Origin of the sequence: Saccharibacillus deserti, assembly GCF_013618475.1 — a bacterium.
GTDB classification, from domain to species: Bacteria; Bacillota; Bacilli; order Paenibacillales; family Paenibacillaceae; genus Saccharibacillus; species Saccharibacillus deserti.
Window position 1 is genome coordinate 173015 of record NZ_JABJVN010000001.1, and the last position, 115343, is coordinate 288357.

97 protein-coding genes, 2 tRNA genes and 1 other RNA gene (1 of these 100 cut by a window edge) are annotated in these 115343 nt (G+C 56.5%); 92 read left to right on the top strand and 8 right to left on the bottom strand.

Features of this window, described 5'->3' with window-relative positions; genetic code table 11:
• The first annotated feature begins 636 nt into the window (after positions 1-636).
• Positions 637-1095, top strand: a complete 459-nt coding sequence (locus HOP44_RS00785) for a MarR family winged helix-turn-helix transcriptional regulator (RefSeq protein WP_172249704.1) — start codon at positions 637-639, stop codon at positions 1093-1095.
• Entirely contained in the window at positions 1088-2599 is a 1512-nt protein-coding gene (locus HOP44_RS00790) for a DHA2 family efflux MFS transporter permease subunit (protein WP_246369540.1), read from the top strand. The genes HOP44_RS00785 and HOP44_RS00790 overlap by 8 nt, the downstream gene beginning before the upstream one ends.
• Before the next feature lie 128 nt (positions 2600-2727).
• Here HOP44_RS00790 and HOP44_RS00795 read toward each other — a convergent pair whose 3' ends face one another.
• Positions 2728-3228, bottom strand: coding sequence for a PH domain-containing protein (locus HOP44_RS00795; RefSeq protein WP_172251477.1), 501 nt, complete (start codon positions 3226-3228; stop codon positions 2728-2730).
• A gap of 104 nt (positions 3229-3332) precedes the next feature.
• On the opposite strand from HOP44_RS00795, the gene prmA reads away from it, so the two are divergent.
• From prmA to HOP44_RS01010, 43 genes are all read left to right on the top strand, one after another.
• On the top strand, positions 3333-4310 hold the full coding sequence (prmA, locus tag HOP44_RS00800; protein WP_172251479.1) for a 50S ribosomal protein L11 methyltransferase: 978 nt from the start codon (positions 3333-3335) through the stop codon (positions 4308-4310).
• Positions 4311-4979: a site-2 protease family protein gene (locus HOP44_RS00805; RefSeq protein WP_172249708.1), complete on the top strand. Its 669-nt coding sequence runs from the start codon at positions 4311-4313 to the stop codon at positions 4977-4979.
• A gap of 268 nt (positions 4980-5247) precedes the next feature.
• A complete protein-coding gene (locus HOP44_RS00810) occupies positions 5248-6009 on the top strand; it encodes a 16S rRNA (uracil(1498)-N(3))-methyltransferase (protein WP_172249710.1) in 762 nt (253 codons plus the stop codon).
• 2 nt (positions 6010-6011) lie between these two features.
• Positions 6012-7355 carry a tRNA (N(6)-L-threonylcarbamoyladenosine(37)-C(2))-methylthiotransferase MtaB gene (gene mtaB / locus HOP44_RS00815; protein WP_172249712.1) on the top strand — a complete coding sequence of 448 codons (1344 nt, stop codon included), beginning with the start codon at positions 6012-6014 and terminating at the stop codon, positions 7353-7355.
• Positions 7356-7485: 130 nt separating this feature from the next.
• Positions 7486-7908, top strand: a complete 423-nt coding sequence (locus tag HOP44_RS00820) for an NUDIX hydrolase (RefSeq protein WP_172251481.1) — start codon at positions 7486-7488, stop codon at positions 7906-7908.
• A 37-nt stretch (positions 7909-7945) separates the two neighbouring features.
• A complete protein-coding gene (locus HOP44_RS00825; protein ID WP_172249714.1) occupies positions 7946-9295 on the top strand; it encodes a class I SAM-dependent rRNA methyltransferase in 1350 nt (449 codons plus the stop codon).
• Positions 9296-9532: 237 nt separating this feature from the next.
• Positions 9533-9919 carry a hypothetical protein gene (locus HOP44_RS00830; RefSeq protein ID WP_172249716.1) on the top strand — a complete coding sequence of 129 codons (387 nt, stop codon included), beginning with the start codon at positions 9533-9535 and terminating at the stop codon, positions 9917-9919.
• A gap of 111 nt (positions 9920-10030) precedes the next feature.
• Positions 10031-13585, top strand: coding sequence for a helicase-exonuclease AddAB subunit AddB (gene addB, locus HOP44_RS00835; RefSeq protein WP_172249718.1), 3555 nt, complete (start codon positions 10031-10033; stop codon positions 13583-13585).
• Positions 13586-17596 (top strand): helicase-exonuclease AddAB subunit AddA, encoded by a 4011-nt coding sequence (gene addA / locus HOP44_RS00840; RefSeq protein WP_172249720.1) that lies wholly within the window; start codon positions 13586-13588, stop codon positions 17594-17596. It begins immediately after the preceding gene.
• Between the two features lie 117 nt (positions 17597-17713).
• The gene (locus tag HOP44_RS00845) at positions 17714-18898 is read left to right on the top strand and encodes an exonuclease SbcCD subunit D (protein ID WP_172249722.1); all 1185 of its coding nucleotides are present in this window, start codon (positions 17714-17716) and stop codon (positions 18896-18898) included.
• Positions 18895-22365 (top strand): AAA family ATPase, encoded by a 3471-nt coding sequence (locus HOP44_RS00850; protein ID WP_172249724.1) that lies wholly within the window; start codon positions 18895-18897, stop codon positions 22363-22365. The genes HOP44_RS00845 and HOP44_RS00850 overlap by 4 nt, the downstream gene beginning before the upstream one ends.
• 327 nt (positions 22366-22692) lie before the next feature.
• Entirely contained in the window at positions 22693-23055 is a 363-nt protein-coding gene (locus HOP44_RS00855; protein WP_172249726.1) for a histidine triad nucleotide-binding protein, read from the top strand.
• A gap of 248 nt (positions 23056-23303) precedes the next feature.
• Positions 23304-23477, top strand: coding sequence for a 30S ribosomal protein S21 (rpsU, locus tag HOP44_RS00860; RefSeq protein ID WP_005547957.1), 174 nt, complete (start codon positions 23304-23306; stop codon positions 23475-23477).
• Between the two features lie 70 nt (positions 23478-23547).
• The gene (locus HOP44_RS00865; RefSeq protein WP_172194105.1) at positions 23548-23991 is read left to right on the top strand and encodes a GatB/YqeY domain-containing protein; all 444 of its coding nucleotides are present in this window, start codon (positions 23548-23550) and stop codon (positions 23989-23991) included.
• 212 nt (positions 23992-24203) lie between these two features.
• Positions 24204-25046, top strand: coding sequence for an NfeD family protein (locus HOP44_RS00870; RefSeq protein ID WP_172249728.1), 843 nt, complete (start codon positions 24204-24206; stop codon positions 25044-25046).
• Positions 25047-25162: 116 nt separating this feature from the next.
• Complete coding sequence (gene floA, locus HOP44_RS00875; RefSeq protein WP_172249730.1) at positions 25163-26164, top strand: flotillin-like protein FloA; 1002 nt, start codon at positions 25163-25165, stop codon at positions 26162-26164.
• Positions 26165-26188: 24 nt separating this feature from the next.
• The gene (locus HOP44_RS00880) at positions 26189-26797 is read left to right on the top strand and encodes a hypothetical protein (protein WP_172249732.1); all 609 of its coding nucleotides are present in this window, start codon (positions 26189-26191) and stop codon (positions 26795-26797) included.
• A 238-nt stretch (positions 26798-27035) separates the two neighbouring features.
• Entirely contained in the window at positions 27036-28007 is a 972-nt protein-coding gene (locus tag HOP44_RS00885) for a PhoH family protein (protein ID WP_172194109.1), read from the top strand.
• A gap of 32 nt (positions 28008-28039) precedes the next feature.
• Entirely contained in the window at positions 28040-30277 is a 2238-nt protein-coding gene (locus HOP44_RS00890; RefSeq protein ID WP_172249734.1) for an HD family phosphohydrolase, read from the top strand.
• Positions 30278-30280: 3 nt separating this feature from the next.
• A complete protein-coding gene (gene ybeY / locus HOP44_RS00895) occupies positions 30281-30775 on the top strand; it encodes an rRNA maturation RNase YbeY (protein ID WP_172249736.1) in 495 nt (164 codons plus the stop codon).
• Positions 30775-31161, top strand: a complete 387-nt coding sequence (locus tag HOP44_RS00900) for a diacylglycerol kinase family protein (RefSeq protein WP_172249738.1) — start codon at positions 30775-30777, stop codon at positions 31159-31161. The genes ybeY and HOP44_RS00900 overlap by 1 nt, the downstream gene beginning before the upstream one ends.
• 66 nt (positions 31162-31227) lie before the next feature.
• The gene (cdd, locus tag HOP44_RS00905; RefSeq protein ID WP_172249740.1) at positions 31228-31635 is read left to right on the top strand and encodes a cytidine deaminase; all 408 of its coding nucleotides are present in this window, start codon (positions 31228-31230) and stop codon (positions 31633-31635) included.
• A gap of 51 nt (positions 31636-31686) precedes the next feature.
• The gene (gene era, locus HOP44_RS00910; protein WP_172249742.1) at positions 31687-32592 is read left to right on the top strand and encodes a GTPase Era; all 906 of its coding nucleotides are present in this window, start codon (positions 31687-31689) and stop codon (positions 32590-32592) included.
• A gap of 1 nt (position 32593) precedes the next feature.
• Positions 32594-33352, top strand: a complete 759-nt coding sequence (gene recO / locus HOP44_RS00915) for a DNA repair protein RecO (protein WP_172249744.1) — start codon at positions 32594-32596, stop codon at positions 33350-33352.
• 466 nt (positions 33353-33818) lie between these two features.
• Positions 33819-34700 carry a glycine--tRNA ligase subunit alpha gene (glyQ, locus tag HOP44_RS00920; RefSeq protein WP_172194115.1) on the top strand — a complete coding sequence of 294 codons (882 nt, stop codon included), beginning with the start codon at positions 33819-33821 and terminating at the stop codon, positions 34698-34700.
• Complete coding sequence (glyS, locus tag HOP44_RS00925) at positions 34700-36790, top strand: glycine--tRNA ligase subunit beta (protein ID WP_172249746.1); 2091 nt, start codon at positions 34700-34702, stop codon at positions 36788-36790. Before glyQ ends, glyS begins: the two co-directional genes overlap by 1 nt.
• Before the next feature lie 195 nt (positions 36791-36985).
• The gene (locus HOP44_RS00930) at positions 36986-37462 is read left to right on the top strand and encodes a YaiI/YqxD family protein (RefSeq protein ID WP_172249748.1); all 477 of its coding nucleotides are present in this window, start codon (positions 36986-36988) and stop codon (positions 37460-37462) included.
• Between the two features lie 37 nt (positions 37463-37499).
• A complete protein-coding gene (dnaG, locus tag HOP44_RS00935; RefSeq protein ID WP_172251483.1) occupies positions 37500-39458 on the top strand; it encodes a DNA primase in 1959 nt (652 codons plus the stop codon).
• 44 nt (positions 39459-39502) lie between these two features.
• Complete coding sequence (gene rpoD / locus HOP44_RS00940; RefSeq protein ID WP_172249750.1) at positions 39503-40630, top strand: RNA polymerase sigma factor RpoD; 1128 nt, start codon at positions 39503-39505, stop codon at positions 40628-40630.
• Positions 40631-40942: 312 nt separating this feature from the next.
• A complete protein-coding gene (locus tag HOP44_RS00945; protein WP_172194119.1) occupies positions 40943-41776 on the top strand; it encodes a hypothetical protein in 834 nt (277 codons plus the stop codon).
• Entirely contained in the window at positions 41773-42543 is a 771-nt protein-coding gene (locus tag HOP44_RS00950; protein ID WP_172249752.1) for a tRNA (adenine(22)-N(1))-methyltransferase, read from the top strand. Before HOP44_RS00945 ends, HOP44_RS00950 begins: the two co-directional genes overlap by 4 nt.
• Entirely contained in the window at positions 42510-43625 is a 1116-nt protein-coding gene (locus HOP44_RS00955) for a Nif3-like dinuclear metal center hexameric protein (protein WP_172249754.1), read from the top strand. The genes HOP44_RS00950 and HOP44_RS00955 overlap by 34 nt, the downstream gene beginning before the upstream one ends.
• A 58-nt stretch (positions 43626-43683) precedes the next feature.
• An RNA gene (gene rnpB / locus HOP44_RS00960) (RNase P RNA component class A) lies at positions 43684-44099 on the top strand.
• A gap of 349 nt (positions 44100-44448) precedes the next feature.
• On the top strand, positions 44449-44949 hold the full coding sequence (locus HOP44_RS00965; protein WP_172194122.1) for a DUF3907 family protein: 501 nt from the start codon (positions 44449-44451) through the stop codon (positions 44947-44949).
• A gap of 102 nt (positions 44950-45051) precedes the next feature.
• The gene (locus HOP44_RS00970; protein ID WP_172249756.1) at positions 45052-45825 is read left to right on the top strand and encodes a lytic transglycosylase domain-containing protein; all 774 of its coding nucleotides are present in this window, start codon (positions 45052-45054) and stop codon (positions 45823-45825) included.
• A gap of 121 nt (positions 45826-45946) precedes the next feature.
• A complete protein-coding gene (locus HOP44_RS00975; RefSeq protein WP_172249758.1) occupies positions 45947-47098 on the top strand; it encodes a cysteine desulfurase family protein in 1152 nt (383 codons plus the stop codon).
• Between the two features lie 3 nt (positions 47099-47101).
• Positions 47102-48343 (top strand): tRNA uracil 4-sulfurtransferase ThiI, encoded by a 1242-nt coding sequence (gene thiI / locus HOP44_RS00980; protein ID WP_172249760.1) that lies wholly within the window; start codon positions 47102-47104, stop codon positions 48341-48343.
• A 135-nt stretch (positions 48344-48478) separates the two neighbouring features.
• Complete coding sequence (locus HOP44_RS00985; protein ID WP_172249762.1) at positions 48479-48991, top strand: hypothetical protein; 513 nt, start codon at positions 48479-48481, stop codon at positions 48989-48991.
• Positions 48992-49130: 139 nt separating this feature from the next.
• Positions 49131-50972 carry a translational GTPase TypA gene (typA, locus tag HOP44_RS00990; protein WP_172249764.1) on the top strand — a complete coding sequence of 614 codons (1842 nt, stop codon included), beginning with the start codon at positions 49131-49133 and terminating at the stop codon, positions 50970-50972.
• 210 nt (positions 50973-51182) lie between these two features.
• The gene (locus HOP44_RS00995) at positions 51183-52322 is read left to right on the top strand and encodes an LCP family protein (RefSeq protein WP_172249766.1); all 1140 of its coding nucleotides are present in this window, start codon (positions 51183-51185) and stop codon (positions 52320-52322) included.
• Positions 52323-52412: 90 nt separating this feature from the next.
• A complete protein-coding gene (locus HOP44_RS01000) occupies positions 52413-52865 on the top strand; it encodes a pyridoxamine 5'-phosphate oxidase family protein (protein WP_172251485.1) in 453 nt (150 codons plus the stop codon).
• Positions 52866-52997: 132 nt separating this feature from the next.
• Positions 52998-54335 (top strand): PhoH family protein, encoded by a 1338-nt coding sequence (locus HOP44_RS01005; RefSeq protein WP_172249768.1) that lies wholly within the window; start codon positions 52998-53000, stop codon positions 54333-54335.
• A gap of 117 nt (positions 54336-54452) precedes the next feature.
• Positions 54453-55715: an extracellular solute-binding protein gene (locus HOP44_RS01010; protein ID WP_172249770.1), complete on the top strand. Its 1263-nt coding sequence runs from the start codon at positions 54453-54455 to the stop codon at positions 55713-55715.
• 97 nt (positions 55716-55812) lie between these two features.
• Here the strand turns inward: HOP44_RS01010 and HOP44_RS01015 are convergent, their stop codons facing one another.
• Complete coding sequence (locus HOP44_RS01015; protein ID WP_172249772.1) at positions 55813-56898, bottom strand: coiled-coil domain-containing protein; 1086 nt, start codon at positions 56896-56898, stop codon at positions 55813-55815.
• A gap of 240 nt (positions 56899-57138) precedes the next feature.
• On the opposite strand from HOP44_RS01015, the gene HOP44_RS01020 reads away from it, so the two are divergent.
• The 30 genes from HOP44_RS01020 to HOP44_RS01165 all read left to right on the top strand — a co-directional run bounded on the left by HOP44_RS01020 (position 57139) and on the right by HOP44_RS01165 (position 92751).
• The gene (locus HOP44_RS01020; protein WP_172249774.1) at positions 57139-58095 is read left to right on the top strand and encodes a 2-dehydropantoate 2-reductase; all 957 of its coding nucleotides are present in this window, start codon (positions 57139-57141) and stop codon (positions 58093-58095) included.
• Positions 58096-58158: 63 nt separating this feature from the next.
• On the top strand, positions 58159-58545 hold the full coding sequence (locus HOP44_RS01025) for a DUF3397 domain-containing protein (RefSeq protein WP_172249776.1): 387 nt from the start codon (positions 58159-58161) through the stop codon (positions 58543-58545).
• Between the two features lie 206 nt (positions 58546-58751).
• Positions 58752-60482, top strand: coding sequence for a peptide ABC transporter substrate-binding protein (locus HOP44_RS01030; RefSeq protein ID WP_172249778.1), 1731 nt, complete (start codon positions 58752-58754; stop codon positions 60480-60482).
• Positions 60483-60694: 212 nt separating this feature from the next.
• The gene (locus HOP44_RS01035; RefSeq protein ID WP_172249780.1) at positions 60695-61627 is read left to right on the top strand and encodes an ABC transporter permease; all 933 of its coding nucleotides are present in this window, start codon (positions 60695-60697) and stop codon (positions 61625-61627) included.
• Between the two features lie 4 nt (positions 61628-61631).
• On the top strand, positions 61632-62597 hold the full coding sequence (locus HOP44_RS01040) for an ABC transporter permease (RefSeq protein ID WP_343059692.1): 966 nt from the start codon (positions 61632-61634) through the stop codon (positions 62595-62597).
• A gap of 33 nt (positions 62598-62630) precedes the next feature.
• Positions 62631-63554 (top strand): ABC transporter ATP-binding protein, encoded by a 924-nt coding sequence (locus tag HOP44_RS01045; RefSeq protein WP_172249782.1) that lies wholly within the window; start codon positions 62631-62633, stop codon positions 63552-63554.
• A gap of 259 nt (positions 63555-63813) precedes the next feature.
• The gene (gene bshC / locus HOP44_RS01050; protein ID WP_172249784.1) at positions 63814-65442 is read left to right on the top strand and encodes a bacillithiol biosynthesis cysteine-adding enzyme BshC; all 1629 of its coding nucleotides are present in this window, start codon (positions 63814-63816) and stop codon (positions 65440-65442) included.
• 54 nt (positions 65443-65496) lie between these two features.
• The gene (locus HOP44_RS01055) at positions 65497-66762 is read left to right on the top strand and encodes an adenosylhomocysteinase (RefSeq protein WP_172249786.1); all 1266 of its coding nucleotides are present in this window, start codon (positions 65497-65499) and stop codon (positions 66760-66762) included.
• A gap of 225 nt (positions 66763-66987) precedes the next feature.
• A complete protein-coding gene (gene mraZ / locus HOP44_RS01060; protein WP_172249788.1) occupies positions 66988-67425 on the top strand; it encodes a division/cell wall cluster transcriptional repressor MraZ in 438 nt (145 codons plus the stop codon).
• 46 nt (positions 67426-67471) lie between these two features.
• The gene (rsmH, locus tag HOP44_RS01065) at positions 67472-68428 is read left to right on the top strand and encodes a 16S rRNA (cytosine(1402)-N(4))-methyltransferase RsmH (protein ID WP_172249790.1); all 957 of its coding nucleotides are present in this window, start codon (positions 67472-67474) and stop codon (positions 68426-68428) included.
• Positions 68429-68451: 23 nt separating this feature from the next.
• The gene (locus HOP44_RS01070) at positions 68452-68853 is read left to right on the top strand and encodes a hypothetical protein (RefSeq protein WP_172249792.1); all 402 of its coding nucleotides are present in this window, start codon (positions 68452-68454) and stop codon (positions 68851-68853) included.
• A gap of 85 nt (positions 68854-68938) precedes the next feature.
• Positions 68939-71329, top strand: coding sequence for a penicillin-binding transpeptidase domain-containing protein (locus HOP44_RS01075; RefSeq protein ID WP_172249794.1), 2391 nt, complete (start codon positions 68939-68941; stop codon positions 71327-71329).
• A 109-nt stretch (positions 71330-71438) separates the two neighbouring features.
• Positions 71439-72926 carry a UDP-N-acetylmuramoyl-L-alanyl-D-glutamate--2,6-diaminopimelate ligase gene (locus HOP44_RS01080; RefSeq protein ID WP_172251489.1) on the top strand — a complete coding sequence of 496 codons (1488 nt, stop codon included), beginning with the start codon at positions 71439-71441 and terminating at the stop codon, positions 72924-72926.
• The gene (locus HOP44_RS01085; protein ID WP_172251491.1) at positions 72926-74338 is read left to right on the top strand and encodes a UDP-N-acetylmuramoyl-tripeptide--D-alanyl-D-alanine ligase; all 1413 of its coding nucleotides are present in this window, start codon (positions 72926-72928) and stop codon (positions 74336-74338) included. Before HOP44_RS01080 ends, HOP44_RS01085 begins: the two co-directional genes overlap by 1 nt.
• Before the next feature lie 7 nt (positions 74339-74345).
• Positions 74346-75311, top strand: coding sequence for a phospho-N-acetylmuramoyl-pentapeptide-transferase (mraY, locus tag HOP44_RS01090; RefSeq protein WP_172249796.1), 966 nt, complete (start codon positions 74346-74348; stop codon positions 75309-75311).
• 4 nt (positions 75312-75315) lie between these two features.
• Entirely contained in the window at positions 75316-76749 is a 1434-nt protein-coding gene (gene murD / locus HOP44_RS01095; RefSeq protein ID WP_172249798.1) for a UDP-N-acetylmuramoyl-L-alanine--D-glutamate ligase, read from the top strand.
• A gap of 16 nt (positions 76750-76765) precedes the next feature.
• A complete protein-coding gene (murG, locus tag HOP44_RS01100; protein WP_172249800.1) occupies positions 76766-77899 on the top strand; it encodes an undecaprenyldiphospho-muramoylpentapeptide beta-N-acetylglucosaminyltransferase in 1134 nt (377 codons plus the stop codon).
• A gap of 166 nt (positions 77900-78065) precedes the next feature.
• Entirely contained in the window at positions 78066-78839 is a 774-nt protein-coding gene (locus HOP44_RS01105; RefSeq protein ID WP_172249802.1) for a cell division protein FtsQ/DivIB, read from the top strand.
• A gap of 198 nt (positions 78840-79037) precedes the next feature.
• Positions 79038-80291: a cell division protein FtsA gene (ftsA, locus tag HOP44_RS01110; protein ID WP_172249804.1), complete on the top strand. Its 1254-nt coding sequence runs from the start codon at positions 79038-79040 to the stop codon at positions 80289-80291.
• 51 nt (positions 80292-80342) lie between these two features.
• Positions 80343-81461 (top strand): cell division protein FtsZ, encoded by a 1119-nt coding sequence (gene ftsZ, locus HOP44_RS01115; RefSeq protein WP_172249806.1) that lies wholly within the window; start codon positions 80343-80345, stop codon positions 81459-81461.
• Between the two features lie 348 nt (positions 81462-81809).
• Positions 81810-82685 (top strand): peptidoglycan editing factor PgeF, encoded by an 876-nt coding sequence (gene pgeF / locus HOP44_RS01120; protein ID WP_172249808.1) that lies wholly within the window; start codon positions 81810-81812, stop codon positions 82683-82685.
• Positions 82682-83371, top strand: coding sequence for a YggS family pyridoxal phosphate-dependent enzyme (locus HOP44_RS01125; protein WP_172249810.1), 690 nt, complete (start codon positions 82682-82684; stop codon positions 83369-83371). Before pgeF ends, HOP44_RS01125 begins: the two co-directional genes overlap by 4 nt.
• Before the next feature lie 2 nt (positions 83372-83373).
• Complete coding sequence (locus HOP44_RS01130; protein ID WP_172194151.1) at positions 83374-83829, top strand: cell division protein SepF; 456 nt, start codon at positions 83374-83376, stop codon at positions 83827-83829.
• A 7-nt stretch (positions 83830-83836) separates the two neighbouring features.
• Positions 83837-84127, top strand: coding sequence for a YggT family protein (locus HOP44_RS01135; RefSeq protein WP_172249812.1), 291 nt, complete (start codon positions 83837-83839; stop codon positions 84125-84127).
• A gap of 31 nt (positions 84128-84158) precedes the next feature.
• The gene (locus HOP44_RS01140) at positions 84159-84941 is read left to right on the top strand and encodes a YlmH family RNA-binding protein (protein WP_172249814.1); all 783 of its coding nucleotides are present in this window, start codon (positions 84159-84161) and stop codon (positions 84939-84941) included.
• Positions 84942-85108: 167 nt separating this feature from the next.
• Positions 85109-85639, top strand: coding sequence for a DivIVA domain-containing protein (locus tag HOP44_RS01145; RefSeq protein WP_172194154.1), 531 nt, complete (start codon positions 85109-85111; stop codon positions 85637-85639).
• Between the two features lie 528 nt (positions 85640-86167).
• A complete protein-coding gene (gene ileS, locus HOP44_RS01150; protein WP_172249815.1) occupies positions 86168-89260 on the top strand; it encodes an isoleucine--tRNA ligase in 3093 nt (1030 codons plus the stop codon).
• A 302-nt stretch (positions 89261-89562) separates the two neighbouring features.
• Complete coding sequence (lspA, locus tag HOP44_RS01155) at positions 89563-90069, top strand: signal peptidase II (protein WP_172249816.1); 507 nt, start codon at positions 89563-89565, stop codon at positions 90067-90069.
• 2 nt (positions 90070-90071) lie between these two features.
• A complete protein-coding gene (locus HOP44_RS01160) occupies positions 90072-91043 on the top strand; it encodes an RluA family pseudouridine synthase (RefSeq protein WP_172249817.1) in 972 nt (323 codons plus the stop codon).
• 454 nt (positions 91044-91497) lie between these two features.
• The gene (locus HOP44_RS01165) at positions 91498-92751 is read left to right on the top strand and encodes an LL-diaminopimelate aminotransferase (protein WP_172249818.1); all 1254 of its coding nucleotides are present in this window, start codon (positions 91498-91500) and stop codon (positions 92749-92751) included.
• 93 nt (positions 92752-92844) lie between these two features.
• Here the strand turns inward: HOP44_RS01165 and HOP44_RS01170 are convergent, their stop codons facing one another.
• Positions 92845-94836: a methyl-accepting chemotaxis protein gene (locus tag HOP44_RS01170; protein ID WP_172249819.1), complete on the bottom strand. Its 1992-nt coding sequence runs from the start codon at positions 94834-94836 to the stop codon at positions 92845-92847.
• A 584-nt stretch (positions 94837-95420) separates the two neighbouring features.
• Here HOP44_RS01170 and pyrR point away from each other — a divergent pair.
• From pyrR to HOP44_RS23215, 12 genes are all read left to right on the top strand, one after another.
• Complete coding sequence (gene pyrR / locus HOP44_RS01175; protein ID WP_172249820.1) at positions 95421-95978, top strand: bifunctional pyr operon transcriptional regulator/uracil phosphoribosyltransferase PyrR; 558 nt, start codon at positions 95421-95423, stop codon at positions 95976-95978.
• Complete coding sequence (locus HOP44_RS01180) at positions 95975-96886, top strand: aspartate carbamoyltransferase catalytic subunit (protein WP_172249821.1); 912 nt, start codon at positions 95975-95977, stop codon at positions 96884-96886. The genes pyrR and HOP44_RS01180 overlap by 4 nt, the downstream gene beginning before the upstream one ends.
• A 78-nt stretch (positions 96887-96964) precedes the next feature.
• A complete protein-coding gene (locus tag HOP44_RS01185; RefSeq protein ID WP_172249822.1) occupies positions 96965-98320 on the top strand; it encodes a dihydroorotase in 1356 nt (451 codons plus the stop codon).
• A 315-nt stretch (positions 98321-98635) separates the two neighbouring features.
• Positions 98636-99766 carry a glutamine-hydrolyzing carbamoyl-phosphate synthase small subunit gene (carA, locus tag HOP44_RS01190; protein WP_172249823.1) on the top strand — a complete coding sequence of 377 codons (1131 nt, stop codon included), beginning with the start codon at positions 98636-98638 and terminating at the stop codon, positions 99764-99766.
• 2 nt (positions 99767-99768) lie between these two features.
• Positions 99769-102993 carry a carbamoyl-phosphate synthase large subunit gene (gene carB, locus HOP44_RS01195; RefSeq protein WP_172249824.1) on the top strand — a complete coding sequence of 1075 codons (3225 nt, stop codon included), beginning with the start codon at positions 99769-99771 and terminating at the stop codon, positions 102991-102993.
• A 188-nt stretch (positions 102994-103181) separates the two neighbouring features.
• The gene (gene pyrF / locus HOP44_RS01200; RefSeq protein ID WP_281367762.1) at positions 103182-103919 is read left to right on the top strand and encodes an orotidine-5'-phosphate decarboxylase; all 738 of its coding nucleotides are present in this window, start codon (positions 103182-103184) and stop codon (positions 103917-103919) included.
• Positions 103916-104560 (top strand): orotate phosphoribosyltransferase, encoded by a 645-nt coding sequence (gene pyrE, locus HOP44_RS01205; RefSeq protein ID WP_172249825.1) that lies wholly within the window; start codon positions 103916-103918, stop codon positions 104558-104560. Before pyrF ends, pyrE begins: the two co-directional genes overlap by 4 nt.
• 295 nt (positions 104561-104855) lie before the next feature.
• Positions 104856-106397, top strand: coding sequence for an ABC transporter substrate-binding protein (locus HOP44_RS01210; protein WP_172249826.1), 1542 nt, complete (start codon positions 104856-104858; stop codon positions 106395-106397).
• An 80-nt stretch (positions 106398-106477) separates the two neighbouring features.
• Positions 106478-106551, top strand: a tRNA-Met gene (locus HOP44_RS01215).
• 48 nt (positions 106552-106599) lie between these two features.
• Positions 106600-106673: transfer RNA gene (locus HOP44_RS01220), tRNA-Ile, on the top strand.
• Between the two features lie 287 nt (positions 106674-106960).
• A complete protein-coding gene (locus HOP44_RS01225) occupies positions 106961-107581 on the top strand; it encodes a PDC sensor domain-containing protein (RefSeq protein ID WP_172249827.1) in 621 nt (206 codons plus the stop codon).
• A gap of 43 nt (positions 107582-107624) precedes the next feature.
• The gene (locus HOP44_RS23215) at positions 107625-108068 is read left to right on the top strand and encodes a GGDEF domain-containing protein (RefSeq protein WP_366928239.1); all 444 of its coding nucleotides are present in this window, start codon (positions 107625-107627) and stop codon (positions 108066-108068) included.
• Here the strand turns inward: HOP44_RS23215 and HOP44_RS01235 are convergent.
• Positions 107992-109167: a serine hydrolase domain-containing protein gene (locus HOP44_RS01235; protein ID WP_172249828.1), complete on the bottom strand. Its 1176-nt coding sequence runs from the start codon at positions 109165-109167 to the stop codon at positions 107992-107994. The genes HOP44_RS23215 and HOP44_RS01235 overlap by 77 nt on opposite strands.
• Before the next feature lie 56 nt (positions 109168-109223).
• Positions 109224-110054, bottom strand: a complete 831-nt coding sequence (locus HOP44_RS01240) for a helix-turn-helix domain-containing protein (protein WP_246369542.1) — start codon at positions 110052-110054, stop codon at positions 109224-109226.
• A gap of 152 nt (positions 110055-110206) precedes the next feature.
• Here HOP44_RS01240 and HOP44_RS01245 point away from each other — a divergent pair, with 152 nt between their 5' ends.
• The 4 genes from HOP44_RS01245 (at position 110207) to HOP44_RS01255 (ending at position 113400) form a co-directional block, all read left to right on the top strand.
• On the top strand, positions 110207-111358 hold the full coding sequence (locus HOP44_RS01245; protein ID WP_172249829.1) for a glycoside hydrolase family 88 protein: 1152 nt from the start codon (positions 110207-110209) through the stop codon (positions 111356-111358).
• The gene (locus HOP44_RS23090) at positions 111352-111738 is read left to right on the top strand and encodes a DUF2264 domain-containing protein (protein ID WP_343059694.1); all 387 of its coding nucleotides are present in this window, start codon (positions 111352-111354) and stop codon (positions 111736-111738) included. The genes HOP44_RS01245 and HOP44_RS23090 overlap by 7 nt, the downstream gene beginning before the upstream one ends.
• Positions 111735-112256, top strand: coding sequence for a DUF2264 domain-containing protein (locus HOP44_RS23095; protein WP_343059695.1), 522 nt, complete (start codon positions 111735-111737; stop codon positions 112254-112256). Before HOP44_RS23090 ends, HOP44_RS23095 begins: the two co-directional genes overlap by 4 nt.
• Before the next feature lie 193 nt (positions 112257-112449).
• Complete coding sequence (locus HOP44_RS01255) at positions 112450-113400, top strand: ring-cleaving dioxygenase (protein ID WP_172249830.1); 951 nt, start codon at positions 112450-112452, stop codon at positions 113398-113400.
• 86 nt (positions 113401-113486) lie between these two features.
• Here HOP44_RS01255 and HOP44_RS01260 read toward each other — a convergent pair whose 3' ends face one another.
• Positions 113487-113636, bottom strand: a complete 150-nt coding sequence (locus tag HOP44_RS01260; protein WP_172194172.1) for a hypothetical protein — start codon at positions 113634-113636, stop codon at positions 113487-113489.
• 307 nt (positions 113637-113943) lie between these two features.
• On the opposite strand from HOP44_RS01260, the gene HOP44_RS01265 reads away from it, so the two are divergent.
• Positions 113944-114171 carry a hypothetical protein gene (locus tag HOP44_RS01265; protein WP_172249831.1) on the top strand — a complete coding sequence of 76 codons (228 nt, stop codon included), beginning with the start codon at positions 113944-113946 and terminating at the stop codon, positions 114169-114171.
• Positions 114172-114293: 122 nt separating this feature from the next.
• On the opposite strand, the gene HOP44_RS01270 is transcribed toward HOP44_RS01265, so the two are convergent.
• The gene (locus HOP44_RS01270) at positions 114294-114920 is read right to left on the bottom strand and encodes an FMN-dependent NADH-azoreductase (protein WP_172249832.1); all 627 of its coding nucleotides are present in this window, start codon (positions 114918-114920) and stop codon (positions 114294-114296) included.
• A gap of 293 nt (positions 114921-115213) precedes the next feature.
• Positions 115214-115343 carry the 3' portion of a hypothetical protein gene (locus HOP44_RS01275; protein ID WP_172249833.1) on the bottom strand. It continues 8 nt past the right edge of the window, so only the last 130 of its 138 coding nucleotides appear in the window; the start codon falls outside the window, past its right edge — the gene reads right to left on this strand; its stop codon occupies positions 115214-115216.

Here is a 115343-nt window from a genome sequence, read left to right on the forward strand (position 1 = left end):
CCTTTTAGGTTTATTCGAGATTTGATCTGCGCTCTACAAATCGCTTAGCCAAATGCAGTCTCCAAAATCGGAGGCTGCATTTTTTGTGAAAACGATTTAAAACGACGAAGCTCTCCGCCCTGCGCTTTTGCCCCTGCAGCCGGCGAAGCCGCTGCCTCCTGCCCTTGCGGTCGGCGAAGCCGCCGCCTCCTGCCCTTGCGGTCGGCGAAGCCGCCGCCTCCTGCCCCTGCGGTCGGCGAAGCCGCTGCCTATTTGCTCTTGCAGCCGGCGAAGCCGCCGCCCGCCCTGCCCGCCCGAAGCTGCCGGAGGCAGGGAGCTTCGGCCTCCCTCCCCGGCGGACCGGCCCGAGGGGCCGCCTGCTTCCCCCGGATCGGAAGCGGGATTTTCGGGGCTGAGCGACTTTTGGCTTTCCCTTTACTCGCGGACTGCCCAGCAGGCCCGAGCAGGAAAACAACCCCGAGCGAAGAACCGAAAATCCCGATTTCCCCAAAAATCCCGCGCTCTTCTATGTAAATGTTGACACTATAAAAATTTGCGGTATAATAGTTCGTATACGAATTGTTCTTATGCCAAATGTTGCTATACAAACATTTCGCAAAGGAACGTTCAAGCAGGAAGGAAAGGACAGCGATACATTTGAACACCAACACCGAGATTGAACTGCATGAAATTGTCGACTCTTTCCGCGAAGTCAAACAGCTCTTTTTTCAACTGATGTCGGAGATGTCGTGTCGTTTCGGCGTGACGGGCATACAGCTGATGACGCTCAAAGCGCTGCGGGATCGACCGGAAATCGGCCTCGGCGAGTTGGCGGAGCATATGCGGCTGGTCAGCAGCACGGTCAGCGGCGTCATCGACCGGTTGGTCAAAGCCGAACTCGTCAGTCGGGAAAGGCCGAACCACAACAGGCGCTCGATCGTGCTGAAATTGTCGCCCAAAGGCCTGCAGGTGCTCGAAGACGCGGACGCAGCCTACCGCAAATATTTGTCGGGCCTGAACGATCTTGATCCCGAAGAAGTCCGGGCCATGCTCGGCGTGCACCGCAAGATTATCAAAAAACTAGAAGAAGTGAGAGATGAAAACCACCATGAGTAATCGAACTGCTGTACAAGATATTCAAACCCTGAAAAAAGGGCCGATTCTCGTCGCTCTGCTGATTGGCGCCTTCGTGGCGCTGCTGAACCAAACGCTGCTCAACGTGGCGCTGCCGACGATGGCGATCGATCTCGGCGTCGAAACGACCGTGATTCAATGGCTGAGTACGGGCTTCATGCTCGTCAACGGCGTGATGGTTCCCGTTACGGCTTATCTGATGGCCCGCTTTACGTCCCGCAACCTGTTTATTACCGCGATGAGTTTGTTTACCGCCGGTACGCTGCTCTGCGCATTCAGCGACTCGTTCGGACTGCTGCTTGCGGGCCGGATGGTTCAGGCAGCCGGCGCCGGCATTTTGATGCCGCTGATGACGTTTACCATTCTGACCATTTTCCCGATCGAGAAACGCGGTTCCGCCATGGGTCTTGTCGGCGTAGCCATGATTTTTGCTCCGGCAATCGGACCTACGCTGTCCGGTTGGATGGTCGAACATTACGACTGGCATTACCTGTTCTATCTGATTCTGCCGTTCGGCGTGATCTCGATCATCCTCGGCGTGCTGTTCATGCGCAATGTGACCGAAACGTCTCGGCCGAAGCTTGATATTCTTGCCGTGATCCTCTCGACAATCGGTTTCGGCGGCATTCTGTACGGATTCAGCCAAGCGGGTTCGCAGGGCTGGGAATCGGCGGAAGTGTTATGGACGCTTGCGATCGGCGCGGTATCGCTCATCTGGTTCGTTACCCGTCAGCTGAGAAGCGAGAAGCCGATCCTGGAAATGCGCGTATTCAAATACGACGTGTTTACGCTCACGACAATCATTAACGTCATCGCCACGATGGCGCTGTTCTCCGGCATGATCCTGCTTCCGCTGTATCTGCAGAACGTACGCGGCTTTACGCCGGTCGAATCCGGCCTGATGCTGCTGCCGGGTGCGATTCTGATGGGGATTATGTCTCCGATCACCGGTTATATTTTCGATAAGATCGGGGCACGCTGGCTTGCGGTCGCAGGTCTTGCGATCATGACCATCACAACGTACCAGTTCAGCCAGCTCAGTATCGATACCACGTACCGGCACCTGATCATCGTCTACACCGTCCGCATGTTCGGGATGTCGCTGATGATGATGCCGATCCAGACCGCCGGTCTGAATCAGCTTCCGGCACGATTGAACGGACACGGTACGGCGATGTCCAATACGCTGCGTACGATTGCCGGAGCGCTGGGTACGGCCCTGCTCGTATCGATCATGTCCAACAAAGCGGCCGAAGTCGGCAAGCAGCTGGTCGTCAGCATGGGAATCAACCCGCAGGACGCGGCGCAGATGAAAGCCGTAACGCTTGAAGCGACCGTGCAGGGGATCAACCATTCGTTCGTCGTCGCAACCTGGATGACGGCCGCCGCTTTCGTTTTGGCTTTCTTTATCAAACGGGTTATCGTGAAGCGCGAAGCGCCCGCTCATCAAGTACAGACAACCGCTTCGAAAAAAGTCAACGCCTGATCGATCGACATGAAGCGTCTCGATCATGCGAGTTAGCATCGTGATCCGACCACGTACAATGACAAAGACCCGTTCTCCGTAATCGGAGAACGGGTCTTTTGGGTTTGCTGCCGAACTTGAAGCCGTCTCTACAAATCTTCGCGGTATCTCGTTCCGTGATGTTCTTTTTCCGCCCGGATTGCGCCGCGCAGCAGATCTTTGACCTTTTCCGCGTCTTTTACATCTTCGAGCCGGATTTCGGGGGTGGTCGGGTCGCTCGAATAGATGAGGATCGTGCCGACGCCCATCATCCGGTCCATCGCCGTTTTTTCGAGAGCCACGTCTTTGATCCGGACCAGTTCGAGTTCTTCCGTCTTTTTGCCGATCAGTCCGGTGGTAATCAGCAGACGCTGGCTTGTCAGTTTGTAATGGACGTTGTTCATCAGCATGCCTGTCCGAATCTGGTCGCCCAAGTCGGAAGGACGTCCTTCCCACAAGGTTTGTTCCGTTTGTGCATCGGAGACTGCCGAGTGCGCAGGACGCTGCGCAAGATCTACGGCCGGCGTTTCTCCGCGCAGGGCATGTCCGCATTTTCCGCAGAATTTGGCATCGTCCGGGCATTCCGCTCCGCAATTTGTGCAGTAGGTCATGAATGGGCCTCTTTTCTCCAAAAAAGTTTAGGGTTTTGTGCTGCCTCTTCGTCTATAGTACAATGAAACGAATACAAAAGTTAACTATTGAGGAGCGATTGATGATGCTGTGGCACGAATTGACCATACATACGACCGAGGAAGCGGTGGAAGCAATCTCGAATTTCCTGCATGAAGCGGGAGCGGGCGGCGTTTCGATCGAAGAATCGGGCAGTTTGAATAAAAAACGCGAAAGTCCTTACGGCGAATGGTACGATCAGCCGCTGAACGATATTCCGGAAGGCCGCGCCGAGATCAAAGGCTACTTTTCCGAAGAGGTCGACATCGAGTCGGTTCTCGAAGAAGTGAAGAACCGTACGACGGAACTCGCGACGTTCGAGATCGATACCGGGAACCCGACGTTCTCAAGCCGCCTGGTGGATGAAGAAGAATGGGCGACCGCCTGGAAAGCCTATTACAAGCCGCTCAAAGTATCCGACAAACTGACGATCAAGCCGTTGTGGGAAGAATACGAAGCGGCGGAAGGCGAGCATGTGATCGAACTTGATCCGGGCATGGCGTTCGGCACGGGAACCCATCCGACGACCGCGCTGTGTCTGCGTGCGCTCGAAAGTATCGTCAAAGGCGGCGAAGACGTGATCGATGTCGGCACGGGTTCCGGCATTTTGTCGATCGGAGCGATCAAATTGGGGGCGAAACGGGTATTGGCGCTCGATCTCGATCCCGTCGCCGTCCGCAGCGCACAGGAGAACGTGGTGCTGAACGGGCTGGCGGACGAGATCACGGTCAAGGAAAGCGACCTGCTGTCGGTACTGACTCCCGGGGCGGACGGACAGTCGGGAGAAATCGGCGTAGAGCTTCCGGTACAGATCGTCGTCGCCAATATTCTGGCCGAAGTCATCCTGATGTTCACAAACGACGTCTATGCGGCGCTGCGTCCGGGCGGGCTGTATCTGGCCTCCGGCATCTACAAAGACAAAGAGCAGGCGGTACGCGACGGACTGACCGCTGCGGGCCTGACCATTCGCGATGTGCACCGCGAAGAGGAATGGCTGGCGTTTATCGCGGAGAAGGTGGTATAAATGGACTTTCTCGCTTTCTCGTTCGAGCAGCTTCCGTTCGTTCTCGCCGTTCTGCTGATCGCTTTTACGGTACACGAATTCGCGCACGCGTATGCGGCTTATAAATTCGGCGATCCGACCGCCAAGCTGTTGGGCCGCGTTACGCTCAATCCGGCCCGGCACGTCGACGTCCTCGGGATGCTGCTGATTCTGCTCGCCGGATTCGGCTGGGCGCGCCCCGTTCCGGTGACCCGGGAAAACTTCAGCCGCCCGCGCCTGATGGGCATCATCGTCTCGGCGGTCGGTCCGCTGAGCAACCTGGTCATCGCTTTTTTGGGAACGATCGCGTACTATCTCTGCCTCAAAAACGGCGTATTCATCGAAGCCAACTATTCGCGGGGAATCGAAGCGCTGGATATTTTCTTGTCGACGCTGATCCAGATGAATATCCTGCTTTTCCTGTTTAACTTGATTCCGCTGCCTCCGCTGGACGGCTACCGGATTCTGGAAGACATCGCTCCGCTTCCGCTGCGCAGAAAAATGCAGGCGATCGAGCCGTATTCCATTTTCATTTTCCTGCTGATCGTGTTCATTCCTCCGCTGAGAGAAAATACCATCGGGCGTTTGTACGAATGGATCGGCGATATTTTCAACGCTTTTCTCCGGTTTGCCCAGTTTGTCTTCGGCTGATCCGGATTGAAGCGCAGGCGAACCGGCTTTTGCGCGCAGCCAGTACCTTGACCGAATCAAATCTGAGGTTTGCGTTCATCGGAAACACGCACGGTTCAAGCGGGTTTTCGAGGGACGTAACCTAACATCGTTATCGGTCAAGGTACTCGTTTTCTAGGTGAGAAAACGTGCTGCGGCAAAGCCGGTTTTTCGTGACGTCCACTGGTCAGCGGCGGGCAAATTGTGTATGATGGAATTTGGTCAAAAACGGAAGAGAAGTGGATGAGACATGCAGAGATACTTTGTGGAAAAAGAGCAGTTTGAAAACGATAAAGTTCGCATCCTCGGCGACGACGCCCGGCATATCGGCAAAGTCATGCGCGGCAGGCCGGGAGACCCGATTATCGTCTGCGACGGAGCGGAACGACTGGCGCTGGCCGAACTGGAGTCGGTCGAGCAGGGCGAAGTGATCGCGGCCGTGATCGAAGAGATCGCGGAGAAAAGCGAAGCCCGTTTCCGCGTCACGATCGCCCAAAGCCTGCCCAAAGGGGACAAGCTCGAGACGGTCATCCAGAAATGTACGGAGATCGGCGCCGCGGCGTTCGTTCCGTTTCTGTCCGAGCGCACGGTCGTGCAGTACGACGCCAAGAAGGAAGAGAAACGTCTGCAGCGCTGGAGCAAGATTGCCAAGGAAGCGGCGGAGCAAAGCCATCGCAGCCGTATCCCGGATGTGCTCCAGCCGCTGACCTACAAGCAGCTGCTGAAGACGTTCGCCGATTATGACCGGGTACTGTTTTGTTATGAAAAAGAAGACGGGCAGCAGCTTCGGGACATTATTCGCCCCTTTGCGCAAGAACGTCCGGAAGGCGGAGCGAACCTGCTCGTCGTCGTCGGTCCGGAAGGCGGATTTTCCGAGCGCGAGGCGGACGAAGCTTCCGCGGCGGGCGCCAAGATCACCGGTCTGGGCAAACGCATCCTGAGAGCGGAGACGGCGGGCATGACCGCGCTGTCCTGCATTTTGTACGAGTCCGGAGAAATGGGAGGAATTTAACGATGCCATCGGTTGCTTTTTATACGCTGGGCTGCAAAGTCAATTTCTATGATACGGAGGCTATCTGGCAGCTGTTCAAAAAAGAAGGATACGAGCAGGTGGAGTTCGATCAGACGGCGGACATCTATCTCATCAATACCTGCACGGTGACCAATACGGGGGACAAGAAAAGCCGCCAGATCATCCGGCGTGCGGTCCGCCGCAATCCGGAGGCCATCGTTGCGGTGACGGGCTGCTATGCCCAGACGTCCGCAGCCGAAATTCTGGAGATTCCGGGAGTGGATCTGGTGATCGGCACGCAGGACCGGGAGAAGATTCTGCCGCTGGTCGACGAGATCAAAGCCAAGCGCGAGCCGATCAATGCCGTACGAAATATTATGAAGACCCGGACGTTCGAAGAACTCGACGTACCGAGCTTCAACGGACACACGCGCGCATTTCTCAAAATCCAGGAAGGCTGCAACAACTTCTGCACGTTCTGCATCATTCCGTGGTCGCGCGGACTGTCGCGCAGCCGCGAACCGCAGAGCGTGTTGAGCCAGGCGCGCCAACTGGTAGCCGCCGGCTACAAAGAGATCGTGCTGACGGGTATCCATACCGGAGGATACGGCGACGATATGGAGAACTACCGGCTGTCCGACCTTATGGAAGAACTGGACAAAGTGGAAGGCCTGGAGCGGATCCGGATCAGTTCCATCGAAGCGAGCCAGATCGACGACAAGATGCTGGACGTGCTGAAGCGTTCGACGAAAATGTGCCGCCATTTCCATATTCCGCTGCAGGCCGGCGACGATTCCGTACTCAAAAGAATGCGCCGCAAATACACCGTTGCCGAATTCGCCGGGAAAATCTCGCGGATCCGCGAAGCGATGCCGGATGTGGCGATTACGACCGACGTGATTGTCGGCTTCCCGGGCGAGACCGACGAGATGTACCGAAACGGCTACGAGTTTATGCGGGAAATCGGATTTTCCGAGATGCACGTCTTTCCTTATTCCCAGCGTACCGGCACGCCGGCCGCGCGGATGGAAGACCAGGTGGACGACGAGATCAAAAACACCCGCGTGCATGAACTGATCGAGCTGTCGGAACGGATGCAGCTGGAATATGCGCAAAAGTTCGTCGGCGAAGTCGTGGATGTCATCCCGGAAAAAAATGAAAAAGGACTATATCCGCAGGGCTTCGTCGGCGGCCACAGCGACAATTACCTGACCGTCCTGTTCGAAGGCTCTCAGGAACTGCAGGGCAAGCTGTGCCGGGTCAAGATTACCGAAGCGGGCGCCAACGAGTGCCGGGGACAGCTGCTGCGCGTGCTGGATGAAGCGCACGCGTCATCGGTATCCTAGAGGCATCCGGCGGTCCGGCAGGGGCCGTACAGACGGCAAGCGGGCAGGAAAGGACTTCGCCGAAGAGATGCGAAGTCCTTTTGCTTGCAGGATTCGAAAGCACGGATAAGGGGAGAAGACGGTGGGCAGAATGGAAATATCGGCGGGCGGCGTCGTTTACCGGACAGAAGGCGGACGGCTGCAGATCCAACTGATCCAGGACCGCTACGGTAAAGTCTCGTTGGCCAAAGGCAAGCGTGAGCAGGGCGAGACGCCGCGCGAAGCGGCACTGCGCGAGATTCGCGAGGAGACCGGCATCGAAGGGCGGATCGTGGACCTCGTGGATATTATCCGCTATCAATACGAAAATGAAAAATACGGACTGGTCGACAAAGAAGTCCGTTATTATCTGGTCGAAGCGCTCGGCGGAGAACTGAGAGCCCAGCAGGAAGAGATCCGGGGCGTGGAATGGTTCTCTCCGGAAGAAGCGCTGATCCTGCACAAAAAATCGGGCTACGAGAACAATCATCCGATTCTGAGGTCGGCAATGGAGATGCTCGGCCTGAAGCTGTAGGGCCAAGGGACGGGCGGCAATTTGAGGAGGAAGCGATTTGGCAAAAGTCATATTGGACAAAAACCGGAAAAAGCGTCTTGAAGAAGGCCATCCGTGGATTTATAAAAGCGAGATCGCAGGGACGGAAGGCGAGATTGCGCCGGGCGATCTGGTCGAAGTGACCGATCACCGCGGCAAGCCGCTCGGTACGGGATATTACAATGCAAACTCGCAGATTACGGTGCGCCTGCTGTCTTACGGCCGTGTCGAAGCGATGGACGAGAACTTTTTCGCGTCCCGTTTCCGGGAATGTTTGCGCCACCGCGACCGTTTCGTCGAAGGCGACGCTTATCGCCTTGTCTACGGGGAAGCCGATTTTCTGCCGGGCTTGATCGTAGACCGCTTCGGCGGGGTGCTGGTCGTGCAGATCCTGACGCTTGGCATGGACCGCCGCCGCAGCGAAATCGTGAACGCGCTGGTCGAAGTGATGCGTCCGGTCGGCATTTACGAGCGCAGCGACGTATCCGTGCGTCTGCTTGAAGGACTGGAAGAGACGACGGGCGTGCTGCACGGCGAATGTCCGCGTCATGTGACCGTTGCGGAGAACGGCCTGCTGATCAAAGTGGATATCGAGCAGGGACAGAAAACGGGGTATTTCTTCGATCAGCGGGAGAACCGGGCTTCGACCCGTCCGCTGATGACCGGCTGGGGAGAGCGCAGCGGGATCGAACTGCAGGACGTGGAAGGCACGCGCCGACCCGTCAACAAAAACGGCAAAGTCGTCGACTTCCCTTATTGGGACGGCGCGACCGTATTGGAATGTTTTTCGCATACGGGCAGCTTTACGCTGCACGCCTGCGCCTACGGAGCCAAGAAAGTCACCTGCCTCGACATTTCGGCACACGCGATCGAAAGCGCCCGCGAGAATGTGCGCCTGAACGGTTTTGAAGACCGGGTGGAATTTGTCGTGGCCGATGCTTTCGATTATCTGCGCGAGAATGTCAAAGGAATCGAAGAACGCAAACGCCGCTCGGAAGGCACGTCCAAAGTCGATACGTCGGTTCCGATGCCGGCCGGCGGCGGCCGCAGCTGGGATGTCGTTATTCTCGATCCTCCGGCATTTGCCAAGACCCGCACGGCGGTCAAAGGTGCGGTGCGCGGATACAAAGATATCAATCTGCACGGGATGAAGCTGGTCAGCGAAGGCGGCTATCTGGTTACGGCAAGCTGTTCGTACCATATGAAGCCGGATCTGTTTTTGGAAACGATCCACGAAGCCGCCCGGGATGCCGGCAAGACGCTGCGCCTGATCGAATGGCAGGCGGCAGGCAAAGACCATCCGCAGATCCTCGGCGTCGAAGAAGGACATTACCTGAAGTTCGCAATTTTCGAAGTCCGCAGCCGCTAAAGCCTTACGGAAAGGCAGAAGGATCGGCAGGTCCGAACAGCCATGGAAGATGGAAGAACCGCGTTTCGCCGACGGCGAAGCGCGGTTTTTTTGTCTCGATCGCCAGGCGCCTCTGCAAGGAAGCCCGGCCGGTTGCTTTCGGACCGGAGACGGATGAATTGAAATAGGCGGCCGATCGGCGTACGCTGGAAGAAACGGGAAAAGGTTCAAGAAGCAAACGCCTAAGGAGGAGAGCGAATGACGGACAACCGCAGCGGGGAAGAACAGGAGGCCCGGCAGGCCAAGGCGGGGGCTGCGGGAGATCGGGGGGACGAAACGTACGAAGCCGGCCGCGGGAGCGGGGATATTCGGACAAGGGCCGATTTGCGCCGCGAAATTCGGGCGATGCCGGGAGAAATTCTGCGGGACTTTGCCGCCGAGGTATGGAGCTGGACGGTCATTCTTTTTTTCTGGGCGGTGTGTACGGCAGCCGGAGGCTGGATCGGTTATTCCATTGGAGGAGGCCGCGATTCGATGTGGATCGGGATCGCCGCTGCCGCCGCGGTTTCTCCGATTCTGCTTGCTGTTTTGATCAGCTTCGACATGCCCCGGAAGGTCTGGCGCAGAATGAGGGGGAAGCGCTAAAACAGAGGATGGAACATTTGTTCCCGTTTTCTGTTTTTCTTCCGTCCGATGCGTTATAATGGATATAGGGAAATTTGAATCGAGATTGCAGAATAAGGAGGCCATCGGCCGATGACGTTGCAGATTAGAATCGGACGTTCCGGAAGCGGCAAAACGAGCCGGATTCTGGACGAGATCCGTACCAAAATGAAACAAGACCCGCTGGGTCCCCCCCTGCTGCTGATCGTACCGGAACAGTCCACGTTCCAGACGGAGTACGAGCTGTTTGCGGGTCGTGAAAACGGAGGAAGCCTGCGTGCCCAGGTAATGAGTTTTCACCGCCTCGCTTACCGGGTCATGCAGGAAACGGGAGGATCCGCCCTGACGGCTATCGGAGACGAAGGCAAACGGATGCTGCTGTACCGGCTGCTCAGAGAACGGCGGAGCGATCTGCGGTTGTTTGGCGCATCCAGCGAGCAGCCTGGATTTATCGCCAAACTCAACGATCTTTATACGGAGCTGAAGCGCTACAAAGTCGATTCCGCCGTGCTTGAAGAACATATGCGGGATCTGGTTTCCGCCGGGCACTCCCCGCTGCTGCGGGAAAAGCTCGAAGATGCGCTGCCGGTCTACCGCGACTTTGAAGAGAAACTTTCCGCATTGTACGTCGACTCGGAGGATACATTGATTCGCTTGGCCCGGCAGTTGGGCGATTCTTCGCTTGTCCACGGAGCGCAGATATGGATCGACGGATTTTACGGATTCACCCCGCGCGAATACGAAGTGCTCGGGGGACTGCTCGGGACCGCCCAATCGGTCGTCTGTTCGCTGACGCTGGACCGTCCTTACGACGGGGCCCATCAGCCGGGCGAACTGGATTTGTTTCACCAGACCGGCACGACCTACCGCAAGCTGCGCAAAATGGCCGAACTGCTGGGCATCGATTGCGAGACGCAAACCGCTCAAGAGGAAGAACTGCCGAGATTCGCGGCCAGTCCGCTGTTGGGACGGCTCGAGGCTAAGCTGCGAGTCGGCCGGGACATCGCGGCGGATAAGTCTGCGAAAGAAGCACTTTTGAATACGGACGGCGAAGCCGGAATCACGCTGCATGCAGCGGACAACCGGCGGGCCGAAGCCGATGCGGCAGCGCGGGAAATGCTGCGCCTGGCGCGCGAGCACGGAGCGAGATACCGCGATATGGCGGTGTTCGTACGGAACCTGGAAGATTACGAATCGGTTCTGGCTCCGGTGTTCGAAGATTACGGGATTCCCGTATTTACCGACCGCCGCAAAAGCGTGCTGCATCATCCGCTGGCCGAATTTGTGCGTGCCGCGCTTGATGTCGTTCAATACCGATGGAGATACGAGGACGTTTTCCGCTGCATCAAGACCGATCTGCTGCTGCCGGAAGACGGAATCACGCGCGCGGATATGGACCGGCTGGAAAACTTCGTGTTGGCTTCGGGAATCCGCGGCACGCGCTGGACAGACGGGCGCCCGTGGCGCGAAGCTCCCAAGATGTCGCTCGACGACGAAGGACGCCCGGTTGTGGAAGAAGAAGCGGAAGAGTCGGCGGCGCGCATGGCACGGCTGGAATCCTGCCGGGAGCGGATCGCGCTTCCGCTGGCCGCGTTTGAACGCCAACTGAGCAAAGCGGGTACGGCGCGTGCCATGTGCGAAGCCGTTTACCGGCTGCTCGACGCGGCGGAAGCGCCGCAGCGGCTCGACCGGATGGCGCGGGAAGCGGCGGACAGCGGCGATCCGCAGGCAGCCGATGTGCATCGGCAGATCTGGGGAGCCTTGATGGACCTGCTTGACCAGATCGCGGAGCTGATCGACGACGAGCCGGTGACGCCGCAGGAATTTGCGGGCATGCTGGAAACGGGAATTGCCGGTCTTACGCTGGGACTTGTGCCTCCGGCGCTTGATCGGGTGCTGCTCGGCGATATGGAGCGTACACGGCCGCTCGGCATCCAATATGCTTTTGTTCTTGGACTCAACGACGGCGTGGTGCCGCTGGCACCCGTGCAAAGCGGGCTCCTCAGCGAACCCGAGCGTGTCCGTCTGGCCGAGAGCGGATTGGAACTGTCTCCGGGTTCCGAGCGCCGTCTGCTCGACGAACGGCTGCTGGTCTATCATACGCTGACCAGTGCTTCGCACGGACTTTGGCTCAGTTATGCACTCAGCGACAATGAAGACAAGCCGCTGCTGCCGTCCGAAATCGTGCTGGATCTGCGTGCGGCGTTCCCGTTTATCCGAGAACGCCGCGAAAGCGCCCTGCCGATTGCCGGCATGAATCCGTCCGAGTACCGGCGGTTCGTGACGCGGCCCGAAGCGACGCTGCCGCACCTGCTGGTTCAGCTGCGTCTGTGGAAAGCGGGCTCGGAGATCGACCCGCTCTGGTGGGATGTGCTGAGCGCTTATCAGGAACGCCCGGAATGGGAAGCGCTGCTTGCGAGCCGCCTGGCGTCCTTGGTTTACACGAACGAATCGGATCGGCTGACCCGGGAAACGAGCCAGCGGCTCTACGGCCGGAAACTGCGCTCGAGCGTTTCGCGGATGGAGAAATTCACGGCATGCGCCTTCTCGCATTTCGCTTCGCACGGCCTGAAGCTCAAGGAACGGCAGCTGTACAAATTGAACGCTCCCGATATCGGGCAGCTGTTTCACGCGGCGCTGAGCGATATCGCCATGCGCCTGAAACTCGAGAACCGAAGTTGGGGTTCGCTGTCGGTCGAGGAATGTCTGGCCGAAGCGCGCACGGCCGTGGACAAGATTGCCCCGCGGCTGCAGGGCGAGATCTTGTTCAGTACAAGCCGATACGGTTATATTTCCCGCAAGCTGATGGATATTGTGGGCAGGGCTTCGGTGATTCTGGGCGAACAAGCCCGCCGGGGAGATTTCGAACCGCTCGGTATCGAATTGGACTTCGGCCCGGGCAAAGACCTTCCTCCGCTTGTATTCGAATTGGATAACGGATGCACGATGGAGATCGTGGGCCGGATCGACAGGGTCGATGTGGCGGAAGGCGAAGAAGGACTGCTGCTGCGGGTCATCGATTACAAATCGAGCGGCAAGGAACTGCATCTGCACGAGGTATATTATGGATTGTCGCTGCAGATGCTGACTTATATGGATGTACTGCTGACGAATGCCGAGCAGTGGATCGGAGCCCCGGCGATTCCGGCCGGAACGCTGTATTTCCATGTGCAGAACCCGCTGCTGGCTTCGGCCAACGGCATGGCGCGCGGCGAAGCCGAACGCGAGATGCTCAAACGGTTCAAGATGAAAGGTCTGGTCTTGGCCGATGCGGATGTCGTCGCCAAGATGGACCGGGAACTGACGACCGGACAGTCGCCCGTTATTCCGGTAGCCGTCAAAAAAGACGGAGGATTCTACAGCAGCTCGACCGTGGCCGATCCGCAGCAGTGGGATTCGCTGCTCAAAGGGGTGCGGCGCAACATCGCCGGAATCGGGCGGCGGATCACGGAAGGTGAATCCGAGGCCCGTCCGTACCGGATCCAGCAGGAAAAAGCCTGCGATTTCTGTCCGTACCATTCCGTCTGCCAGTTCGACGAAAGTCTGGACCACACAAGCTACAATCATTTGGGCAAACCGGGAAAAGACCGGATCTGGGACATGTTCCGCGAGGGAGACGGAGAGTCTTACAGGGAGGAGAAGCGATAAATGGGAATGACATATGCCGATAAACCGGCGGGCAGCCAATGGAGCGACGATCAATGGAAAGCGATTGCCGCTTCAGGAGGCAGCATGCTGGTCGCCGCGGCGGCCGGCTCGGGCAAAACGGCCGTGCTCGTCGAGCGGATTATACGCAAAATCACCGATCCTGCCGGAGGAACCGGGGTAGACCGGATGCTGATCGCAACTTTCACGAAAGCCGCGGCTTCGGAAATGCGGCAGCGGATTCGCGATGCCCTGAACAAAGAACTTGCGGCACAGCCGCAAAGCGAACATTTGAGAAGGCAGCTGTCTCTGCTGGGCCAGGCGTCGATTACGACGCTGCACTCGTTCTGTCTGGAAGTCATCCGCCGCCATTATACGCAGATTCCGCTTGATCCGGGATTCCGGATTGCCAATGAACACGAGAGCAAAATAATGCGGCAGGAAACGCTGGAAGAATTGTTCGAAGAACAATATGCGCGGCAAGAAGAAGGAAAGGAATTCCGGCGGCTGATCGACTGGTTCGGCGGCGAACGTTCCGACGAACCGGCTTTCGCGCTCGTTCAGCGCCTGTACGATTTCTCCCGAAGCCATCCCTGGCCGCAGCAGTGGCTTCGCGATTCGGCCGCGGAATTTCTCGTCTCCGACTCCGAAGCCCTCGGAGAAACGATTTGGGCGGCGAGTCTTGCTGCCGATGCGAGGCTGGAACTTGCGGGAACGGAGAATCTGCTGCGCCGCGCGTTCGAACTGGCCGTGTCGCCGGGGGGACCGGCTCCGTATGCGGAAGCGCTGCAGAGCGATCTCGACCAGCTGCAGCGGCTGCGGGGAGCTGCCGAGAGCGAACCTTGGCCGCGGCTGTACGCGCATTTCGAATCGGTGTCGTTTGTGACGCTCAAACGGATCAGCGTCAAGGATGCTTATGATCCGGAACTTCAGAAGCAGGTCAAAGACCTCCGGGATGCCGCCAAAAAAGATCTGACGCGGATCAAGGATTTCTATTTCGGCCGCGAGCCGGAAGCTTTTCTTGCGGAACTGCATGAAACGGCGCCCCTTATGGCCGAGCTGGCCGAATTGACGATCGAATTCGGCGAACGTTACGCCAAGGCCAAAAAAGCCCGCAGCATGGTCGATTTTTCGGACTTGGAGCATTATTGTCTGCGTATTTTGCGCGATGCGGCTTCCGGACCCGGAAATCCGCTGCCGTCGGCCGCGGCTTTGGAATACCGCGAGCGCTTCGACGAAGTGCTGCTTGACGAATACCAGGATACCAACTCCGTTCAGGAAGAAATCGTCTCGCTGATCGCTCGCGAAGGAGCGGGCAACCGCTTTATGGTCGGCGACGTGAAGCAGAGCATTTACCGGTTCCGCCTGGCCGAGCCGGGATTGTTCCTGCACAAGTACAAAGCGTACGGCAGCGACTTCTCCTCGGGCGGCCTGCGCGTCGATCTGGCACGCAACTTCCGGAGCCGCCCGGAAGTGATCGAAGCCGTCAACGGCATTTTCCGCCGGATTATGAACGAACGGGTAGCGGAGATCGAGTATGACGAACAGGCCGAGCTGTCTTATGGAGCCCTGTCTTATCCGCCGGCACAGGAGAACGAATATGCTCCGGAAGTGATGCTCATTGAACGCGAAGGAGCTTCCGGAGCGTCGGAATCGGACGAAAGCTTGGAAACCGAGAGTCCGTTTGCCGTCGAGATGGCGGAGATCGAGACGGCCCGGCTGGAAGCCCGGGCCATAGCGGCGCGTATTCACGAATTGACGGGTCAAATCGAAGGCCGCGATCCGCTGAACGTTTACGATAAAGCGGCGGGCGGACTTCGCCCTGCCGGTTACGGAGATATGGTTATTCTGCTGAGGGCGGTAAGCGCTTGGGCGCCGATGATGATCGAGGAATTGAGGCTCGCCGGTATTCCGGCGGTGGGGGATGCGGCCAAAGGATACTTTGATGCGACGGAAGTCGAAATTGCGATGTCGCTGCTGCAAATTATCGACAACCCGCAGCAGGATATTCCGTTTGCCTCCGTTTTGCGCTCGCCGATTGTCGGGTTGACGGAAGACCAGTTGGCACGGATTCGTTTGGCGGGTCCCCGTCTGTCGTTCTACGATGCGGTATGCGCGGCTGCGGAAAGCGGGGAATCTTCCGAAGAGGCGGCGGCCGCCGATGCGGACAAACGTTTCCCGGGCGACCCGGCTGCCGCTTATGCGGCCGTGCGGCCGGGAGAAGAGAGCGGACCGATCGAAGCTTCTCTGGCCGGTTCGCTGCGCAGCTTTCTGGCTTCGCTTGAACGCTGGCGTTCGATGGCGAGAAACGGCGAACTCAGCGAGCTGATCTGGACGTTGTACCGCGAAACGGGCTACGCCGATTGGGTGGCCGGACTTCCGGGCGGTACGCAGCGTCGTGCCAATCTGCTTGCGCTCTACAACCGGGCGGTTCAGTTCGAGAAATCGACATCCGCACAGGGTTTGTTCCGTTTTCTGCGTTTTGTCGAGCGTCTTCGGGAAAACGGCGGCGATCTGGCCGAAGCGCCTTCGGAATCGGTGCAGGATTCGGTCCGGATCATGACGATTCACAAAAGCAAAGGGTTGGAATTTCCGGTTGTCTTCATTGCGGGCATGTCGAAAAACTTCAACATGCAGGATTTGAACGCGCCGTTCATGATGCACAAAGAACTGGGATTCGGTCCGCGTTTTGTGGACGAGGCAAGCCGGGTCGGTTATCCGACGCTGCCGGCTCTGGCTATTCGAAGAAAAATGCATATGGAGCTTCTGGCGGAAGAAATGCGGGTGCTTTACGTCGCCTTGACCCGTCCTCGGGACAAAATGATTCTGACGGCATCGGTCAAAGATCTGCCCAAACGGATCTCGGCCTGGATCCAGTCTTCGGGCGGTGGGGAAGGAATCGAAGACTATACGCTGGCCAAAGCCAGATCTTATATGGACTGGGTCGGACCGGCTCTGATCGGGGACCCCGGGGCTGCGAAATGGATTTTTTCCGTCCGCAGCGGCGACGCGGAACTTGCCGCCGAGCGCGATGGAGACGAGCGGCATGCCGAGCGGATTCAGCAGTTGAAAGCGATCATCTCGGGCGAGTCCGCAGGCGATCCGGGTCGGCGGAAAGAATTTGCGGATCGCTTCGCATGGCGCTATGCCCATGAAGCGGCGGGCGGCGCCGCAGCGAAGACTTCGGTAACGGAGATCAAATCGCGCTTTGCGGGGGATGAATATCCGGCTGCCGATGCGCTTGAAGCTGCGCGTTTACTGGCAGGTCTGGCCGATGAAAGAGACGAGGAGGAGACGGCCTCGATAGCCGTTGAACCCGGAGCATCGAAACAAGCGCATCCGGACTCGGAAACTTCTTCCTCGACCTTGCAGCTGCGCCGTCCCCGTTTCATGGAGCGCAGCCGACTGACGGGAGCCGAGCGGGGGACCGCGTACCATACTTTGATGCAGCATCTGCCGCTGCGGCCGGACACCGGCGCCACTGAAGCCGCCGATACGCTGGCGGAACTGGTTCGCAAGCACATTTTGCTGCAGCCGGAAGCGGATACGGTAAATCCCGAAGACATTGCGGCTTTTATCCGCAGTGAAATCGGACGCCGTGCGGCAGCGGCGGATTGGGTTCGGCGGGAACTTCCTTTTAGCGCCGGCGTAGGTGCGGACGAAGAACTCGGAGCCCTTGTTCTTCCGCTGCAGGGAGGCGGCGCAAAAGGATGGATGCCGAACGGCCCGGATCCGGGCACAGCCGGAGAACGCCGGGTCAAGTTGGAGCGTCTGCCCGGTGAACGGGTGCTTGTCCAGGGCGTGCTCGACTGCCTGTTCCGCGAGAACGGAAAATGGATTCTGCTGGACTACAAGACCGACCGGCTGAAACCCGGCCGGGGAATCGACGAGCTGGCCGAACATTACCGGTTCCAGCTGGATTTCTACGCCCATGCAGTCGAAGATATGCTGGGCGAACCGGTTCATGAAAAGTGGCTGTACTTTTTTGACGCGGGAGAAGGCATCAGGCTTTGAAATCGGCTGCCCGCCGATCAATGCGTCTTTGACAAAGCCGGCTCGAACAGGAGCCGGCATTTATTTTTTGGGGTAAACCGATCGGATGGGGAATGAATACGGGAAGGGGCGCGAAACATGCGCGTGCTGCATACGGCGGACTGGCATCTGGGCAAGACACTGGAAGGCCGGAGCCGATTCGAAGAACAAGAAAAATTCATGGACGAGCTGGTCGATATTGTGCGCGGGGAAAAAGTGGATCTGATTCTGATGGCGGGGGACGTATACGATACGGTAAATCCTCCGGCGGCAGCCGAACAGCTTTTCTACGAAGGAGCGGCCCGAATCCGGGCGGAAGGCTGTCTGCTGGCGGCGATTGCAGGCAACCACGACCATCCGGAACGGGTGGCTTCGGTCCATCCGCTTGTCCAGGGCAGCGGAATTTCGCTTGTGGGACTACCGACTGAACAGGCTTTGAAATTGAACGTGGCGCGCACGGGCGAACAGGCCGTGATCGCGGCACTGCCTTATCCGTCCGAAGCCCGATTGAACGAGCTGCTGACGCTTGACGGAACGGACGAAAATTTGCTGCGCAAAGCTTACAGCGAGAGAGTCGGGCTGCTGATGCGCAAGCTTGCGGCCGGCTTCTCGCCGCGTACCGTCAATCTGGCGATGAGCCATATTTATGTACTCGGCGGGCTGGAATGCGATTCCGAACGGCCGATCCAGGTCGGAGGGGCCTACACCGTCGATCCGTCGGCGCTGGCCTGCGGAGCGCAGTATACGGCGCTGGGACATCTGCATCGTCCGCAGATCGTCAAAGGAGAAGGCATAATCCGCTACAGCGGTTCGCCGATTGCCTACAGTTTCTCGGAAGCGGGACAGACCAAATCGGTGATGCTGATGGATATCGAACCGGGCGGCGAGGCGAAGCTGCAAGAAATTTATTTGTCCTGCGGACGTCAGCTGGTGGAATGGAACGCGAAAGAAGGTCTCGGTCAGGTACGCGGTTGGTTGGACGAAGGTCGGGATGCCGGTGCGTTTATCGATTTGAGAATTACGCTGACCGAAGCGATGGCCTTAAGCGATATTCAATCGCTGCGGCGTGCCTGCGACGGCCTGGTACATATTCGCCCCGTGTATCCGCAGCTGGAGCAGGCGGATATGCCCGAAGAACGGGTCCGTCTGCCGATGCATGAACTGTTCAAGACCTTCTACCGCAGGCAGACCGGGGGAGCGGAACCGGACGACGCTCTGATCTCGCTGTTTATGGAACTTGCTGCCGACGAGCGGGAACATGCGGAAGGGGGAGAATCCGAATGAAGCCGATTACGCTCAGATTGTCCGGTCTGCAAAGTTACCGCGAAGCGCAGGAGATCGACTTCACCGAACTGTGCGAAACGGGACTGTTCGGAATTTTCGGCCCGACGGGAAGCGGCAAATCGACGGTGCTCGATGCGATCACGCTGGCGATGTACGGAAAAGTGGAGCGGGCTTACGGCGGTACGCAGGGGATCATGAACCATTCGGAAGACACGCTGTATGTCGCTTTTACCTTCGAACTGGAATCTTCGGCCGGCGTACGCCGATTTCGGGTGGAGCGGCGCTTCAAGCGGACCGGGGAAGTGTCGGTCAGCAACACGCTGAGCCGGTTTGTCGAGGTGAAACCGGAAGGCGACGAAGTCGTAGCCGACAAGCTGGCGGAAGTCACCAAAGCGGTAGAAGAACGGATCGGCTTGAAAATGGACGATTTCACCCGGGCCGTCGTACTGCCGCAGGGGAAATTCGCGGAATTCCTGTCGCTCAAAGGCAGCGACCGCCGGCAGATGCTTCAACGACTGTTTCACTTGGAACAGTACGGGGACCGTCTGATCCAAAAGTTGAGCCGCCGTGCCCGCGAAACGGAATCGGCGCTGCGCGCTTTGGAAGCCGAGCAGCAGGGGCTGGGTCTGGCTTCGGCTCAAGCGGTGAAAGAAGCGAAGGCTGCTCTGGAACAAGCCGACAAATCGGCGGACGCCCGGCGTAAAGCACTCGATGCGGCGGCCGAGGAACACGGCCGGTTCTCGCGCGTGCGCGAACGGGCGGGCGAACGCCGCGAAATTTCGGCGGCGCTCGCCCGGCTGCAGGAACGCGGCGATGCCGTCCGCGAACTGCAGGCGCGCACGGAGCGTGCGCGAGCGTCGGCGGCCCTTCTGCCGGCGCTGGAACGTTTCCGGATGGCCGCCGCGCATTCGGAAGAACGCGAGTCCGGGGCGAAGCGGCTCAAAAGCGAACTCGAGTCCGCCCGTGCGCGTGCGGACTCGGCCGTGTCGGCGGAAGCCGCCGCGCGCGAAGGGCTGGGAGCGGAAGAGCCGAAGCTGCTTCGGCGGACGGCGGAGCTGGAGCAGGCGCTTCAACTGGAGCGCGAGCTGATCGGGCTGCGCGAAGAAAGCGTGCGGCTGGAAAGCGGCCGCGAAGCGGCGGCTTCGAGTCTGGAGCGGGCGCGCGCCGAGGCGGATGAACTTCGGCGCAAGCTGGAGAAAGCGGCGGAGCTTCGCGCCGAACTGCAGCAGCAGCTCGACAGCTGCGAAGTGCGAAGTGCCGACCGGACCGAATTGGAAGAGGCCGGTCGGCTGGCGGATGCCATCGCCGCTCTGGAATCGCAGCTCCCCGAGATCCGCCGCGATCTGGAAGAAGCGCAGCGCCAGGAAAACGAAGCGGCTGCCGATCTGGCTTCGGGCCGGCGTTTGGAGCGCGAAGGCCGGGAAAGGCTTCGCGCAGCGGCCGAGCAGGCTTCCGCGCATGAAGAAGCCCTTGGCCTGTTCGATCTGGAACTGGCGGCGCTGATCGAAGCGGCCGCAGCCGAAGAAATGCGCCTGGAGCAGGCCGACCGGGAAGCCGCCAATCGCCGGATGGCCGCCGAACTGGCGCATGCCTTGACGGACGGCGAACCCTGCCTGGTCTGCGGCTCTGTGCATCATCCCCTGCCTGCGGCCGAAGATCTTTCCGCCGCTTCGGCCGCGGCTGAACTTGAACCGCTGCGCGCCCTGCAGGCAGACGCGCGCGGGCTGCGCCTCGCCGCCGCCGGCCTGCGGCAGGGCGCCGGGAAACTGGCCCGGCGTCTGCGCGAAGAACTGGCGCAGACGCCGGGCGGCTCCGCCGAAGAACCGGCGGAGCCCGGGTTCGGCTTCGCGTCCGAACCCGCAGACCGTTCCGCGCCTTCGACCGCGCGGAACTCCGGCTCGCCCGAAGATGCGAGCCCAACGGCTTCGCCGCAGGCCTGCGCGGCCGAATGGATCCGCCTGCAGGCCGCGGCCGAACGCTTCGAGCGCGAGTCCGCGCGGCTCGAAGCAGATTCGCGCGAAAGCGAACGGGCTCTGGCCTCCGCCGTCCGCGGAGCCGAAGCGCCGCGCGCGCGGCAGGATGCCGCTTCGCGCCAGCGTACGCGCGCCGAAGAGCGCCTGACGGAGCTGGAGCGGCGCTTGTCGGAATCGGAGCAGCGGTGGAACTCTTCGTTCGCCGCCCTGCGGCGGGAAGATCTCGGGCGGCGGCGGGAAGAAATCCGCCGCCGCGATACGCAGGCCGAAGAATTGAAGCGCAGGCTGGACAAGAGCGGACCGGTGATCCGAAGCATGGAAGAAGCGCTGAAATCGCATGAAGAAGCCGCTTCGCAAGCGCAGCAGGAGCTGGTTCGGTTTACGGCGCATGCCCAGGGGCGGGCAGAGCTGCTGCAGGAGAAAGAGCTGCGCCTGCGCGATGTATCCGGAGGTTCTTCCGCGGCCGACCTGCTGCGCGAAGTATCCGGGAATCTGACGGCGCTCCGCGCGGCGGCGGCGGCGGCTCGCGAAGCGCTCGAAGCGGCGCGGGAAGCTTGGCAGACGGCCGCCAACGCTTCCGCCGCGGCCGATCAGGCGGCCGTTTCTGCGGCCGAACACCGGGCGTCGGCCGAAACGGGCTGGAATGCGGCTTTGTCGGACTCCCTGTTCCCGAATGCCGAAGAAGTGGAAGCCGCACGGATGGACGATGCGGAAATCCGCGAAGCGGAGCGGCTTGTCCAAGCCCATCGGGAACGGGAAAGCGAATTGTCCGCGAGGCTGCGCGAACTGGAGAAGCTGCTCGGCGGGGAAGAACTGTCGGAGGAAGAGTGGCAGGCCTGCCTGGCCCGCCTGGAAGAAGCCCGTCTGCTGGACGAAGAAGCGCTGGCCGGCAAAGCCCGGGCGCTGCGAGACCTTGAAGATGTGTCGGCCAGACACGGGCGCTGGACCGAGCTTGAGCTCCTGCGGACCGAAGCGGCCGCCGAGTCGGAACGGCTGTCGAAGCTCCAGACCTGTTTCCGCGGCAATGCGTTCGTCGAGTACGTGGCCGAAGAGCAGTTGATCCAGATCAGCCGCGCCGCTTCCAGCCGTCTGCGTTTTCTGACCAAGCAGCGTTATTCGCTGGAAGTCGATTCCGGCGGCGGGTTTGTCGTCTGCGACGATGCCAACGGAGGCGTTCGCCGGCCGGTCTCCACGCTGTCGGGAGGAGAGACTTTCCTGACGTCGCTGTCGCTTGCGCTTGCGCTGTCGGCCCAGATCCAGCTTCGCGGCGAATACCCGCTGCAGTTCTTTTTCCTCGACGAAGGATTCGGTACGCTGGATCCCGAGCTGCTGGATACCGTGATTACCTCGCTCGAACATCTGCACAACGATCGGCTGTCGGTCGGGGTGATCAGCCACGTCCAGGAACTGCGTGCGCGTCTGCCGCGCCGTCTGATCGTCCAGCCTGCGGATCATGCCGGTGCAGGCTCCAGGGTCGTATTGGAAAAAATGTAGTCCAAAGATCGTGATTAGGATCACAGAGACAGATTCAACGGCTTGTTATAATACAGTCAGCCGACATCATATGAGGAGTACCCCGACCCGCAATCCGGCCAAACGTCCTGTGCGTTTGCCCCGAATTGCCGTTCAAGCAAGCAGATCCCGTTGGGATTTGCCGGGTGCTTCTTTTTTTTGTTTTTTTGTCGAATTGCCGGTACAATGGATACAGCAATCGGGCCAAGCGAATCGGGCCTCTTTTTCTTATACGAATATTTCGCGCGGTCTGCCGGCGGCAGTTTGTATGCGCCGCCGGGCAGCAGCCATTCCAAGGAGGAACCGACCATGAGCGAGACGATTTTCACGAAAATTATCGAAGGCAGCATTCCAAGCCAGAAAGTGTTCGAGAACGAGCGGATCTACGCTTTCCACGACATTCAGCCGGCGGCTCCCGTCCATGTGCTGATCGTACCCAAAAAGCCGATTCCGTCGCTGAACGAAATTGCCGACGAAGATCTGGCCGTGATCGGCGAAATTCATCGTGTAGCCGTGCAGCTGGCCGCAGAGCTCGGTATCGCGGAGAGCGGGTACCGCCTGATCAACAACTGCGGTGCCGACGGAGGACAAACGGTGTCCCATCTGCATTTTCATCTGCTCGGCGGAGCCAAGCTCGGGGCGCTGACGGGAATTTCCGGATCGCATCAGTAAAGAAGCGGACGGATCTGCGGCAGTCCAAGAAACATTGGGGCGTTTGCCCGGGAATCGAACTTTCTGCAAGGCTAATTCTCCCGGTTTTTAACAGCCGTAGGCCACCGGAAGCGCATCCAGCCGCACGTTAATCTTATCTGCACAGACTTTTTTATAAGCATTGACATCGACTTTAACATTCGCCTATAATGAAAGTTGATTAACCGTGTTATGCTCTTGGACGGTGTGGTCGGAGGGAGGGGAAACTGGTGTCTGAAACTAAAGTTCGCAAAAATGAGACTATTGATGCTGCTCTTCGCCGCTTTAAACGCTCTATTGCAAAAGACGGCGTGTTGGCGGAAGTCAAAAAGCGCAAGCATTATGAGAAGCCGAGCGTAAAGCGCAAGAAAAAGTCTGAGGCTGCTCGCAAAAGAAAGTTCTAAGATGTGTTTTGGCGTTTTTTTGTCGAGCTTTCGACAGCAAACACATCACTAGTAGGAGGATTTATTTTTTATGAATCTTAGCGAACGATTGAACGAAGATATGAAACAAGCCATGCGGAGTAAGGATAAATTCAAACTTTCGACCATACGAATGATTCGCGCAACGGTCAAGAACCAAGAGATCGATTTGAAGCGAACTTTGGATGACGCAGAAGTGCTTGATATTCTGAGTCGTGAAATCAAACAGCGCAAAGATTCCCTCCAAGAATTTCAAAAAGCAGGTCGTGACGATTTGGCTGAGACTGTCGAAGCCGAAATCGCTATTGTTGCTGAATACCTTCCCGCTCAGCTTGCTGAAGAAGAAGTTAAATCCATTGTACAGCAGACCATCCAGGAAACCGGTGCTTCTTCCAAAGCCGATATGGGCAAAGTCATGGCCGCGCTGATGCCGAAAGTCAAAGGACGCGCCGACGGGAAGTTGGTTAACCAAGTGGTTCAGCAGTACCTGCAATAAACGAGCGAACGAGCACCTTTCCGGTTTTCCGGAAGGGTGTTTTTGCTGCGCGCCGATTTTTTTTGCGAAACCGGGACTTTTTTGAAACGCCGGGCGAAAATGGACGTATATAAAGGGTGAGAGAATTTAGCTTTTTGTGCAGATCAAACAGAGGGAACGCGTTGGAAACTTCCGGTGTCGGGAAAGTCAATTCAGGAAAAGGAGGGGATTGGATGCTTAGACAAACGGGATCCAAGTGGTGGGTAGGTTTTGCCGCTGCGCTGTGGGGACTGGTGTGGATGGTCGGCATTCCGCTGATCGCCTGCACGTCTTTCGTCTCGACGGCGGCTGCCGCGGGAATTTCCGAAACAAGTTACGGTCTGCCGGCGCAGGCCGGACTGCTGTCGAGCGTGTCGGCCTTTCTGACGACGCCGGTCATGCTGACGCTTCTGCTGTTTATCGGATTTGCCGGTGTCCTGATCGAGCTGCTCGTGCCGGGACTTATTTTTCCGGGAGTGCTCGGAGTAAGCGCGTTTATTCTGTACTTTTTCGGAAGCACGTTTCAAGACTTGGCCGGACCTTACGTTTGGCTGCTGTTCGCGGTAGGCATTGTCTTGATGGCCCTTGAAGTGTTCCTGCCGAGTTTCGGGATACTGGGCCTGCTCGGAGGAGGCTCTCTGATAGGAGGAGTGGTTATGGCGGCATGGGCAACGGGACACGCCTTGCAAACGCTCGGGATCGCTTTCGTATTGGCCGCGGCGGCGGTAGGCATCGTCGTGTTCGTATTCAAGGAACGCGGAGTTTGGAACCGTTTTATTCTGAAAGACAGTTTGACGTCGGAAGCCGGCTACAACTCCGCGGTGACGCGCTTTGAACTGGTGGGCCGCGACGCGGTGACTCTGACGCCTCTTCGCCCGTCGGGCACGGTCCTGATCGACGGCGAACGGGTAGACGTCGTCAGCGAAGGCGGTTTTATCGAACGGGATAAAGCGGTTGTGATCGTCAAGACCGAAGGGGGCCGGGTCGTCGTGCAGGAGAAATGGCACAGCGGACTCGGTCCGATCGAACCGATCTGACCTTTTGGGAAACGGTTCGACCGACAGCAATCGGAACAACATAAAAGAATTCAAGCGGGCGCAGCCGGCGAAGAACCGGTGCCGCGGGTTTGGATTCTAAATTTGGAGGGGTACTTATGGCAGAAGCAGCCTGGATTACTCCGCTGCTGATCGTAGTAGTGGGCATTGTTCTTTTGAGCATTTTCTTCAGTTTTTTCCCGGTGGCCTTGTGGATTTCGGCGCTGGCTTCGGGTCTGCGCATCAGCATTATCACTCTGGTTGCCATGCGTCTGCGCCGCGTTACGCCGGCCCGGATCGTCAATCCGATGATCAAAGCGCACAAAGCCGGTTTGACCCTGACCATCAATCAGCTCGAGAGTCACTATCTGGCAGGCGGTAACGTCGACCGGGTCGTCAATGCTCTCATCGCGGCACACCGAGCCAATATTCCGTTGGAATTCGAACGGGCCGCAGCTATCGATCTGGCAGGCCGCGATGTGCTGCAGGCCGTACAAATGAGCGTTAATCCGCGCGTCATCGAGACGCCGAGCGTATCGGCCGTTGCCCGAAACGGGATCGAAGTCGTCGTTATCGCACGGGTTACGGTACGCGCGAACATCGACCGACTCGTCGGCGGTGCCGGCGAAGAGACCATTATCGCGCGTGTCGGCGAAGGGATTGTCACGACTGTAGGTTCCAGTGACACGCATAAGGAAGTTCTGGAGAATCCGGACAAGATTTCCCGTACCGTCCTTGAAAAAGGTCTGGATGCCGGCACGGCATTCGAGATTCTCTCGATCGATATCGCGGACGTGGATGTCGGCAAGAATATCGGCGCGTTCCTGCAAACCGAGCAGGCGGAAGCCGATAAGCGGATTGCCCAGGCAAAAGCCGAAGAACGCCGCGCGATGGCGGTAGCGGAAGAGCAGGAAATGAACGCACGCGTTGTCGAGATGAGAGCGCGCGTCGTCGAAGCCGAATCGGAAGTGCCGATTGCTATGGCCGAAGCGCTGCGCAACGGCAAACTCGGCGTAATGGATTATCTGAACATGAAAAATCTGGAAGCCGATACGGAAATGCGCGGGTCGCTCGGCGGCATAAACGTCACCCATGTCGATAAGCAGGATCCGAACAAGTAATCAGGCAGAACAGGAGGGGATGAAATGCCCCAGTTCTTGGAATGGATCGCGAGCAACCTCTTTATTGTTGTCATCATCGTAGGAGCCCTGTTCTCGGTATTCAGCAAAAAAAAAGGCAGGCCGGATAGAGGAGCCGAGCCGTTTGGCGGACGAGGAGCTTCCGCGCAGAGTAGGTCGGCGGCGCCTTCGCTCCCGGCCGAAGAAACGGGTCGCCGCTCCCCGTTCGGACGAGAGCCTCTGCCTACCGATAGCCGGGCCGATGTCCGCAGAGCGGAATCGGAGAAGCGTCTGGACGAACGGACGGGGCGGACCGACCTTGAACAGGCTGCCCGTCAGATGCACGAGGAAATCGAGAAAAGACTGCGGGAAAGCCGGGCGACGCAGCGGCGTAACCCAAGCGTACCGAACGCGGTGCGCGAAACGGACCGCACCACTAGCCGGGGAACCGGGAACCGGCCGCAAACGGCCGCTTCCTATCGTCAGGTTTCGCACAAGGAAACGTCCGCGCCGGCGCTTCCGACCGCACAGCTGTTTGCCAAGCCTACGGCGAATGATCTGCGCAAAGGTGTTTTATGGGCGGAAATTCTCGGAGCGCCGCGTTCGAGAAAACCGTACTCTTCCGGACGCAGGTAATGCCGCCTGGTCTGCGCATATGGACGGCAGGCTGCCGGCCTTTTCCGTCATCGACGGAAAAGGCCGGCTTTTTGCGCTCGCGGAGCGAAGAAAACCCTGCCGAAATCTTTTGCATGGGAACTCTTAGAATGGTAAAGTTGAGGAATAAGAACACTTAACCCGGCATCCGGCCGTATACCGGGCACCGGAACAGGTGCCGAAGACGGAAAATTATATCGATTAAGGAGACTGAGAGCTTTTGACAGAACAGACGAGAAGCATCAAGATTCCGCTGCATAACGCGGGAGAGGGATTGGCCCTGTTTGGTCCGCAGGATACGTACTTGAAACTGATCGAACGTCAATTCGAGGCCCGGATCGACAGCCGTGAAGAAGAAATCGGTATACACGGACCCCAACAGGAGACGGATCAATTGGAGCAGCTGTTCGACGTGCTTCTTCAGTTGGTGCGCAACGGGTACAACCTGACCGAACGCGACGTCCAGTACGCTCTGGATCTGGCCAAGGAATTCCGCGCCGATCAACTGCTCGACTTGTTCAAAGGAGAGATTGCGCTGACGTTCCGCGGCAAGCCGATTCGTCCCAAAACGATCGGTCAGAAGCATTACGTCACGACAATCAAGAAAAAAGACATCGTGTTCGGTATCGGTCCTGCCGGTACCGGCAAAACATATTTGGCTGTCGTATTGGCTGTAACCGCGCTTAAAGAAGGGCTGGTCAAGCGAATCGTACTGACGCGTCCGGCTGTCGAGGCGGGAGAAAGTCTGGGATTCCTGCCGGGCGATCTGCAGGAAAAAGTGGATCCTTACCTGCGGCCGCTGTATGATGCGCTGTATGATGTGATGGGCACCGAACAGGTGGCCAAAGCGCTGGAGCGGGGATTGATCGAGATTGCGCCGCTTGCCTACATGCGCGGCCGCACATTGGACGACTCGTTTATTATTTTGGACGAAGCGCAGAACACGACGCCGGAACAGATGAAAATGTTCCTGACCCGGATCGGGTTCGGTTCGAAGATGGTCATTACGGGCGACGTGACGCAGATCGATCTGCCGCGCGGCAAAAAATCCGGTCTGGTCGAAGCCCGTCTGATCCTGAACGAAATTTCCGATATCGGCTTTGTGACGTTTGCCCAGGAAGATGTCGTCCGCCATTCGATCGTGCAGAAGATCATCGTGGCTTACGAGAAAGCGGCGGAAAGCATCGAATAAACCCAGCAGTCTAATACCGGAGGTTCTTCCATATGGCTTCAAAAGAAAAATGGAAAAGAAAAGCCGATCCCAAGCTTTCCGGCTGGAAGAACAGCGGCGTTTTCAAACTGTCGTTGTTCGCCCTGCTGACGCTGATGTTCTATATCGGGTTGGCTTCCAAACTGCTGCCCGAGAAATACGATATTCAGGTCAATATGCCAAGCGACAAGGAAATTCTGGCTCCGGCACAGATTCCCAACAGCAAAGCGACGCTGCAGGCCCAGGAAGAGGCGGCGGACAAAGTTCAGCAGACGTACCGGATCGTGCCGCTGCGAAACGATATGCTGGTCAGCCAGCTGCTCGACCGGATCGATACCCTGAATCAGGACGATCAGCTGACGGATGCGAACAAGATTGAGATCTACCGGGAAGAACTGCCCCAGAAAGTCGGACAGTTCATGGCCAACTCTATCCGCAACAGCGGCAGCAGCGGAGCGTATTCTTCCGCGCTGCTGCAGGAGGTCCGTACCCGGGTCAGCGAACAGGAATACGATATTCCCGAAGAAACCTTCTACAAAATCCCGGCCCTGAGTCCGGTGCAAATCCAGCAGATGAAATCGGAAGCGACCGAGATCGTGTCGCGTCTGATGAGCGACCAGGTGACCGATGCGCAGACGGCCCGTGCCCAGGTTGCGGAATTTGTCAGCCGCAGTACGCTGACCGACCGTACCTCGCGCGAGGTGGTTCAGGAGCTGATCAAGCTTTCGATTACGCCCAACCGTTTTTATGACGAAGAAGCGACCAAGGAAGCTGCGGTGCAGGCCCGCGAAAATACCGAAACGGTCTATATCGAACAAGGCGAGGTACTCGTGCAGCGCGGCGAGATGATTACCCAGGACATGTACAATCTCCTCAAGGAGAACGACATGCTGAAGACGGAGATCAATTATTGGCCTCAGTTGGGGCTGCTTCTTCTGTCGGGACTTCTGGCACTCGGGATGTTCCTGTTTACCCGCCAGAGCGGAAGTGCTTTCCAATACGGCAATCCCCAGCTGCTGATGATTGTACTGATCTACTTTATCATGCTGATTGCGATGCATTTGACGGCGCTCGTTCAGAGCGATACGTCGCGGTATGTCGGCTATTTGGCGCCTGTGGCGATCGGCTGTACGCTGATCACGCTGCTGCTGAATAACTCATTCGCTTATTTCAGCGCCGTTATTTTTTCGGTGCTGGCCAGTATTGTACTGAATGCGGGACAGACGGGCAGCGATATTTTCGATTTCCATTTCGGCTTTTATACGCTGGTCGTTTCGTATGCCGCCATCTTCACGGTCCATCGGGCCAGCCAGCGTTCCACGATCCTCAAAGCGGGGATCATGGTCAGTTTATTCGGAGCGATGACGGTACTGGCGCTTTCCCTGATCGGAGATGCCGATCCGGGGCGCAGCACCATTTTGTATCCGGTCGCTTTCGCATTGGCCGCAGGCCTGCTGACCGCTATTCTCGCGATCGGGCTGATGCCGTTCTTTGAAGTGACCTTCGGCATTTTGTCGGCGCTCAAGCTTGTCGAGCTGTCGAATCCGAACCACCCGCTGCTGCGCAAACTGCTGATCGAGACGCCGGGAACCTATCATCACAGCGTCATGGTCGGCAATCTGTCGGAAGCGGCCGCCGAAGCGATCGGAGCGGACGGCCTGCTGTGCCGGGTCGGTTCGTATTATCATGATATCGGCAAGACCAAACGTCCAAGTTACTTTATCGAAAATCAGAATAATATCGAAAACCCGCACGATTCCATCGATCCCAAACTGAGCAAGTCGATTATCGTGGCCCATGCGCGCGACGGTGTGGAAATGTTAAAAGAGTACAAACTGCCCAAGCGGATTCGGGATATCGCGGAGCAGCATCACGGGACGACTTTCCTGTACTTTTTCTATCAAAAAGCGCTGAAGTTGGCAGAGGAGCGAGGCGTCGAGCCTGACTTCACGGAAGCGGAATTCCGCTATCCCGGACCGAAAGCCCAATCGAAAGAAGCGGCCGTGGTCGGCATTGCGGACAGCGTCGAAGCGGCGGTACGCTCCCTGCATAAACCGACAATCGATCAAGTGGAATCGATGATCGGCAAGATCATCAAAAGCCGCCTGGACGACCAGCAGTTCAACGAGTGCGATATTACGCTCAAAGAGCTGGATGTGGTCTCCAAGACGCTCAAAGAAGCCGTAATGGGAATCTTCCATTCGCGGATCGAATATCCCGAAGAGGTCAAGCCCAAGACAAAGGAGAATTGAAGCATGAGTCTGCGACTGGAATGGAGCAACGAACAAGATCGATACGAGATCGAAGAAACGCTGGTCGGGCAGCTGCGCCTTCTGCTCGAAACGGTGGGTCAAACGGAGCAGGTCCCAAACGGGGAAGTCGCACTGACCTTTGTCGACGACGAAGAAATTCATCGGCTGAACAGAGAGTTCCGCGATATCGACCGTCCGACCGATGTGTTGTCTTTTGCCATGCGTGAATCGAACGGAGAAGAACCTGATATCGTCTACCAAGCGCAAGCGCAAGACGAGCCGGAGTTCGAAGAAATGCTGGGAGATATCATTATTTCGGTTCCGCGTGCGATTGCGCAAAGCGAAGATTACGGGCATTCGGTCGAGCGCGAGCTCGGCTTCCTGTTCGTGCACGGATTCCTGCATCTGCTCGGTTACGATCATCAGACGCCCGAAGAAGAAGCGGAAATGATAGGCAAGCAGGAAGCGGCGCTGCAAAAAATCGGGCTGACGCGCTGATGGATAAACGGCGCACTTGGGGAGACGTATTCCGGAATGCCTGGGACGGTGTCCGGGCAACGGCTTCGACGGAACGGAATTTCAAAGTGCATCTGGCGCTGTGCGCGGCTGTACTGCTTCTCGGTGCGCTGCTGCGCGTTCCCCGTCTCGATTGGGGACTGCTCTGTTTGGCGATCGGTCTTGTGCTGTCGGCCGAGCTGATGAATACGGCCGTCGAAGCGGCCGTCAATCTGACGGTCGGAGAACGGATTCACCCGATGGCCAAAAAAGCCAAAGATGCCGCTGCAGGAGCCGTTTTGGCTTCCGCGCTTTTTGCCGCTTTGATCGGCCTGATTGTTTTTGTGCCGCCGCTGCTTCAACTGGCGCGAGACTGGGGCTGGCTGTAAACGGCAAGCGGATGTACAATAGAATGCACCCGATAAGAGTGGATACCGAGAGGGGAACGAGCGCGAATGGATGCAGCGATACTGATTCAGGAAGCGATAAAAGCGCGGGCACAGGCTTATGTGCCGTATTCAGGCTTTAAAGTAGGAGCGGCGCTGCTGGATGAGAACGGACACGTTCATCACGGATGCAATATCGAAAATGCGGCTTATGGACCTTCGAACTGTGCCGAACGTACGGCGCTTTTTCGTGCGGTAGCGGACGGACACCGTCCGGGCAGTTTTACGATGCTGGCGGTAGTCGGAGATACCGACGGCCCGATTGCGCCGTGCGGCGTCTGCCGTCAGGTTATGGTCGAGCTGTGCAGGCCCGATATGCCCGTGGTGTTGAGCAATATGAGAGGCGATATTCGCGAGACGACCATCCGTGAACTGCTTCCGGATGCGTTCGGCCCGTGGGATCTGGACAAACCGTAAGTTTCGGTCGGGAATGCGTACCGGCAACAAGACACCAAGAGGAGGAATATGATGGAGAGCAAAAAAGGCTTTAAATCCGGATTCGTCGCAATCGTCGGCCGTCCCAATGTCGGCAAGTCGACGCTGATGAACCAGATTATCGGACAAAAGATCGCGATCATGTCCGACAAACCGCAGACAACGCGGAACAAGATTCACGGGGTGTACACGGGAGAAGGGAAACAGATCGTGTTCCTCGATACGCCGGGTATTCACAAACGCCAATCGAAGTTGGGCGATTTCATGAACAACACGGCGCTGAACACGCTGGGCGAAGTGGAAGCGGCCATGTTCCTGGTCGACGCTTCGGAAGGCATCGGCGGGGGCGACCGTTATATTATCGAACAGCTCGGCAAGATCAAGACGCCGGTATTCCTGATTATGAACAAGATCGATCTGATCGAGCCGGAAGCGCTGCTGCCGCTGATCGAGACGTATCGCAAACTGTACGAGTTCGCGGAAGTGATTCCGATCTCCGCCAAATTCGGCAACAACGTGAATACGCTGATGGAACAGCTGGGCAAATATTTGCCGGAAGGCCCGCAGTATTACCCGGCCGACCAGATTACGGACCATCCGGAGCAGTTCGTCATCGCCGAGCTGATTCGCGAGAAGATTCTGCAGATGACGCGCGAAGAAGTGCCGCACTCGATCGCCGTGACCATCGAAGACATGAAAGTGCAGGATAACGGCATCGTTTACGTAGGCGCGGTTATTTTCGTGGAACGCGATTCGCAGAAAGGGATCGTGATCGGCAAGCAGGGAGCCATGCTCAAAGAAGTGGGCAAGCGCGCGCGTCAGGATATCGAGAACCTGCTGGGTTCGAAGATATTCCTGGAACTGTGGGTCAAAGTGAAGAAAGACTGGCGCAACCAGGATCGGGTTCTGCGCGACCTGGGCTTCCACCGGGACGTCTAGGATGCTGTACCGTCTCGAAGGAATTGTAATTCGGGCGATGGACTACGGGGAGACGAACAAGATTATCACGCTGTGTACCCAAACGCATGGCAAGGTAGGCGTAATGGTCCGCGGAGCGAAAAAGCTCAAAAGCCGCCACGGTTCGCTGACCCAGCCTTTTACGTACGGCGTATTCAGCTTTTTCCGGGGCGGAAGCGGCCTGGGTACGCTGAATGACGGAGAAATCTACGAATCGAACCACAAGCTGCGGGAAGATCTGGTGCTCGCCGCCCACGGCGCTTATGCCTGCGAACTGATCGATCGTGCGCTGCAGGATGAAGATACCGGCAGTTTTTGGTTCGAACAGCTGCAGGCATTTTTAACGGGCATGCGAGAAGGCAAAGACCCCGAGGTGATGATGCGGCTGTTCGAGATGAAGATGCTTCAGGCGTCGGGGTATGGACCCCAGCTCGACATCTGCACGTCCAGCCAGCGTCCGATCGAAGGCGATGCGCTGATCAGTCCGCGTCTGGGCGGCGTGTTGAGCCTGCCTTTTCGGGCGGCCGATCCTTATGCGGTTCCCGTTACGGCACGGACGCTCTCGCTGCTGCGGATCTTTGCCAAGCTTGATCTTCGCCGGCTCGGCAACGTGGACGTCAAGCCCGAGACCAAAACCGAACTCAAAAAAGTGATGGAAGCGCTCATGCGCGAACATATCGGCATAAACCTGAAGTCCAAACGGTTTCTCGATCAGCTCGACCAGTACGGCTTTGACAAATAACAATCCGGGTCTTACAATAAAGAAAGATTGCTGAATGTTTCGCAGCAGCGTTGAACGGAAAACGCGCAGATGAAAAACAAGGCCAAGCTTCAGCGAACCGGGGACAGTGCAAGCCCGGCCGGCCGATTTTCTGTGCGTACAGGCATTTCCGGGAGCGTGCGACACACGAAGCGTACGGAAAAGAGGAATGCGAACCGCGTCCGCAAGTCGGAGCCGCGCATTCAAGTAGGGTGGAACCGCGGGAGACGTTTTGTTGATCGGGTAGGCCTGGCGTTTCGCAAGAAGCGTCTGCCGCCGTCAGCGAGCCGGTGCAGATCGGAGATGCCGGGCATCTTGGTCATGGCACGGAAACTCTCGTCCCTACGTCTGTCGAACCAGGCGTACGGACGGGAGTTTTTTGCGTACTCTCATATAGGCAAACAGCTGCCTTCCGGTCTGCCGATCCATTTTGCAAAGGGGTGTTTTTATGAATTTTCAAGGCATGATCCTGACGCTTCAGAAATTCTGGGCGGATCAGGGATGTATTAACGCGCAGCCGTACGACACGGAAAAAGGCGCAGGTACGATGAACCCGATGACGTATCTTCGGTCGCTGGGACCGGAGCCGTGGAAAGTGGCTTATGTCGAACCGTCGCGTCGTCCTTCCGACGGCCGTTACGGAGAAAACCCGAACCGGTTGTATCAGCATCATCAGTTCCAGGTGATTATCAAGCCGTCTCCGGACAATATCCAGGAGTTGTACCTTGAAAGTCTCAAAGCGCTCGGCGTCGATCCTTTGGTCCACGATATCCGCTTTGTCGAAGATAACTGGGAGAATCCGACACTCGGCTGTGCGGGCCTCGGCTGGGAAGTATGGCTGGACGGTATGGAAATTACCCAGTTCACTTACTTCCAGCAGGTCGGCGGTCTCGAAACCCATCCGGTTGCGGTCGAGATCACGTACGGTATGGAGCGTCTGGCTTCCTATATCCAGGATAAGGAGAACGTATTCGATCTGGAATATGTGGAAGGCATGACATACGGCGACGTTTATCGTCAAGCGGAGTACGAGCATTCCAAATACACGTTCGAATTGTCGGACGTCAAAATGCTGTTCACGCTGTTCAATATGTACGAGCAGGAAGCGGCACGCGCGGTGGAAGCCAATCTGGTATTCCCGGCTTACGATTATGTGCTGAAATGTTCGCATACGTTCAACCTGCTCGACGCACGGGGCGCGATCAGCGTAACGGAACGGACCGGCTATATTACGAGAGTGCGCAATCTGGCACGCAAAGTGGCTGCGTCTTATGTGGAAGAGCGTGAGAAGCTCGGCTTCCCGTTGATCAAGAAAGGAGAGGAAGCGTAATGGCAAAAGATCTGCTGCTCGAAATCGGTCTTGAAGAAGTACCGGCCCGCTTCCTGCGCGCCGCAATGAATCAGCTGCGCGAGAAAACGGAAAAATGGCTGGACGCGTCGCGTCTGAGCTACGATAAAGTAGAAGCTTACGCGACTCCCCGCCGTCTGGCCGTGTTGGCGCACGGCGTTGCGGAGAAGCAGGAGGACGTCAGCGAAGAAGTAAAAGGACCTTCCCGCAAAATCGCGCAGAACGACAGCGGAGAATGGACCAAAGCCGCTTTGGGCTTTGCGCGCAGCCAGGGTGTGGAAGCGAGCGACTTTACGTTCAAGGAAGCCGGCGGCGTAGAATATGTCTATGCAACCAAAAGCCTGAACGGTCAGGAAGCGTCCGCTCTGCTGCCGGAAGGACTCAAGAGCATTATCGCTTCGTTGAATTTCCCGAAAAATATGCGCTGGGGAGCTTACGATTTCAAGTTCGTCCGTCCGATCCGTTGGATGGTCGCGCTGTTCGGCCAGGAAGTCGTACCTTTCGAGATCACCGATGTTCACGCGGGACGCATCACGCGCGGACACCGTTTCCTCGGTACCGAGACTTCGATCGCCCAAGCTTCCGATTACGTCGAAGCGCTCCGTGCCCAGCATGTCATGGCGAACGTGGAGGAGCGCGAAGCGCTGATCCTGCAGCAGATTCGCGATCTGGCCGAAGAGAAAAACTGGAATATCGCGATCAAGGACGATCTGCTGGAAGAAGTTCTGTTCCTCGTGGAGACGCCTACGGCTTTGTTCGGTACATTCGAAGAATCGTTCCTGAACATTCCCCAAGACGTACTGATCACGTCGATGAGAGAGCATCAGCGCTATTTCCCGGTTCTGGACGCCGAAGGCAAGCTGCTTCCGTTCTTCGTAACCGTGCGAAACGGGGATGCCAGATCGCTTGACGTTATCGCAAAAGGCAATGAAAAAGTACTGCGCGCCCGGTTGTCGGATGCGAAATTCTTCTATGAAGAAGATCAGAAGATGCCGATCAAGGACGCGCTTTCGAAGCTTGAGAACGTCGTATTCCACGAAGATCTGGGCAGCACCGGCGACAAAGTGCGCCGAATCCGTCAGACGGCGGACAAGATCGCTTCGCTGCTTCAGCTGGACAGCGAAGATGCCCAGGATGTCAGCCGTGCCGCCGACATCTGCAAATTCGATCTTGTGACCCAGATGGTCTACGAATTCCCTGAACTCCAGGGCGTCATGGGCGAAGACTACGCGCGCAAAGCCGGAGAAAACGAATCGGTCGCCCGCGCGGTATTCGAACATTACCAGCCGCGCTTTGCCGGCGAATCGGTACCGGCTTCCATCGTGGGATCGGTGGTCAGTCTGGCCGACAAACTGGATGCCGTCGTCGGATTCTTCGGAATCGGCATTATCCCGACCGGCTCGCAGGATCCTTACGCCCTGCGCCGCCAAGCTGCGGGCATCGTGCAGATCCTGCTCGATCACAAGCTGGATCTGACGCTTGAGCAGCTGTTCGACCTGTCTATCGCCGTACATGAGCAGGCGGGCAACCTGAAGCGCACGCCTGAAGAGATTCGTAAAGACCTGCATGATTTCTTCGAACTGCGGATCAAAAAACTGCTCTCGGAGACACTGCGCTACGATGTGGTCGACGCGGCCATCGCGGCCGGCTTCGGCGATATTCCGGCCGTTGTTGCGCGGGGCAAAGCATTGATGAACGCAGTAACGAGCGAAAACAACTTCAAATTGACGGTCGAATCGTTCACCCGAACGGGCAATCTGGCTTCAAAAGCCTCCGGCGGCGAAGTGAATCCCGACCTGTTCGAAGGCGAAGCGGAACGCGAGCTCTTCGAAGCGTGGCGGCTGCTGCAGAGACAGCGCGGTACATGGGCTCAGGGCAAGGGATACGCAGATGCCGCCGAAGCCGAATTGACGGCATTGTCTGGGCTGGCTCAGCCGATTACAACGTTCTTCGACCGGGTAATGGTTATGGCAGAGAACGAAAACGTACGGGCCAACCGTCTTGCGCTGCTTGCGGCGATCGACGGGGATCTCAAACGTTTCGCCGATTTCGGCAGGTTGGTCTGGCAGTAAACGGACCGGCTTTTGCAGGTTTTGCACAAGCAGTTGAATAAATAACCGACACGGAATATTTCCCGTACAGAGAGCTGGATCCGAGCGTAGAACAAGCGCCGGCGCATTCGTTTCTCTGTCGGGGAAATTCCTTTTTCGCATAGGGATTGGAGCAGGCGGAGAAACACTGCCTCTTCCGGCGAAAAGGAGGATCTCATGGAGCCCGCAACGCAATCGCAGGGCATGCGGATTTTGGTGGATGCCGATGCCTGCCCGGTCAAGGAAGAGATCAAACGCGCCGCCCGAATCGCCGGCGTATCGGTCGTCATGGTTTCTTCGTACGATCATGTGCTGCGCGAAGCCGACAATGTACGCATTGTACGGGTGGACCCGGGCAAAGAAAGCGCCGATTTGTATATCGTCAATCATCTGCGCGCGGGCGATCTGGTGATTACCCAGGATTACGGCCTAGCTGCATTGGTCCTTGCAAAGCGCGCTTATGCGCTTTCGGAGCGCGGCGTCGTATACGATGCGGACAATATCGAATTTCTGCTCGACCGCCGACATATCAGCGCGAAAGTGCGCCGGGGCGGAGGAAGAACCAAAGGACCCAAAAAGTTCACGGCGGAAGACCGGGAGGCTTTTTCGGAAAAATGTTTAAAACTTTTGCATGATTTGCAGGAGAAGGCGTAAGTTTAGCGAATATTATTTTCATTAGAAGGTGGTTATGATGAGTACGGAATACGGAAATATTCCGGAGGAAACGATTGATGCAGTGCTGCATCAGCACGATATCGTCGAAACGGTGGGCAGATACGTTCATCTGACCAAGCAGGGGAAGTACATGAAAGGCCTGTGCCCGTTCCATTCCGAAAAGACCCCTTCTTTTACGGTGACGCCGGATCGCCAAATTTTTTACTGCTATGGCTGCGGCATGGGGGGCAACGCCATCAAATTCAGGATGGAAATCGAAGGACTATCCTTCCCCGAAGCCGTGAAGATTATGGCAGAAGAGTCGCATATCCCTTTCCAGAACCCGGGCGCAAAAGCAGAGTCGCCTCAGGACCGGGAAACCGGACGTCTCCTTCAGGCTTACGAATGGAGCGAGAAATTCTATCATTTTTTGTTGAAAAACACCGAACACGGACTTCCCGCACTGGAATACCTGCGAGCACGCGGAATCGGCGACAAGCTGATCGATCATTTCCGGATCGGATTTGCGCCGGATCGTTGGGATACGCTTGTCCAGTTTCTGGACAAACGTTCATTCGATCTGGCGGAGATGGAAAAAGGCGGATTGATTTCGGCCAGACAAAGCGGCGACGGTTATGTCGATCGTTTCCGGGGCCGGATCATGTTTCCGATAGCGAATCGCAGCGGCAAAACGATTGCGTTTGCCGGCCGGATTCTGGGTGACGGGCATCCGAAATATGTGAATTCGCCGGAAAGCCGGCTGTTTAACAAAAGCCGGGTACTGTACAATTTCGACCAGGCGAGAAGCGCGATCCGCAAACAGCGGCAGGCCGTACTGTTCGAAGGATACGGCGACGTCATTGCGGCTTGGGAAGCGGGCGTGCGTAACGGAGTCGCCACCATGGGGACTTCGTTGACCGATCAGCATGCCGCCATGATCAAGACGACGGCGGACGAAGTGCTTGTCTGCTACGACGGCGACAATGCCGGTCAGAATGCGGCGCTTAAAAGTATTCCGATTCTCGAGCAGGCGGGACTTAAAGTGAAGATCGCGATGCTGCCGCCAGGAGTGGATCCGGACGACTATATCCGTTCGAACGGGTCGGAGCGTTTTGTGCGTCAGATTGTGGAAGACGCGGCTTCGACCACCAAATTCCGTTTGGTCAATCTGCGGCGGGGTTACAAGCTCTCCGAAGAAGGCGGCCGCCTCGATTACACCAAAGCGGCCCTGCCGATTATCGCGGCCTTGAATTCTCCGACGGAACGGGAAGTGTACCTGCGCGAACTGTCGACGGAAGTCGATATTTCGTTTGACAGTCTCAAACAGGACAGCAACCTGATCCGTCAGGAACACAGCCGCCCCGCGCCGGGACAAGAAGATCCGGGTCCGGCTTACTCCGGGCCCCAACAGGGAGGACGTCCCGGATCGTCCGGCGGCAAAGGCCGCGGACGCGGCGATTACGCGAACAAAGGCGGCTATGTCAAAAAAGGCAATTTCGGCGGAGGGAATTATGCCCATACGGAAGAAGACTTTTTTCCGCAGGAGCGAAGAGCCCGTCCCGACCGGAACCTGCTGCCCGCCCACCAGGCTGCCGAACGCCGGCTTCTGTATCTGATGCTTCAGGATCGGCAGGCCGCCGATTATGTGGCGGCGCGTCTGGGCGATGAGTTCAATACGCCGGAGCACGCCGCGATCGCCGCTTATCTGTACGCTTTTTATGCGCAGGACCGCGAGCCTGACAGCAGCCGCTTCATTGCTTCGCTGCAGGACGAAAAGTTGGAGAAGATCGTCAGCGCCATCGCGATGATGGAAGGTTCGCGAGAATGGAACGAACAGGTTCTTAACGATTGTATCCGCGAAGTCCGCAAGCAGACCACTCTTCGCGGCAGCGGTATCGAGCAGAAGCGCGAAGCCATGATACGTGCCGAGAAAGACGGTGATTTCCTGCTCGCCGCTCAAATCGCAAGTGAAATCATAGCCCTGGAAAGGCAGTAACGAACGAGTCACAGGTTCGAATTCCGGGGAGGAGGGAGTCTAGAATGGCGAACGAGCAACATACGGAATTGGAAGGCGAACTGACCCTTGAACAGGTGAAAGAACAGCTGATCGAACTCGGCAAAAAAAGATCCCATCTGAGCTACAAAGAAATTGCCGAGAAGCTGTCGCCGTTCGACCAGGACGCCGAGCAGATCGAGGAATTTTACGAACAGCTCGGAGACCTGGGAATCGAAGTAAGCGACGAAAGCGACGATGAAGAGGAACGTCCCCGCCCGCAGGCCGAAAGGGAAGGCGGCGAGGAGTTCGAATTCGAAGATGATATGGCTCTTCCTCCGGGGATCAAAATCAACGATCCCGTACGGATGTATCTCAAAGAAATCGGACGCGTTCCCCTGCTCTCCGCCGACGATGAAGTAGGCTTGGCGAAGCGGATCGAAGACGGCGACGAGGAGGCCAAACGGCGTCTGGCGGAAGCGAATCTTCGCCTGGTCGTCAGCATCGCCAAGCGTTATGTCGGACGGGGCATGCTGTTCCTGGATCTGATCCAGGAAGGCAATATGGGTCTCATCAAAGCCGTAGAAAAGTTCGATTACAAAAAGGGCTACAAGTTCAGTACGTATGCGACCTGGTGGATTCGTCAGGCCATTACCCGGGCGATCGCCGACCAGGCCCGGACGATTCGGATTCCGGTGCACATGGTCGAGACGATCAACAAGCTGATCCGGGTCTCCCGGCAGCTGCTGCAGGAATACGGCCGCGAACCATCGCCGGAAGAGATTGCCGCCGAGATGGAACTCAGCGTAGAGAAAGTGCGCGAAATCATGAAGATTGCCCAAGAACCGGTATCGCTCGAGACGCCGATCGGCGAAGAAGACGATTCGCACCTCGGCGACTTTATCGAAGACCAGGAAGCGTTGGCCCCGGCCGACGCCGCTGCCTACGAGCTGTTAAAAGAACAGCTCGAAGATGTGCTCGACACGCTGACGGACCGCGAAGAAAATGTGCTCCGTCTGCGCTTCGGCCTGGACGACGGACGAACACGCACACTCGAAGAAGTGGGCAAAGTGTTCGGGGTGACGCGCGAACGGATTCGCCAGATCGAAGCCAAGGCGCTGCGCAAGCTGCGGCATCCAAGCCGAAGTAAGCGGCTCAAGGATTTCCTCGAATAGAAGCGTCATAGGTAAGCAAGAGCGCCGGAGCGAAGCTTCGGCGCTCTTGCTGCGAGCCGGGGAAGATTATCGGAGGATTCCCTTCGTTTTCCCGTCTAAAGTCCCGGAAGTCCGTGTAAAGCGCCGCATAGGCGGGCGGAACTTTTCCGGGTAAGATGAAGAAGGTGTTTGCCGCTTACGAAGGCGAATAAAAATGTCCGTCTGCTTAATCGGAGCAAAGCGACCAGCCGATATAAAAGAGGAGAACGGCTTCAGTTACGGATTGTCTTCAAACGGCGGTGTTGAAGAGGATCCTCCGGAGGAGGAGCGCTTTTGGAACGGGAAAAAAAGAAGATTATTATTACCGAGATTGAAAATTGGCGAAAAAGCAAACTTTTGCCCGAACATTATTGCGATTTTTTGTTAAACTTATATGACGACGAGGCGACCCAGAAGAAAAAAGGTACACTGTCGGTCACCGCGCTGCAGCAGGGCAATTTTAAGCTGTGGGCGCTTTCGTTTGTCAGCGTAGCGCTGATTTTCATGATCGCCTTTTATTTTCCGATTCTGGATTGGCCGTTTCAGGCAGCCGCAATCGCGGCGCTTGTCTCATTTTGTTACGGGCTCGGTACATACGCCAGGGGAAAAGCCTGGATGAGCGGAATGGGCGGGCAGATGCTGTATGCGGTCGGCAGTGTAGTGCTGCTTGGACTGGGATCCTGGATGGTCCGTCTCAACGGGTGGCCGGAAGAGATCGGCATGCTCGGATTGATCGCGGTGTGCGCCGTGGTCTGGCTGGCGGTCGGCATGATCGTGCCGAGCGGACTGCTGCATTACAGCGGCTGGGCGGCTTTGATTCTGCTGTACGCCGAATTTTTCGGCAAGATGAATCCGGCCGCTTCCTGGCCGATGCTCCAGCTGCTCTGGCTGCCGCTCAGCGCGCTGCTGCTCTGGTTGAGCTGGCTTGCCCATCATAAAGCCAAACGCTTTGCCTCGATCTATTTTGCGGTCGGCGTGACCCTCTGGTTTATGCCGGAGATCGACGACCTGCTGCTGCGCCAGAATACGACCGAGAGTATTATTTTGTACATTCTCGGCAAACTGGCGCTGGCGTTTATTTTCTTGTTTGTCTGGCGAAAAAAATGGATTGCGTGGGTGTCTGTATGAAATTATCGGAACGTTTGAATACGATTTGCCAATCTATTCCGCCGGGCAGCCGCCTGGCGGATATCGGCTCGGATCATGCCCTGCTGCCGACCTGTGCCGTGCTGGAAGGCCGGGTCGTTTCGGCGATTGCGGGCGAAGTGAACCGTGGGCCTTATGAAGCGGCATCGAAACAGGTTTCGGAAGCGGGACTTCAAGGCAAAATCGAAGTGCGGCTTGGCGACGGCCTGGCCGCAATCGAAGCGGGGGAAGCGGACGTCGTGACGATCGCCGGCATGGGAGGCGCGCTGATCGTCCGTATTTTGACGGAAGGCCGGGCCAAGCTTGCCGGTGTGCAGCGGTTGATTCTCCAGCCGAATGTCGGCGAAGATCTGGTCCGCCGCTGGCTGCTGGAAGAAGGCTGGCTGCTGACCGGAGAAACGATTCTTGAAGAAGACGGGAAAATTTACGAGGTGTTGACCGGAGACCGCAGTCCGTCGGCGGAAACGGAAAATGCCCGCCTCTATGCGGACACGACCGTGGGAGAACCGCCGGTTAGACTGGATCGGGAACAGCTGATTGACTTCGGACCTTTCCTCGTTCGCGAAGCTTCGCCGGTATTCCGCGGCAAATGGATCGGCGAAATCGACAAACTGGAATGGGTTGCGGAATCGATGGGCCGTTCAGACAGCAGCGATGCACGCGGCAAAAAGGAAGCCCTGGAACGACGCATCGAATCGCTCAAGGAGGTGCTGGCATGTTTGCCAAAGGACAAACCGTTATCCAACTGATGGAGAAGTTTGCGCCGAAAGCGCTGGCCGTGGAAAACGACAAAATCGGTTTGCAGCTCGGCACATTGAATAAAGAGATTACGAAGGTGCTGGTCGCGCTTGACGTGACGGATGAAGTGGTGGACGAAGCGATCGCGATCGGCGCCAATCTGATTGTCGCGCATCATGCGATCATTTTCCGGCCGCTGGCCCATCTGCGCACGGATACGCCGATGGGAGCGCTGTACGAAAAGCTGATCAAGCACGATATCGCCGTTTATATCAGCCATACGAATCTGGATGTGGCGGAAGGCGGCATGAACGACTGGATGGCTTCCCTCGTGGGGATCGCCGAACCCAAGCCTCTCGAAGAACTCCAAAGCGAGAAGCTCTACAAGCTGGTCGTTTATGTGCCGAAAAGCCATCATCAAGGTGTGCTGGATGCGATTCTGGCTGCCGGAGCAGGGACAATCGGCGAGTATTCGCACTGCAGTTTCAATACCGAAGGCACAGGTACTTTTCTTCCGGGACAACAGACGAACCCGTATCTGGGAAGTCCGGGCAAACTGGAACGCGCCGAAGAAATACGAATCGAGACGGTGCTGGGCGAAAGCCGGCGCTCCAAGATCATTCAGGCCATGCTGAAAGCTCACCCGTACGAAGAAGTCGCTTACGACTTGTACGCGTTGGAGCAAAAAGGGAAATCTTTCGGATTGGGCCGTATCGGGCGTCTGGCACAGCCCAAAACGCTGGCCGAGCTGACGGAAACCGTCAAACGGGGATTCGATGTGCCGGCCGCTCGTGTCGTCGGCGATCCCGGGCGCTTGATCAAAAAAGCGGCGGTGCTCGGCGGATCGGGAAGCCGTTATATCCATCATGCGATCCGCCAGGGGGCCGATGTGCTTATTACCGGAGATATCGATTACCATACGGCGCATGATGCACTGATGGCCGGACTGTCGATTATCGATCCGGGACACAATTCGGAGAAGATCATGAAACGCGAAGTGGCGCAGCTGCTGGGCGGCATGCTCACCGAGAGCGGAAGCGAAACGACCGTCCACGCTTCGGAACCGAACACGGAACCTTTCCGATTCATGTAAAGAAAAAAAGCTTGTCACCCATGAATATTCGCGGTATAATAAGTGCCGTTGCTTAAGGGAAGTTTAACAGACAATCGCCGGTGCCGCGTAAGGCGGTACGGGAGGAAAGTCCGGGCTTCGTAGGGCAGGATGCTGGATAACGTCCAGTCAGCGCGAGCTGAAGGATTAGTGCCACAGAAATGGACCGCCGATGGCCGCCTTCGGGTGTGCACAGGTAAGGGTGGAACCGGAGTGTAAGAGACTCCGAGGGGCGCTGGTGACTTCGTCCCTGGTAAACCCCATTCGAAGCAAGACCTAATGAAACGCGGTTCCCGGCTTGCCGGGGACGGCCCTTGCCCGGGGTGCGTTTAGGTTGGTCGCTCGAGCCGTACAGCAATGTGCGGCCTAGACAGATGATTGTCGCTCACAGCGGGAGGGTAGTTCCCGTCTGCACCGCAAACGAGCACAGAACCCGGCTTACGGTAAGCTTTCCGAACTGCGCAACCCACAAAATTTGGACCTCGTCCGACGACGGTCCGAAGCAAAAGGATTTTTTGCACGAACAATCCGATTTGGCGGCGTCCGTCTTCTTCGAAAGAAGAAAGCGGGCGCCGTTTTGCATAGGAATCGGACGGGAAAGGCAGCTCGGGTCCGTTTGGAAATCACGGCGTGGGCCAAGTCATGGATAAAGCCGATAAACATTGTTTATCGGCAGCGGTAATACGGGCTCGCCGGATGCTTTTGCTTAAAATTTATGCTACGATGGACGGAAGAAGGAACAGGGTTTGCAAGGAAGCCCGTTTCGCGCGTCCGCGCGATCAAATACCAAGGGGGAACCGCCGTTATGCCAGCGTCCAACGTACAGAAATTGTGTGAATCGACCAGGGAAAAGTTGAAAACCGCCATCGTGAGAATCGAAGCTTTTTTGAACGAATACTCGCTGCCTCAGCTTGCCGAATCGCAGGATGAGGAAGAAATCGCTTATTACAAAGGATTTTTAGCCGATCTCCGTCATCTGCTTGTGTTCTCGGAAACCTCCTCCGAAAAAATCGGGGTGCTACTCCGCCGGGCCAATTTTGATGTCAATTCCGCGGAGGATACGCTGTACAAGGTCTATCATAACGTCATCAACAGTTTCTTTTATCCGAAAAACGAATGTTACGCCGAAGACGGCCGTTATGCGTACACGGGGCAGGAAGCGATCCGTTTCCGCCGGCACATTGCGCCTACCGCGCGCGAAGTGATTCTCGACGTCACCAAAACGTACGAAGAACTTCGCGACGACCTGGATTACTACGAGAGCGATTATCTCAGCCAGCGTCGGATGAGCGCGCCGCGTTCGTAAGTTTTTCCGAAATCCCGGATAACCGCTTCGGAAGTCCCGTTGCACGGCTCCGGCCGTTGGGGTTAAGCTAAACTTGAAACCGATGGAAGGAGAGTGCAGCCGATGATTATTGATCCGAGGACGGCCAAGCAGCTCATCGAACTTCAATGGATGGACAGTATGAATCTGGACAAGTCCGCAATAAAAAATATGGAGCAGGGCAAAATCGATTCGTCGGTCTTTGCCACACTGCTGCAGCAGAAGATGGATCAATCGGGGACGGGGTCGATCTCGGCCCAGGAATTGATGAAAACGCTCGATGCGATCGCGCTTCCGGCCGATCGGGTGGGTTCGATGAAGCAGGGGGCCACTTCGCTTGAAGGCGCTTCTCAAAGCGCTTCGTCGCTGGACAGGTCATCCGCCAAGATCGAGATGCCGTCCGTGTCCGAACCGACCGTCAAATCCGGAACGCCGAATGCGAATGCCGCCCAATACGCGGATATCGTGCAGGCGGCGAGCTCCAAATACGGAATTCCGCAGTCTTTGATCAACGGCATCATCGATGCGGAATCGTCGTTCAATCCGAACGCCCAGTCGGGCGCCGGTGCCAAAGGCCTCATGCAGCTGATGGACGGGACGGCCGCGGGACTCGGTGTCAAAAATTCGTTCGATCCGGAGCAGAACATCAACGGAGGCGCCAGCTACATCGCTTCCATGCTGCTTCGTTTCGACGGTTCCCAGCGTTTGGCGCTTGCCGCTTACAACGCGGGTCCGGGCACACTCCAGCGTTTGGGCATCCGAACCGAAGCCGATTTGGATGCCAATTTCGACCGGCTCCCACGCGAGACGCAAAATTATATCGGCCGGGTAGAAAAGGCTCAAGCCAAATACATTTGAGCCGATTCGGCGCAGTCGAAGATCAAAAAGGAGAAGCCCGGCTTTTCCTTTTTGATCTTTTTGCCGTCTGTTGGGAGTGCGGCTGCACGGAATATAAGGAATGGAAAGAAGGTCAAGATTCATGCTTAATTTCGATCACGCGGCTTCGACGCCGGTTCATCCGGACGTCATCCGTACCATAAGCGAAGTGACGGAGGCGCACAGCGGCAATCCTTCTTCGATTCACCGAGGAGGACAGGCTGCTTCCAGACTGCTGGAGCGTTCGCGCGAAGTCTGTGCGGCTGCGCTCGGCGTCCAAAGTGCGGAAATCGTCTTCACTTCTGGGGCGACGGAGAGCAACAATCTGGCCGTGAAAGGAATGCTGCTGGGCCGCGTCGACGGCAGACGGCATATCGTAACGACACAAATCGAGCATGCTTCGGTATATGAAAGCTGCCGCCAGCTCGAAAGTTTCGGCTTTGAAGTTACCTATGTGGCGCCGGAAGCGGATGGCACGGTCCGTCCCGAGCGGATATTGGGTGCGGTGCGCAAAGATACCGCATTGGTGAGCGTCATCCACGTGAATAACGAGACTGGAGCTGTCCAGCCCGTCGAAGAGATCGGCCGGCAGTTGAAGCGCCGCGACGCACGCGTACGATTTCATGTCGACGGCGTTCAGGGCTTCGGCCGCCTTGCTCTTGGGCTGAATGCCGCCGGGATCGATCTGTACAGTCTGTCGGCACACAAGATTGGCGGTCCGCGCGGAGTCGGTCTGCTGGTGGTCCGCAGCGGAGTCCGTCTATTCCCGCTGATATCGGGCGGTACGCAGGAAAGCGGGCTGCGTGCCGGTACGGAAAACGTACCTTCGATTGTCGGAGCGGCCAAAGCTTTCCGGCTTGCGGCGGAAGGACAGCCCGAGCGCGCCGAGCGGATGAATCTGCTGCGTGAATATGCGGTGCGGGAAGTGCGTAAGCATAAAGCGCTGACGCTGACCGAACCCGCACATCCCGCACCGCATATTGTACATTTTACATTTCCGGGGTTGAAATCGCAGGTGATTCTGCATACGCTTGAAGAGCTCGGCGTTCTTGTGTCGGCTCAATCCGCCTGCTCGGCAAAAACCGAGAAACCGAGCCGGGTTCTCGAAGCGATGGGGCGCGATCGCGCCCATGCGACTTCGGGGATCCGCTTCAGTCTGGGAGACGGGCATACGCAAGAAGAAATCCGGCTGCTGTCGGAGGCGCTGGAACAGGCCGTGAGCCGGCTGGCGCCGTTTGAGGGGAGAAAAAGATAACGAATGAAGAAATACGATTACCTGCTGCTGCGTTTTGGCGAATTGACCTTAAAAGGGCGCAACCGCGCGAAGTTTGAAAAAGCGGCCGTCGAGCATGTCCGGGCGCTGCTGCGTCCTTATCCGGAAGCCAAAGTGCGCCGCGAATTCGGACGTATTTATGTCGATCCGGGCAGCGGACAGGCCGAAACGCTTATTCCGGTACTGCAGAACGTCTTCGGCATGACGTCGATGAGTCCGGTGCGTGCCGTGAAGCCCGAACTGGACGAGATTATCCGCGCGGCCGGAGAACTGCTCGAAGCGATGGAGCTCAAACGCGAAACGACATTCAAGACGAATGTCCGCCGCGTCTGGAAAGACTTCCCGCATTCGTCACAGGAATCCAATCCGCTGATTGCTTCTCCGCTGCTCAAGCGGTTTCCGCTGCTCAAAGTCGATGTGCGGGAACCGGAGCTGGAACTGCGGATCGAAATCCGGGACCAATTCGCTTATGTATACGGCGAAGTGATTCCGGGAGCGGGAGGCTTCCCTCTTGGAACAAACGGGAAAGCGCTGCTTCTGCTGTCGGGAGGAATCGACAGCCCGGTGGCCGGCTGGTCGGCGCTTCGCCGCGGACTGGAAGTGGAGTGTATCCATTTCCACAGTTATCCGTTCACCAGCGAAAAAGCGAAAGAAAAAGTCGTCGACCTCGCTCAGGCTCTGGCCGAGTATGCGGGCAAAATCCGTCTGCACATCGTGCCTTTTACCGAAGTTCAGACTTCGTTTACCCAGATGGGACAGGATAATCTGATGATTACGCTGATGCGGCGGGCCATGCTCCGGATCGCGACCAAAGTCGCGGAGCGGGAAAAGGCACTCGCGCTCATAACGGGAGAAAGTCTCGGCCAGGTCGCCAGCCAGACGCTGCCCAGCATGAACGTGATCGAACGCGCGACCGAGCTGCCCATTCTGCGGCCGCTCGTCATGACGGACAAAGACGAGATCATCCGTCTGTCGCGCCGGATCGGAACCTACGATATTTCCATCCTGCCTTACGAAGACTGCTGCACGCTGTTTGTGCCGAAGTCGCCGACGACCAATCCCAATCTGCGGATCGTCAACAAGGTCGAAGCCGTTACGCCGAATCTTGAGCGTTTGATCGAAGAAGCGGCCGACGGTACGGAAACGATCGAACTGTTTGCGGGCGGTTCGCGCAGCCGAAGCAATCAAGAAGGCGAAGAATCGCCGGCCAATCCCGATTGGTTCTGAAGAACGCGGCCGCGCTCTCCAAGATTTGCCGAACCGCTGAATAAACAGCCGTAGATTTCCGATAATAACAAGGATGGGATACGCAGTTTCCGCGTATGCCAGGATAGGCGAAAATTCCGCAAGAGGAGAATCGGGATGCCAAACAATAATAAAAGGGCTGTCGGAATTTTTGTTTTAGCTGCCGGACTGATTATTCTCCTGGGACAGTGGGGCGTATTTTCTTTTCTGGGACGGGTGTTCTGGCCGCTGCTCATCCTGCTGCCGGGGGTAGCCCTCCATCTGGCTTTCGCAGCCCGCACCCTTCCGGCCTGGGTACTTGTTCCGGGCGGAACATTGACCGTGTACGGCATTGTGTTTTCTCTATGCAATACCTGGGGGTTCGGTTTGATTGAAGTGCTGTGGCCCGCGTTCCTGCTGGGTCCGGGCGTCGGTCTGTACGAGTACGCGCTGCTCGATTCGGTACGTCCGAAAGGCATTTATTACGCGTCGCTGGGTTTGATCGGTCTGTCGATCCTGCTGTTTATTTTCAGTTTGCTCGGCGCTTTTTTTCTCTACGCCTTCTCGGTTATTTTGATTCTGGCAGGAGCCTGGCTGGTTTTTTGGCCTGAATCCGGGGCGGGCAAACGAAGCGGTTGGCGTAAAATGTAAAAAGGCTTGAAATTTCATGAAAATCATGTATAATCAAAGGGATCGAGGAGCGTCGGCAGTGTTGCCAGACGCTTCTTTTGTGAGAATCCCAAGGACAAGTTTTTTAAACATTTTTAATAGAGAAGGGAACATTCCATTCATGCATTCAAGACAAGAAATTCGCAATATCGCGATTATCGCTCACGTCGACCATGGTAAAACCACGCTCGTCGACAAACTGCTCCAGCAATCCGGTATTTTCCGTGACCACGAGCATGTCCAAGAGCGCGCCATGGACTCCAACGATCTCGAAAGAGAACGCGGCATTACGATTCTGGCGAAAAATACGGCGATTCCTTATAAAGATTATCTGATCAACATCGTGGATACACCTGGACACGCCGATTTCGGCGGAGAAGTGGAACGGATCATGAAAATGGTCGACGGCGTTCTGCTCGTCGTTGACGCTTACGAAGGTTGCATGCCGCAGACCCGTTTCGTACTGGGTAAAGCTCTGGCGCACAATCTGACGCCAATCGTTGTCGTCAACAAAATCGACCGTCCGGCCGCCCGTCCGTCGGAAGTCATCGACGAAGTTCTCGACCTGTTCATCGAACTGGGCGCAAACGATCAACAGCTCGACTTCCCGGTCGTGTACGCTTCCGCACTGAACGGCACATCGAGCAAAAACGCCGACAAGCAGGATGACAACATGCAGGCAATGTACGAAACGATCATCGAGAACATTCCGTCGCCGACGGAAAGTGTCGATGAGCCGCTGCAATTCCTCGTTACCCTGATGGACTACAACGAATACCTCGGCCGTATCGCGATCGGTCGCGTAAACCGCGGTATCATCCGTCAAGGTCAATCCGTTGCCGTTATGACGCGCGACGGAGGCATGAAGCAGGCCCGCATCGAGAAGCTGTTCGGCTTCCAGGGTCTTAAGCGTATCGAGACGGACCAGGCCGGCGCCGGCGATATCATCGCCATCGCGGGGATCAAGGACATCAACATCGGCGAGACGATTGCCGATCCGCAAAATCCGGAAGCCCTGCCGGTCCTCAAGATCGACGAGCCTACCCTGCAAATGACTTTCCTCGTCAACAACAGTCCGTTCGCGGGCCGCGAAGGCAAATGGGTCACTTCCCGCAAGCTGCGCGACCGTCTGTTCTTCGAACTGGAGACCGACGTCAGCCTGCGCGTTGACGAAACCGACAGCCCGGATGCTTTCGTTGTATCGGGACGCGGCGAGCTTCACCTGGGTATCCTGATCGAGAACATGCGCCGCGAAGGTTACGAGCTGCAGGTTTCGAAACCGGAAGTTATCGTCAGAGAAGTCGACGGCAAGAAAATGGAGCCGATCGAACGCCTGCTGATCGACGTACCGGAAGAAAGCACGGGCGCGGTTATGGAGAGCCTCGGCGCGCGTAAAGCCGAAATGGTCAATATGATCAACAACGGCACGGGACAGGTTCGCCTGGAGTTCCTGATTCCGGCTCGCGGCCTGATCGGATACCGTACGAACTTCCTGAGCCTGACTCGCGGATACGGCGTCATGAACCATGCGTTCGACAGCTACGGACCGCTCGTTGTGGGTCAGGTCGGCGGACGTCACCAGGGCGTACTCGTATCGACCGAGAACGGCAACGCTACGCTGTACGGCATTCTCGGCGTCGAGGACCGCGGTACGCTGTTCGTTGAACCGGGTGCCGAAGTGTACGAAGGCATGATCGTCGGCGAGAACACTCGCGATAACGACATCGTCGTTAACATCTGCCGCGAAAAGCAGCTGACCAACGTACGTTCCGCTACCAAAGACGATACGGTCAAAATGAAGACGCCTCGCCTGTTCTCGCTGGAGCAAGCGCTGGAATATCTGAATGACGACGAGTATTGCGAAATCACGCCTAAAAACGTTCGGATGCGCAAGAAAATCCTGAACAAAGGCGAGCGCGAACGTTTCGAGAAACAACGCAAAGCGGCTCAAGCGAGCCTGTAAGTCATACGGCAGTAAAAAACAAACAATCGGTAACTTTTCCCGCTTCGCCCGCGTCTTATTAAAAGACGTCAGGGCGAGGCGGCGAACAGGGTCCGCCGCCCTGGTGGCGTGCGGACCCTGTTTTCGTTTGTACGGAAAAGGACATGAGTCTGCATAAAAGCGATCATGCGCGATTCGTACGGATTGCACAAGAGAAGGAGCTGGACAGAGATGAGCAGTACACAAGGCGGAGGTCTTCCGCCGCGCTCCAATGGCCGGAGTACAAAGCCGGCGGAAGCGCCCACCGTCCGCCGCGGCGCTGGAGGTTCAGGCGGCAGTGGTGGAAACGGCGGCCGCCGGCCCGCGGGCAAAAAGAAAAAAAGCGGAGCCAAGCGCTTCTGGACGATATTCGTGGTGCTTCTGATTCTGCTGGTCGTCGCAGCCGGTTTGTATTTCGGCTGGATCTATCAGAAGTCGAAAGCGATCGGTACCGGAGGCGAACCTGCAAAACCGGCCGATTCGCAGCCGATTGCCATGGCGCTGCTGGGTACGGATTTTCGGGAAGAAACCAATACCAACCTGACTGATGTTGTTATGGTAGTAGCCCTGAATCCTAAGACCGATACAGCGACTGTAGTTTCGTTGCCACGGGACGGCCGTTTCGTTCTGGACGGGTACAAAGTACGTAAAGTGAATGCTTACTATCCAAAATTTTTGTCCGAAGAAAAAAGCGGCGGAGAAAAAGCGAAAGATGAAATAAAAACAATGCTAAGCAAATATTTCGGGGTTTCGGTTGATTACGCGACGATTGTTAACTTCAATACAGTCAAAGACGTAGTGGATGCGGTAGGCGGAGTCGAAGTGAACGTTGACCAAAATATGTGCTATAAGACTCAAGCGGACAATACCAATATTGATCTTGAAAAAGGCATCCAAGTTTTAGACGGTGAACAGGCGCTGGGGTTTGTCCGGTATCGTCATACGACTTTTAGCCAGCCCAACGATCCATGCGAGGGCAACAAGACCGCCGAATCGAATGACATTCAGCGAAACGCGAGACAGCAGCTGTTGATTGCGTCCATATTGGAGAAACTCAAATCGTTTAATGCAGTAACCAAAGCAGGCCCGTTGATCGAAGCTGTGGCCGATAATACAGATACGGATTTGGAGAATAAGCAAGTTCTCAATCTGGTGCGAACCTATTGGGACATTCCAAAAGAAAATATCGTTTACAAGCAGATTACCGGTCCATGGAGCAGCAAAACCAGCTTTGTTGAAATGGACACAGGAGATATAGAAGCTGCCAAACAGGCGCTGAAAGACGAACTGGCCGGCAATCACCAGCCTGCCGCGGCTGCAACCTCTCCTTGATTGAATGGGGTTTTCCCGATGTGATATAATCGGGGAAGCAAGACGTTTATTGAATGATTCCGATCAGATGCCGTATTAGGAGGCCACATGATGTCCGAAGCCGTTACGCAGTTGACCGAAACCTTGTTCAATCAGCTTCAGGGCGAGACGTTTGCCCTGTTGGCCACTGTAGATGCCGAAACGAACGGTCCGACCTCGACGGCCATTTCTTGGCTGTATGCCTCAAATCCGGGGACCGTCCGCTTTGCGGTCGACCACCGTTCGCGTCTGGTCCGCAATATTTTGAACAATCCGAAGGTTACGCTTACGATTTTCGGAGGCGAAAAGGTATATGCCGTCAACGGAGCCGCAAAGGTCGCCCAAGACCCGCTGTGCGATGTTCCGTTCAAAATGTGCTGTTTCGACGTGGAAGTCGAAGCGGTGCGCAATGCCCTGTTTTATGGAGCGCATCTCTCTTCACCACCCGAATATACCCGTTCGCTCGACCGTTATGCCGCCGAACTGCTCGACGGTCAGGTCATGAGCGCCATGAAAAAAGCCTAGCGGTTCGCCGCGGGCTTTTTTGCTCTTTTTTCTTGCTTGAAAGGGGGTGGTCGGCGGTTTGAGTCGGCTCGTTTGAATCGCATTGCGATTCGGGGAAGCTTGCGTTCCATTAAGCCTCGGGAGGGATTTCTCGTGAAAAAGCTCTTTGTTCTCGATACCAACGTTCTGCTGCACGATCCCCGATCCATTTTTTCGTTTCAGGAACATGAAGTGGTGATTCCGGCTACGGTGCTGGAAGAAATCGATTCGAAAAAAAGGCTGGCCGACGAAATCGGACGCAATGCCCGAAGCGTATCACGGGAGCTGGACGCCCTGCGCGAACGCGGGCATCTGCATGACGGAGTTGCGCTCGAGTCGGGCGGAATCCTCCGGGTTGAACTCAATCACCGCAGCTTCCAGAGCATGCAGGACAAGTTCGGCGAAATGACGAACGACAACCGCATCCTGGCCGTTGCGCTTAATTATCATAATGAACAGCAGGGTTTGCCCGAAGGAGAGGCGCGGCTCGTCGTTATGGTCAGCAAAGACGTACTCGTTCGCGTCAAAGCCGACGTACTCGGTGTGCTCGCGCAGGATTACATGACGGACCGGGCGGCCGATCCCGACTCGCTGTATCCGGGTTACATGACGCTGCAGGTACCGGATGAAAAAGTGGACCGTTTTTACCGGGATAAATATTTGTTCCTTTCCGAAGCCGGAAGCGAAGCCCAAAAACTCTATCCGAACGAATTTGCGATTCTGAAAGACGAAGCGGGCGGCAAATCGGCGCTGGTCAAAGTGAATGCTGAAGCGAAACGGCTGGAGCCGCTTTTTCAGGGGCATGATCCCGTCTGGGGAATTACGGCTCGCAATGCGCAGCAGCGTATGGCGCTCGAACTGCTGCTGTCGGATGATATTCCGCTGGTCACGATTACGGGCAAAGCGGGCACGGGCAAGACCCTGCTGGCCCTTGCGGCCGCTCTGATGAAAGTAGAAGACGAACGCAAATACAAAAAGCTGCTCGTCGCGCGCCCGGTTGTTCCGATGGGCAAAGATATCGGCTACCTGCCGGGCGAAAAAGAAGAAAAACTTCGTCCGTGGATGCAGCCGATCTACGATAATCTGGAGTTTTTGTTCGATACCAAAAGCGCGGGAGACATCGACAAAATCCTTATGGGGCTCGGCAGCATACAGGTCGAAGCGCTGACTTATATCCGCGGGCGTTCGATTCCTTCGCAGTTCATCATTATCGACGAAGCGCAGAATCTTTCCCGGCATGAAGTCAAGACGATTATCTCGCGCGCCGGAGAAGGCAGCAAAATGGTCCTCGTCGGCGATCCCGAGCAGATCGATCATCCGTATCTGGACGCGGCGAGCAACGGACTGACCTATGTGGTGGAACAGTTCAAATCACAGAAGCTAGCCGGACATATCCATCTGGAAAAAGGCGAACGTTCCAAGCTGGCCCAACTGGCAGCCGATCTTCTCTAAACCGAATACGTGCAGCCGATTTTGCGGGAATCCGGGTTTTGCTACCGGATTCTTTTTTTGGTTAGAAAAAGGATCCTTTGCTACAATAGGGAAAGCAGGAAACGGAGGGAACAGACTTTGAAGCGAAAAAATCATTTCGTGCTGTTCGGCATATTGCTGCTTGCCCTGATCAATTTGTCGCCGTCTTTGCCGGAGACCTCCACATCGCGATCGCAGCCGGATGGCGAGTCGGCGGCGCTGCGCGGAGGGAAATCGGAACAACCGCTGCGCGAGATCGAAGTCTATACCATGATGGGGACGGAAGAATTCAAAGCGCTGCAGGCCGTGAACGAAGAATACCAGCGAAAAGCCGGTACCCTTGTCACTTTGGTCAATATCGCACCGGAGCAGGCGTACAAGACGTATCGCACCGCTTATGCGTCGGGACGCGAACCCGATGTGCTGATGCTCGACGGCAGCTGGGTCGCGGACCTGGCTTCCGAAGGCAGGCTGCTGCCTGCCGACCTGTATGAAACGGGCGTCACATCGGCGGCCGATTCTCTTCCGCTGCCCGCGGCTTCGGTAGAATGGAACGGTTATCGCTGGGCAGTGCCGCTCGATCTCGATCCTTACGGCGCCGTCTGGAGTCCCGAACGATTTACCGGAGAGTCCGGCAAGCTTCCGGCAGACGACAAGAGCTGGCAGAGTTGGGAGAAAGGCCTGTCCGAAGAAAAGGCTTCGCCGGGCGGGATTTCCGGGCCTCAGCCGATTCTGGGCCTTCCCTCGGGAGATGTACGTGCTTTTGCCGCCCTGTTGGCTTTATGGGAAAGCGCCCTGCAGGGAGAAGAAGGTCCCCGGATAGAACATGCACTGCAGCGGGCGGAAGCGCTCCGCGGGCGGACCTATCTGAATGATGCGTCCGCGACAGAAGGACATCCGCCTTCGGAACTTCGGGCCAAAGTGGAGTCCGGCGAACTGGATCTGGCCGTCGACCGATTGTCCAGACTGGGCGCCGAGGACTCTCCGGAGTCGCGCGTTGTTCCTCTGACTTCCGCCGCACACACAGCCGTACTGCGCTGCTTCGGCATTTCGGCGAATACGGAACATGCCCGGGAAGCTTCGCTCTGGATCGCTTACCTCACCGGGCATGAAGCTCAAAGCGGTTGGCATGCCGCCACCGGGCGTCTGCCCGTTCTGCGTTCGGTTTACGACGGGTCCGCCAGTGCGGAACTGCTGCGCTGGATGCCCAACCCTGCGGCCGAACGTTCGGCGGGCGCAGAAGCCGGAGCGGCAAACCCCAAAAAGGCGCCTGCACGGGAAATCGCCTGGAGCCGTTCGCTCGACCGGTTCTACGAAGGGAAACTTGGCGCGGGTCAGCTTGCCGTTTATTTACGGCCGTAATGCTGTCTTCGTCTGCCTCCTTTTTCCCATAAAAAAACTCTGCCGCATACGGCAGAGTTTTTTGTCGAAAAAGAGGCGGAGCGGATAAGCATCCCGGTCAGAGCAGCAGCTGCAGCACGATTTGGAGATGGCCGTCGACCATTTCGACCTCGCGCACTTCGACCGGAGCCACCTGTTGGGGATAGAATCCCAGATCGTATTTCTGCTCCAATTCCTTGCGGGTGCTGCCCGGCAGTTCCAAACCGTTGAATACCAGATTGTCCACGTGGAACAGAACCGCATTCTGGGGTTCGGTTTCCAGGGTATATCGGCCTTCGATCCGCAGCGACAAACGGTCCCGTTTGCCTTCGGCAATCACCCGTCCATCTTCGAAAGTGAAAGAAAAATTTTCAAAATCGGCATTGCGCGAGCGCAGGAAGTCGTTGAGTTCGGTATCGGTCAGTTTGATCGTATAGCGCGTGCCGAGTCCGGACACTTTCATTTTTCCGCTTTTTTGCAGAAAATCCGGGAGTTCGTTGCTGGCTGCGGCAAGCTCGGCGAAATATTCGTCCACTTCGTAAAGACCTACATTGTTCCAATACACATTCAACTCTTCGGCAAGCCGGTTCAGACTGCCTGGATCGTCGCTGGCCAGAAGGCCGGAATCGATATCTTTCTGCAGAGTGCGCAGCCGAAGCCGCTGCTCTTCGATACCGAGCCTGACTTCTTCCAGGCGCGCCGAGTTCGCCGCAAGATCGCCGCGCCGGGCTTCCAGCGCATCCGTGTCTTTGCGAAAACCGAGCAGCAGTTCCTCGTCGTGCCGAACGGCAAGGCGGTAATAAGCGAAGAGCCGGTTGAAATCTCCGAGGGATCTTGCATTGAGCAGGGACAGGAAGACCGGCCGCTGGCTCTGCATGTACTGGGCGCGGACTATACTGCCGCTGCGCTCCCTGTTCTCCGCAATCCGGCTTTCCAGCTGCTTGATTTCAACGTTCAGAAGCTCGCCTTGGCGCGCCAGTTCCTGCTGTTCGCCGACGATCCGTTCGGTATCCCGCTCCAGTTCGTTCAGCGACAACGTATCCTGCAGCAGCTTGCGCTGCTCGGGCGTCCATTCTTCGGCGGAGGTTTGCGCCAGTGCGGAGCCTGCGGCGGAAACGAACACAAGCAATGCCGCAAGCAGACTTAGATAGACACGTTTCGACACCGCGTATTCCCCGCTTTCCCCTATTTTTCTGGTTTATTTTCAAACTTTCGCGTCCGGCATTTTCGGAATTCTTTCCCTGTGCTAAAATAAAACTCCCCAAGCTGTATCGAAAGCGGCGGGGCAGCGGGAAAAGTGGACCAATCGCTTGCTTTTTTCGGCGATAACGCAAAATTTTGGTTTGATTTAATTATAAGGCTTTGAAGCCGCGAACGTAAACCATAGGGCCATGGAGGAATAAACGTGAATATCGAAGTGATCGGAGGCGGCGCGTTGGGGCTTCTTTTTGCCGCCGGAGCCGCTCTCGGAGGAGCGGATACCGTCTTGTACACCCGAACGGACGCACAGGCCCGAACGATTGCCGACCGGGGCATCTCCTGGGGTCAAGGCGGGCAGGAAGAAACGCAGCGGCGGATCGCGACAAACCTTGGCGCCCGGCCGATAAGCGCCTTCGGCGGCTCGGGGCGCGGGAAGCCCGAAGAGCGCTGGATCCTGCTGGCCGTCAAACAAAAAGATCTGAGTCCGTCGTTTATCGCCCGTTTGACTTCCGGCGTGTACGAGGGTGACCGAGTGCTCTGCCTGCAAAACGGCATCGGACATTTGGAGCGGCTGGCCGAAGCGCTGCCGCAAGCGGTGATCTACGCGGCGATTACGACGGAAGGGGCGCGACGGCCGGAACCGGATACCGTGGTGCGCGCCGGTTGGGGCTCGACCGTGTTCGGGATACCGGGTTCTTCGGCAGAGGCCGCGGAGCGGCGGAACGCGGCGGAGAAAAAGTTGGCTGAGACTTTCCAAGCGGGAGGATTGGCGCTCGCGGCGTCGAATGAAATCGAAACCGCTATTTACAAAAAATTGGTTATCAATGCCGTAATCAATCCGTTGACCGCCATATGGCGAATCGAAAACGGGCGGCTGCCGGAGAGTTTGGCCCGTGCCGAATTCATGCGCAAACTGTTCGACGAGACGCTTGGGGTGTATAGCGCGGCGGGAGTCCCCGCATTGGAAGAATGGTGGGAAGAACTTCTCGGCGTCTGCCGCTCGACCGCGCTCAACCGGTCTTCGATGCTGGAAGATGTGTCCCGGGGAAGAGAGACCGAAGCGAAATGGATCGGCGGAGGAATCGTTGAACTTGCCCGGCGCTCGGGAACCGAAGCACCCTTGAACGAAATGCTGGTTCATATGATTGAAGGCATGCGCTGAAACCTGCGGTGCCCGGACACGGCGGCGTACGCTGCAAAACTTTGCCGGAAGAGGAGACTTGGTATGCTCGAAACGGTATCCGCTTTTCTGATTACACTCTGCGTGCTGCCTTTTTTGCCGTTTGTGCTCGTGTATGGCGCAGGTCTGCTGCGCAAAGAGAAAAGAGGGCTCTCGTTTCGCCGGGCCATGGATCTGACCACGCCTTTTCTGATCGTTGCCGTATCCGCTTTGTATAATTATATTTTCGGTTCTTCTTTCGGTTTTTATCTGATCATGCTGATTTTGATCGTGCTTGCCGGACTGCTCGGCAGTATGCAGAATCGCAAACGCGGCCGCGTGGAACCCGGCCGTTTGTTCAGAGGTCTTTGGCGAATGTCTTTTCTGATGCTGGTTCCTTTGTACCTGATTCTCGGAATAAGCGGATTTATTGTACATTTCGTAAATACCTAACATGAATATGGTACATAGTCGGCTAAATCGCTTAAAAAGAGCTTTGTTACAGGGTTTTGACCGGCGGTCAAGACAGAAAATATGACAGAAAACGATTTAAATCTGAAAAAAACCGTAAGATTCTGAAAAAAGGTTATAGATTTTTTTTGCGGTGGGGGGTATAATCAATAAAAAAATTAATCTTTTTTTAGGGGGAAAGTTGCAGGATGAAAAAGAAAAGCTGGATGTTGCTTCTTACGCTGGTTCTTGTAATCGGCACGGTTCTCGCAGGCTGCGGAAGCGCCGACGAGAAGACTACCACGGACACGGGTACAAAGACCGAGACCGGCACGACCGATGAAGGAACAGCTGCTGAACCCGCGGCTGATGCAAACCTGGCGGCTGACCAGACCCTGCGCCTGAACCTCAGTGCAGAACCGCCGACACTTGATCCGGCACAAGCACAAGACAGCCAGGCCAATACGGCACTGCGCTTCATGTATGAAGGCCTCGCTACAATCGGCGAAGACGGTCAACCGAAAGAAGGAGCAGCCGAAAGCTGGGAAGTCTCGGAAGACGGCCTCACTTACACATTCAAAATGCGTCAAGGCGCAACTTGGAGCAACGGCGATCCTGTAACGGCGAACGATTTCGTATACGCTTGGGAACGCGCGCTGAGCCCGGAAACTGTTCCGGCTCCGGTATACGCGTACCAACTGTACTACATCAAAGGTGCTGAAGAATTCAACACCGGCAAAACCAAAGACTTCTCGAGCGTAGGCGTTAAAGCCGTCGACGAGAACACACTTGAAGTTACCCTCACGAATCCGACTCCTTACTTCCTGGGTCTGACTTCGTTCTACACGTACTATCCGGTTCACAAAGCAACGGTTGAAGCCGGCGAAGCTTGGGCAACAGATCCAGCTACAATGGTTACAAACGGACCGTTCACACTGACGACATGGACTCCGGGTTCGGAACTGTCCTGGACGAAAAACGACAAGTACTGGGACGCAGCCAATATCAAGCTGACTAACGTTACCGCTACTGTCGTAAACAGCGGCGCTACCGAAACCGCTTCGTACCAAGGCGGCGAAATCGATTATGCCGGCGCACCTACCGGTGAAATCCCGACCGACCAAATTCAACCGCTTTCCGAGCAGTTGAAAGACGAGTTCAAACTGACAGACATCGCTTCGACGTACTACTATGAGTTCAACACCAAAGAAAAACCGTTCAACAATGCCAAGATCCGTAAAGCCTTTGCAATGGCAATTGATCGTCAATCGCTGATCGACAACGTAACGAAAGCAGGCCAAACACCGGCTTACGGTTTCGTACCGACTTCGATTGCCGGACTGAACAACCAATCGTTCCGCGACGAGCATCCGGACAGCGAATACTTCAAGGAAGATACGGCGCAAGCCAAAACCCTGCTTGAAGAAGGCATGAAAGAAGAAGGTTACACGACACTTCCTCCGATCACGCTGCTCTACAACACAAGCGAAAACCACCAAAAGCTGGCTCTTGCCGTAGCTGATATGTGGAAAAATAACCTTGGCGTAGAGATTCAAACGAAAAACGAAGAATGGTCCGTATTCCTGGAAAGCAGAAAAACAGGCAACTTCCAAGTTGCACGCGCGGGCTGGTCGGCCGACTATAACGATCCGATGACTTACATGGATATGTTCGTAAGCGGCGGCGGCAACAACAACACGGGCTATGCAGACAAAGCCTACGACGCTCTGATCGACGGCGCTTACAAAGGCGGCAACGATCCGGAGAAACGTATGCAGGATATGGCTGCGGCCGAAAAACTGCTCATTCAAGACAACATGGTTATCATGCCTGTCTACTACTACACGCAAGCATCGCTCACCAAGCCTTACCTGAAAGGTGTAACGACTGACTTCTCCGGCGCAATCAACTTCACCCGCGCTTACCTGGAAGAACACTAAGATTCACGGTTGGAAGCGATTATGACCAAAGCTAAATAAAGGCTCGGGATATATGTGGATTCCCATATATATCCCGATTTTTTTGCATGTTCGTCAAACTTCCATTTTTGCTCTTGCTTAACCAGTAAATAGGGTTGAATATAATGGATATGCAACTATACATTCGAATCACATTTTAAGCAGGATCAGAATGAAGGAGGAGAGGTTCGCAAATGGCACGGTATGTAACCAGCAAACTTCTATATACGCTGCTCTCGCTGTTTATTTTGATAACAGCGACATTTTTCTTGATGAAAGCTATCCCGGGCGATCCGTTTATGTCCGAAAAAGAAGTGCCTGCTTCAATCCGCGCGCGTCTTGAAGCGCAGTACGGTCTCGATAAGCCTCTCATGACCCAGTACGTCAATTATTTGGGCAATATCGTTCAGGGCGACCTGGGCATTTCCATGAAAAAACTCAATCAGGAAGTGTCCCATATCATCGGCCAGACATTCGGCGTTTCGCTGCGTCTGGGTCTGATTGCCGTGGTTGTGTCGACCATTGTCGGCGTGGCGCTCGGCCTGCTTGCCGCCTTGTATCACCGCAAGTTTATAGACAGCATGGTCATGGTTCTGGCTGTCATAGGCATTGCGGTACCGAGCTTCGTGCTTGCTTCGCTCCTGCAGTACGCATTGGGCCTGAAGCTCGGTTGGTTCCCGATTACCGGTCTTAAGACTCCGCTCGGCTATGTGCTGCCGGTTATGGCCCTGTCGGCCGGCCCGATTGCTTATATCGCGCGCCTGACCCGTTCGAGCATGCTTGAAGTGCTGCACGCCGATTACATCAAGACGGCCAAAGCCAAAGGTTTGAAATGGCCGGCCATTCTCTGGAAACACGTAATCCGCAACGGCATTCTGCCGGTCGTCACTTATGTGGGTCCGATGACAGCCAACGTAATTACGGGTTCGGTTGTCGTGGAACGGATCTTCGGCATCGGCGGGATCGGCAAAGTATTCGTAGAGAGTATCTCAAACCGCGATTATACGATGATTATGGGGATTACGCTGTTCTACGGCATTATCCTGATGTTGGCACGCTTCATTACCGATATCGTTTACGTCCTCGTTGATCCGCGTATCAAACTCACATCGGGCAAGGAGGGCTAATCAAGTGTCTAACGAAAACAAACTAAACAAACAGCCTCTTCCCGCTTTGACGGCGGCGGATTTCGAGTCTGTTAATGTCAATGAACGCGAATCGGAAGTCATCAAACGCGAGAGCCTGACGGCTTGGCGCGATACCTGGGAACGTCTGCGCAGCAACAAGGTCGCGATGAGCGGACTGGTTGCGCTGGTCGTTATCATTATTGCTTCCATCTTCGGACCCTGGATCGCTTATTGGGTACACGGTTACGATTATCAGACCAATGACCTGATGGCAACCAACCAAAAGCCTTCGGCACTGCACTGGTTCGGTACGGACGATCTGGGCCGCGATATGTTTGTCAGAACCTGGTCGGGTGCCCGCATCTCCCTGATCGTCGGCGTCGCCGCGGCGCTGATCGATCTGCTGATCGGCGTGATCTACGGCGGCATCATGGGTTACTTCGGCGGCCGCGTCGATACGATCATGAACAAATTCTCCGAAATTCTGTATGCTATTCCTTACCTGCTCGTTACAATCCTGCTGCTCGTCGTATTCAAGCCAAGCTTGGGCACGATCATCCTGGCGCTGACGATTACGGGTTGGATCAATATGTCGTGGATCGTCCGCGGCGAAATCATGAAATTGAAAAACCGCGAATACGTATTGGCTTCCCGTTCGATGGGTGCCGGTACGGGCAGACTGCTGTTCCGTCACCTGCTGCCTAACGCAAGCGGCCCGATCATCGTCACGTTGACGCTGTCGGTTCCTAACGCAATCTTCGCCGAGTCGTTCCTGAGCTTCCTCGGTCTGGGCGTACAGGCTCCGATCTCCTCGCTCGGTTCGATGGTCGAGAACGCGCTTACCGGCTGGATGTTCTATCCTTGGCGGATGCTGTTCCCGGCGATTCTGATCAGCGTGATCATGCTGGCGTTCAACCTGCTCGGAGACGGACTGCGCGATGCGCTGGATCCTTCGCTTAAAAACAAATAACTCGCAGATTTCAAAGTAAAGGAGGCGTCAGCCATGAAAGCAGAACTCGGCAAAAACCTGATCGAGGTTGAAGGTCTGAAGAAATATTTTAATGTAGGAAGCGGCAAAGTGCTCAAAGCGGTCGACAACCTGAACTTCTTTATCCGCGAAGGCGAAACGCTTGGCATGGTCGGCGAATCCGGCTGCGGAAAATCGACGGCGGGACGTACCATTCTCCGGCTGTACGAGCCTACTGCGGGAAGCGTGAAATTCAACGGTACGGACATCTACAAGCTCTCCCCGAATAAAATGAAAGCCATGCGCCGCGATATGCAGATGATCTTCCAGGATCCGTATGCTTCGCTGAATCCGCGCTTCACGGTATCGGATATTATCGGCGAAGCCCTGGATATCCACAAAATGGCGGGCAGCGGCGGCGAACGCAAAAAGCGGATCGAAGAACTGCTTGATCTGGTCGGCCTGAATACCGACCATGCGACGCGTTACCCGCACGAATTCTCGGGCGGCCAGCGCCAGCGGATCGGGATTGCCCGCGCGCTTGCGGTCAACCCGAAATTTATCATCTGCGACGAACCGATCTCGGCGCTTGACGTTTCGATCCAGGCGCAGGTTGTCAACCTGCTGCAGGAACTTCAGGAACGTCTCGGCCTGACCTACCTGTTCATCGCGCACGATCTGTCGATGGTCAAACACATCAGCGACCGGGTAGCGGTTATGTATTACGGCAAAATGGTCGAGCTGGCGGACAGCGAAGAACTGTACAGCAATCCGATTCACCCGTACACCAAGTCGCTGCTGTCCGCGATTCCGATCGCGGATCCGGAAATCGAGTCGCAGAAGAAGCGGATTATGCTGTCGGCCGAAGGCGGCGGCCCGATCCGTTCGGCGGGCGAGGCTTCCGAAGAGAGCACACTGGTCGAAGTATCCCCGGGGCACTGGGTTGCGACTCCGTACTAAACCTTATAATCAAGCGAACAGGCATTGAAGGGAACGATTGAACGTTCGATCTTCCCTTCAATGCCGGACTTCCTCCGTGTTCAACCGGAAGAAGGTCGCCGTCTTTCCGAAGCGAACCAGGCTCGGGAAGGCGGCCTTTTGCTTTTTACGGCATCCGGCTTTATGTCGGATCGGATGAAAGTTATTTTGACGGTTTGAGAACGATTGGGTACAATCAAGAAGGGTTTAAGCAGAACGCAGACAGGAGGCAAGGCCAGACATGAATGTCATTCCGCAGGCGCTTCGCAAGGGTTCGGCCTTGGGAGAAGATTACGTGCGCGGTCAACACGCGCGTGAATTATACGAATACGATTTAGAAGACGTCCAGGCGCTTCAGCGGAGGGCCGAATGGCTGGATGCTCCGCACAGGCCGCAGGCCGACCGTCAGGCGCTTGTCGAAGTGCTGGGCGCCTATAACGCCAAATACAATGACCATTCCGCCGTGAGCCGCTCGCTGGAGAAGCTTCGAAGCGGGGAGACGCTCGTCGTGGTGGGCGGCCAGCAGAGCGGATTGTTTACCGGTTCACTGCTTGTCGTCTATAAAGCGGCGACGATAGTCCATGCGGCAAGAGCCGCTTCGGAACGTCTCGGACGCGAGGTCGTACCGGTGTTCTGGATTGCGGGCGAAGACCACGACTGGGACGAAGCGGATCATACGTATGTGCTGACGCCCGAACTTGAAGTCCGGCGTCTGCGTATGGAAGCCTGGCATGACGGACGTTCGTCGGTCAGTGAAGTTTCCGTGCCGGCCGAGAAGTGGGCAGAAGCCATCGCGGAATTGGAACGGCATCTTGCCGATTCGGAATTCAAAAGCGAGATTTTGGAGCTGCTGCGAAAAGAACTGCCTCATTCGCTCAGCCTGAGCGAAGGGTTCGCCCGTTTGATCGGCCGGCTGTTCGGTCATTACGGCCTGGTGCTGGTCGATTCGGCCGATCCCGAGCTGCGCCGGCTGGAGAGCCCGATGTTCCGGCAGCTGATCGAACAAAACGACGAATTTGAAGCCGCTTATCTCAAAGCGGCGGACCGTATTGAACAAGCGGGCTATGAGCAGCAGGCGCAGGCCGTCGAAGGTGCGGCGAACCTGTTCTATATCCATGAAGGCCAGCGGCTGCTGCTGTATAAGCAGGGCGACAAGTTCGCCGACCGCCGCGGCACCGTTATTTTTTCCAAAGAAGAACTGCTGGAACGTCTGGAGCGATGTCCGGCCTGTTTCAGCAATAACGTACTGACCCGTCCCCTGATGCAGGATTATTTGTTCCCGGTGCTGCAGGCGGTACTGGGGCTCGGCGAGGTAGCGTATTGGGCCGGAACCAAAGACGGATTCGAAGCGGCGGGGATGCAGATGCCGATTCTGCTGCCGCGCATGTCGTTTACGCTGCTCGATCCGACCACCCAAAAACATATGAAACTGTACGGTCTCAGCTTTGAAGATGTGATGGAACGGTTCGACAGCCGCAAAGAAGCCTGGCTGGCCAAGCAGGACAAGCTGGGTACGGACGGGTTGTTCGAGCGGACAAAAGCCGATTTCGAACAGCTTTACGCACCGGTCATCGAGCGGATCGGCGAACTTCAGCCCGGTTTGGCCGCTCTCGGCGAAACCAATCGCAGCCGGATCGTCGAGCAGATTTCCTTTTTGCAGGAGAAGACCCGCCAGACGATCGCCCGGCAGAACGAAGCGGAACTGCGCCGCTGGGACCGCATCTACAAGACGCTGTTTCCACTGGATCGGCCGCAGGAACGCGTGTACACGGTCTTTTATATGCTGAACCGGTACGGAATGGACTGGGTCGATTCGCTGATGAAGATCGAACCGGATCTGAAGGGCGGACACCGCATTATCGAAGCCTGAACGGACTGAAGCCGCAGATCGGCGGAAACACACAATCGGAGCGGAGGAATTTATATGAGTTCGTTGGCCAAACAAAACAGTATCATCGCGGATATCAATCTGGCACCGGAAGGGCGCCTGAAGATTGACTGGGTGTCGGCGCATATGCCGGTACTGAACCGGATTCGGGAACAATTTGAACGCGAACAGCCTTTTAAAGGACTGAAAGTGTCGGTCTGCCTGCATTTGGAAGCGAAAACGGCGTATCTGGCCAAAGTCATTCAGGCGGGCGGAGCGGAAGTTACCATTACCGGCAGCAATCCGCTGTCGACCCAAGACGATGTCTGCGCCGCTCTGGTGGAAGACGGCATTACCGTATACGCCAAATACCAGCCGGCTCCCGGCGAACTCAAAGCCCTGAATATCAAAGCGCTGGAAGCCAAGCCGGATCTTATTATCGACGACGGCGGAGACCTTGCGACTATTCTGCACGGGGAACGTCCGGATCTGCTGGCCACCATCCGCGGCGGCGCGGAGGAAACGACCACCGGCATTATCAAACTGCGTTCGCTCGAGAACGAAGGTACGCTCAAACTGCCGATGATCGGCGTCAATGACGCTTTTTGCAAATCGCTGTTCGACAACCGTTACGGAACGGGCCAATCGGCCTGGGACGGAATCATGCGTACGACCAATCTCATGGTAGCCGGCAAAACGGTGGTTGTGGTCGGCTACGGCTGGTGCGGCAAAGGGATGGCGATGCGGGCGCGGGGACTGGGTGCCAACGTCATCGTCACCGAAATCGATCCGATCAAAGCGGTAGAAGCGCATATGGAAGGGTTCCGTGTGATGTCGATGCTGGAGGCGGCGCCGCTCGGCGATTTCTTTATTACCGTGACCGGAAACAAAGCGGTGATCGCGGGCGAACATTTCGACGTCATGAAAGACGGAGCCATTCTCTCGAATGCCGGGCACTTCGATGTGGAAGTCAGCAAACCGGATATGGAAGAACGGTCCGAGTCGATCCGTACGGTACGCAAAAATATCGAAGAGTATCAGTTTAAGGACGGACGCAAGATGTATCTGCTGGCCGAAGGCCGTTTGGTCAATTTGGGCGCGGCAGACGGACATCCGGCCGAGATCATGGATATGACCTTCGCGCTTCAGGCGCTGTCGCTGCGTTACGTCAATGAACATTACGAAGAAATCGGTCCCCATATGATCAAGCTGCCGTACGAACTGGACGAGCAGGTTGCCCGCTACAAATTGGAGAGTCTGGGAATCCAAATCGACGAATTGAGCGATATGCAGAAGACTTATCTGCAAAGCTGGAACGTTTAAGGTTTCGTTTTAAGAGCGCAGCAGGCCGTTTATCCCGGATAGATCGGGAGTAAGCGGCCTGTTTTTTTGCGGAAAAGGGAGAATAGGACTGAAAAAAACGCAAAATCGGGCGAAAAAACGTGTAATTTGCAGAAGGACTTTGATTTCGTGCGTCGAATCTATTATGCTGTAAGTGGTGGAAAGTGGTATGAAGTGGAGGAATGCGGGCGAGGAGTGGGTCAAGCGATGTTGATGGGCGAATACAAACATAACATCGATGACAAAGGCCGTCTGATCATGCCGGCCAAATTCCGCGAAAAGCTGGGCAGGGCCTGCATCGTCACGCGGGGACTCGACCAGTGCCTTTTTGTTTACTCCGAGCAGGAATGGGAACTTCTTGAACGCAAGCTGGCTAATCTGCCCTTGATGAAAGCCGACGCGCGCGCCTTCAACCGTTTTTTCTTCTCGGGAGCGGCAGAATGCGAATGGGACAAACAAGGACGGGCCCAACTGCCCGCCAATTTGCGGGAGTATGCGCAGTTGGACAAAGAATGCGTCGTGATTGGCGCAGGAAGCCGGGTAGAGATTTGGAGCCGGGACAATTGGGACCGCTATTATAAGCAGTCGGAAGAGTCTTTCGGCGAGATTGCGGAGAAGCTTTCCGATTTCGACATCGACTTTTAACAGGAATATCCAATAATTCGACAAGGTACGTTTGGGGGATACGAGATTGTTTCATCACATTACAGTGCTTAAGGAAGAAGCGGTCGAAGGCTTGAATATCAAGCCGGACGGCATTTACGTCGACTGCACGCTGGGCGGAGCCGGACACAGTTCGCTGATCGCTTCCAAGCTTGGCGAAGGCGGCAGGCTGATTGCGCTGGACCAGGACGATTGGGCGCTTGATAACGCACGCGAGAAGCTGTCTGCCTACGCGGACCGCGTAACGCTCGTCAAGACCAACTTCCGCGAGCTGGAACATGCGCTGCGCGAAGCGGGCGTTCCGCGAGACGAAGACGGCATACCGAAAGTCGACGGCTTTTTGTTCGACCTCGGCGTATCTTCGCCGCAGTTCGACGAAGGTTCCCGGGGATTCAGCTACAATCACGAAGCTCCGCTCGATATGAGAATGGACCAGTCTTCGGAACTGACGGCAAGGACGATCATCAACGAGTGGCCGGAAGAAGAAATCACCCGCATTTTGTACCGCTACGGCGAAGAGAAGTTTTCCCGCCGGATCGCAGGCAAAATCGGACAGCATCGCGCCAAGCAGCCGATCGAGACGACGACCGAGCTTGCGGAGATTATCAAGGAAGGCATTCCGGCCGCGGCCAGAAGAACAGGCGGCCATCCGGCCAAACGGAGCTTCCAGGCGCTCCGCATCGCGGTAAACGACGAGCTTTCCGCGTTCGAAGATGCGCTGCACGCCGCGGTTCGCTGCACGGCGCTGGGCGGGCGGATCAGCGTCATTACTTTCCATTCGCTCGAAGACCGGATCTGTAAACAGATTTTGCTGGGTTATACGGGCAAAAACGTCGCTCCGCCGGGCTTCCCGGTCGAAGTGTACGAAGGTCCCAACAGTATCAAGTTAATCAACCGCAAACCTGCGCTGCCGACCGAAGAGGAGATCGAACAAAATCCCCGGGCCCGTTCGGCCAAGCTGCGGGTAGCGGAGAAAACGAAATAATTCCAGGAAGAGGAGATTGATCAATGGCACAGACACGCGGAAATCTGGCGATCCGGGAACGGGAGAAGCAGCAGACCTCACAGCAGTACCGGCAAAAGACGACGGTTGTGACCCGCCGGGTCGAGCTCCCGATGCGGGAAAAAATGCTTTATTTGACCAGTGTTCTTATTGCGGTCGCTCTGTGCAGCATCGTCGCTTGGCGGTATGTACATATCTACGATCTGAACCATCAAATCGCAACGGTTCAGAGCGAGACGAATCAGATCAAAAAAGATATCGCGCAAGCGGAACGGGACAAGCAGGTGCTGCGTCAGGCGATCGTGCCTACGGCGCTTGCCCAGGGCCTCATTCAGGCAACGGACCACGAACCGATCTTTGTCGACCGCCGCAGCGGTGAAGAAACCAAGCCGGACGCGAACAATTAGACGTGGATAGGAAAGGCTGAGGCGCCGCTTGGCGTCCGGCCCCGCGCCAAGGCGCGGAAGGAAACGGGCAGGAGGTTCCAACGCCATGCTGACAAAAAGAGTGAAAATGCGTACGCTTTTAATCGGAGGGGTAGTCACCCTCTTTTTTCTCGTTCTGGTCGGCCGGATCTTTTTCCTTCAGGTCGTGCAGGGGGACTTCTGGCATGCCACAGCCGTAGACCAGTGGTCGGCTTCCAAAGTGCTGCGTGCCGAACGTGGGGCCATTACGGATCGCAACGGCAAAGAACTGGCCGTCGATTCGCCTGCTTATTCGGTCGTGGTAGAACCCAATATCATTAATCAGCGCGGCACGGCAGATGAAGTGGTCGAGATTCTGCACGACAAACTGGGCGTAGACGAATCCAAGCTGCGCAAGCTTGTGTCGCGCACATATGAGAAAGACAGCGAGACAGGCAGCTACAAAAAAGGCGATTACAGCGTATGGGTCGAAGTCCGCCCTCAAGGCTGGAAGATCGACGGAGATCTCAAAGCCGAGATCGAAACGGAGATTGTCTCGCTGCGCAAAGAAAAAGGGTTGAACAAAAATGCCGATATCGGCATCGTATTCGACAATCAAATCAAGCGCTTCTATCCGCAGCATACGCTGGCGGCGAACGTACTCGGCTTCGTCGACAACGACGGCAAACCGAAATACGGCATCGAATCCTATTTTGAGAAAGACCTGCAGGGCATCGACGGGAAAATCGTTTATCAAAGAGACGCCAAAGGCGTCGAACTGCCGGATGCGAAAAGTGAAATTATAGCGCCGAAAGACGGTACCTCGATCCAACTGACGCTCGACAGTACAATCCAGTATTATGCCGAGCAGGCGGCGAAGAAAGCTTTTGAGAAATACCAGCCTAAAAGCGTATCTGTCATCGCTGCCGATCCGAACACTATGGATATTTTGGCAATGGTCAATATGCCGACATTCGATCCGAATAGTTACTCGGACACGAAAGCCCTGGAAGATTTCAACAACCTAGCTGTAACCGCCATGTATGAGCCTGGATCGACATTCAAAATCGTGACGTTGTCCGCAGCCGTACAGGAAGGGAAATTCGATCCCAACGCCCCCTATGAGTCCGGGGTAATCCGAGTCGGCGGAAGAAACATTCACGACGTCGGACACGGATGGGGACCGATTACTTATTTGCAGGGAGTCAAACATTCCAGCAACGTGGCTTTTGTCAAATTGGGCATGGAAATGGTCGGAACGAAGAAACTCGCCGAATATATCAAAAACTTCGGGTTTGGCGAAAAAACGGGCATTCAGCTTCCCGGAGAGCTGGCCGGCACGATGAACGTAACGGAAAACAGCCCGCTTGGCGATCAGGCTTCCATTACGTTCGGACACAACGTCTCGGTAACGCCGATTCAACAAATTGCCGCCATTTCCGCAGTGGCAAACGGAGGACATCTGCTTACGCCGCATATCGTCAAGTCCAAAAGCAATCCGCTCACCGGCGAAGTGCAGAAAATGAACGAAGTTGACAAAGTTCGAGATGTCATCACTCCGGAAACGGCCAAAGCGGTCAGCGGGTATCTGGAACAGGTCGTTTCCGACCAAGAGATTGGTACAGGCCGCAATGCTTATATTCCGGGTTACCGGGTAGCCGGCAAGACCGGTACGGCCGAAAAAACGGGCGCGGTTAAAGTGGACGGAAGCACTTACGACAAAACGCGTTCCGCCGTTTCCTTTATCGGTTACGCACCGGCCGACGATCCGAAAATCGCGATTTTCGTCATGCTTGACGAACCGAGCGTTCCGAATGCGAGCGGAGGCCGAATCGCGGCACCGATCGCCAAAGAAATCCTGTCGCAAACGCTGGAATACATGGGAGTTCCGAAGAAATTCTCCGATACCGAAATCCAGAGCGAAAGCAAGAGCAAGGAAAGCGGAGATACGCTGCTCAAAGTCACCGCTCCCGATCTGATCAAAATGAATATTCAGGATGCCAAAGACAAGCTGCTGGACGAAGGTCTCGCCTACGAGCAGATTGGCGCCGGCAAGGCGGTACTGGAACAGTATCCGGCTGCAGGCAGCGCCATGTACGCGGGGCAGAAGATTTATTTGTTGACCGAGAACAAGGAAGAGATGAACGTGCCCGATCTGACCGGGTTGTCGCTGCGCGACGCGGTGGATATTCTGGCTCTGCTGGACGTGTCGATCAGCACCAAAGGATCGGGCTACGTAGCTTCGCAAAAGCTGACCAAAGATACGGAAGGCAACCGGGTCGTCGTTCTTGCGCTCAAGTCGGCGGAATCTACGGTAACCGGGAAAGACGATCCGGACTTTGAAGATCTCTCGATCGGCGGCGAGACAGTAGCCGGGGATCCGGATGCAGATGCCGGGACCACGGAACCGCAGGTCGAAGGCGGAACGGTGGCTCCGGTCGATCCGGCACCGGAAAGCGACGCCGCCCCGCTCAACTAAGGCGCCAGCACAGCCCGGGCCTGCCATTGGCAGGCTCGGGCGTTTTGCGGCCCGGGCATGAAGAGATCCGATCGACAATGACTACAATCACAAAGGAGAGAGCAAAATGATGCGACTGCAGGAATTGGCGGCTCAGCTGCTGACCGCCCGATTGATCGGCAGCGGGGAAACGGAATGTACAGGAATCGAGATCGACTCGCGAAAGGTCGCCGCAGGCGATCTCTTCATCTGTCTGCCTGGATTTACGGTGGACGGACACGATTATGCGAAGCAGGCCGAAGAACGCGGGGCGGCGGCTCTTGTCGTCGAGCGCAAGCTCGATACGGATTTGCCCCAACTGCTCGTACGCGACAGCCGAACGGCTATGGCCGTGCTGGCCAATGTGTTCTTCGATGAACCGAGCCGCAGAATGCGGATGATCGGCGTGACCGGAACAAACGGCAAAACGACCACAACCTATCTGATCGAGCGGATCATGCAGGATCATGGAGTCAAGACGGGCTTGATCGGCACGATCCAGATGCGTTACGACGGCGAAACGTTCCCGATGTCGGGCACTACGCCGGAATCGCTTGGTCTGCAGCGCTCCTTGGCGGATATGGCCGGCCGCGGAGTGGAATGCTGCATCATGGAAGTTTCTTCGCATGCCCTGGAACAGGGCCGGGTGAAAGGTACGGATTACCGTACGGCGGTCTTCACCAACCTCACCCAGGATCATCTGGATTATCATCATTCCATGGAAGAATACCGGGCCGCCAAAGGACTGTTTTTCTCCCGGTTGGGCAATGCGCTGCCGGCCGATTCGTCGCAGCGCAAATATGCCGTGCTGAATGCGGACGACGAAGCTTCGGCGGAATATGCCAAAGTAACGGCGGCCGAAGTGGTGACTTACGGCGTCGAGCGCGACTGCGACGTGCGGGCTTCGGCGATCAAGATCACGGCGCAGGGTACTTTCTTCCATGTCGATACGTTCAAGGGTTCCGCGGACATCCAACTGCGGATGGTCGGCAAGTTTAACGTATACAATGCGCTGGCGGCCGTAACGGCAGCCTTGGTCGAAGGCGTGGAGCTGACGGATATCAAAAACAGTCTGGAAGCGGTAGCTGGCGTCGACGGACGCGTCGAGGCGGTAGATGCCGGACAGCCTTTCGCCATTATCGTGGATTACGCCCATACGCCGGACGGACTGGAAAATGTACTGCGCACCGTAGTCGAGTTCGCGGAGAAGCGGGTGCTGTGCGTATTTGGATGCGGCGGCGACCGCGACCGGACCAAGCGTCCGATCATGGGCCGTATTGCCGTCAAATACAGCGATCTGGCTTTTGTGACTTCGGATAATCCGCGTACGGAAGATCCCGATGCGATTCTGCGGGATATCGAAGCGGGACTGCTCGAGGACGGAGTGGATCCGAGCCGTTATACGCTTGTCGTGGACCGGGCGGAAGCAATCCGCCGGGCCGTAGCGGAAGCGCAGCCCGGCGATGTGGTTCTGATTGCGGGCAAAGGCCATGAAACGTACCAGTTGGTCGGCAAACAAGTGCTGGACTTCGACGATCGGATCGTCGCGGCGGAAGCGGTAAGGGGAGTCGCGAAGTGATCGAACGGACACTCGGCCAGATCGCCGACATGTGTGGAGGGCGTCTGATCGGAACCGCCTCCGCGCAGGAACCCATCCAGGGAGTCGTGATCGACTCCCGCAAGCTCGTCGAACGCTGCCTGTTCGTTCCGCTGGGCGGAGCGAACGTGGACGGCCACGAATTTGTGGAAGGCGCCCTGCAGGCCGGAGCGGCAGCGTCCTTTTGGCAAAAAGACCGCGCAAATGCTCCGGCAGGAAACCTGATCGAAGTGGACGACGTGCTGGAAGCCCTTCAGACGCTGGCCGGCGCCTATCTGCAGGCCAGCGGCGCCAAAGTCGTCGGCATTACGGGCAGCAACGGAAAGACCACGACCAAGGACATGGTGTTTTCGCTGCTGAACACCTCGCTGAGCGTGCATAAAACGCAAGGGAACTTCAATAATCATCTGGGTCTGCCGCTTACGCTGCTGCAGATGCCGGAAGATACGCAGGTTGTCGTTCTGGAAATGGGCATGAGCGACTTGGGCGAGATCGCGAGACTCGCGCAAATCGCGCCGCCGGATGTGGCGATCGTTACGAATATCGGCGAGTCGCATCTGCTGAATCTCGGCAGCCGCGAGAATATTGCGCGTGCCAAGCTGGAGATCGCTTCGGGAGCCAAGCCCGGCGCTTTGCTTATCTACAACGGGGACGAACCGCTGATTCCTCCGATCCTGGAAGAACTCGCAGACAGCCTGCCGGCAGGCCTGCGGACGTTCACTTTCGGTCTGGGATCAGACAACGACGATTATCCGCTCGGCATGATGCAGGTAAGCGGCGGGATGACCTTCTCGGCCCGCAGCCAAGAAGACATCGGGTTCTCGCTGCCCGTGCCGGGCAGTCATAATGTAACCAATGCTCTGGCTGCCCTGGCGGCGGCGCGCGAATTCGGCGTCGACGCTTCGCGGATGCAAGGAGGGCTGGCCGATCTGCAGCTCACGGGAATGCGAATCGAGCGCTTGACGAGCGTGTCGGGGCTGACCATTTTGAACGACGCCTACAATTCCAGCCCGACTTCGGCACGTGCAGCGATCGACGTGCTTCAGGGGCTGGACGGCTGCGCCTCGAAAGTGCTGGTACTTGGCGATATGCTCGAACTTGGACCGGACGAACAGGAGTATCACCGCGAAATCGGCCGCTATGCCGCACGGGCGGGATTCGACGCGATCTACGCCTACGGCCCGCTGTCGGCGTATGCCGCGGAAGGCGCCCGGGAAACGCCGGGAGCGGGCAGCGTTTACGCGTTTACGGACAAAGCCGCAATGATCGCGCATCTGCAGGCTTTGCTGAAGCCCGAAGACGCGGTGCTTTTCAAAGCTTCGCGGGGAATGCGGCTGGAAGAAGCGGCTTATGCGCTGCGTGACGCGACTTTGACCGGGGAAAACGGAGCTTGAGCGGATCATGGACTTACAACTGCTGGTTCTGACCGCCGCCGTTTCTTTTGTTCTTGCACTGCTGGCCGGGCCTTTGTGCATTCCGCTGCTGCAGCGTCTGAAGTTCGGGCAGCAGGTACGCGGAGAAGGACCGCAGGCCCATCTCAAAAAGGCGGGTACGCCGACTATGGGCGGAATCGTCATTCTGCTTGCTTTTACACTGGCGTTCGCCAAGTTTTCCGTCGTCAATACCGAGTTTTATGTCGTGCTGACGGCAACGTTGGGGTTTGGCCTGATCGGTCTGCTGGACGATTGGATTAAAATTGCCAAAAGGCGCTCCATGGGCCTGACGTCGCTGCAAAAACTGGCCGGCCAGCTGTTTTTCTCGGCGATTGTCTGTGCGCTTCTGATCCGTTCGGGGCACGGCACGGGCTTGTCGATTCCGGGAACTTCGATCGTTTTTGATGGAGGAGCCGGGTTCTACTATCCGTTTATCGTCATCATGCTGCTGGCCATTTCCAACGCGGTCAACTTCACCGACGGCGTGGACGGCCTGCTGTCTTCCGTCAGCGCACCCGCGTTCGGCGCCTATGCGCTGATCGCGATGCAGGCGACACAGTTTCCCGCGGCGCTGGGATCTTCCGCGATGGCCGGAGCGGTCCTTGGTTTTCTGGTTTATAACGCGCATCCGGCCAAAGTGTTTATGGGCGACACGGGTTCGCTCGGGATCGGCGGAGCGCTTGGCGCCGTGGCGATTCTGACGAAGCAGGAGCTGCTGTTTCTGCTGATCGGCGGAGTCTTCGTGATCGAAATGCTGTCCGTCGTTCTCCAGGTGCTATCGTTCAAAACGCGCGGCAAACGGATTTTTAAAATGAGTCCGATTCATCATCACTATGAGCTGTCCGGCTGGTCGGAGTGGCGGATTGTCGCCGTTTTCTTCGGTGTCTCCCTGATTCTGGCCGCGCTCGGACTGTATCTCGGCAAGGGGTTGTAGAGACATGGAACATCCAGAAAAGTACGCGAACCGCGAAGTCGTCGTGCTGGGCTTGGCCCGCAGCGGCGTATCCGCGGCCAAAACGATGCACGCTTTCGGCGCGAAAGTGACGGTTAATGACCGGAAAACCCGCGAAGAAAGTCCCGAAGCGTCCGTATTGGAAGAAATGGGCATCCCCGTGATCTGCGGCGGTCATCCCGACGATCTGATTCATCCCGGAGTTTCCCTGGTAATTAAGAATCCGGGCATTCCTTATTCTTCGCCTCCCGTTGCCGCGGCTCTTGAGCTCGGGATCGAAGTCGTGACCGAAGTTGAAGTGGCTTACCATCTGTCGGCCGCTCCGATGATCGGCATCACCGGTTCGAACGGCAAAACGACGACGACAACCTGGATCGGCAGCATGCTGGAAGCGGCGGGATTGAAACCGATCGTAGCCGGCAATATCGGCACGCCGCTCTGCGACGCTTCGCTCGAGGCGGATGCCGACAATTGGCTGGTCGTCGAACTCAGCAGCTTCCAGCTCAAAGGAACGCGCGACTTCGCGCCGAGAATCGCCTGCCTGCTGAACGTGGCGGAGACGCATCTGGATTATCACGGTTCGATGGAAGATTACTCTTCTTCCAAAGCGAAAATCTTTGCGAACCAGACGCCGGAAGATACGAGTATCGTCAACTGGGACGACCCGTTCTGCCGCGAATTGGTGCCTTATCTCAAAGGAAGCGTGCTTCCTTTCTCCATGACGGAGGAATTGGTGCTTGAAGGCGTGTATGCGAGCCCCGCTTACCCGGTGAACGGGGAATCCGATTCGGTCGACCGCCATATCGTGTACCGCGATGCCGCGGGAATTGTGCACAACATTGTCCGCACGTCCGAGATCTCTATTCTGGGCACCTACAACGTGGCCAATGCCCTGGCGGCTTGCGCCGCGGCGATTGCGGCGGGCGTAAGCCCTTCTGCGCTCCGCGAGCCTCTTGTGTCTTTCCGTGGAGTCGAGCATCGCCTGGAAGCGGTGGGAGAAGTGGACGGCATTTTGTATTACAACAATTCGAAAGCGACCAATTCCATAGCGACGCTGTCGGCGTTGGCCGAGTTCGAGCGGCCCGTTGTGCTGATTGCGGGCGGACTCGATCGGGGTTCCGATTACGAAGAGCTGCTGCCGGCTCTGCAAACGCAAGTAAAAGCGCTGGTGACGATCGGTGAGACCCGTGAAGTCATTGCGGGCGTTGCGCGCCGGGCGGGGCTGGACAAGGTAGCGGTCATCGAACCCCAGGCCGATGCGGCGGACACGCTCCGAACAGCCGTACGCGAAGCGCAGCGTCTGGCGGAAGCCGGAGACGCGGTGCTGCTGTCTCCGGCCTGCGCAAGCTGGGATATGTTCGCTTCGTTCGAAGAGCGGGGCCGGATTTTTAAAGAAGCGGTTCGTTCGACATCCGAGTAGACGGGGAGGATATCGTATGCGCGTCGTATTGACCGGCGGCGGGACGGGGGGACATATCTATCCCGCTCTCGCTATCGCCGAACAGTTGAAAGCGGACAAACCCGATATCGAGTTTCTGTATATCGGAGGCAAACGGGGACTGGAAAACACCATCGTACCCGAGTCGGGGATTCCATTCGAAACGCTCGACATCACGGGCTTTCGCAGAAGTCTCTCGGCCGACAATATCAAGACGGTGCTGCGCTTTCTGCGCGGTGTCCAGGCGTCGTCGGAACTGCTCGAGAAATTCAAGCCGGACGTCGTCGTCGGGACCGGCGGTTATGTCTGCGGGCCTGTCGTGTATGCGGCGCACAAGCTGCGCATCCCGACACTCATTCATGAGCAAAATGCGATTCCGGGGCTGACCAACCGTTTCCTGAGCCGCTATGTCAGTACGGTAGCGGTCAGCTTTGACGGGACGCAGCACCAGTTCCCAAAAGCCAAGCGGATCATGTACAGCGGCAATCCGAGAGCGACGACGGTGCACCGGGCCGATGCGGCCGAAGGGTTCCGTCTGCTGGGTCTGCCCCAAGGGACGCCGGTTGTGCTCGTAGTGGGCGGCAGCATCGGAGCAAAAGCGATCAACGAAGCGATGCTGCAGATGGTGCCCGATATCATGCGCATGCCGGATGTGCATTTTGTCTATGTGACGGGCAAACGCTATTACGAAGAAGCGGTAAGAAGCCTGGACGAAGCGCCTTGGGTAACGCCGTCCAATCTTCATGTGCTGCCTTATGTGGAGCGTATGCCGGAAGTGCTGGCTGCGTCCATGCTCGTGGTCAGCCGGGCAGGCGCTTCATTTTTGGCGGAAGTGACTTCGCTCGGGATTCCCGCCGTTCTGATTCCTTCTCCCAACGTGACCAACAACCACCAGGAAGTTAACGCACGGGCATTGGAGGAAGACGGGGCCGCGATCGTGATCTTGGAGCGCGAGCTGGACGGAGCCGCTTTGTTCGGAGCCGTGGAAGCGGTCGTACGTGACGAATACCTGTGCAGCGGAATGGCCGAGCGGTCCAAAAAACTGGGCAAGCCCGATTCGGCGCAGGTGATTGCCGCCGAGCTCCGTAAGCTTGCCGTCCGGGCGCAGGCGATTCGCCGGGGGATGCTGTGAGCCGTCTTGTCTTTGCCATAGGGCGCGGCACGTGTATAATGAACGTAACACAAAATTCCTTCGTTCCATGGACGTTGCGAATTCCGCGTACTGCGCAATTAACCGTTCTGCTCCGATCTTTGCTTGTCGAAGAAAAGGAGACCGGGCGGCCGGATGGAGAATGGCCATGCTTAAAGTAGTCAAACCGATCGAACAGGAAGAGCAGGAAAGTCGCAGACCGCGCCGCCGGGGACGATGGAAACTTTGGTTCGTCCTTATTCTGCTGCTGGCGGCCATACTTAGCGTGGTCTTTTTCCAATCTCCGCTGAGCCGTATCCAGCAGATCGAAGTCGAAGGCAATGTGTATGTCGACCGTTCGGCGGTGATCGAGGCGGCGGGCCTGCGTATCGGAGGACAATTCTTCGCTTCGAGTTCGTCGAATGTCGAGCAGCGAATCGTGTCGAATTTGAGAGCGGTCGAGGGGGCGACGGTGAAAAAGCGGTTTCCCGGGAAGATTCTGCTTACCGTCGACGAATACGATCCGGTGGCTTACGAACTGCTGGAAGACGGCAGCATCCAGGCGCTGCTCGGCAGCGGTGCCGAGATTCCGCTTCGCGATCAGGGCCTGCCCGCGGAGAAGCCCATGCTGACCGAATGGGCAGGAAAAGAAGAGCAGAAAGCCGCACTCTGCCGCGCTTTGGCTTCGGTGCCGGACAGTCTGCTGTCCGATTTGTCGGAGATTATGCCGTTTCCGGCTCCTTCTTTCCCGGACAAAATCAAGGTGTATACCCGTTCGCGCTTTGAAGTGGAGACCACCATCTCCCTGCTGAAAGACAAGCTCGAAATTCTGGGAGGTATCACCGAAACCCAGAACCCGGGCAAGATCAAACTGCTCGAAGCCGACGACTTTGTTCCTTTCATCCAGTCGGAAACCGAAGAGGAAGGCGGAGAGACTCCTTAACCTCCGCTACTCCCCTGACTTAAAAGATGCTATAATGTGTGCTGTATTCTCTCAAAAAGATATACAAGCGCATAAAAAAAATTCAAAACGAAAGAGGGAAAGTTTAAGCCGCGTTGAATTATTGTATAGTAGATACGCAAAATACCCGGCTTTAAACGAACCAGGTGAATAATTTTGTAAACGGGAGGTGCCAAGGGCTTGAGCAACAATGACATCATTGTTAGTTTGGACATCGGTACATCCAAAGTTCGTGCTATTATTGGGGAAATAAGCAACGGAACCTTTAATATTATTGGAGTTGGATCGGCCGATTCGGAAGGAATCCGAAAAGGCGCCATAGTTGACGTCGATCAAACCGTGCAGTCGATTCGCGGCGCCGTGGAACATGCCGAACGGATGGTCGGCATTCAAATAACGGAAGTTTATGTCGGCATATCGGGCAGTCATATCGGACTACAGGCCAGCCGAGGCGTTGTAACCGTATCGAACGAAGACCGAGAAATCGGGGAAGACGACATCGAGCGGGTCACCAAAGCCGCCGAAGTTGTAGCTCTTCCGCCGGAACGTGAAATCATCGATGTCGTTGCCAAGCAGTTCGTGGTTGACGGCTTGGAGGGAATTCAGGATCCGCGGGGCATGATCGGATCCCGCTTGGAGGTGGAAGCTACGATTGTCACCGGCGCAAAGACGGCTATACATAATCTTTTGCGCTGCGTGGAGAAAGCCGACCTCAAGGTGAAAGAACTGGTGCTGATTTCCCTCGGGGCCGGCCAGCTGGCGCTTACCAAGGACGAAAAAACGATGCGGACGGCTTTGATCGATATCGGAGCCGGCCAGGCGACGATTTCTGTCTTCGAAAGCGGTCATCTTGCGGCCGTCTCTACGCTTCCGGTCGGAGGCGAATATGTAACAAACGATATCGCATACGGTCTGCGTACGGTAACCGACCAGGCCGAAAAGGTGAAACTGAAATACGGATGCGCCATGATGGCGGACGCTGCGGCGGACGTTGTATTCAAGGTCAACCGGATTGGAAGCACAATCGAGAAAGAATATACGCAGGAAGACCTGGCGGCGATCATTGAACCCCGGGTGCAAGAAATCTTCCAGCTTATTCATCAAGAAATACACCGCATGGGCTACCGGGACATCTCCGGCGGCTATGTGTTGAGCGGCGGAACGGTTGCCATGCCGGGCGTCCTGCAAGTTGCCCAAAGCGAACTGACGGCTTCTGTGCGTCTTGCCGTGCCGGATTATATCGGCGTGCGGGACCCCGCCTTCACAAGCGGGATCGGCATTTTGTACAGCGTTATTCGGAAGAACCGCGGCAGAGGAAATGCAGCGCCGGGCAAGAAACCCGTCAATCGTCCTAAATCCAATCCCGCGCCGGAGACGGCTCAGAAAACCGGTTTCCTAGAAAAGCTCAAAAATATGTTTAGCGAATTTATATGAGGAACACAAAAAAGAGCCCATCCAAGGAAAACGAGGGGGAGATGGAGGACTATGTTGGAATTCGATTTCGAAATGGAAAGCCTTGCACGCATTAAAGTCATCGGCGTAGGCGGCGGAGGTAGCAATGCCGTCAACCGAATGATCGAAAATGGCGTCAAAGGCGTTGAATTTATTACGGTCAATACGGATGCTCAAGCGCTTCACCTGTCCAAGTCCGAACACAAACTTCAGATCGGCGATAAACTGACCCGCGGTCTTGGCGCAGGCGCCAACCCGGAAGTCGGCAAGAAAGCCGCTGAAGAATCCCGCGAACTGATCAGCAACACGCTGAAAGGCGCGGATATGGTCTTCGTCACCGCAGGCATGGGCGGCGGTACCGGAACGGGAGCCGCTCCGGTCATTGCCGAAATCGCACGCGAATGCGGCGCTCTGACGGTAGGGGTCGTTACGCGTCCGTTTACGTTCGAAGGACGCAAGCGCGCTGCACAAGCGGAACTCGGAATCGAAGCCCTCAAGGAAAAGGTCGATACGCTGATCGTAATTCCGAACGACCGTCTGCTTGAGATCGTCGATAAAAAGACGCCGATGCTGGAAGCTTTCCGGGAAGCCGATAACGTGCTGCGTCAGGCCGTTCAGGGTATTTCCGACCTGATCGCCGTTCCGGGCCTGATCAACCTTGACTTTGCGGACGTCAAGACGATCATGACCGAGCGCGGTTCGGCACTCATGGGCATCGGCGAAGCATCGGGCGAGAACCGCGCGGCCGATGCGGCACGCAAAGCGATCATGAGCCCGCTGCTGGAAACGTCCATCGAAGGCGCAAGAGGCGTCATCATGAACATTACCGGCGGTTCGAATCTGTCGCTGTACGAAGTCAACGAAGCGGCCGAGATTGTCATCGAAGCTTCCGATCCGGAAGTGAACATGATCTTCGGTGCGATTATCGAAGAAGACATGAAGGACGAGATCAAGGTCACGGTGATCGCAACCGGATTCGAGCACAAGCCGTCTCCGATGAAACCGATCGTACGCAAGCCCGTGGTGCAGCAGCCGGAGAATGCGACCGACCGCTCGCAGCCGCAAAGACCGGCATTTGATCCTCAATCGGGAACGGATCAGTTGGATATTCCAACCTTCCTGCGGAACCGTTCGCGTCAGAACAACGACTAACCCAGTACCTTGGCCGAATTAAATCCAAGGTTTGCGTTCATCGGAAACACGCAGGGTTCAAACGGGTTTTCGAGGGGCGTAACCTAACATCATTATCGGTCAAGGTATCAGTACCTTGTCAACACTAAAGGTAAGGTTACGCTCCCCCTGAGATTTCGTACCTGAAGCGTGTACGAAGTCTCCGACGGAATTGTTATTTCAGGAAAACGTAAACCTCTGATTAAGAGTTGAAAGGGTACCAGCTGCGATTATGGAAGATCCGCTTTCGCTACACGGAAGCGGATCTTTTTTTAACACGGGAGCCCGGAAATCAACATGCCGGGATCGAGCAAGGAGGAACCGAACGCAATGACTTTTATACGAGAACCTTTTGTGCGCCGGTCGGCGGAAAACGGGGCGGAAATATTCGATATCGAGCCTTGGCGGCATTTCGGGAACGTGAGCGCGGGATTCACGGGACGTAAAGGCGGAGTAAGCGAAGGCATTTACGGACAGTTGAACTGTGCGCTGCATGTCGGCGACAATCCGGCCCACGTGGCCGAGAATCGGGCTCGGGTAGCGGAAGCGGCCGGATTTCGATTCGAAGATTGGACAAGCGGCGAGCAGGTACATTTGGCCGAGATTGCGATTGTAACGGAAAAAGACCGCGGGCGCGGACGTCTGGACCGGGAAAGCGCGTTTCCGGATACGGACGGACTGCTTACGAATGTGCCCGGTGTGCTGCTGACTTCGTTTTACGCCGACTGTACGCCGCTTTACTTTTACGATCCGGTCCGGCAGGTGGCAGGTCTGGCCCATGCCGGCTGGAAAGGCACGGTTGCGGAAATCGCTCGGCGGATGACGGAGAAGATGACCGGGCATTACGGCAGCCGCCCTACAGACATACTGGCCGCTATCGGTCCTTGTATCGGCGAAAGCCGCTACGAAGTGGACGAGGCGGTATTGGACCGGGTACGGGTTTTGCTTGAAAAGGAGCCGGGTAATGATTCCTGTTCGCTCTCTGACTTTTCGAAAGACCGGGGAGGCGGCAAAGCGCTGCTGAACTTGAAAGAATTGAACCGACACCTTATGATAAGATCAGGAATACGTCCGGAAAGCATCGCATGCACCGGCTGGTGCACAAGCAGCCGGACCGATCTGTTCTTTTCGCATCGCCAGGAAAAAGGACGGACCGGACGGATGGCAAGCTGGATTGGGCTGAAAGAAGGAGGCACGCTCCGGTGACATTGGAACAACGGATCGCGCATGTCAACCAAACGGTGTCGGCCGCCTGTGAACGTGCGGGACGGTCGCCCGAAGAAATCCATATTGTAGCGGTTACGAAATACGTTTCGACTGAAAAAACGGCGAACGTGTTCGACAGCGGAATCCGGCATATCGGCGAGAACCGCTGGCAGAACGCCAAACCGAAATGGGAAGCGCTCGGCAGCCGGGGAATCTGGCACTTTATCGGACAGCTGCAGAGCAATAAAGTGAAAGACGTCATCGGGAAATTCGCCTATATTCATTCCTTGGATCGTCTGTCTTTGGCCAAAGAGCTGGAACGACAAGCCGCGGCAGCCGATATAACGGTAAAGGCTTTCGTCCAGGTCAACATATCGGGCGAAGACTCCAAGTCCGGCATGCCTCCCGAGGATGTATACGATTTTGTTCGGAAGCTGCGGGAGTATCCGCATCTGGACATCGTCGGTCTGATGACGATGGCTCCGCTGGACTCGGATGCCGAAGGAGCGCGTCCGGTATTCCGCGGTCTGCGGGAGCTGCGCGACGAACTCAATGCCCGCGAGGCAACGGAGAAACCGATCGAACATTTGTCGATGGGGATGTCGGGCGATTTCGAAGTGGCGATCGAGGAAGGGGCGACTTGGCTCCGACTGGGATCGATTCTGGTAGGAAAAGAGGAGGATTGAAGATGGGCGTCATGAACCGTTTTATGAATTTTCTCGGCCTGCAGGAAGAAGAAGAGATCGTGGAGCGTGAGAAAGTGACCGAGGCGGAAGACCCGGCGTACGACTCGGCCTCCAATTACGAACCGCGTAAAAATGCAAAAGCAAACAACGTCGTCAGTATCCATGCGCAAAAAAGCGTGAAAGTGATTCTGGTAGAGCCGCGCACCTACGACGATGCGCAGCAAATTGCGGATCATCTGCGTGCGCACCGTTCGGTTGTCGTCAATCTGCAGCAGGTCCGCCGCGACCATGCCAAGCGGATTATCGATTTCCTGGGCGGCACCGTCTATGCGATCAATGGCAACATTTCCAAAGTCGGCGGAGACATTTTCCTGTGTACGCCGGATACGGTTGAAGTCGAAGGCACCATTGCGGACCTGATCCGCGAAGATCACGAATTCAATAATCAAATGAGGTGACAGCAGCTTGGTAGAATTTCTGATTCAGATTTATAACTTTATTCCGTTGCTTTTCCAGATTTATTCCTGGATCCTCATCATTTATATCCTGATGTCCTGGGTTCCGAACGTTCGCGAAAGCCAGGTCGGCGTCATTCTCGGCAAGATTGCGGAACCGTATCTTTCTATCTTCCGCCGCTTTATTCCGCCGATTGGCGGAATGCTCGATATCTCCCCGATCGTCGCTTTCTTCGTCCTCCAGTTCGTTCAGCGCGGCGTGATGTATCTGTTCCTGCTGCTAATCCAAGCGGTTATGTAAACGGACAGGCTGAGTGGAAGGAGTCGAAGGCATGACGAAAAAGCTGTACGAACACGTTCATCCCGACGAACGCGAATTCGTCGACCGCGCCAATGAATGGCTGGAAGGGGCGGCCCGCTATCACGAAACGAAGCTGACCGACTTTCTCGATCCGCGCCAGCTTCAGATTTTGTCGATGCTGGCCGGCGGCGAGCCGGATGTCTCGATTCGCCTCGAAGGCGGCAGTCCGAACGCCGAACGCCGGCGGGCGCTTATTGCGCCCGATTACCGGGAGCTCGAAAACGAGGATATGAAGCTGACTGTGCTCTCCATTACGCCGGCGGACACCAAATTCACGGAACTCGGACATGGCGACTATATGGGCTCGGTGCTGGGACTCGGTATGAAGCGTGCCAAGATCGGCGATATTCATCCGCGCGAAGACGGCTGCCACATTGTGGTCGCCGCCGAGATCGCGGATTTTCTTAATCTGGAGCTGCGGCAGGTGCATCGGGTGAACGTATTTACCGAACTGCTGCCTGCCGCTTCGCTGTTGGCTTCGGAATCGCAATTGGCGGAAATGGAACTAACGGTCGCGTCTCCTCGTCTCGACGGCATAGCCAGCGATGTCTACCGAATGAGCCGGGCGAAGATTCTGGCTCCGATTAAAGCGGGACGCTGCCGGGTAAACTGGAAAGTGGAGGAAGACCCCTCCAAAACGCTGCGCGAAGGAGATACCGTCTCGCTTCAGGGCTTTGGACGTTTCCGGGTGCTGGAGATTGGCGATCTGACGAAAAAAGGCCGGTATCGGATCCGGGTCGGCAAATTCGTGTAGAATTTGTGTAGAGCCGACAAGGTTTCTTGCAGGAGTTCACGTTTCGGCGTCGAAATTCCGATAAAACGAAAAGGGACTGCGGCAGGCGGTCCTCTGCACGAACCGGATACAGCCGGCCGTTCGCCGAGGGGTTGGCGGCGTGCTCAATACACTTGGAGGTGCACAACATGGCATTAACACCGCTGGATATACATAACAAAGAATTCAGCCGGCGTCTTCGCGGATACGATGAGGATGAAGTCAACGAGTTTCTGGATCAGGTCATCAAAGATTACGAAAGCGTCATTCGCGAGAACAAAGATCTTCTGCACCGCATGACCTCGATGGAAGAGCGTCTGAACCATTTCATGAATCTGGAAGACACGCTGAGCAAGACGATCATCGTGGCCCAGGAAGCGGCGGACGAAGTGCGCGGCAATGCCAAGAAGGAAGCGCAGCTGATCGTAAAAGAAGCGGAAAAAAACGCCGATCGCATTATCAACGAATCGTTGGTCAAATCGCGCAAAGTCGCCGTGGAGATGGAAGAACTCAAAAAGCAGGCTTCCATCTACCGGACCCGTTTCCGGACACTGATCGAAGCGCAGCTTGAACTGCTTGCCCAGGACGGTTGGGACGCACTGGACCGCCAGAGCCGCGAGCTTGACCGCGAGATGGAGCAGGCCCAGGCCGAGCGCCGCCGGACAAGCGAATCGTACTGAGTTTTGCGAGCCGTCGGAGACGCGCGTCAGCTATTGACAACGTTCGCCGATAGCGCTATAAATAAAGAACGCCGCTGCGGCGTTCAAGACGCAGTATCCCGATTCAATCCATAATCATGACTCAAATTCAACGATGGGAACAGTACGTGATGCCATTCGTTCTCCAGAGAGCCGGGCCTTCAAGAGCTGCAAGCCGGTGTACGAAGCATTGACCGAAGATCGTCCCGGAGAAGTACGCCCGAATCCTTTGGCCTATTGTACGGCGGAAGAGAGTAGGCCGTATCGGATGCCGACCGTTACAGCGGCCCCGCGTTATTGGACGCGGAAGACAAGGTGTCGCTCTGCTGCGCGATGCCCGAAAAGCGGCGTGCTCCGGCGTTTTTCGGACAGACTGTGCAGTCAGGCGAAACAAGGGTGGTAACGCGAGCAGGCCTCGTCCCTTTACGGGGGCGGGGTTTTATTTGTTTTTAAGACCCTTTATGTGATTTTTACGAGCATTCATTCCCTATACAGAAGGAGCCGACAGACATGCAAAGAGTCGATGTGAAAGAAAAAGCGCGTGCGCGCGACCTGCGGGTATTGAACCGTTGGAATGAAGAGAATACGTTCAAGCATTCGATCGAAAACCGCGAAGGCAAGCCGAACTTTGTCTTCTACGAAGGACCGCCGACCGCAAACGGGGTTCCGCATATCGGACACGTGCTGGGGCGCGTTATCAAGGACTTCGTCGGCCGCTACCAGACGATGAAGGGCTTCCATGTCGTCCGCAAAGCGGGCTGGGATACACATGGTCTGCCGGTCGAGCTGGGCGTGGAGAAGCAGCTTGGCATCTCGGGTAAACACGATATCGAAGAATACGGCGTCGAGAAGTTTATCAAAAAGTGCAAAGAGAGCGTGTTTACGTACGAGAAGCAGTGGCGCGAGCTGACCGAAGCGATCGGATACTGGACGGATCTCGACAACCCGTATATCACGCTGGATAACAAATATATCGAAAGTGTCTGGAATCTGCTTGGCACGATCCACGATAAAGGCCTGCTGTACCGCGGACACCGCGTCAGCCCGTATTGTCCTTCGTGTCAGACGACGCTGAGCTCGCACGAAGTGGCGCAGGGCTACGAAGATGTCAAAGACCTGAGCGCGACCGCCAAGTTCAAGCTTGAGAGCGGCGAGTATGTTCTGGCCTGGACGACGACGCCGTGGACGCTGCCTTCGAACATCGCGCTGGCCGTCAATCCAGCGATGACTTACGTCAAAGTGAAGCAGGAAGGCGAAGTGCTGATCTTGGCGAAAAACTTGACGGGCAGCGTGCTCAAAGGCGAGTACGAGACGCTGTCCGAACTGCCGGGTACGGAACTTGTCGGTTTGAGCTATGACGCGCCGTTCCATTACTTTACACCTGAAAAAGGACATCTGATCCTCGGCGCGGACTTCGTCACGGATGCGAGCGGTACGGGCGTGGTTCATTTGGCGCCGGCGCACGGCGAAGACGACTACCGGGTCTGCCGCGAGAATGGGATCAGCTTCATCAACCTGGTCGATTCGCAGGGCCGCTTCGTCGATGAAGTGACCGATTTTGCCGGACGTTTCGTCAAAGACGGCGAGACCGATATCGAGATCGTCAAAACGCTGTCCGAAAAAGGGCGCCTGTACAGCAAAGAAAAATACGAGCACAGCTATCCGTTCTGCTGGAGATGCCATACGCCGCTGCTGTATTATGCGACGGACAGCTGGTTTATCCGCACGACGGCGGTCAAAGACAAACTGGTCGAGAACAACAAAGGCGTCAAATGGTATCCGGAACATGTACGCGACGGCCGTTTCGGCAAATTCCTCGACGATCTGATCGACTGGAACATCAGCCGCAACCGCTACTGGGGCACGCCGCTCAACGTTTGGGTATGCGAAGAGACGGGCAAGGAATACGCGCCGAAAAGCATCGCCGACCTGCGCGAGCGCGCCGTCGATTTCGTGCCGGAAGACATCGAGCTGCACAAGCCTTACGTGGACGCGATCAAGCTCAAGTCCCCGTTCGCCGAAGGCGCGGTCATGACCCGTACGTCCGAAGTGATCGACGTCTGGTTCGACAGCGGTTCGATGCCGTTTGCCCAACAGCATTATCCGTTCGAAAACGAAGAAGCGTTCAAAGCGCAGTACCCGGCCGACATGATCGTCGAAGGGATCGATCAGACGCGAGGCTGGTTCTACAGCCTGCTTGCGGTATCGACCATGATCACCGGCGAAGCGCCGTACAAATCCGTCATGGCGACGGGGCATATCCTGGACGAGAACGGGCAGAAGATGTCCAAGTCCAAAGGCAATGTCGTCGATCCGTGGGAAGTGCTCGAAGAATACGGCATGGACGCGTTCCGCTGGGTGATGCTGGCCGACAGCGCGCCGTGGAACACCAAGCGCTTTTCCAAAAGCGTCGTGGGCGAAGCCAAGTCCAAAGTCGTCGACACGATCGTCAACACGCATGCGTTCCTGACGCTGTACGCGGACATCGACGGTTTCGATCCGGCGGAGCATCCTTTTGCAGTACCGACCGGACGCCTGGATCGCTGGATTCTGTCCCGCCTGCACAGCCTGGTGGCGGCCGCGAACGAAGCGCTTGCCGATAACGACTTCCTGAGCGCCGCCAAAGGCATCGAAGAATTCGTCGACGGCCTGAGCAACTGGTATATCCGCCGTTCGCGCGACCGGTTCTGGGGCAGCGGCCTGACGGACGACAAGCTCGACGCTTACCGGACGCTGACCGAAGTGCTCTCGACGCTTGCGCGCCTGATCGCTCCGTTCATGCCGGTACTGGCCGAAGACCTGTACGGCAACCTGGGCGGCCAAACAAGCGTACATCTGGCGGATTATCCGACGGCCGATGTTTCGCTGATCGACGAAGACCTGGAGCGCGATATGAAGACGTCGCAGCAGATCGTCGAACTGGCCCGCAACGTGCGCAACGAGAACAGCCTCAAGACGCGCCAGCCTCTGTCCGAGCTGATCGTCTCGATGGACCGCGAGTTCGACCTGACGGATTACGCCGAGATCGTCAAGGACGAGATCAACGTGAAGCAGATCCGGATCGAGAGCGGGGACAGCGACTTCGTCGACTACACGCTCAAGCTGAACCTCAAAGTGGCGGGCAAAAAGTACGGCAAAAACGTCGGCTTCCTGCAAAACCACTTCAAAGGCATGACGGCGAAGGAAACGCGCGCGGTCGTGGACAGCGGACACTTCAACATCACGTCGCCTGAAGGCGAAGAACTGCAGGTAGCGGGCGAAGAACTGCTGATCGAGAAAAAAGCGAAAGAAGGATTCGCGTCCGCGTCCGGCTACGGCCTGACCGTAGCGCTGAATACCGACGTGACGCCGGAACTCGAACAGGAAGGCTGGGTCCGCGAGATCGTCCGGGCCGTGCAGGATACGCGCAAAAAGCTCGACCTCAAAGTCGAACAGCGAGTGGATCTGACGTTCGACGTCGACGCCGAACTGCAGGCCGCGCTTAAAGCGTTCGATTCCGTGCTGCGCGAGAACGTGCTCGTGGACGGCGTATCGTTCGGTTCGCAAGGCGATATGGAGAGAATGACGCTAGGCGGCAAAGAAGTCGGCATCAAGATTCACTGAGACTGACGCAAACCGCTCGCCGCCAGACGTTTGTAAAGACTGCGGAAGGCCCCCGCGGACACCGTCCTTGTCGACGGTCGACCGCGGGGCCTTGTTCTGCCCGGCTCCTGCGAAGGAATGGAAAGGTGTTCGACCGGGAATTTCGGCATGGGGTCCGCAGCCCCAACCGCCGGTACATACAAAGCGGCTTCCGGCCCGTGCGATAGACGCTTTCTTCGGCGCTGTGCTACAATAGACGGGCCGGAAAGGAAGCTTTTGTCGTCCGCCGGTCCCAACTTGAAGGTATGAGGTGACGGATTAACGTGATTTATTATGTGATCGCGCTTGTAGCTTTTCTGATCGACCAAGGTACTAAATATTTGGTAGCTACGCGTATGGAGATTAAAGAGCAAATTCCGATTATAGGCGACTTCTTTATCCTGACTTCGCACCGGAACAAAGGCGCTGCGTTTGGCATTCTGCAGGAGCAGCAGTGGTTCTTTATCATTGTGACGCTTGTGGTCGTTGCCGGTATTGTCTGGTATCTCCAGCGTGTCAAACATGCCAAGGGTTCGGCGCGTCTGCTGCCTGTCGCACTCAGCCTTGTACTCGGCGGCGCACTCGGCAACTTCCTGGACCGTCTTCGCATGGGCGAAGTCGTGGATTTTTTCCTGTTCAACTTCGGCAGTTACAGCTTCCCGATCTTCAATGTTGCGGATGCCTGCATCGTGGTCGGCGTTGCCCTCATCATTATCGACACCCTGCTCGACGCCAAACGCCCGAACGAAACGCAGTCTACGGACAAGCTTGAAGAACGTACGGAGGAATAAACATGGATAACAAGCAATCTGCGGATCTTTCCGCTTCGGCGGAAGAAAACGCGCCGGAAGAAGAAAGTCTGCAATGGAACGTATCTGCAGAATCTCAAAAGCAGCGCCTCGACAAATACGTCACCGAAGCGATGGGCGACGAAGTTTCCCGTTCGCAGATCCAGCTCTGGATCGATCAGGGGCATGTAACCGTCAATGGGAAAACCGCCAAAGCCAACCACAAGCTTACGGAAGGCGAAACCGTTGAAGTTCGTATTCCGGCTCCCGAGTCCGTCGATATCGTGCCGGAAGACATTCCGCTCGAAGTCGTGTACGAGGACTCCGATGTGATCGTCGTAAACAAACCTCGCGGCATGGTTGTGCATCCTGCGGTCGGCCATTCGTCGGGTACGCTGGTGAATGCCTTGATGTTCCACTGCAAAGACCTGTCGGGCATCAACGGGGAAGTTCGTCCCGGTATCGTACACCGTATCGACAAAGATACCAGCGGCCTGCTGATGGCCGCCAAGAACGACAAAGCCCATACTTCCTTGGCCGACCAGCTCAAAGAACACTCGGTCAGCCGGATTTACCGGGCTTTGGTTCACGGCAACATCGGGCACGATCACGGTACGGTCGACGCCAATCTGGCCCGCGACCCGCATGACCGCAAAATGTTCACCGTCGTCTCAAGCGGCGGGAAGCATGCGATCACGCATTTCAACGTGATGGAACGCTTCGGCGATTACACGCTGCTCGAGCTGAAACTCGAAACCGGGCGCACCCATCAGATCCGTGCGCATATGAAGTTTATCGGTCATCCTCTCGTAGGGGATCCGATGTACGGCCGCACCGGCGGTTTGAAGCTGCAGGGCCAGGCCCTGCATGCGGCATCGCTCGGTTTCACGCATCCGGCGTCGGGAGAACGGCTTGAATTCTCCGCTCCGATTCCCGCGGACCTCGAAGAGCTTCTGACCCATCTGCGCAGCCGCTGAGCCTTGTCTTTACGCTCTTGGCGATTCGCGAAGCGGAGCCCCGTCTGCGGCTCTTGGCGCACCGCGGAGCCCGTCTCTTGCTCTGCCGTTTGCCTCTGAATCAGGCGAACCCAAGGGCAAGGCCCACCCAATGCTTGCCCTGCACAAAGAGGGCAAGTATTTTTTCGCCTTTCCGTCCTACCCTGCGCGGGTAGCAGCGGAGGGATGGAAGGAGCCGTAGGAAGCGAAGCGTTCGCCTTTGTCATCCGGTTTTCTACCACTCGTAAAGGTTCTACTTCAATCGGAGAAAACCGGAATGGCAACAGCGATCCGCAGGCCCTTCCATCCCGAAGCGTCTCCCAACCGCCTCCCTGCGCAAAAACACCAATTTTCCGCCACATAATCCATGTTCCCCAAGCCGCGATTGAGGCATCATGGAACTTAGATCATACTGTCCAAGGAGCTGAACTTAACCATGAGTATCGAAGAATATCAAAACACGTTTGTCCAGCAGGTATTCGCCGACCGGATCGGCGGAGCGAACTACGGCAAGGACACCAACATCTATAAATTCGAAAAGATCAAACGTGCCAAAGCGGCCGCGCGCCAGGCATTCCCCGATGTCGAACTGATCGATATGGGCGTCGGCGAACCGGACGAGATGGCCGATGCCGGCATCGTAGCCAAACTCGCCGAAGAAGCGGCCAAGCCCGAGAACCGCGGTTATGCCGATAACGGCATTCCGGAATTCAAAGCGGCTGCCGCGCAGTACCTGGCCGACGTGTTCAAGGTCGAAGGCATCGATCCGACGACCGAAATCGTCCACTCGATCGGCTCCAAGCCGGCGCTTGCCATGCTGCCGTCCGTGTTCATCAATCCGGGCGACGTAGCGATCCTGACCGTTCCGGGTTATCCGGTTCTCGGTACGCATACGAAATATGTGGGCGGCGAAGTGTACAATGTACAGCTGACCCAAGAAAACGGCTTCCTGCCTAATCTGGACGAGATTCCGGCCGATATCGCGAAGCGTGCCAAACTGCTGTACCTGAACTACCCGAACAACCCGACCGGCGCAAGCGCAACGGTAGAATTTTTCACGAAAGTCGTCGAATGGGCCAAAGCGAACGAAGTCATCGTCGTACACGATGCCCCTTATGCGGCTTTGACGTACGACGGCCTCGAGCCGCTCAGTTTCCTGAGCGTACCGGGCGCCAAAGACGTAGGGATCGAGCTGCATTCCCTGTCCAAGTCGTACAATATGACCGGTTGGAGAATCGGCTTCGTTGCCGGCAACCCGCTGATCGTCAAAGCGTTCAGCGACGTGAAGGACAACAACGATTCCGGACAGTTTATCGCGATCCAGAAAGCGGCCGCTTACGGACTCGCCAACCCGTCGATCACGGAAGCCATCGCCGAAAAATATTCGCGCCGCCACGATATGCTGGTCGGTGCATTGAATGAACTGGGTTTCACCGCAACGAAGCCAAAAGGCTCGTTCTTCCTGTATGTGCAGGCGCCGAAAGGCATCCAAGGCGGCGAAACGTTCGGCAGCGGCGAAGCGTTCTCGCAGTTCCTGATTCGCGAAAAACTCATCTCCACAGTGCCTTGGGATGACGCGGGTTCGTTCGTGCGCTTCTCCGTCACGTTTGAAGCCAAAGGCCTGGACGAAGAAAAACGCGTTATTGAAGAAATCAAACGCCGCTTGAGCGATGTGCAGTTCGAATTTTAATTCCGGCACGATCGGATAAAAATTAAAAAGCTTTCCGCCTTTAAAAGGCGGAAAGCTTTTTTTGTTTGCGGCGGCTTCGAACCAATCGAACAATCAATCGATCTTGAACCGTTCGACTTCCCCTTGAAGCTGTTCGGCCAGATTGGCCAGCGAGGCGGAGGACTCGCGGATTTCTTCCATCGAAGCCAACTGTTCTTCGGCTGCGGCCGCGATCTCATGGGTGCCCGACTGATTGGCTTCAGCCGCTTTTGCAATTTCACGAACGGCTTCGGCCACTTCTTCGGCATGGCCGGCTACTTCGCCTACCCGCGTATTCATGCCGCGAAGATCGCCGGCTACGTCTTCGGATGCCGCTTTGAGACGGCGGAGATTGTCGGCCGTCAGTTCAGCGCTTTCCAAGCCGCCGTTAACCGAAGAACGGATTTTGACGAAGTTTTCCAGAGAAGCCCGAATATCGGATACGATATCCTGAATCAATCCTTCAATCGTTTTGGCTGAATCGGCGGACTGCTGGGCGAGTTTTTTGACTTCGTTTGCGACGACGGTAAAGCCGAGACCCGCCTCGCCGGCTCTAGCCGCTTCGATCGAAGCATTGAGCGCAAGCAGATTGGTCTGCGAAGCAATCTCGTCGATCGTGTGCAGAATGCCGGTAATTGTCTTGGATTTATCGGCCAGACCCGAGATGACTTCGCTGCCTTCGCGTACCGAACCGTCGATTTCGCGGATACGATCAAGGGTGCGATCGACCAACTGGTCGCTTTCCTCCGCCATTTCGGCAGAGCCCCGTGAGGCATGGGCCAGACGTTCGGAGTCGACGCGAAGTTCGGACAGCCACTCGAACACTTCTGCGAGTTTGTGGGAACTGGCGGCCACTTTTTCGCTTTGTATTTCGCTGACCGATGCGAATCCTTCGATGGCTTTTGTGATTTGCCGACTTGCTTTGCCGGTATGTTCGGCGCTGGCACTGAGCTGCTCCGAAGAAGCGGCCACATCCGAGACGGAAGTGGTAATCGAACGGACAAGTGTACCGAGCGACAGGTTCATTTGTTGGAACGATCCGGCCAATCGGCCGATTTCATCTCCGCTTTCATCTTCGATTCGGCCGGTCAGATTGCCGGAACTGATCGCTTCGGCTGCCTGGGCGACATGACCCAGACGACGCGCGATCGAGCGGGTCAGCAGCCAGATCAACGTGCCGCCCACAACGAGCGAAACGGCGAGAATAATCAGCAGCAGGTACAGAATCGGTTTGGCTGCCTGTTCGACTTCATTTTCATAATAGCTTCCCGCGATGATCCAACCGCTCAGTACGTTCGTTTCGTATACCAACACTTTGGGCTGCGACTCGAAGATATAATCGAATATGCCTGTCGCTTCTTTCTGGTCGGCGAGTCTCATGGAAATACTGTTGCTTGAACCGGCTTCAATTGTAGGATGGGAAATATAAGTCCCGTCTGCCGTCGTGATAAACGCATAACCTTCCGTACCGATATGCATCGTCTGGCTGGTTTCAAGCAGCGAATCGATTGAGATATCGATGCCGACCACGCCGCTTCCATCTTTTATCGCTTTGGCGATCGTGATGCCGGATTTTCCGGTGGAGGCCGAAATATAAGGCTCGGTCACTACTGCCTGGTTCGGCGTTTTCAGTGCAAGACTGTACCAATCGCGGGTGCGGGGATCATAGCCGTCCGGAAGATTGCCGTAGGTTGACGCGATGTATAACCCTTTTTCCGAACCGGCATAAGCGAGCTCGACGTCGTTTTGCGCCAGATCGTATGTGGCGAGAGACGGGTCGGTAACGCCGGCTGCGGACCCGGCGGATCCGAACGAACGGGCGCTCAGGGCTTCTGCCAGATAATCGACCGCCGTGACTTTCGACTTCAAGTCGCGTTCCACGATCGCGTTCATCGTTTTGACGCTCGAAGAAGCGCTGGTCAGCAGTTCGGTACTCAGCGCATTTTTCGCCGATCGATAGGACAGCGCAGCCGAGGCCAGCAGCGAGACTATCAGAATCAACGTGAAGAAGATCAATAATTTATTGCCCAAAGATAAAGTGAACCTTTTTTTTGCGAAAAGCTTCATGCGGTAATCGCTCCTTTTTCTAAACTTGCTTCTTTTTATATGTCGGCATAGTCCTGGAGAAATTCAAGCAACCGTTTTCGAAGCAGCAGAAGAGCAGCCGGTTTTCTCGGAGTTGAAAAGGAAAAGTAAAAACACCTTGAATAAATAAATCGTTTTGTTGTATAATTATAATATAAATCGAGTTAATCGTTATTTTTATGCATTTTAATTGTATAAAAACCGAGTTTTCATACGGATGTTTCGATAGTCGCACAGTGTGAAGGCCGATTTGAACGTAGAGGCGGGTGGTTGACAGGAGATAATCCTTCTGTCATAATTCATTGCAACAGAGGCGCTAACGGCGCCCCAATGAATAGCACCTTTAATTCAGTCCCGTGAGACTGGCAAGGTAACGTGAACGACGATTCACCAGGAATGCGTCCGCCGAGAGCGGATTAGCTTTTTGGCGCGCTTCGTCGCATCAATGTGTCGATTTCGACTCCTTGCCCGCTCGGGCAAGGAGTCTTTTTGCATATAAGCAGAAAGAAACCGACGTTCACGGGGCCGAAGGGTGACACCAACCTTTTGCCTGAGGAGGCGCACACATGAACGAAAATCACGTCATTATGGATGAAGCTGCCATTCGCCGAGCGCTAACCCGGATCGCCCACGAAATTCTGGAAAAAAACAAAGGGATCGAAGGATGCGTGCTGGTCGGCATCAAGACGCGCGGCGTACCGCTGGCCAAGCGGATCGCCAAACGAATCTTCGAAATCGAGGGAACGCCGGTCGCCTGCGGAGAGATCGATATCAGCTCCTACCGCGACGACCGCAAAAGCGGCGAACCGACAATGAACTGCCAAGAGCTGTTCGGAGCGGAAAATGTTTCGATCGAAGGTAAAAAAGTGATTTTGTTCGACGACGTGCTTTACACGGGCCGCACGATCCGTGCCGCCATGGACGCCTTGATGGACTGCGGACGGCCGCAGATGATCCAGCTCGCCGTGCTTGCCGACCGCGGGCACCGCGAACTGCCGATCCGCGCCGACTATGTCGGCAAGAACGTGCCGACCTCGCGGACGGAAGAAATCGAAGTGTTCCTGAGCGAAATCGACGGAGCCGAAGAAGTTCGGATCGGCAGCCGCCGGGAGGTGCTCGCATGATCGCCTATCCTCCTTCGCTCCGCGATCGCCAACTGCTCGGCCTCAAAGACATGGGAGCCGCCGAACTGCAATCGATCCTCAAACGGGCCGCTTACTGGGAAGCTCACGAAGAAAAACGCATTCCGGTGCTGGAGCACCGTTTTATCGCCAACATGTTTTTCGAGAACAGCACGCGTACCCGCTTTTCGTTCGAAATGGCGCAAAAAAGACTCGGTGCGCAGGTGCTGAACTTTGCAGCCGCCGCTTCGAGCGTCGAAAAAGGCGAGTCGATCTACGATACGGTCCGGACGCTTGAAAGTATGGGCATCGACGCCGGCGTGATCCGGCTGAAGCCGATCGGTGTGCTGGAAGAACTCGCCAAGCACGTCAAAGTGCCGCTGATCAACGCCGGCGACGGCAACAACGAACATCCGACGCAGGCGCTGCTCGATCTGTACACGATGCAGAAACAGTTCGGCGAGATTCGCGGCCTGACCGTCTCGATCGTGGGCGACATCAAGCACAGCCGCGTCGCCCGCTCGAATCTGTGGGCGCTCAAGGCGCTCGGTGCGAACGTGAAGTTCTGCGCCCCGGGCAGCATGCAGGCGAATGAGCTCGAAGCCCACGCGCCTTACGTGACGATGGACGAAGCGCTGGACGCGGATGTCGTCATGATGCTGCGGGTACAGCTCGAGCGGCATGCCGAAGGCGTGCTGAAGTCGGCCGACGAGTACCGCGCGCAGTACGGTTTGACGACGCAGCGCGCCGCCAAGATGAAGCCGCACGCGATTATCATGCATCCGGCTCCCGTGAACCGCGACGTCGAGATCGACAGCGAACTGGTGGAAGCGCCGAACTCGCGGATCTTCCCGCAGATGCAAAACGGCGTACCGATCCGCATGGCGGTCGTCGAACGGGCGCTGCGCTAAACGGACAGAAGAACGGACAAGCAGGAGCAGGGCGGATCGAAAATGAAAAGCGAGAACGGAACCGGAGGGATTTGGACCATGATGAATTATTCGAACGTGGACGTATGGATTCAAAACGCAAGCGTATTGAATGAGGATGGACAACTGCAGCGGAGCGACATTCTGATTCAGGGCGGCAAAGTGCTGGCGATTCTTTCTTCCGGCTGGTATCAATCGGCGGACGACCGGATGATCGAGAACGAGAACGAAGAGATGCTCGTATACGACGCGGAAGGCAAGCTCGTTACGCCGGGCTTGATCGATATGCACGTCCATCTGCGCGAACCGGGATTCGAGCACAAAGAAACGATCGAGAGCGGTGCGCGTTCGGCGGCGCAGGGCGGATTTACGACGATCGCCTGCATGCCGAACACCAAGCCGGTCACCGACAATCCGGAGACGGTCAAACTGGTGCTGGGCAAAGCCAAAGAAGCGAATCTGGTCAACGTTCTGCCGTATGCGGCGATTACCAAAAACGAACTGGGTCGCGAGCTGACGGATTTCGAAGCGTTGAAAGCGGCGGGTGCGATCGGCTTCACCGACGACGGCGTAGGCGTGCAGAATGCGCAGATGATGAAAGACGCCATGACCAAGGCCGCCGCACTCGGCATGCCGGTGATCGCCCACTGCGAAGACGATTCGCTGGTGAAAGGCTTGTACGTATCCGAAGGAAACTTTGCGAAAAAACACGGCATCAAAGGCATCCCGAACGAATCCGAAGCGATCCATGTCGGCCGGGACGTCCTGCTGGCCGAAGCGACGGGCGTGCATTACCATGTTTGCCACGTCAGCACCGAGCAGTCGATCCGCCTGATCCGCCTCGCCAAGTCGATCGGCGTGAACGTGACCGCCGAAGTCTGCCCGCACCATCTGGTGCTGTCCGACGAAGATATTCCGGGCATGGACGCCAACTGGAAAATGAACCCGCCGCTGCGCACCCCGCGCGATGTCGCAGCCTGCATCGAAGCGCTTGAAGACGGCACGATCGATATTCTCGTAACCGACCACGCGCCGCATAGCGCGGAAGAGAAAGCGAAAGGCATGCTGCTCGCACCGTTCGGCATCGTCGGCTTCGAGACCGCCTTCCCGCTGCTGTATACGGAATTCGTGAAGACCGGCCGCTGGACACTGGACTTCCTTGTCCGCCGCATGACCCAAGACCCGGCCCGCGTATTCGGTCTGGACGCCGGCAAGCTGCAGGTCGGCGCGACCGCGGACCTTGCCGTTATCGACCTCGAACTCGAAAAGGCCGTCGATCCCGAACAGTTCGCGACCAAAGGCCGCAACACGCCTTTCACCGGCCGCCGGCTGTCCGGCTGGCCCGTCATGACTCTGGTCGCCGGCCGCCTTGTCTTCGGCGCCGGGCTGGCCCAAAGCGTAAACGGAGCCCTTTAACGCCGGCTCCGACGCCCTTGATCTTGAGTCCCTTTGGACTTGAGCGTCCAGAAGCCCCGCCTTCGCCGACGCTCCGGATCTTGGTCCTTTGATCTTAAGTCCTTTGACCTTATAGTATCGCCTACATCCAAAGGGAGCGGAGGGCTGAAGAGGAGATGGAGAAGCGCAGCGTTCGCATTTGAACTCCGCTTTTCTACCGACAGCCGCTTTAAATTCAATCGGAAGAAAAACGGATTTCAACGGCGATCGAAAGCCCTCTTCAGCCCGCAGCGTCTCCCACCCACTAACCACCATTAAAGAGGAGGATTCACACCCATGCAGGCAAAACTTCTGCTCGAAGACGGCACGCTCTTCACCGGCCGCTCGTTCGGCGCTCAAGGCGATACGACCGGCGAGGTCGTGTTCAATACCGGGATCACGGGATACCAGGAGGTATTGTCCGACCCGTCTTACTGCAACCAGATCGTGACGATGACCTACCCGCTGATCGGCAACTACGGCATTACCCGCGACGACTTCGAATCGGTCCGCCCGTTCGTGAACGGCTTCGTCGTACGGCGCTACGAGCCGGTGCCAAGCAACTGGCGCGCCGAGTACACGCTCGACGAGCTGCTCAAGGAGCACGGCATCGTCGGCATCAGCGATATCGATACCCGCATGCTGACCCGCATCCTGCGCAACCACGGCACGATGCGCGGCATTTTGACGGCAGGCAGCAAATCGGTCGAAGAATTGCAGGAAATGCTGCAGTCTTCCGCTCTGGTCACGAATCAGGTGGAAAAAACGTCCACGCGGCATGTGTATAACAGCCCCGGCAAAGGCGAGCGGATCGTCGTGATCGACTACGGCGCCAAAAGCGGCATCGTCCGCGAACTGAGCGCCCGCGGCTGCGACATCGTCGTCGTGCCGCAGGACACGACGGCCGAACAGATCCGCCGGATGAGCCCGGACGGCATCCAGCTGTCCAACGGCCCCGGCGACCCGAAAGACGTGCCGCAGGCGGTCGAGACGATCAAGCAGCTGCTCGGCGAATATCCGATCTTCGGTATCTGCCTCGGCCATCAGCTGCTGGCGCTGGCCGGCGGAGCGGATACCGAGAAGCTGAAATTCGGCCACCGCGGCGGCAACCATCCGGTGAAGGAACTCGAGAGCGGCCGCTGCTACATCACTTCGCAGAATCACGGCTACACGGTCAAGGAAGAATCGCTGGTCGGCACCGATTTCGAAGTAACGCATATCAACAACAACGACAAGACGATCGAAGGTCTGCGGCATACGAAATTCCCGGCGTTTTCCGTACAGTATCACCCGGAAGCTGCACCCGGCCCGTTTGACAACAGCTACCTGTTCGACCGCTTTATCGATACGATCCGCGAATTCAAGAAAAGCAGTCCCAAGCAGCCGCGACAAGCCGCAATGATGGCCGCGATGAGAGGAGCACGTTAATCATGCCGAAAAACGACAAACTCAAAAAAATTCTGGTGATCGGCTCGGGCCCGATCGTGATCGGCCAGGCGGCCGAGTTCGATTACGCCGGTACCCAGGCGTGCCAGGCTCTCCGTGAAGAAGGCGTGGAAGTCGTCCTGATCAACAGCAACCCGGCTACAATCATGACCGACACGAACATGGCCGACAAAGTCTACATCGAACCGATCACGCTCGAATTCGTGACGCAGATCATCCGCCACGAACGTCCGGACGGCCTGCTGCCGACGCTCGGCGGTCAGACCGGCCTCAACATGGCGGTCGAATTGGCGCGCGCGGGAGTACTGGAGAGCGAGAACGTCAAGCTGCTCGGTACCCAATTGGAATCGATCGAAAAAGCGGAAGACCGCGATTTGTTCCGCGATCTGATGCGCGAGCTGGAACAGCCGGTTCCGGACAGCGTCATCGTAACGACGCTCGACGAAGCGCTTGATTTCGCGGGCGAGATCGGCTATCCGATCATCGTGCGTCCGGCCTACACGCTGGGCGGCACCGGCGGCGGCATCTGTGTCGACGAAGAAGAACTGCGCGAGATCGTCGTATCCGGCCTGCGCTACAGCCCGATCGGGCAGTGCCTGGTCGAACGCAGCATCGCCGGCATGAAGGAAGTCGAATACGAAGTCATGCGCGACGCCAACGATAACTGCATCGTCGTCTGCAACATGGAGAACTTCGATCCGGTCGGCGTACATACCGGCGACAGCATCGTCGTCGCGCCGAGCCAGACTTTGTCTGACCGCGAATATCAAATGCTGCGTTCCGCGTCGCTGAAGATTATCCGCGCGCTGAACATCGAAGGCGGCTGCAACGTGCAGTTCGCGCTTGATCCGCACAGCTTCCAATACTATGTCATCGAAGTGAATCCGCGGGTCAGCCGCTCGTCGGCGCTCGCATCCAAAGCGACCGGATACCCGATCGCGAAGATGGCCTCCAAGATCGCGCTCGGCTACACGCTGGACGAGCTGATGAACCCGGTCACCGGGCAGACGTACGCCTGCTTCGAGCCGGCGCTCGACTACATCGTATCGAAGATCCCTCGCTGGCCGTTCGACAAGTTCATGCACGCCAACCGCAAGCTCGGCACGCAGATGAAAGCGACCGGCGAAGTCATGGCGATCGGCCGTACGTTCGAAGAGTCGATCCAAAAAGCGGTCCGTTCGCTGGAGATCGGCACGCACCGCCTGCTCGTCAAAGGCGCGGACGCGCTGAGCGAAGAAGACCTGAACAGCCGCCTGGCGAAGCCGGACGACGAGCGCATGTTCCTGATCGCCGAAGCGTTCCGCCGCGGCTATACGCTGGAGACGATCCAGGATCTGACCAAGGTCGACTGGTGGTTCCTCGACAAGATCGAGCGTATCGTCGTGTTCGAGACGGTGCTGGCCGAAACCGACGAACTGTCGGACGAGCTGCTGACCGAAGCGAAGCGCATGGGCTTCACCGACCGCGCGATCGCCGAACTGCGTGCGCAGGGACGAGAAGGCGGAAGATTGACCAAGGAAGCGGACGTTCGCGCTTACCGCAAAGAGATCGGGCTCGTTCCGGTCTACAAGATGGTCGATACGTGCGCGGCCGAATTCGAATCGGAAACGCCGTACTACTACTCGACATACGAGCAGGAGAACGAAGTGACGCAGACGGACAAAGAGAAGATCATCGTGCTCGGTTCCGGCCCGATCCGCATCGGCCAAGGCATCGAGTTCGACTACTCGACCGTGCATGCCGTCTGGGCGATCCGCAAAGCCGGTTACGAAGCGATCATCATCAACAACAACCCGGAGACGGTCTCGACCGACTTCAACACGTCCGACCGTCTCTATTTCGAGCCGCTCTTCTTCGAAGACGTCATGAACGTCATCGAACAGGAGAAGCCGATCGGCGTCATCGTGCAGTTCGGCGGCCAGACGGCGATCAATCTCGCGAAGCCGCTGCAGGACGCGGGCGTGAAGATTCTCGGCACGTCGCTCGACAGTATCGACGAAGCGGAAGACCGCAAGCGGTTCGAAGCGATGCTGTCCCGCCTCGATATCGCGCAGCCGAAAGGCAAAACGGTCACTTCGGTCGACCAAGCGGTCGAAACGGCGGAAGGCCTCGGTTATCCGGTACTCGTTCGTCCGTCCTACGTCCTTGGCGGCCGCGCGATGGAGATCGTGTACTCCGACGAGGAACTGCTCAGCTACATGAAAGAAGCGGTAGATATCAATCCGGAGCATCCGGTTCTGATCGACCGTTACATGCTGGGCAAAGAAGTCGAAGTCGACGCGATCTGCGACGGCGAGACGGTGCTTGTGCCGGGCATCATGGAACATATCGAGCGCGCGGGCGTTCACTCCGGCGACTCGATTGCGGTGTACCCGCCGCAGCATCTGTCCAAAGAGCTGCAGGAGAAAGTCGTCGACATCACGATTCGTATCGCGAAAGAGCTCAAGACGATCGGCCTGCTCAATATCCAGTTCGTCATCTTCAAAAATGAAGTCTACGTCATCGAAGTGAATCCGCGTTCGTCGCGTACGGTACCGTTCCTGAGCAAAGTCACGGATATCCCGATGGCGAACCTGGCGACGCAGGCCATTCTCGGCACCAAGCTGGCGGATCTGAACTATAAGGAAGGATTGTGGCCGGAAAGCAATCAGGTCGCGGTCAAAGTTCCGGTGTTCTCTTTCGCCAAGCTGCGCCGCGTCGAGCCGACGCTCGGCCCGGAAATGAAGTCGACGGGCGAAGTCATGGGCCGCGACAAACATTACGCCAAAGCGCTGTACAAAGGTCTGGTCGGCGCGGGCATGAAGATCCCGTCCACGGGATCGATCATCGTCACCGTCGCCGAGAAAGACAAAGCGGAAGCGGTCAAGCTGATGGAAGGCTTCTACACGCTGGGCTACTCGATCATGGCGACCGGAGGCACGGCCCAAGCGCTCGAAGACGCGGGCATTCCGGTGACGCGCGTCAACAAGCTGAGCGAAGGCGAGCCGAACATTCTGGACAAAATCCGCAGCGGGGAAGCGAACTTCGTGTTCAATACGCTGACCAAAGGCAAAACGCCGGCGCGCGACGGATTCCGTATCCGCCGCGAAGCGGTCGAGAACGGCGTGGTCTGCATGACTTCGCTCGACACGGTCGCGGCGCTGCTCGACATGCTGGAAACGGTCAGCTTCACGTCCCGTGCGATGCCGGTCGGCGCGCAGAGCCTGTAACATCCAAAACCTATATTCGAACGGCTGCCCGCATGCTTGGGGCGACGGTACGATCGACGAAAGGCGCCATGCGGATTCTGCGGGCGCCTCTCGTCTGCGCGCCGTGCCGGTGCGCTCCAAGTATCAAGTACGCAGCTGGCGAAATCTGCACGACCGGATCAACCGGAATCCAACTACGGAGGTATTCCATGACTTCGACACCTACTTCGCGGATGGCCCAGCGCCTGATGATCGCACTCGACTATCCGGACGACCGGGCGGCACGGGAACTGATCCGAAGCCTGGAAGGCATTCCCTGCTACATGAAAGTGGGCATGCAGCTGTTTTATCAAGCGGGACCGCAGTTTGTGCATGAGCTGAAAGAGCGGGGCTACTCGGTTTTTCTCGATCTTAAAATGCACGACATCCCGAATACGGTCAAAGGCGGCGCCAACAGTATCACGAAGCTTGGCGTCGACATGTTTAACGTGCACGCCGCAGGCGGCTCGGCTATGATGGCGGCGGCCATGCAGGGCGTGGAAGAAGCTTTGGCGGCGGATTCGTCGATCAGCCGGCCGCTCGTGATCGCGGTTACGCAGCTGACGAGCACGAATCTCAGCACGATGAACGAAGAGATCGGTATTCCGGGCAGCATCGAAGAAGCGGTCATCCGCTACGCGAAACTGGCTGCCGGCGCCGGTCTGGACGGCGTGGTCGCAAGCCCGCTCGAAGCGCGGGGGATCAAGGACGCCTGCGGAACGGATTTCCGCACGGTCACGCCGGGCATCCGGCCCGCGGGCAGCGCGGCGGACGATCAGTCGCGCACCAAGACGCCGGGCGAAGCGATTGCCGGAGGCAGCGACTATATCGTTGTCGGCCGGCCGATCACTGCGGCTGCCGATCCGAAGGAAGCGGCTATTCGAATATTGGAGGAGATGACACAATGACGACTCATCAAGCAACGGAAGCGAGAATTGCGGCAGACCTGCTGAATATCGGCGCGGTGGCGCTGAGCCCCGACGAACCTTTTACCTGGACGTCGGGCATCAAGTCTCCGATCTACTGCGACAACCGCCTGACGATGGCGTATCCGGAAGTGCGCGAGCGGATCGCGGACGCTTTCGCCGAATTGATCCGGACCGGATACCCGGACGCGGAAGTCATCGCCGGGACGGCGACGGCCGGTATTCCCCACGCGGCGTGGGTGGCGCAGAAGCTGAACCTGCCGATGGCCTATATTCGCGACAAAGCCAAAGGCCACGGCAAGCAGAATCAGATCGAAGGACTCATCAAAGCGGGGCAGAAGGTCGTCGTGATCGAGGATCTGATCTCCACCGGCGGAAGTTCGCTCAAAGCGGCGCTGGCCGTGCGCGAAGCCGGAGCCGATCCGCTCGCCGTACTCGCGATTTTCAGCTATCAGCTGGACCGCGCCGTAGCGGCTTTTGCCGAAGCAAAGGTGCCGCTTGCGACGCTGTCCAACTATACGGCGCTGATGCAGACGGCATTGGAACTTGGCACGATTCGGCAAAGCCAGGTCGAACTGCTTAAGTCCTGGCGTGAAGATCCGTCGGCGTTCGGGCGCGGATAACAAGCAAATAAAGTCTCTCCAACGCTTTTGCCGGAATTCCAGGACGGAATTCCGGCTTTTTGTTTGTTTTATTCCTCTTCGCCTGGACGCGGTTTCCCGAATACGTTAAGCTTGTTTCAAGAATGGATCATAAAATCCCCAACCCGGTTGGGAATCCACGATAGTCCGAAGCCAAACATTAACATTCCACCTATACGCGAAAGAGAATATACGGAAATATAAACGTAACCCATCCGCCGAACACGGCGTTCATACAAGCGGGATGTAATCCCATACAACGAGAGGGGGGGGGTTTATGCGTAAAAGGATCAGAACTCCGCGGGCGGGCATCTTGTCCATTTTTGCGGCTCTGCTCGTACTTCCGGGCTGTTTTTCCGAAAGCGATCCCCCGAAGCGGGCAGAAACGGCGGTCGAACAGGCTCCCGGAGGCCCGGTCGAACCGGGAAGCGAAGCGGATACACTGAGGATCGGCATATTGAGCGGCGAGAAAGGCGACCGGTATTACCGCGAAGCCTACACCGATATTTACGAATATATGTATCCCGATATGCGGATCGAGATCGTGCCCGCAGTCGATACGTCGCGCTACCGTTATCTCGATCCGGATTCGAAGCCGTACCATTCGGAAGCTCCGCTGGACGAACTCGGGAAGCTGACGGAAGGCGAGGCTCCGGTCGATGTGATGATTCTTGATTCCGAAACGCTGCGCAAAGCCATCGACCGGGGCTGGACGCAGCCGCTGGCTCCTTTTATGCAGCAGACGGGCGAGACGGAGCAGGCCTTCGCGCCGGCCGTAATCGACGGACTCAAAGATTTGGGGGGAGGCACCGTGCACGCGCTGGCGCCGGATTATGCTTCTACGGCCCTGTATTACAACGTCGACTGGTTCGAGCGTAATGGGGTCAAGCTCCCGGCCGACGGCATGACCTGGGAGGAGGCTTTTGCGCGGGCCCGTGCGGCCAGCGGCGAAGACGACAAAGGCGGGCATGTGTACGGCTTGTCGTTTACCCAGACACTGGCGGAAGATCCGCTGTGGGGAATCCGGGGATATACCGATCCGCTGGGGTTGACCACCTTCGATCTCGAACAGTCGGAAATGACCGTGGATACGCCCGAATGGGAAAAAGTCTGGACAGAGCTTGCGGCAATGGTGCAGCAAAAAGCGATTCCGATCGGCATGCAGTCGGCATCGGACTCCGGCGGCTACGATCCGTTCGGAGGCGATCTGTTTCTTGGCGGGAAAACGGCCATGACGATAGCGGACAGCAGTTATGCGGCCGATCTGCAGACGGCGGCGCGCAATGCGCAGCGGATCGAAGGCTTTGAATCGTTCAAGTGGGAAACCGTGACCCTGCCGGTACATAAGGGACATGAAGGCATCGGGGCAGGCGTTAAATTGGGCGATACGTTCTCGATTTCGGCGACCAGCCGCCACCAGCAAGAAGCTTGGGAATTTATTCGGTTCGTGACGGGCGAGCGGATGCAGGCGATGGAGCTGCACGATCCGTACCGGATGCCCAGCCGGTTGAGTGCGATCGCATCGGAAGCGGAGAAGAACGGATACCGAAGCGAGGCGTTTACGCAGCTTCGTCCGGCTGCGCCGATTGCCGAGCGGGAAGAACAGGCCGTGGAACAGAATCCGCAGCTTTGGCAGATCGGAGACACGGGACGATCTTTGTTCCAACGGGTACTCGAAGGAGAACTTCCGGCGAAAAGGGCGCTCGAGCAGTGGCAAAATGACGGCCGCCGTTTCCTGAAAGGGCCGTTTACGGAAGACGGAACGCTGGCGTTCGGCGGTCCTTTTTCGGCGGCTTACCGGCTCTATCCTTGGGCCTGAATGAAAAACCCTTGACTTTGTATCGGATAAAGGGTACACTATTCAATGTTGCTGTTGAGAACACAGCACGTTGAACATGTCGCGGGGTGGAGCAGCTCGGTAGCTCGTCGGGCTCATAACCCGAAGGTCGCAGGTTCAAATCCTGCCCCCGCAATTCAGGCAAGGCTGTCCCGGCTCGGTCTTCCGGCCGCAACCGGAACCAGGGCCCTTAGCTCAGTTGGTTAGAGCTACCGGCTCATAACCGGTTGGTCACAGGTTCGAGTCCTGTAGGGCCCATTATGGCAAAGACGTCCCTTACTCTTCGGAGTGAGGGGCGTCTTTGCGTTTACCTACTGTTTTCATTGTGATGTCATTCTGAAAGCTTTCAAACCTAAATCTGTCCGAAGAATCCAAGATCCGGGAAGAAAAAGGACGAAGTTGATCCTTTGGCGGCGGATCCGGCGATAAATTTTCAAAAGAGGCCCGTTTTTTGCTTGCTTGGCGAAAAATCGGGGGACCATATTCCGATATATCAGGTGCGGGGCAAGACTGATGGCTGCTCGGCAGCCGAGGAAAAGGGAATCATGGAAAAAAAGTCCGGGGTATGGACTCAAGGGATCAAATTGTCCACAGTCGTCGGATGGCTGTCGGCCTTTATCCTGCTGTCATCCGCGATCATGGGATCATTGGTCAATTATCTGAACGGCCGGGACGCTTTGGCGGCGCAGACGCTCCGGCTCAATCAATACCATGCGGGCGAATTGGCCCGGATAGGAGGAACAGCGATTCGGACCATGCAGAAGTCGCTGCAGGAAACAGCCGATTATGCGACGGATAATCCTGCGGCACCGGAAATGAATCGCCGAAACCTGGAGTATTTCCGAAAATCGAACGGGTTTTTTAATTCGCTGATCGTGATTGACGAAAAAGCCGGTTTGACTTATAACACCCCCGACCTGGGCTTGACCGGCCAAAAGATCGATACTCCCCAAATCGTAAAAGCGCTCTCTTTGAAAAAACCTTATCTGTCCTCTCCCTATATCGCGCCGACCGGACGTTATCTGGTGACGGTCAGCCAGCCTTTGTTGGCCCGGGACGGCAGCTATCACGGCATTCTGTCCGGATCGATTTATCTGGAAGAAGAGAATCGGTTGGGAGAAATCCTGGGTACGCAAAGCGAAAAAGAAGACGGTTCCTATTATTAACGATACGTACGGTCATCAAAAAGGCGACGAAGTCCTGCGAGAGATGGGGCGGATTCTGACGGAGCAGGCCGGCGGGAATCACAGCTGTTTCCGCTACGGAGGCGAAGAATTTGTTCTGCTTCTGTCCGACCTTGGCGAAGAACAACCTTTCGAGTTGGCCGAGCGTATACGCACAACCGTCGAAAGCTGCCCTATGCCGGTATCCAAGCGGATTACGATTTCTTTGGGAGTCGCTTTTCACAAAGGAGAGCCTACGCCGGCCAAACTGTTCCGCAAAGCCGATTTCGCTTTGTACCAAGCCAAGGAGACCGGACGCAACCGAAGCGTTCTTGCCGTACAGCCCAACCGCCAAAAAGCCTGCCGGGGTCCAGCCCCGGACAGGCTTTTTGGCGGTTGGGCGCAAGAGCCGGTTAAAGCGCGGCAAACACCAGATTCCGCAGCTTTCGTGTCACGGGCAGCGTGCCGGCGTCTCTTTTTTGTACCATGAACAGGAAAGTGAGCTTGTCGAGGGGGCTGTTGGCAAAGTAGGCGCTGAGCCATCCGTCCCACCCGTATTCGCCCTTGCTGCCGAGCAATCCGGCTTGGCCGGGATCGGTCATGATCCGCATCTGGCTGCCGTAGCTGTGGCCGGCCAGCGAATGCCAGCCTTCGAAGCTCGTCTGCTGGCGATCGTTCAATGCTGCCGAAGTCAGCTGCCGGACGGTTCTCGGCTTCAGCAGACGGGCGCTGCCGAGCGAACCTTCGTTCATCAGCATGGTAGTGAACTTGGCGGCATCGTCGATCGTGGAGCACAGTCCGGCTCCGCCCGATTCGAAGGCCGGTTCCCGGTCCATCCGGTGAATAATGCCGAGGTGATCGTCTTCGTACGGCTTCAAACCTCCTTTTTCATCCTGCTGAACCGTTTTCGCCAGACGTTCGCGTTTGCCCTCGGGCAGCCAGAATCCCGTGTCCGCCATGCCCAGCGGCTCGAAGATTTCCCGGCGCAAAAATTCTCCGAACCGCATGCCGCTTGCGACTTCCACGACAGCACCCAGGATATCCGCCGATGTGCCGTACATCCAGTTCGAACCCGGCTCGAACGCAAGCGGTCCTTGTCCCATCCGTTCGGCGAATTCCAGCGTGTCCATAGGCTGCTCGCCGTGCAGTCGGCTGCCGAGTTCCCGGAATAAAGCTTCCGCATGGCGGCCCGCTGCGTCTTCGCCTCCGTAGACCAGCCCCGAGGTCATGTTCAGCAGATCGCGCAGATCGGGTTCGCGTACCGCCGCTGCGAGCTGCCCGCCTTGTTCGATCATCGGATTTCGAAAACCCGGGATGTACCGGCTTACCGGGTCGAACAGATCGATTACCCCGCGCTCCGTCAGCATCATGACCGCGGCTGCCGTAATCGGTTTGGTCATCGAATACAGCCGGAAGATCGTATCCCGCGTCATCGGACGTCCCGATTCAAGATCGGCCAACCCGTCTTCATGGTAAAAAAGTTCTTGGCCGCGCTGCAGAACCATCAGGTTCGCGCCGGCGATTTCATGGCGTTCGATACTGCTTCTGAGCGTTTTTTTCAAACTTTCGATCGTGTCGGATGGCAGCATGTTCATAAGTCTCCTTCTTCGTATGTAGGTCATTCCCCAGGAAATAATAAGCCTATTTACAACGATTGTACAGGGAGATCATGGGAGCGGCCCGGCTCGGGGCTTGTACAGCTTTTACGGTATTGGCTCGGCGTTTTGCCGGTAAACTTTTTGAACTGCCGCATGAAGTGCGTGTCGTTCTCGTAGCCGCACATGAGCGATACGGAACCGATCGGCTGCGAGCCGTTTTCCAGCAGATATTTGGCGAATTCCAGACGGCTGCCGATCATGTCGAGAGAAATGGGGCAGCCGAACAGTTCTTTGTAGACATGCTGAAAATGGGAGCGGCTGAGACTGACTTCCGCCGCCAGCCCGTCGATCGTGTACCGCTGCTGCGGTGTGCTGTAGATCCGGCTGCGAATTTCCGACAGTTGGGCAAAATAGCGGGCCATCTGCTCGGAACCGGGACGCAGGCGGCGCAAATTGCCGAGTTTCAGCAGAAAGCCGTTCAGGTCGGAAGCGATGATCCGCTCTTGAAGCGGACCGCCGAGCCAGGTGCTGCGTTGAAATTCCATCACAAGTCTCGACAGCGAGCCGGAATGGATCGCGGGAACAGGCTCGTCCAGAGGCAGTTCCAACTCCCGCAGCAGCGGATCGGCTTCTTCGCCCGCGAAATGCAGCCAGTCGTTGACAAAGGAGCGGTCGGCGCTGCGGTAGCGGTAAGGCGTATCCGGCCGGAAAATCATCCACGTATCCGGAGATACGGTCGACGTCCTGCCGTTTACGGTGACATGCGCGTAGCTTTTGAACAAAACGAATACATAGCAGCCCGAGCCGTTCGGACGATCGATCAGCAGACCTTCGGGATGGGTGGAATGGTAACCGCACTTTGCCAGTTTGAGCATCATGGACGCCTCTCTTTCGCACAATCGATCAGTTTTTGCTCATTATAGACTATCGCTTTGCCGCCGTGCAAAATTTTATAGTAAAAGAGGTAGACAGGCACCCCGGGAACAAACGGGACCTGCAATCTTTCGCTAAAGGAGTGAATGAAAACGCTATGACAAATACTCATATTCGGATTAGCGGCGAGAGCCGGGAATGGCTGGATTCGACTCTGGAAAAATTGAAGGTAAAAATGTCGGCGGAGTGCGCGCGCATAGGCAGCAGCATTCCATATATTCCGGTGAACGGGCGTTACGAAGATTGGGGCGCCAAAAATATTTACTGGTGGACCAACGGCTTCTGGTCAGGCATGCTGTGGCAGATGTATCATGCGACGCAGGATTCGCAGTACCGCGAGGCGGCGCAGCAGGTCGAAGAAAGGCTGGACGAAGCCCTGCACGGTTTCGACGGGTTGGATCACGATGCCGGGTTTTTGTGGCTGCATACGGCCGTTGCCAATTACCGGCTGACCGGAAACCCGCGTTCCCGAACTAGAGGGCTGCACGCGGCCAATATTCTTGCGGGGCGGTACAATCCGGCCGGGAAATTTATTCGCGCATGGAACAGCGACGAGACAACAAACCGCGCGGGCTGGATGATCGTCGACTGCCTGATGAATATTCCTCTGCTGCACTGGGCCAGCGAAGAAACGCAGGACCCGAGATACCGGGATATTGCCATCAACCACGCGGATACGGTGCTGCGGACGACGCTGCGGGCGGACGGTTCGTCCCATCATATCCTGATTCTCGATCCGAACGACGGCACGGTGCTGGAGACGCCGGGCGGCCAGGGATTTGCCGCAGGCTCGTCGTGGAGCCGTGGACAGGCCTGGGCGCTGTACGGCATGGCCTTAAGTCACAAACACACGGAGAAAAACGAATATCTGGACGCTGCCAAGCGGATGGCGCATTATTTTATCGCCAATACCGCTTCGACTAATGATCTGCCGCTTGCCGATTTTCGCGCTCCGGCGGAACCGGTCGTTTACGACACAACAGCAGCGGCTTGTGCGGCCTGCGGTCTGTTGGAGATCGCGGAGGCGGTCGGTGAGCATGAGCGCAGCATGTACGTCGATGCGGCGGTTCGGATGCTTCGGGCCGCGGAACAGAAATTCGCGAATTGGGAACCGGAACATGACAGCATTCTCGGAGGAGGCACGGTCGCGTACTTCAGTGACGAACGCGAAGTTCCGATCATTTACGGTGACTACTTCTTTATCGAAGCTTTGCTGCGGCTGTCGGGACAGAGTACGCATCTATGGTAAATCAAGCGGCGGCACGTACGTACTGGCTGGATACGCTGCTTGCGATCGGCGATCCTGTACTGAACGCGTTGGACCGGGGCGAGCTGCACAAACGTCTGCCGGCGCAGTTCCATCCCGAACGCGCCCGCTATGCGTGCCTGGAGGCGTTTGGACGGTTGAGCTGCGGCATGGCGCCGTGGCTGGAGCTTGAAGGGCTGGAAGGCAAGGAGGAGCGCCTCCGGGCACACTATAACGACTTGGTGTTAAAAGGCATCGGTTCCGCGACCGATCCGGATTCGCCCGACTATATGAACTTCTCGGACGAAGGCCAGCCGCTGGTCGATGCCGCTTTTCTCGCCCATGCGCTCGTCCGGGCGCCGCGTGCACTCGCAGGCCCGTGATCCAACCTATGTTGGTCGATCTTGCGGCGCGATTCCGGGATACTTCGCCCGATTACGTCAAAATGGATGAGCTGATCCTGGCCAGAGCCGCGCGTTATGCGTCGGTGCTGGAGCGGATGATCGCACCCGACGGCACCTATCCCTATATCGGGCGTTCGATCGTCTACCGGTTCGGCGCATTCCAGCATTTGGCGCAGGCTTCCCTCCAACATTTTTTGGAAGAAAAGATTTCTCCGGCTCAAGTACGCTGCGCGCTGACCGCGGTCATTCGGCGCACGATGGATACTCCCGGTACGCTGGACCGGCAAGGATGGCTTGCGCCGGGGCTGTACGGGTATCAGCCGGCACTGGCGGAAGGATACATCAGCGTGGGCAGTTTATATCTGTGTTCGACCGTATTTCTGCCGCTTGAACTTGCCCCGCAGGATCCTTTTTGGTCGGCTGCGGATACGAAATGGACATCGGCGAAGATCGCGGCGGGAGAGCAGATGGACGCGGATGGAGCCTTATACCGTTGATTCAAGCCGAAATTCCAGGAAAGAATAGGCCTGGCCTGCCCGTTTTCGGGCGGGCTTTTTGAATGCAATCCTATCTTTTTCAAAAAAGAAGAATTATTCGTTTGACATTATCTTTGATTAAAGATATGATGAATCTATCGAAACTACTTCAAATTAAAGATTCTTAATATAAAATATTCGGAGGGGATTACTCATGAACAAACAAACGGCAGGTATCCACCATATTACGGCGATTGTCGGCCATCCGCAGGAAAACGTAGACTTTTACGCAGGGGTATTGGGACTTCGCCTGGTGAAGCAAACGGTCAACTTCGACGATCCGGAAACGTATCACTTCTACTTCGGAAACGAAGGCGGCAAGCCGGGCACGATCATGACGTTTTTCCCTTGGGCCAATGCTTATCCAGGCAAAGTGGGAGCGGGGCAGGTCGGCATCACTTCGTTTGTCGTTCCGGTCGGCTCGATCGGCTTTTGGCTGGAACGCTTGGAGCGATTCAACGTCGCCGTCACGGAGCTGAGCCGTTTCGGTGAACGCTACCTCGAATTCGACGACCCGCACGGCCTGCATCTGGAGCTGGTCGAACGCGAAGAAGGCGAAACCAACGAATGGACATTCGGCGAAGTCACGCCGGCGACGGCGATCAAAGGTTTCGGAGGAGCGACGCTGCTGTCGTCCCAGCCGGAACGGACAGCGGAACTGCTGGAAAAAGTGATGGGTCTTGCCTATGTGGGCACCGACGGAGATTTGGCGCGCTACCGCTCGCCGGCGGATATCGGCAACCAGATCGATTTGAAAATGACGCCGGTTGCGCGGGGAACCATGGGAGTCGGCACGGTGCACCATATCGCGTGGAGAGCCCAGGACGATGCCGATCAGCTGGAATGGCAGGACCATGTTGCAGACAGCGGATACGGGGTAACGCCGGTACAGGACCGGAATTACTTCAATGCCGTTTACTTCCGTGAACACGGCGAGATTCTGTTCGAGATCGCAACCGATCCTCCGGGCTTTGCACACGACGAAACGCCGGAGACGATGGGAACGCATCTGATGCTGCCCGCCCAATACGAAGCGCATCGTGCGCAGCTGGAGCAGACGCTGATTCCGTTTGAAGTGCGAAGCGTAGAAGGTACGAAAAAGTAAAAAACGCCTCAAGCTCCCCGTATCCGTTTGGATAAACGGGGGGCTTGAGGCGTGCTCAACGCGGGCAGTTCCGCTTACCCGAGCCGTCAATCGAACAGTTTGAAGATCAGCCGCAGCAGGCCAAAGATCAAACGCGGCACATAGACCAATACTTCGATTAGAACTTCGAGAATATCCCAGATTCCTCCGGAATCCCGTTCGCGTCTGCCGCGGCTTCTTCGTCTCCATCTGGCCACTTCGGTTCCTCCTTTGTCTGTTGAATGCAGGACAAACTGATATCCGATACGCAGCAGGAGAGCGGGGGTTTCGCAATCTAAACGGAAGCTGAATATTTGTTCTGGCTAAGTAAGAGAGGAAACATAACATGTAACTTATTTTTTTACCCGTTTTTTGTCGAACGAAACACTTTTGCAGGGGAGAGAGTTTGCTTTTTGTAACATGGAATGGTAAAATTAAGGTATTGCACAAGGGGTACATCTTGATAGCCGCGCTTTTCCATCAGTTCGGACTGTCCGTTTGTGGGTCCTTATGAAGGAGACTCATATGGAATTAGAAGAACAGAACGTAATGAAGGCTCAGGATGATCTTCACCGTATCTTTACGAATGGCTACTTTGTTGTGATTCGCGTTCGCAGTTCGGAAGAACTGTTTGTGGGACAGATCATGGAATTGGACCTTGATGGCGGGACGTTGACGATCGGAAGATGGGGCGAACTCAAAGGACTCGAAATCGAAGACATTTTGAGCATGGAAGTTCCGGGCCACGAATAAGCAGACTTAGAGCATACTGCCGATCCTATACAGATAGAACGGAAGCTTCATCTTCGGATGAGGTTTTTTTGTTTGCATACCAAAAAGACCCCGCGGGAGCGGGGCCTTCGTTCAACGGGGTCTTAGAATTTTGCAGCCAGTTCAGCCGCTTGTTTCACGCCTTCTTCGATGATCGAAGCCGCGCGGTCCGGGAATTGGTTGTGTCCTTCGAGAACGACCACTTCCGGATTTTGGATGCCCCAGAAGCCGAGCGTGTTTTTCACGTAGTTGAGGGACATTTCCATGCCGCTCATCGGTTCTACGGAGTACACGCCGCCGCGTGCTTGCAGCAGAGCGACTTTCTTGTCGGTTACGAGACCTACCGGACCTTCAGCGGTATATTTGAACGTCTTGCCCGCTTGGTTGAGGTAGAACAGGTAAGTCAGCAGTTGAGCCGGAATCGTGAAGTTCCAGAGAGGGAAAGCGAACATGACTTTGTCGGCGCCCAGGAATTGATCCAGGTACGTGTTGGCCAGACCGGCCAGACGCTGTTCTTCCGGAGTCGCTTCGATGCCTTGAGCCGCTTTGAACAGCCCGCCCATCATGTCGTTATCGTAGTAAGGAAGATCCGCTTCGAACAGGTTCAATTCGGTAACGAGGTCGTCCGGGTGAGCGGCTTTGTAGCTTTGTACGAAGCTTTCGTACAGCTTGACGGTTGCCGATTGATCGGCCGGGCGGTTGTTGGCTTTAATGAAAAGAACGTGGGACATGGATGGTTTCCTCCTGAAATATCTTTTGTATTTTAACTTTCTTATTTATAGTATATGAAATAAAATAAAGAGTCAACCCATTTTCGAAAAAAAGAGAGCAAGCAAATTTTAATCGAATTTTCAGGTTATTATCAGGTACGCTTAAGCTTGAATCGGTATATTAACGGTACAACCCCTCTGTAACATAGACTTTGGCCCCGGTGCTTCGGCATCGGGGCTCTTTTTTGCCTGTTCGGACATTTTCGCAAGCAAAAAGCCCTCATGAATGAGGGCTTTTATGGTTTGCACAGGTTTTAGATAAAGTACGACAAGCCGACGATGACGGCAACCGATCCCAAGGCGAAGAACAGGATCGTGCGCAGTTCGCGGACCAGAATCAGAGCTTCATGTTGATGATGCTCTTCCGTACGGTGCATGGTTCCG

Coding starts and splice junctions, on each gene's coding strand:
- HOP44_RS00790 (WP_246369540.1), top strand. CDS start 1,088: ATGAGTAATCGAACTGCTGTACAAGATATTCAAACCCTGAAAAAAGGG.
- HOP44_RS01140 (WP_172249814.1), top strand. CDS start 84,159: ATGACGAAAAAGCTGTACGAACACGTTCATCCCGACGAACGCGAATTC.
- HOP44_RS00900 (WP_172249738.1), top strand. CDS start 30,775: ATGGATAAACGGCGCACTTGGGGAGACGTATTCCGGAATGCCTGGGAC.
- HOP44_RS00850 (WP_172249724.1), top strand. CDS start 18,895: ATGAAGCCGATTACGCTCAGATTGTCCGGTCTGCAAAGTTACCGCGAA.
- HOP44_RS00970 (WP_172249756.1), top strand. CDS start 45,052: ATGATTATTGATCCGAGGACGGCCAAGCAGCTCATCGAACTTCAATGG.
- pyrR (WP_172249820.1), top strand. CDS start 95,421: ATGAACGAAAATCACGTCATTATGGATGAAGCTGCCATTCGCCGAGCG.
- HOP44_RS00975 (WP_172249758.1), top strand. CDS start 45,947: ATGCTTAATTTCGATCACGCGGCTTCGACGCCGGTTCATCCGGACGTC.
- HOP44_RS01075 (WP_172249794.1), top strand. CDS start 68,939: ATGCTGACAAAAAGAGTGAAAATGCGTACGCTTTTAATCGGAGGGGTA.
- HOP44_RS00965 (WP_172194122.1), top strand. CDS start 44,449: ATGCCAGCGTCCAACGTACAGAAATTGTGTGAATCGACCAGGGAAAAG.
- HOP44_RS01255 (WP_172249830.1), top strand. CDS start 112,450: ATGAACAAACAAACGGCAGGTATCCACCATATTACGGCGATTGTCGGC.
- HOP44_RS01210 (WP_172249826.1), top strand. CDS start 104,856: ATGCGTAAAAGGATCAGAACTCCGCGGGCGGGCATCTTGTCCATTTTT.
- HOP44_RS01055 (WP_172249786.1), top strand. CDS start 65,497: ATGAGTTCGTTGGCCAAACAAAACAGTATCATCGCGGATATCAATCTG.
- typA (WP_172249764.1), top strand. CDS start 49,131: ATGCATTCAAGACAAGAAATTCGCAATATCGCGATTATCGCTCACGTC.
- HOP44_RS00995 (WP_172249766.1), top strand. CDS start 51,183: ATGAGCAGTACACAAGGCGGAGGTCTTCCGCCGCGCTCCAATGGCCGG.
- HOP44_RS01185 (WP_172249822.1), top strand. CDS start 96,965: ATGATGAATTATTCGAACGTGGACGTATGGATTCAAAACGCAAGCGTA.
- HOP44_RS01145 (WP_172194154.1), top strand. CDS start 85,109: ATGGCATTAACACCGCTGGATATACATAACAAAGAATTCAGCCGGCGT.
- HOP44_RS00950 (WP_172249752.1), top strand. CDS start 41,773: ATGAAATTATCGGAACGTTTGAATACGATTTGCCAATCTATTCCGCCG.
- addB (WP_172249718.1), top strand. CDS start 10,031: ATGACGTTGCAGATTAGAATCGGACGTTCCGGAAGCGGCAAAACGAGC.
- HOP44_RS00820 (WP_172251481.1), top strand. CDS start 7,486: ATGGAAATATCGGCGGGCGGCGTCGTTTACCGGACAGAAGGCGGACGG.
- carA (WP_172249823.1), top strand. CDS start 98,636: ATGCAGGCAAAACTTCTGCTCGAAGACGGCACGCTCTTCACCGGCCGC.
- pgeF (WP_172249808.1), top strand. CDS start 81,810: ATGACTTTTATACGAGAACCTTTTGTGCGCCGGTCGGCGGAAAACGGG.
- bshC (WP_172249784.1), top strand. CDS start 63,814: ATGAATGTCATTCCGCAGGCGCTTCGCAAGGGTTCGGCCTTGGGAGAA.
- HOP44_RS01160 (WP_172249817.1), top strand. CDS start 90,072: ATGGATAACAAGCAATCTGCGGATCTTTCCGCTTCGGCGGAAGAAAAC.
- rpoD (WP_172249750.1), top strand. CDS start 39,503: ATGGCGAACGAGCAACATACGGAATTGGAAGGCGAACTGACCCTTGAA.
- HOP44_RS01105 (WP_172249802.1), top strand. CDS start 78,066: ATGCTTAAAGTAGTCAAACCGATCGAACAGGAAGAGCAGGAAAGTCGC.
- HOP44_RS01270 (WP_172249832.1), bottom strand. CDS start 114,920: ATGTCCCACGTTCTTTTCATTAAAGCCAACAACCGCCCGGCCGATCAA.
- HOP44_RS00845 (WP_172249722.1), top strand. CDS start 17,714: ATGCGCGTGCTGCATACGGCGGACTGGCATCTGGGCAAGACACTGGAA.
- glyS (WP_172249746.1), top strand. CDS start 34,700: ATGGCAAAAGATCTGCTGCTCGAAATCGGTCTTGAAGAAGTACCGGCC.
- HOP44_RS01245 (WP_172249829.1), top strand. CDS start 110,207: ATGACAAATACTCATATTCGGATTAGCGGCGAGAGCCGGGAATGGCTG.
- HOP44_RS23215 (WP_366928239.1), top strand. CDS start 107,625: ATGGGGCGGATTCTGACGGAGCAGGCCGGCGGGAATCACAGCTGTTTC.
- HOP44_RS23090 (WP_343059694.1), top strand. CDS start 111,352: ATGGTAAATCAAGCGGCGGCACGTACGTACTGGCTGGATACGCTGCTT.
- HOP44_RS01035 (WP_172249780.1), top strand. CDS start 60,695: ATGGCACGGTATGTAACCAGCAAACTTCTATATACGCTGCTCTCGCTG.
- HOP44_RS01070 (WP_172249792.1), top strand. CDS start 68,452: ATGGCACAGACACGCGGAAATCTGGCGATCCGGGAACGGGAGAAGCAG.
- HOP44_RS01030 (WP_172249778.1), top strand. CDS start 58,752: ATGAAAAAGAAAAGCTGGATGTTGCTTCTTACGCTGGTTCTTGTAATC.
- ileS (WP_172249815.1), top strand. CDS start 86,168: ATGCAAAGAGTCGATGTGAAAGAAAAAGCGCGTGCGCGCGACCTGCGG.
- prmA (WP_172251479.1), top strand. CDS start 3,333: ATGCTGTGGCACGAATTGACCATACATACGACCGAGGAAGCGGTGGAA.
- addA (WP_172249720.1), top strand. CDS start 13,586: ATGGGAATGACATATGCCGATAAACCGGCGGGCAGCCAATGGAGCGAC.
- thiI (WP_172249760.1), top strand. CDS start 47,102: ATGAAGAAATACGATTACCTGCTGCTGCGTTTTGGCGAATTGACCTTA.
- HOP44_RS01045 (WP_172249782.1), top strand. CDS start 62,631: ATGAAAGCAGAACTCGGCAAAAACCTGATCGAGGTTGAAGGTCTGAAG.
- era (WP_172249742.1), top strand. CDS start 31,687: ATGGAGAGCAAAAAAGGCTTTAAATCCGGATTCGTCGCAATCGTCGGC.
- glyQ (WP_172194115.1), top strand. CDS start 33,819: ATGAATTTTCAAGGCATGATCCTGACGCTTCAGAAATTCTGGGCGGAT.
- HOP44_RS01080 (WP_172251489.1), top strand. CDS start 71,439: ATGCGACTGCAGGAATTGGCGGCTCAGCTGCTGACCGCCCGATTGATC.
- HOP44_RS00890 (WP_172249734.1), top strand. CDS start 28,040: ATGGCTTCAAAAGAAAAATGGAAAAGAAAAGCCGATCCCAAGCTTTCC.
- HOP44_RS01235 (WP_172249828.1), bottom strand. CDS start 109,167: ATGCTGCCATCCGACACGATCGAAAGTTTGAAAAAAACGCTCAGAAGC.
- carB (WP_172249824.1), top strand. CDS start 99,769: ATGCCGAAAAACGACAAACTCAAAAAAATTCTGGTGATCGGCTCGGGC.
- ybeY (WP_172249736.1), top strand. CDS start 30,281: ATGAGTCTGCGACTGGAATGGAGCAACGAACAAGATCGATACGAGATC.
- murD (WP_172249798.1), top strand. CDS start 75,316: ATGGAACATCCAGAAAAGTACGCGAACCGCGAAGTCGTCGTGCTGGGC.
- HOP44_RS00955 (WP_172249754.1), top strand. CDS start 42,510: ATGTTTGCCAAAGGACAAACCGTTATCCAACTGATGGAGAAGTTTGCG.
- HOP44_RS01225 (WP_172249827.1), top strand. CDS start 106,961: ATGGAAAAAAAGTCCGGGGTATGGACTCAAGGGATCAAATTGTCCACA.
- floA (WP_172249730.1), top strand. CDS start 25,163: ATGGCAGAAGCAGCCTGGATTACTCCGCTGCTGATCGTAGTAGTGGGC.
- HOP44_RS01165 (WP_172249818.1), top strand. CDS start 91,498: ATGAGTATCGAAGAATATCAAAACACGTTTGTCCAGCAGGTATTCGCC.
- HOP44_RS01180 (WP_172249821.1), top strand. CDS start 95,975: ATGATCGCCTATCCTCCTTCGCTCCGCGATCGCCAACTGCTCGGCCTC.
- HOP44_RS00810 (WP_172249710.1), top strand. CDS start 5,248: ATGCAGAGATACTTTGTGGAAAAAGAGCAGTTTGAAAACGATAAAGTT.
- HOP44_RS01025 (WP_172249776.1), top strand. CDS start 58,159: ATGCTCGAAACGGTATCCGCTTTTCTGATTACACTCTGCGTGCTGCCT.
- pyrF (WP_281367762.1), top strand. CDS start 103,182: ATGACTTCGACACCTACTTCGCGGATGGCCCAGCGCCTGATGATCGCA.
- recO (WP_172249744.1), top strand. CDS start 32,594: ATGCTGTACCGTCTCGAAGGAATTGTAATTCGGGCGATGGACTACGGG.
- HOP44_RS01130 (WP_172194151.1), top strand. CDS start 83,374: ATGGGCGTCATGAACCGTTTTATGAATTTTCTCGGCCTGCAGGAAGAA.
- mraZ (WP_172249788.1), top strand. CDS start 66,988: ATGTTGATGGGCGAATACAAACATAACATCGATGACAAAGGCCGTCTG.
- cdd (WP_172249740.1), top strand. CDS start 31,228: ATGGATGCAGCGATACTGATTCAGGAAGCGATAAAAGCGCGGGCACAG.
- HOP44_RS00880 (WP_172249732.1), top strand. CDS start 26,189: ATGCCCCAGTTCTTGGAATGGATCGCGAGCAACCTCTTTATTGTTGTC.
- HOP44_RS00865 (WP_172194105.1), top strand. CDS start 23,548: ATGAATCTTAGCGAACGATTGAACGAAGATATGAAACAAGCCATGCGG.
- HOP44_RS00855 (WP_172249726.1), top strand. CDS start 22,693: ATGAGCGAGACGATTTTCACGAAAATTATCGAAGGCAGCATTCCAAGC.
- mraY (WP_172249796.1), top strand. CDS start 74,346: ATGGACTTACAACTGCTGGTTCTGACCGCCGCCGTTTCTTTTGTTCTT.
- mtaB (WP_172249712.1), top strand. CDS start 6,012: ATGCCATCGGTTGCTTTTTATACGCTGGGCTGCAAAGTCAATTTCTAT.
- HOP44_RS01265 (WP_172249831.1), top strand. CDS start 113,944: ATGGAATTAGAAGAACAGAACGTAATGAAGGCTCAGGATGATCTTCAC.
- pyrE (WP_172249825.1), top strand. CDS start 103,916: ATGACGACTCATCAAGCAACGGAAGCGAGAATTGCGGCAGACCTGCTG.
- HOP44_RS01240 (WP_246369542.1), bottom strand. CDS start 110,054: ATGATGCTCAAACTGGCAAAGTGCGGTTACCATTCCACCCATCCCGAA.
- HOP44_RS01000 (WP_172251485.1), top strand. CDS start 52,413: ATGTCCGAAGCCGTTACGCAGTTGACCGAAACCTTGTTCAATCAGCTT.
- HOP44_RS00930 (WP_172249748.1), top strand. CDS start 36,986: ATGGAGCCCGCAACGCAATCGCAGGGCATGCGGATTTTGGTGGATGCC.
- dnaG (WP_172251483.1), top strand. CDS start 37,500: ATGAGTACGGAATACGGAAATATTCCGGAGGAAACGATTGATGCAGTG.
- HOP44_RS00795 (WP_172251477.1), bottom strand. CDS start 3,228: ATGACCTACTGCACAAATTGCGGAGCGGAATGCCCGGACGATGCCAAA.
- HOP44_RS01170 (WP_172249819.1), bottom strand. CDS start 94,836: ATGAAGCTTTTCGCAAAAAAAAGGTTCACTTTATCTTTGGGCAATAAA.
- HOP44_RS00805 (WP_172249708.1), top strand. CDS start 4,311: ATGGACTTTCTCGCTTTCTCGTTCGAGCAGCTTCCGTTCGTTCTCGCC.
- HOP44_RS00870 (WP_172249728.1), top strand. CDS start 24,204: ATGCTTAGACAAACGGGATCCAAGTGGTGGGTAGGTTTTGCCGCTGCG.
- murG (WP_172249800.1), top strand. CDS start 76,766: ATGCGCGTCGTATTGACCGGCGGCGGGACGGGGGGACATATCTATCCC.
- HOP44_RS00830 (WP_172249716.1), top strand. CDS start 9,533: ATGACGGACAACCGCAGCGGGGAAGAACAGGAGGCCCGGCAGGCCAAG.
- ftsZ (WP_172249806.1), top strand. CDS start 80,343: ATGTTGGAATTCGATTTCGAAATGGAAAGCCTTGCACGCATTAAAGTC.
- HOP44_RS00985 (WP_172249762.1), top strand. CDS start 48,479: ATGCCAAACAATAATAAAAGGGCTGTCGGAATTTTTGTTTTAGCTGCC.